Annotated in this window: 80 protein-coding genes, 1 tRNA gene, 2 pseudogenes and 1 other annotated feature (1 of these 84 running past the window's edge); of the genes and pseudogenes, 39 read left to right on the forward strand and 44 right to left on the reverse strand. The window is 64.0% G+C overall.

What is annotated here, in order from left to right; translation table 11 throughout:
- The 7 genes from Q7C30_RS15800 to Q7C30_RS15830 form a co-directional block, all read left to right on the forward strand.
- Positions 1-247 (forward strand): transposase (locus Q7C30_RS15800; protein ID WP_317870508.1); only part of this gene is annotated, 247 nt, incomplete at its 5' end.
- 250 nt (positions 248-497) lie between these two features.
- Positions 498-1,739 (forward strand): SfnB family sulfur acquisition oxidoreductase, encoded by a 1,242-nt coding sequence (locus Q7C30_RS15805; RefSeq protein WP_317872068.1) that lies wholly within the window; start codon positions 498-500, stop codon positions 1,737-1,739.
- Between the two features lie 49 nt (positions 1,740-1,788).
- Positions 1,789-2,970: an SfnB family sulfur acquisition oxidoreductase gene (locus tag Q7C30_RS15810; RefSeq protein WP_317872069.1), complete on the forward strand. Its 1,182-nt coding sequence runs from the start codon at positions 1,789-1,791 to the stop codon at positions 2,968-2,970.
- On the forward strand, positions 2,970-4,358 hold the full coding sequence (locus Q7C30_RS15815; RefSeq protein WP_317872070.1) for an LLM class flavin-dependent oxidoreductase: 1,389 nt from the start codon (positions 2,970-2,972) through the stop codon (positions 4,356-4,358). Before Q7C30_RS15810 ends, Q7C30_RS15815 begins: the two co-directional genes overlap by 1 nt.
- On the forward strand, positions 4,351-5,151 hold the full coding sequence (locus Q7C30_RS15820) for a MetQ/NlpA family ABC transporter substrate-binding protein (protein ID WP_317872071.1): 801 nt from the start codon (positions 4,351-4,353) through the stop codon (positions 5,149-5,151). Before Q7C30_RS15815 ends, Q7C30_RS15820 begins: the two co-directional genes overlap by 8 nt.
- Position 5,152: 1 nt before the next feature.
- On the forward strand, positions 5,153-6,262 hold the full coding sequence (locus Q7C30_RS15825) for a methionine ABC transporter ATP-binding protein (RefSeq protein ID WP_317872072.1): 1,110 nt from the start codon (positions 5,153-5,155) through the stop codon (positions 6,260-6,262).
- Positions 6,252-6,896, forward strand: a complete 645-nt coding sequence (locus Q7C30_RS15830; protein ID WP_039581473.1) for a methionine ABC transporter permease — start codon at positions 6,252-6,254, stop codon at positions 6,894-6,896. Before Q7C30_RS15825 ends, Q7C30_RS15830 begins: the two co-directional genes overlap by 11 nt.
- Positions 6,897-6,971: 75 nt before the next feature.
- Here Q7C30_RS15830 and dibA read toward each other — a convergent pair whose 3' ends face one another.
- The gene (gene dibA, locus Q7C30_RS15835) at positions 6,972-8,867 is read right to left on the reverse strand and encodes a phosphodiesterase DibA (protein ID WP_317872073.1); all 1,896 of its coding nucleotides are present in this window, start codon (positions 8,865-8,867) and stop codon (positions 6,972-6,974) included.
- Between the two features lie 250 nt (positions 8,868-9,117).
- On the opposite strand from dibA, the gene desA reads away from it, so the two are divergent.
- The gene (gene desA, locus Q7C30_RS15840) at positions 9,118-10,302 is read left to right on the forward strand and encodes a delta-9 fatty acid desaturase DesA (protein WP_317872074.1); all 1,185 of its coding nucleotides are present in this window, start codon (positions 9,118-9,120) and stop codon (positions 10,300-10,302) included.
- Positions 10,303-10,400: 98 nt separating this feature from the next.
- On the forward strand, positions 10,401-11,429 hold the full coding sequence (locus Q7C30_RS15845) for a sensor domain-containing diguanylate cyclase (RefSeq protein WP_317872228.1): 1,029 nt from the start codon (positions 10,401-10,403) through the stop codon (positions 11,427-11,429).
- A 187-nt stretch (positions 11,430-11,616) separates the two neighbouring features.
- Here Q7C30_RS15845 and Q7C30_RS15850 read toward each other — a convergent pair whose 3' ends face one another.
- The 7 genes from Q7C30_RS15850 to gabD form a co-directional block, all read right to left on the reverse strand.
- The gene (locus Q7C30_RS15850) at positions 11,617-12,498 is read right to left on the reverse strand and encodes a PoNe immunity protein domain-containing protein (RefSeq protein WP_317872075.1); all 882 of its coding nucleotides are present in this window, start codon (positions 12,496-12,498) and stop codon (positions 11,617-11,619) included.
- Positions 12,498-21,425 carry a hemagglutinin repeat-containing protein gene (locus Q7C30_RS15855; protein ID WP_317872076.1) on the reverse strand — a complete coding sequence of 2,976 codons (8,928 nt, stop codon included), beginning with the start codon at positions 21,423-21,425 and terminating at the stop codon, positions 12,498-12,500. Before Q7C30_RS15855 ends, Q7C30_RS15850 begins: the two co-directional genes overlap by 1 nt.
- Positions 21,426-21,446: 21 nt before the next feature.
- On the reverse strand, positions 21,447-21,965 hold the full coding sequence (locus Q7C30_RS15860) for a toxin-activating lysine-acyltransferase (RefSeq protein ID WP_029614153.1): 519 nt from the start codon (positions 21,963-21,965) through the stop codon (positions 21,447-21,449).
- A gap of 9 nt (positions 21,966-21,974) precedes the next feature.
- The gene (locus tag Q7C30_RS15865) at positions 21,975-23,729 is read right to left on the reverse strand and encodes a ShlB/FhaC/HecB family hemolysin secretion/activation protein (protein ID WP_295481248.1); all 1,755 of its coding nucleotides are present in this window, start codon (positions 23,727-23,729) and stop codon (positions 21,975-21,977) included.
- 203 nt (positions 23,730-23,932) lie between these two features.
- Positions 23,933-25,261 carry an HDOD domain-containing protein gene (locus Q7C30_RS15870; RefSeq protein WP_317872077.1) on the reverse strand — a complete coding sequence of 443 codons (1,329 nt, stop codon included), beginning with the start codon at positions 25,259-25,261 and terminating at the stop codon, positions 23,933-23,935.
- Positions 25,262-25,395: 134 nt separating this feature from the next.
- Positions 25,396-26,673 (reverse strand): 4-aminobutyrate--2-oxoglutarate transaminase, encoded by a 1,278-nt coding sequence (gabT, locus tag Q7C30_RS15875; RefSeq protein WP_317872078.1) that lies wholly within the window; start codon positions 26,671-26,673, stop codon positions 25,396-25,398.
- A gap of 178 nt (positions 26,674-26,851) precedes the next feature.
- Entirely contained in the window at positions 26,852-28,294 is a 1,443-nt protein-coding gene (gabD, locus tag Q7C30_RS15880) for an NADP-dependent succinate-semialdehyde dehydrogenase (protein ID WP_039581491.1), read from the reverse strand.
- A gap of 392 nt (positions 28,295-28,686) precedes the next feature.
- Here gabD and Q7C30_RS15885 point away from each other — a divergent pair.
- Positions 28,687-28,763, forward strand: a tRNA-Arg gene (locus Q7C30_RS15885).
- Positions 28,764-28,852: 89 nt separating this feature from the next.
- A pseudogene (locus tag Q7C30_RS15890) lies at positions 28,853-29,375 on the forward strand (IS3 family transposase); the annotation flags it as partial.
- Positions 29,128-29,244 (forward strand) — a sequence feature (AL1L pseudoknot). It overlaps the preceding pseudogene by 117 nt.
- Before the next feature lie 26 nt (positions 29,376-29,401).
- Here Q7C30_RS15890 and Q7C30_RS15895 read toward each other — a convergent pair.
- The 14 genes and pseudogenes from Q7C30_RS15895 to Q7C30_RS15960 form a co-directional block, all read right to left on the reverse strand.
- Positions 29,402-30,592, reverse strand: a complete 1,191-nt coding sequence (locus Q7C30_RS15895; RefSeq protein ID WP_317872079.1) for a Wadjet anti-phage system protein JetD domain-containing protein — start codon at positions 30,590-30,592, stop codon at positions 29,402-29,404.
- Entirely contained in the window at positions 30,543-33,848 is a 3,306-nt protein-coding gene (locus Q7C30_RS15900) for an ATP-binding protein (RefSeq protein WP_317872080.1), read from the reverse strand. The genes Q7C30_RS15895 and Q7C30_RS15900 overlap by 50 nt, the downstream gene beginning before the upstream one ends.
- Positions 33,845-34,594 (reverse strand): DUF4194 domain-containing protein, encoded by a 750-nt coding sequence (locus tag Q7C30_RS15905; RefSeq protein ID WP_317872081.1) that lies wholly within the window; start codon positions 34,592-34,594, stop codon positions 33,845-33,847. Before Q7C30_RS15905 ends, Q7C30_RS15900 begins: the two co-directional genes overlap by 4 nt.
- 2 nt (positions 34,595-34,596) lie before the next feature.
- Positions 34,597-36,096 carry a DUF3375 domain-containing protein gene (locus Q7C30_RS15910; protein ID WP_317872082.1) on the reverse strand — a complete coding sequence of 500 codons (1,500 nt, stop codon included), beginning with the start codon at positions 36,094-36,096 and terminating at the stop codon, positions 34,597-34,599.
- A gap of 88 nt (positions 36,097-36,184) precedes the next feature.
- Positions 36,185-36,313, reverse strand: a pseudogene (locus Q7C30_RS15915) (transposase domain-containing protein); the annotation flags it as partial.
- Positions 36,314-36,428: 115 nt separating this feature from the next.
- Positions 36,429-38,060 carry an ATP-binding cassette domain-containing protein gene (locus Q7C30_RS15920; RefSeq protein WP_317872083.1) on the reverse strand — a complete coding sequence of 544 codons (1,632 nt, stop codon included), beginning with the start codon at positions 38,058-38,060 and terminating at the stop codon, positions 36,429-36,431.
- Positions 38,057-39,280: an MFS transporter gene (locus Q7C30_RS15925; protein WP_317872084.1), complete on the reverse strand. Its 1,224-nt coding sequence runs from the start codon at positions 39,278-39,280 to the stop codon at positions 38,057-38,059. The genes Q7C30_RS15920 and Q7C30_RS15925 overlap by 4 nt, the downstream gene beginning before the upstream one ends.
- 58 nt (positions 39,281-39,338) lie before the next feature.
- Positions 39,339-39,920 carry an isochorismatase family protein gene (locus tag Q7C30_RS15930; protein WP_317872085.1) on the reverse strand — a complete coding sequence of 194 codons (582 nt, stop codon included), beginning with the start codon at positions 39,918-39,920 and terminating at the stop codon, positions 39,339-39,341.
- A gap of 8 nt (positions 39,921-39,928) precedes the next feature.
- Positions 39,929-41,332 (reverse strand): FAD-dependent oxidoreductase, encoded by a 1,404-nt coding sequence (locus Q7C30_RS15935; protein WP_317872086.1) that lies wholly within the window; start codon positions 41,330-41,332, stop codon positions 39,929-39,931.
- Positions 41,329-42,216, reverse strand: coding sequence for an ACP S-malonyltransferase (locus Q7C30_RS15940; RefSeq protein ID WP_317872087.1), 888 nt, complete (start codon positions 42,214-42,216; stop codon positions 41,329-41,331). The genes Q7C30_RS15935 and Q7C30_RS15940 overlap by 4 nt, the downstream gene beginning before the upstream one ends.
- Entirely contained in the window at positions 42,206-47,626 is a 5,421-nt protein-coding gene (locus Q7C30_RS15945) for a beta-ketoacyl synthase N-terminal-like domain-containing protein (protein ID WP_317872088.1), read from the reverse strand. The genes Q7C30_RS15940 and Q7C30_RS15945 overlap by 11 nt, the downstream gene beginning before the upstream one ends.
- On the reverse strand, positions 47,610-53,066 hold the full coding sequence (locus tag Q7C30_RS15950; RefSeq protein ID WP_317872089.1) for a beta-ketoacyl synthase N-terminal-like domain-containing protein: 5,457 nt from the start codon (positions 53,064-53,066) through the stop codon (positions 47,610-47,612). Before Q7C30_RS15950 ends, Q7C30_RS15945 begins: the two co-directional genes overlap by 17 nt.
- On the reverse strand, positions 53,067-56,090 hold the full coding sequence (locus Q7C30_RS15955; RefSeq protein ID WP_317872090.1) for an alpha/beta fold hydrolase: 3,024 nt from the start codon (positions 56,088-56,090) through the stop codon (positions 53,067-53,069). It lies immediately after the preceding gene.
- Positions 56,087-62,704 (reverse strand): SDR family NAD(P)-dependent oxidoreductase, encoded by a 6,618-nt coding sequence (locus Q7C30_RS15960; RefSeq protein ID WP_317872091.1) that lies wholly within the window; start codon positions 62,702-62,704, stop codon positions 56,087-56,089. Before Q7C30_RS15960 ends, Q7C30_RS15955 begins: the two co-directional genes overlap by 4 nt.
- A 209-nt stretch (positions 62,705-62,913) precedes the next feature.
- Between Q7C30_RS15960 and Q7C30_RS15965 the strand changes: the two genes are divergently transcribed.
- The 4 genes from Q7C30_RS15965 (at position 62,914) to Q7C30_RS15980 (ending at position 66,906) form a co-directional block, all read left to right on the forward strand.
- On the forward strand, positions 62,914-63,705 hold the full coding sequence (locus Q7C30_RS15965) for an autoinducer binding domain-containing protein (protein ID WP_317872092.1): 792 nt from the start codon (positions 62,914-62,916) through the stop codon (positions 63,703-63,705).
- 84 nt (positions 63,706-63,789) lie between these two features.
- Entirely contained in the window at positions 63,790-64,359 is a 570-nt protein-coding gene (locus Q7C30_RS15970; protein WP_317872093.1) for an acyl-homoserine-lactone synthase, read from the forward strand.
- Positions 64,360-64,583: 224 nt separating this feature from the next.
- On the forward strand, positions 64,584-66,314 hold the full coding sequence (locus Q7C30_RS15975) for a dipeptidase (protein WP_317872094.1): 1,731 nt from the start codon (positions 64,584-64,586) through the stop codon (positions 66,312-66,314).
- A gap of 154 nt (positions 66,315-66,468) precedes the next feature.
- A complete protein-coding gene (locus tag Q7C30_RS15980) occupies positions 66,469-66,906 on the forward strand; it encodes a CBS domain-containing protein (RefSeq protein WP_029612567.1) in 438 nt (145 codons plus the stop codon).
- 4 nt (positions 66,907-66,910) lie between these two features.
- Here the strand turns inward: Q7C30_RS15980 and Q7C30_RS15985 are convergent, their stop codons facing one another.
- The 3 genes from Q7C30_RS15985 to Q7C30_RS15995 all read right to left on the reverse strand — a co-directional run bounded on the left by Q7C30_RS15985 (position 66,911) and on the right by Q7C30_RS15995 (position 69,903).
- Positions 66,911-67,153: a DUF2789 domain-containing protein gene (locus Q7C30_RS15985; protein WP_317872095.1), complete on the reverse strand. Its 243-nt coding sequence runs from the start codon at positions 67,151-67,153 to the stop codon at positions 66,911-66,913.
- Positions 67,154-67,259: 106 nt separating this feature from the next.
- Complete coding sequence (locus Q7C30_RS15990) at positions 67,260-67,892, reverse strand: LysE family transporter (RefSeq protein WP_295481251.1); 633 nt, start codon at positions 67,890-67,892, stop codon at positions 67,260-67,262.
- A 100-nt stretch (positions 67,893-67,992) separates the two neighbouring features.
- Positions 67,993-69,903 carry an ATP-binding cassette domain-containing protein gene (locus Q7C30_RS15995; RefSeq protein ID WP_317872096.1) on the reverse strand — a complete coding sequence of 637 codons (1,911 nt, stop codon included), beginning with the start codon at positions 69,901-69,903 and terminating at the stop codon, positions 67,993-67,995.
- Positions 69,904-69,974: 71 nt separating this feature from the next.
- Here Q7C30_RS15995 and Q7C30_RS16000 point away from each other — a divergent pair, with 71 nt between their 5' ends.
- The gene (locus Q7C30_RS16000; protein ID WP_317872097.1) at positions 69,975-70,457 is read left to right on the forward strand and encodes a TIGR02444 family protein; all 483 of its coding nucleotides are present in this window, start codon (positions 69,975-69,977) and stop codon (positions 70,455-70,457) included.
- Here the strand turns inward: Q7C30_RS16000 and Q7C30_RS16005 are convergent.
- Positions 70,433-71,389: an AlgP family protein gene (locus Q7C30_RS16005; protein ID WP_317872098.1), complete on the reverse strand. Its 957-nt coding sequence runs from the start codon at positions 71,387-71,389 to the stop codon at positions 70,433-70,435. The two genes, Q7C30_RS16000 and Q7C30_RS16005, sit on opposite strands and share 25 nt — an antisense overlap.
- Positions 71,390-71,638: 249 nt before the next feature.
- On the opposite strand from Q7C30_RS16005, the gene Q7C30_RS16010 reads away from it, so the two are divergent.
- Positions 71,639-72,280: an FKBP-type peptidyl-prolyl cis-trans isomerase gene (locus Q7C30_RS16010; protein ID WP_240327030.1), complete on the forward strand. Its 642-nt coding sequence runs from the start codon at positions 71,639-71,641 to the stop codon at positions 72,278-72,280.
- Position 72,281: 1 nt separating this feature from the next.
- On the opposite strand, the gene rsd is transcribed toward Q7C30_RS16010, so the two are convergent.
- The 7 genes from rsd to Q7C30_RS16045 all read right to left on the reverse strand — a co-directional run bounded on the left by rsd (position 72,282) and on the right by Q7C30_RS16045 (position 78,707).
- On the reverse strand, positions 72,282-72,752 hold the full coding sequence (gene rsd / locus Q7C30_RS16015; protein ID WP_317872099.1) for a sigma D regulator: 471 nt from the start codon (positions 72,750-72,752) through the stop codon (positions 72,282-72,284).
- 221 nt (positions 72,753-72,973) lie between these two features.
- Positions 72,974-73,474, reverse strand: a complete 501-nt coding sequence (locus Q7C30_RS16020) for a disulfide bond formation protein B (protein WP_295481255.1) — start codon at positions 73,472-73,474, stop codon at positions 72,974-72,976.
- A 288-nt stretch (positions 73,475-73,762) separates the two neighbouring features.
- Positions 73,763-75,001 (reverse strand): heme biosynthesis protein HemY, encoded by a 1,239-nt coding sequence (locus Q7C30_RS16025; protein WP_039581514.1) that lies wholly within the window; start codon positions 74,999-75,001, stop codon positions 73,763-73,765.
- Complete coding sequence (locus tag Q7C30_RS16030) at positions 74,998-76,098, reverse strand: uroporphyrinogen-III C-methyltransferase (protein WP_317872100.1); 1,101 nt, start codon at positions 76,096-76,098, stop codon at positions 74,998-75,000. The genes Q7C30_RS16025 and Q7C30_RS16030 overlap by 4 nt, the downstream gene beginning before the upstream one ends.
- A gap of 46 nt (positions 76,099-76,144) precedes the next feature.
- Complete coding sequence (locus Q7C30_RS16035; RefSeq protein WP_317872101.1) at positions 76,145-76,912, reverse strand: uroporphyrinogen-III synthase; 768 nt, start codon at positions 76,910-76,912, stop codon at positions 76,145-76,147.
- Complete coding sequence (hemC, locus tag Q7C30_RS16040; protein WP_317872102.1) at positions 76,909-77,850, reverse strand: hydroxymethylbilane synthase; 942 nt, start codon at positions 77,848-77,850, stop codon at positions 76,909-76,911. Before hemC ends, Q7C30_RS16035 begins: the two co-directional genes overlap by 4 nt.
- A 116-nt stretch (positions 77,851-77,966) precedes the next feature.
- Positions 77,967-78,707, reverse strand: a complete 741-nt coding sequence (locus tag Q7C30_RS16045; protein WP_295481257.1) for a LytTR family DNA-binding domain-containing protein — start codon at positions 78,705-78,707, stop codon at positions 77,967-77,969.
- A 307-nt stretch (positions 78,708-79,014) separates the two neighbouring features.
- On the opposite strand from Q7C30_RS16045, the gene argH reads away from it, so the two are divergent.
- Positions 79,015-80,409 (forward strand): argininosuccinate lyase, encoded by a 1,395-nt coding sequence (argH, locus tag Q7C30_RS16050; RefSeq protein ID WP_039581526.1) that lies wholly within the window; start codon positions 79,015-79,017, stop codon positions 80,407-80,409.
- 39 nt (positions 80,410-80,448) lie between these two features.
- Here the strand turns inward: argH and Q7C30_RS16055 are convergent, their stop codons facing one another.
- The gene (locus Q7C30_RS16055; protein WP_029612560.1) at positions 80,449-81,108 is read right to left on the reverse strand and encodes a glutathione S-transferase; all 660 of its coding nucleotides are present in this window, start codon (positions 81,106-81,108) and stop codon (positions 80,449-80,451) included.
- Positions 81,109-81,259: 151 nt separating this feature from the next.
- Between Q7C30_RS16055 and Q7C30_RS16060 the strand changes: the two genes are divergently transcribed.
- The 4 genes from Q7C30_RS16060 (at position 81,260) to Q7C30_RS16075 (ending at position 85,808) form a co-directional block, all read left to right on the forward strand.
- The gene (locus tag Q7C30_RS16060) at positions 81,260-81,565 is read left to right on the forward strand and encodes a hypothetical protein (RefSeq protein WP_317872103.1); all 306 of its coding nucleotides are present in this window, start codon (positions 81,260-81,262) and stop codon (positions 81,563-81,565) included.
- Positions 81,566-81,610: 45 nt separating this feature from the next.
- Positions 81,611-81,856 (forward strand): TIGR02647 family protein, encoded by a 246-nt coding sequence (locus Q7C30_RS16065; protein ID WP_039581529.1) that lies wholly within the window; start codon positions 81,611-81,613, stop codon positions 81,854-81,856.
- 170 nt (positions 81,857-82,026) lie between these two features.
- Positions 82,027-84,888 carry a class I adenylate cyclase gene (locus Q7C30_RS16070; protein ID WP_317872104.1) on the forward strand — a complete coding sequence of 954 codons (2,862 nt, stop codon included), beginning with the start codon at positions 82,027-82,029 and terminating at the stop codon, positions 84,886-84,888.
- A 77-nt stretch (positions 84,889-84,965) separates the two neighbouring features.
- The gene (locus Q7C30_RS16075; RefSeq protein ID WP_295481261.1) at positions 84,966-85,808 is read left to right on the forward strand and encodes a hypothetical protein; all 843 of its coding nucleotides are present in this window, start codon (positions 84,966-84,968) and stop codon (positions 85,806-85,808) included.
- 34 nt (positions 85,809-85,842) lie between these two features.
- Here Q7C30_RS16075 and rnk read toward each other — a convergent pair whose 3' ends face one another.
- The 3 genes from rnk to cyaY all read right to left on the reverse strand — a co-directional run bounded on the left by rnk (position 85,843) and on the right by cyaY (position 86,941).
- Positions 85,843-86,253, reverse strand: a complete 411-nt coding sequence (gene rnk, locus Q7C30_RS16080; RefSeq protein WP_029612557.1) for a nucleoside diphosphate kinase regulator — start codon at positions 86,251-86,253, stop codon at positions 85,843-85,845.
- 132 nt (positions 86,254-86,385) lie between these two features.
- Entirely contained in the window at positions 86,386-86,607 is a 222-nt protein-coding gene (locus Q7C30_RS16085; RefSeq protein WP_304482859.1) for a DUF1289 domain-containing protein, read from the reverse strand.
- A 1-nt stretch (position 86,608) separates the two neighbouring features.
- Positions 86,609-86,941 carry an iron donor protein CyaY gene (cyaY, locus tag Q7C30_RS16090; protein WP_029612555.1) on the reverse strand — a complete coding sequence of 111 codons (333 nt, stop codon included), beginning with the start codon at positions 86,939-86,941 and terminating at the stop codon, positions 86,609-86,611.
- A 258-nt stretch (positions 86,942-87,199) separates the two neighbouring features.
- Between cyaY and Q7C30_RS16095 the strand changes: the two genes are divergently transcribed.
- Genes Q7C30_RS16095 through Q7C30_RS16120 form a run of 6 tightly spaced genes read left to right on the forward strand, consistent with a single transcriptional unit; the run spans position 87,200 to position 91,810 of the window.
- On the forward strand, positions 87,200-87,403 hold the full coding sequence (locus Q7C30_RS16095) for a lipoprotein (RefSeq protein WP_116889738.1): 204 nt from the start codon (positions 87,200-87,202) through the stop codon (positions 87,401-87,403).
- Positions 87,404-87,412: 9 nt separating this feature from the next.
- Positions 87,413-88,660 carry a diaminopimelate decarboxylase gene (gene lysA / locus Q7C30_RS16100; protein ID WP_039581537.1) on the forward strand — a complete coding sequence of 416 codons (1,248 nt, stop codon included), beginning with the start codon at positions 87,413-87,415 and terminating at the stop codon, positions 88,658-88,660.
- Between the two features lie 4 nt (positions 88,661-88,664).
- Complete coding sequence (dapF, locus tag Q7C30_RS16105; protein ID WP_317872105.1) at positions 88,665-89,495, forward strand: diaminopimelate epimerase; 831 nt, start codon at positions 88,665-88,667, stop codon at positions 89,493-89,495.
- Positions 89,496-89,508: 13 nt separating this feature from the next.
- On the forward strand, positions 89,509-90,219 hold the full coding sequence (locus Q7C30_RS16110) for a DUF484 family protein (protein ID WP_317872106.1): 711 nt from the start codon (positions 89,509-89,511) through the stop codon (positions 90,217-90,219).
- Positions 90,219-91,118: a tyrosine recombinase XerC gene (xerC, locus tag Q7C30_RS16115; RefSeq protein WP_317872107.1), complete on the forward strand. Its 900-nt coding sequence runs from the start codon at positions 90,219-90,221 to the stop codon at positions 91,116-91,118. The genes Q7C30_RS16110 and xerC overlap by 1 nt, the downstream gene beginning before the upstream one ends.
- Complete coding sequence (locus Q7C30_RS16120; protein WP_317872108.1) at positions 91,115-91,810, forward strand: HAD family hydrolase; 696 nt, start codon at positions 91,115-91,117, stop codon at positions 91,808-91,810. Before xerC ends, Q7C30_RS16120 begins: the two co-directional genes overlap by 4 nt.
- 66 nt (positions 91,811-91,876) lie before the next feature.
- Here the strand turns inward: Q7C30_RS16120 and sutA are convergent, their stop codons facing one another.
- From sutA to glnK, 3 genes are all read right to left on the reverse strand, one after another.
- Positions 91,877-92,206: a transcriptional regulator SutA gene (gene sutA, locus Q7C30_RS16125; RefSeq protein WP_039581546.1), complete on the reverse strand. Its 330-nt coding sequence runs from the start codon at positions 92,204-92,206 to the stop codon at positions 91,877-91,879.
- A gap of 436 nt (positions 92,207-92,642) precedes the next feature.
- On the reverse strand, positions 92,643-93,980 hold the full coding sequence (locus Q7C30_RS16130) for an ammonium transporter (protein WP_317872109.1): 1,338 nt from the start codon (positions 93,978-93,980) through the stop codon (positions 92,643-92,645).
- Between the two features lie 49 nt (positions 93,981-94,029).
- Positions 94,030-94,368: a P-II family nitrogen regulator gene (gene glnK, locus Q7C30_RS16135; protein WP_002555808.1), complete on the reverse strand. Its 339-nt coding sequence runs from the start codon at positions 94,366-94,368 to the stop codon at positions 94,030-94,032.
- Positions 94,369-94,778: 410 nt separating this feature from the next.
- Here glnK and Q7C30_RS16140 point away from each other — a divergent pair, with 410 nt between their 5' ends.
- The 10 genes from Q7C30_RS16140 to Q7C30_RS16185 all read left to right on the forward strand — a co-directional run bounded on the left by Q7C30_RS16140 (position 94,779) and on the right by Q7C30_RS16185 (position 108,813).
- Positions 94,779-95,042, forward strand: a complete 264-nt coding sequence (locus Q7C30_RS16140) for an accessory factor UbiK family protein (protein ID WP_029612547.1) — start codon at positions 94,779-94,781, stop codon at positions 95,040-95,042.
- A gap of 363 nt (positions 95,043-95,405) precedes the next feature.
- Complete coding sequence (locus Q7C30_RS16145) at positions 95,406-95,678, forward strand: hypothetical protein (protein ID WP_317872110.1); 273 nt, start codon at positions 95,406-95,408, stop codon at positions 95,676-95,678.
- A gap of 265 nt (positions 95,679-95,943) precedes the next feature.
- Positions 95,944-98,655 (forward strand): magnesium-translocating P-type ATPase, encoded by a 2,712-nt coding sequence (gene mgtA, locus Q7C30_RS16150; RefSeq protein ID WP_317872111.1) that lies wholly within the window; start codon positions 95,944-95,946, stop codon positions 98,653-98,655.
- Positions 98,656-99,302: 647 nt separating this feature from the next.
- On the forward strand, positions 99,303-100,352 hold the full coding sequence (locus tag Q7C30_RS16155) for a hypothetical protein (RefSeq protein WP_029612544.1): 1,050 nt from the start codon (positions 99,303-99,305) through the stop codon (positions 100,350-100,352).
- 112 nt (positions 100,353-100,464) lie between these two features.
- On the forward strand, positions 100,465-102,567 hold the full coding sequence (locus tag Q7C30_RS16160) for an iron-containing redox enzyme family protein (RefSeq protein WP_317872112.1): 2,103 nt from the start codon (positions 100,465-100,467) through the stop codon (positions 102,565-102,567).
- The gene (locus Q7C30_RS16165) at positions 102,564-104,402 is read left to right on the forward strand and encodes a carbamoyltransferase (protein WP_304482882.1); all 1,839 of its coding nucleotides are present in this window, start codon (positions 102,564-102,566) and stop codon (positions 104,400-104,402) included. Before Q7C30_RS16160 ends, Q7C30_RS16165 begins: the two co-directional genes overlap by 4 nt.
- 142 nt (positions 104,403-104,544) lie before the next feature.
- Positions 104,545-105,501: a TauD/TfdA family dioxygenase gene (locus Q7C30_RS16170; protein ID WP_317872113.1), complete on the forward strand. Its 957-nt coding sequence runs from the start codon at positions 104,545-104,547 to the stop codon at positions 105,499-105,501.
- 34 nt (positions 105,502-105,535) lie between these two features.
- Positions 105,536-106,792, forward strand: coding sequence for an ATP-grasp domain-containing protein (locus Q7C30_RS16175; protein ID WP_039581705.1), 1,257 nt, complete (start codon positions 105,536-105,538; stop codon positions 106,790-106,792).
- The gene (locus Q7C30_RS16180) at positions 106,789-107,988 is read left to right on the forward strand and encodes a biotin carboxylase (protein ID WP_317872114.1); all 1,200 of its coding nucleotides are present in this window, start codon (positions 106,789-106,791) and stop codon (positions 107,986-107,988) included. Before Q7C30_RS16175 ends, Q7C30_RS16180 begins: the two co-directional genes overlap by 4 nt.
- Positions 107,989-108,186: 198 nt before the next feature.
- Positions 108,187-108,813 (forward strand): LysE family translocator, encoded by a 627-nt coding sequence (locus Q7C30_RS16185; RefSeq protein ID WP_039581711.1) that lies wholly within the window; start codon positions 108,187-108,189, stop codon positions 108,811-108,813.
- A 234-nt stretch (positions 108,814-109,047) separates the two neighbouring features.
- Here Q7C30_RS16185 and Q7C30_RS16190 read toward each other — a convergent pair whose 3' ends face one another.
- Entirely contained in the window at positions 109,048-109,302 is a 255-nt protein-coding gene (locus Q7C30_RS16190; protein ID WP_317872115.1) for a hypothetical protein, read from the reverse strand.
- Positions 109,303-109,409: 107 nt separating this feature from the next.
- Positions 109,410-109,712 (reverse strand): hypothetical protein, encoded by a 303-nt coding sequence (locus tag Q7C30_RS16195; RefSeq protein WP_240326927.1) that lies wholly within the window; start codon positions 109,710-109,712, stop codon positions 109,410-109,412.
- 207 nt (positions 109,713-109,919) lie between these two features.
- Between Q7C30_RS16195 and Q7C30_RS16200 the strand changes: the two genes are divergently transcribed.
- On the forward strand, positions 109,920-111,407 hold the full coding sequence (locus tag Q7C30_RS16200) for a YifB family Mg chelatase-like AAA ATPase (RefSeq protein ID WP_317872116.1): 1,488 nt from the start codon (positions 109,920-109,922) through the stop codon (positions 111,405-111,407).
- Positions 111,408-111,429: 22 nt separating this feature from the next.
- Here Q7C30_RS16200 and Q7C30_RS16205 read toward each other — a convergent pair whose 3' ends face one another.
- On the reverse strand, positions 111,430-113,103 hold the full coding sequence (locus tag Q7C30_RS16205; protein WP_317872117.1) for a ShlB/FhaC/HecB family hemolysin secretion/activation protein: 1,674 nt from the start codon (positions 113,101-113,103) through the stop codon (positions 111,430-111,432).
- Between the two features lie 5 nt (positions 113,104-113,108).
- Positions 113,109-115,343, reverse strand: partial view of a YDG domain-containing protein gene (locus Q7C30_RS16210; RefSeq protein WP_317872118.1) — the 3' end only. It continues 4,590 nt past the right edge of the window; 2,235 of the gene's 6,825 nt are visible here — the last part of the coding sequence; its start codon lies beyond the right edge, outside the window; the stop codon is at positions 113,109-113,111.

The following is a 115,343-nucleotide window of genomic DNA, read 5'->3' on the forward strand; positions in this document are numbered from 1 at the left end:
CGGACGCAGACGCTTGACCAAGCGCGGCTGCTCAGAAGTGCGCCGACTCTTGCACAACGCCGCCATGTCCGCTAGCAAGACCGAGGCTTGGAAGGAGGTCTATGAACATTATCGGAGTACAGGTAAGGCAACCACTCAGGCCCTGGTCATCCTGGCCCGAAAGCTGGCCAGAATTGCATTCGCCTTGATGAAGACTCAAGGCGAATACGTGAGCAAAGGCGGCAAAAAGCATTGCCCACAACCATAGAATCTCCTACAAGCGATTGAGCGGCGCCCGCGCACAGCGATGAATACCAGGCCACCTCTTCTATGCATATTCCAAAGCGTTAGTTCATAAAGGTTTTATAAGCGCATAAGGTATATCCACCGGACCACCGGACCCGCACTCATCCGTCGCGATCAGCTGCACGCGATGCATTCACTTCGTGAGGTTCAGGAATGGTCAGCCACACTCTCTCCCCGCTCGGGGCGTCGAGTGCCGCCAGGGAGCGGCACTGATGTCCAGCCAAGCCAGCAGTCAATCGAACCACGAGACCGACAGCATGCCGCGGCTGCTGCCGGCGGCGATCCTGCGCGACGACGCCCAGGCGCTGCAGGCCGCCCGCGAACTGGCCGACACCGCCAGGACTCAGGCCGCGCAGCGCGATCAGCAGCGCCAGTTGCCGTGGGCCGAAATCGAACAGTTCACCCGCTCGGGCCTGGGCAGCATCAGCGTGCCCAAAGCGTTCGGCGGCCCCGGCGTATCCTTTGTCACCCTCGCCGAAGTGTTCCGCCTGATCAGCGCCGCCGACCCGGCCCTGGGACAGATCCCGCAGAACCAGTTCGGTCTGCTGCAGTTGCTGCGCGACACCGCCACTCCGGCGCAGCAGGCCCGCCTCTACCGCTCGGTGCTGGACGGCTGGCGCATCGGCAACGCCGGTCCCGAGCGCAACACGCAGAACACCCTCACCCTCAAGGCACGCCTGACCCGCGACGGTAGCGGCTATCGCCTCAGCGGCGAGAAGTTCTACTCCACTGGCGCCTTGTTCGCCCATTGGGTGTCGGTCAAGGCGCTGGACGACGAAGGCCGCCAGCGCCTGGCCTTCGTGCGCCGCGGCAGCCCCGGCCTGCGCATCGTCGACGACTGGTCCGGCTTTGGCCAGCGCACCACCGCCAGCGGCACGGTGCTGCTCGAGCATGTCGCGGTGGAGGCGGACCTGGTGATCGACAACTGGCGCCAGAGCGAGCGCCCGAACATCCAGGGCGCCGCCTCGCAGTTGATCCAGGCCGCCATCGACGCCGGTATTGCCGAAGCGGCCATCGACGACGCCATCGACTTCGTGCGCCACAAGTCGCGGCCCTGGATCGACGCCAAGGTCGAGCGCGCCAGCGATGACCTCTACGTGATCGCCGACATCGGCCGTCTCAAGCTCGACCTGCACGCCGCCGAGGCGCTGTTGCGCAAAGCCGCACAGGTGCTGGACGAGGTCGATGCAGGGCCGGTGGATGCCGCCGCCGCGGCCCGTGCCTCCATCGCTGTGGCCGAAGCCAAGGTGTTGACCACCGAGATCGCGCTGCTGGCCAGCGAGAAGCTGCTGGAACTGGCTGGCAGCCGCGCCACCCTGGCCGAGTTCAACCTCGACCGCCACTGGCGCAACGCGCGGGTGCATACCCTGCACGACCCAGTGCGCTGGAAGTATCACGCGGTCGGCGCCTACTACCTCAACGGCACGCTGCCTGCGCGGCATTCCTGGATCTGATTGCTCGCCGAGGGCTGCTTTGGCGGCCCTCCGCCCCGGAGCCCCCCCCATGACGACATCCCTGATCACCAGCGACGCCCAGGCCCTGGCCGTCGCCGAAGACCTCGCCCGCCACCTGCAAGGCGGCAGTGCCCTGCGCGACCGCGAACGGCGCCTGCCCCACGCCGAGCTGGAGCTGTTCACCCGCTCCGGCCTGTGGGCCATCAGCGTGCCCAAGGCCTACGGCGGCGCGCAGGTGTCCAACGTCACCCTGGCCAAGGTCATCGCCCGCATCGCCCAGGCCGACAGCTCGCTCGGGCAGATTCCGCAGAATCACTTCTATGCCCTCGAAGTGCTGCGGGTGAACGGCAGCGCTGCGCAGCAGCAGCGCCTCTACGCCGAGGTGCTCGGCGGGCGACGCTTCGGCAACGCCCTGGCCGAACTCGGCACGCGCACCGCCCACGACCGCACCACGCGCCTGACCCGCGACGGCGACGGCTACCGCATCGACGGGCGCAAGTTCTACGCCACCGGGGCGCTCTACGCCCAGCGCATCCCCACCTCGGTGATCGACGACGACGGCGTGCAGCAACTGGCGTTCGTCCCCGCCGACAGCCCTGGCGTGCAGGTGATCGACGACTGGAGCGGCTTCGGCCAGCGCACCACCGGCAGCGGCTCGGTACTGTTCGAGAACGTTCGCGTCGAGGCCCAGGACATCGTGCCGTTCCAGTCCGCCTTCGAACGGCCGACCCCGGTGGGACCGCTGGCGCAGATCCTCCACGCCGCCATCGACACCGGCATCGCCCGCGCCGCTGTCGAAGACGCCCTGGCCTTCGTCCGTCAGCACAGCCGCCCATGGATCGACTCCGGCGTCGATCAGGCCTCGGCCGACCCGCTCACCCTGAATGCCTTCGGCCGCCTGAACATTCGCCTGCATGCCGCCGAAGCCCTGCTGGAACGGGCTGGCGAAACCCTCGACCGGGCCCAGCGTGACGCCAATGCCGACTCGGTGGCCGCCGCCTCCATTGCGGTCGCCGAGGCGCGGGCGATCAGCACCGAGATTTCCCTGGCGGCCGGCAGCACCCTGTTCGAGCTGGCCGGCAGCCGCGCCACCCTGGCCGAGCACAACCTCGACCGCCACTGGCGCAACGCGCGGGTGCACACCCTGCACGATCCGGTGCGCTGGAAGTACCACGCCATCGGCAACTACTACCTGAACCGCGAAAACCCGCCGTTGCGAGGGACGATCTGATGCCCAGGCAGATCCTGCTCAACGCCTTCAACATGAACTGCGTCGGCCACATCAACCACGGCCTGTGGACCCATCCACGGGACACCTCGACCCGCTACAAGGACATCGAGTACTGGACCGACCTGGCGCGCCTGCTCGAACGCGGGCTGTTCGACGGCCTGTTCATCGCCGATATCGTCGGCACCTATGATGTCTATGGCCGCTCGCTGGACGTCACCCTCAAGGAGTCGATCCAGCTACCGGTCAACGACCCGCTGCTACTGGTCTCGGCCATGGCCGCCGTGACCCGCCACCTGGGCTTCGGCCTCACCGCCAACCTCACCTACGAGCCGCCGTACCTGTTCGCCCGTCGCCTGTCCACCCTCGACCACCTGAGCAAGGGCCGCGTGGGCTGGAACATCGTCACCGGCTACCTGGACAGTGCCGCCCGCGCCATGGGCCTGGCGCAACAGCCCGAACACGACCGGCGCTACGACCAGGCCGACGAGTATCTGGAGGTGCTGTACCAGTTGCTCGAAGGGAGCTGGGCCGACGATGCGGTGGTCGCCGACCGTCAGCGGCGCGTCTATGCGCAGCCTGAACGGGTGCGCAAGGTCGAGCACCACGGCGAGTTCTACAAGGTCGACGGCTACCACCTGTGCGAGCCCTCACCGCAGCGCACGCCGGTGCTGTTCCAGGCCGGCAGTTCCAGCCGGGGCCTGAGCTTCGCCGGGCAGCATGCCGAATGCGTGTTCATCGGTGGCCAGACCCACGCCGGCACCCGCGCCCAGGTCGACAAGGTGCGCGCCGCGGCCCAGGCAGCGGGCCGCGATGCGCAGGCGATCAAGGTGTTCATGGGCATCAGCGTGATCGTTGCCGCCACCGAGGCCGAAGCGCGCGCCAAGCACGCCGAGTATCTGCGCCATGCCAGCGCCGAGGCCGGGGTGGCGCACTTCGCGGCCTCCACGGGCATCGACTTCGCCGCGTTCGACCTTGACGAGCCGATCCACGCCGGCCCGGGCAACGCCATCCAGTCGGCCAACAAGATACTTCAGGACAGCACCTGGACCCGCCGCCGTCTGTTGCAGCAGCACGCCCTGGGCGGGCGCTACGTGACCCTGGTGGGCTCGCCCGAGCAGGTCGCCGAACAGTTGATCGGCTGGATCGACGAGACCGGCCTGGATGGCTTCAACCTGACCCGCACCGTCACCCCGGAAAGCTACGAGGACTTCATCGAGCTGGTGATTCCCGAGCTGCAACGTCGCGGTCGCTACAAGACCGCCTATGTCGACGGCACCTTGCGCCAGAAGCTGTTCGCCAGCCCCAGCGCGCACCTGCCGGCCGATCACCCCGGCAGCCGCCATCGCTTCCCCGACCCTGTCCCGACCGGAGCCCTGCACCATGCTTGAGAAACTCTACCGGCCCGCCGTGGCCCTGCTGCTCAGCCTGGGCCTGTCCAGCGCCGCCCTGGCCGAGCCGCCGCTGAAGATCGGCACCACCGCCGCGTTCGCCATCCCCCTGGAAGCGGCGGTCGAAGAAGCGCACAAACAAGGGCTCGAGGTGAAGCTGATCGAATTCAGCGACTGGATCGCGCCCAACGTCAGCCTCAACAGCGGCGACATCGACGTGAACTACTTCCAGCACATCCCCTTCCTGGAAAACGCCAAGGCCGCCGCCGGCTTCGACCTGGTGCCCTACGCACCGGGCATCATCAACAACGTCGGGCTGTACTCCAAGCGCTACAAGCGCTTCGCCGACCTGCCCGACGGCGCCAGCGTGGCCATCGCCAACGACCCGATCAACAGCGGACGCGGCCTGCAATTGCTGGCCAAGGCCGGGTTGATCAGCCTCAAGCCGGGCGTGGGCTACAAGGCCACCGAAGCCGACATCGTCGACAACCCGAAAAAGCTCAAGATCATTCAGGTCGAGGCCGTGCAACTGGTGCGCGCCTACGACGATGCCGACCTGGTGCAGGGCTACCCGGCCTACATCCGCCTGGCCAACAGTTTCGACGCCACCTCGGCGCTGCTGTTCGACGGCCTGGAGAACAAGGAATACGTGATCCAGTTCGTGATCCGTCCGCAGAGCAAGAACGATCCACGCCTGGCCAAGTTCGTCGATATCTACCAGCATTCGCCGGCCGTGCGCGCCGCCCTGGACAAGGCCCATGGCAGCCTGTACCAGGCCGGCTGGGAGGGTTGAGATGAGCAGCGCCAACGCCCTGCGGGCGCCCCTGGCTCCCCGCGAACCTGCCCGGGCGCGCGAGCACGCGCTGCGCCCGGACGTGAACCAGGCCCACGTGCGCTTCATCGGCCTGGCCAAGACCTACCCCGGCCAGCGCCAGCCGGCGCTGCACGGCATCGACCTGAACATCCGCCGTGGCGAGATCTTCGGCATCATCGGCCGCAGCGGCGCCGGCAAGTCGTCGCTGCTGCGCACCATCAACCGCCTGGAGCAACCCAGCCATGGGCGCGTGCTGATCGACCAGGTGGACATTGCACCGTTCGACGAAACGCAACTGGTGGCGCTGCGCCGACGCATCGGCATGATCTTCCAGCACTTCAACCTGATGTCGGCCAAGACCGTGTTCCAGAACGTCGAGCTGCCGCTGAAAGTGGCCGGCGTGGCCAAGGCCGAGCGCCAGCGCAAGGTTCGCGAGCTGTTGGAGCTGGTGGGGCTGGAACAGAAACATGGGGTGTATCCGGCGCAGTTGTCGGGCGGGCAGAAGCAGCGCGTCGGCATCGCCCGCGCCCTGGTGCACGACCCGCAGATTCTGCTGTGCGACGAGGCCACCTCGGCACTGGACCCGGAGACCACCGCTGCGATCCTCGACCTGCTGCGCGACATCAACCAGCGCCTGGGCCTGACCATCGTGCTGATCACCCACGAAATGGCGGTGATCCGCGAGATCTGCCACCGCGTGGTGGTGCTCGAGCGCGGCGAGGCGGTCGAGCAGGGCGAGGTCTGGCAGGTGTTCGGCACACCGCGCCATGCCGTCACCCGCAGCCTGCTCGCGCCTCTGCAAGCCAAGCTGCCGGAGAGCTTGCAGCGCACGCTGCAGGCCCGACCCGGCCACCCCGAAGCGGCCGTGGTGCTGCGCCTGCACGTACTCGGCGAACCGGACTTGACGGCGCTGTGGCATGACCTGGGCGGGCGCGTGACCCTGCTGCAGGGCGGCGTCGACACCCTCGGCAGCCAGGTCCTGGGCCAGTTGATACTGGCCGTGCGTGGCTCGCCGCACAGCGCGGCGCAACTGCTCGAGCGCGCCCGGCGCTGGACGACCGACGTGGAGGTGCTTGGCCATGTGGACTGAACGCTTGCTGCAAGGCCTGCTCGACACCCTGCTGATGGTCGGCGTGTCTTCCTTGATCGCGTTGCTGGTGGGCATTCCGCTGGCGGTGCTGCTGGTCACCAGCGACAAGGGCGGCATCTATCAGGCGCCCCTGCTCAACCGCGTGCTGGGCGGCTTCGTCAACCTGTTCCGCTCGGTGCCATTCCTGATCCTGATGGTGGCGCTGATCCCCTTCACCCGCCTGATCGTCGGCACCACCTACGGCGTATGGGCTGCCGTGGTGCCGCTGACCATCGCGGCCACGCCGTTCTTCGCGCGCATCGCCGAGGTGAGCCTGCGTGAAGTGGACCATGGCCTGATCGAAGCGGCCCAGGCCATGGGCTGCCGGCGCTGGCACATCGTCTGGCACGTATTGCTGCCCGAAGCGCTGCCCGGCATCGTCGGCGGCTTCACCATCACCCTGGTGACGCTGATCAACTCCTCGGCCATGGCCGGTGCCATCGGCGCCGGGGGCCTGGGCGACATCGCCTATCGCTATGGCTACCAGCGCTTCGACAGCCAGATCATGCTCACGGTGATCGTCATGCTGGTGGCGTTGGTGGCGGTGATTCAGTTGGGCGGGGATCGCCTGGCCAGGGGGTTGAACAAGCGCTGAGGGGCCGTGATTGGAGGCGGGTCAGAACGAATTGTCTTTTCGATTCAAGAGTGAGTGCGCGAGCGCACGACCTCGTCACCCCCAGATCAACGCCTGCGGCGCCACCGGCCGACCGAACCAGTAGCCCTGCCCCAGGTCGCACTGCTGCTCCAGCAGAAAGCGCGCCTGTTCGGCCTGCTCGATGCCCTCGGCATGCACCTGCATGCCCATGCTGCGCGCCAGGGCGATGATCACCCGAACGATGGCCACGTCGTCGTCATCCTGCGGCAAGCCGGCGACGAAACCTTGGTCGATCTTGAGCTTCTGCACCGGCAGGCGCTTGAGGCGCAGCAACGACGAATAGCCGGTGCCGAAATCGTCGATCGCCAGGCGCAGGCCCAGTTCGCGCAGGCGGTGCAGTTGCTGCATGGCCACCTCCGGGTCCTCCATCACCGCGCTCTCGGTGACTTCCAGCTCCAGCAGCGCCGGGTCCAGGCCGGTGTCGTGCAGCACCTCGGCGACTTGACGATAGAGTTCGCGCTGGCCGAACAGCCGGCTCGACAGGTTCACCGCAACGAAGCTCAGCGCGCGCCCTTCGGCCTGCCACTGGACCATCTGCCGGCAGGCTTGAAGCAGCACCCAGGCGTCGATATCGGCGATCAGGCCGGTGCGCTCGGCAATCGGGATGAACTCGCCCGGCGGCACCAGGCCGCGCTCGGGATGCTGCCAGCGCACCAGCGCCTCGACGCCGACCAGGGTGCCGGTCAGCAGGTCGTGAACCGGCTGGTAGAACACCCGCAGTTCCTCCTGGGCCAAGGCGCGGCGCAACTCGCCGGCGGTCTCGACGCGGTGCTGGGCGTGGGCGGTCAGCTCTTCGGTGTACAGCGCATAGCAGGCACGACCATTGTTCTTGGCCTTGAACAGCGCCGAGTCGGCATTGCGCAGCAGTTGCTCGGCGCTCTGTGCATCGCTGGGGAACAGGCTGATGCCGATGCTGGCGCTGATGAACAGGCGCTGGTCCTCGACCTCGAACGGCTCGTGCAGACGCTCGATCAGGCACTGCGCGGTGCTCGCGGCCTGGGCCACCTGCTGGCCGCCTTCGAGCAGCACGGCGAACTCGTCGCCGCCCAGCCGCGCCAGGGTCACACCGGCGCCGACCTGATCGCGCAGGCGGTCGCCCACCAGCTTGAGCAACTGGTCGCCCACGGCATGGCCGAGGCTGTCGTTGATGCTCTGGAAGTGATCGAGGTCCAGCAGCAACAGGGCGCAGCCGCGCTTGTTCGACTGCGCGGCGGTCAGCGCCTGTTCGGCACGGTCGCTGAACAGCAGACGATTGGGCAGGCCGGTGAGCGGGTCGTGGTGGGCCAGGTAGGTCAGTTCTTCCTCGGAATGCTTGATCGCGCTGATGTCGCTGAACACTGCGACGTAATGACTGAGCGCGCCTGCGTCGTCGCGAATGGCGCAGATGGTCTGCCACTGCGGGTAGATTTCACCGCTCTTGCGCCGGTTCCAGATCTCGCCGCTCCATTCGCCACAGGCTTCCAGGGTGTCGTAGATCTGCTTGTAGAACGCCGCGTCGTGGCGGCCTGACTTGAACTTGTTAGGGCGCTGGCCGAGTACTTCGTCCTGCTGGTAGCCGGTGATGCGCATGAAGGCGCGATTGACGTGCACGATCAAACCGTTACGGTCGGTCACCAGCACGCCTTCGAGGGTGCTGTCGAACACGGCGGCGGCCATGCGCAGGCGCTCGCGGTCTTCGCTGCGCAAACGCGCACCGACGCCGATGAAGTTCAGCAGGCGCACCCGCGAGACGAAGATCAGGCCGGCGCTGAGCAACACCCAGACCACCAGGTTGATCTGTCGGCCGACGGTCAGGGCCAGGTCGTCGTCGGTCATGCCACGCAACACCACCTCCGACAGGGCCAGCCAGAGGAACGACAACACAACGTAGAGCGCAGCCATGCGCAAGGCGTCGCGAACAGAAACAGACATGTCGGGCGTATCGGTCCTGGGAAAATGATGGCGCAGTATAAATGCTGAAACATGCCGTGACTTTAATTCCGGGCTCATTAATAAGTCGTGTTTCGCGCCGACGCCTCCCGGCTGGCCTGCCTTTGCGGCCTGGCCGGTGGCCAGCACCAGACCGATGGCACGCCTGCCCGGCGACGCTCGACTGGTTTTATTTCCCCGCCCAGGGATAATGCGCCCGTTGTCCACCCTACTCTCGAGGGCTTTTCCAACCATGTGGCATAACGGTCTACTCGACCTCTCGGCCTGGCAACTGGTCGCGGTCACCTTGCTGATGACTCATGTGACCATCGTCAGCGTCACCATCTATCTGCATCGCTATTCCGCGCACCGCTCCCTGGAGCTCAACGCCGGACTCAAGCACTTCTTCCGCTTCTGGCTGTGGCTGACCACGGCGCAGAACACCCGCGAGTGGACCGCCATCCACCGCAAGCATCACGCCAAATGCGAAACCCCCGACGACCCGCACAGCCCGGTGCACAAGGGCCTGGGCACCGTGCTGCGCAAGGGCGCGGAGCTGTACCGCGAGGAGGCCCGCAACCCGGACACCTTGCGCATCTACGGCAAGAACTGCCCGGACGACTGGATCGAGCGCAACCTGTATTCGCGGTACAAGCTCGGCGGTATCGCCCTGATGGCGGTGATCGACCTGGCGTTGTTCGGCACCATCGGCATCACCCTCTGGGCCATCCAGATGATGTGGATTCCGTTCTGGGCCGCTGGCGTGGTCAACGGCCTGGGCCATGCGGTGGGCTACCGCAACTTCGAGTGCCGCGACGCCGCCACCAACCTGGTGCCCTGGGGCATCATCATCGGCGGCGAGGAACTGCACAACAATCACCACACCTACCCCAATTCGGCCAAGCTGTCGGTGCGCCGCTGGGAGTTCGACATGGGCTGGATGTGGATTCGCCTACTGTGCCTGCTGCGCCTGGCCAAGGTGCAGCGCGTGGCGCCCATCGCCCATCGGGTCGAGGGCAAGGCGTCGCTGGACATGGACACCGCCATGGCGATCCTCAACAACCGTTTCCAGATCATGGCCCAATACCGCAAGCTGGTGATCGCCCCGCTGGTCAAGCAGGAACTGAACAAGGTCGATGCCTCGATGCGCCACCAGTTCCGCCGTGCCAAGCGCCTGTTGTCGCGTGAACCCAGCCTGCTGCAGGACCGCCATCACCTGCGCATCGAGTCGATGCTCGAACACAGCCAGGCGTTGAAAACCATCTACGAGAAACGCCTGGCTCTGCAGCACATCTGGGCACGCACCAGCGCCAACGGCCACGACATGCTGGCGGCGATCAAAGACTGGGTACAGGAGGCCGAGGCCAGTGGCATCCAGTCGCTGCGCGACTTCGCCGCTCAGCTCAAGACCTACTCCCTGCGCCCCGGCGTCGCCTGACCGCCGTTGATCGGCGTGCCCCCGTTCGGGGCACGCCCTCCGGAACTTCACCCCCTGCCTCGACTCGAAATCGGATCATCGCCCGCGTGGCGGGCTGTCTGGCGGCCGCACGCCCTCTCGTCGAGAACCGATCCGTGCTCATGGCCAAAGAACGTCCCTCTTCGCACACCGGCAACCCCCGTCCCGAAGCCGCTCAGATGCTTCTGGCCCTGCTGCATGCCCAAGGCGAAGTGGCGCGCCTGAGCGAACGCGAACAACTGTTCAGTTCGTTGCTCGACAGCGTCAACGCGGTGCTCTGGGCCTTCGATTGGGAAAAGCGTCAGGTGCTCTATATCAGCCCCGCCTACGAGCGCATCTACGGACGCTCCGCGAGCCTGCTGATGGCCGACTTCAACGAATGGCGCGATGCGATCCACCCGGACGATCTCGACTACGCCGAGCGCAGCCTGGCCCAAGTGCTGGTCAAAGGCACGGTCGAGGACCGCGAGTACCGCATCGTCAACGGCCAGGGCGAAGTGCGCTGGCTCAGCGACAAGTGCTACATCAACCAGCAGCGCGAGGGCGAGCGGGTGATCATCGTCGGCATCGCCGAGGACATCACCGAAAAGAAGCACCTGGAAGGCGAACTCAAGCGCCTGGCCACCACCGATGTGCTGACCCAGAGCAGCAACCGCCGGCACTTCTTCGAATGCGCCCGCCAGGCCTTCAACCGCGCCCGCGACAACGGCACGCCGCTGGCCTTCCTGCTGCTGGACATCGACGACTTCAAGCTGATCAACGACAGTTATGGCCACCCCGAGGGCGACCAGGTGCTGCAGCGCATCGCCGACAGCGGCAAGACCATCCTGCGCCGGGGCGACCTGTTCGGCCGCATCGGCGGCGAGGAGTTCGCCGCCGTGTTCCCCGGCTGCAGCGCCGAGGTGGCCGCACAGATCGCCGAACGCCTGCAACGGGAAATCGAACGCCTGGCCTTCAGCCATGGCGAGCAGCGCTACAGCGTCACCATCAGCCAGGGCCTGACTGCACTTTCAGCCCAGGACACCGACCTGGACAGCCTGTTCAGCCGCGCCGATGCGGCGATGTACCAGGCCAAGCGGGAGGGGAAGAATCGGATTGTGTGTGGGTAGGAGAGCACGCTGGCGCCGCGCTACGGAAAAAACTCATCGCTCCTGATAGCGGTCATGGGCACGTGTCCTTCGACGATTTACGGCCCGAGTCCAGAATCTCGATTGGCTACGATAAAGCCCCGCACACAACAAAACCGACACGCCTAAAAACAGTCAGCGCTCTATGTGCTGATCGTCACCACGAGCCTTACCCTGACTTCCGATTGAATAACCGCGACCAGAATCCTCGACGCTCCTCGGGTTGCGCTTCCAGGCTCTGCTGCGCTGGCAGCGGCTCGGGGTGGAGCAACGCTTGGGGATAGTGCTCCTGCCCTAGACATAGCCTGTCGTCGAGTCCAAACGCCTTCACCGCTGCAACTGCCTCCACGCACCAGCGGCCGAAATAGGCTCCCCCCTCAAAGTTTTCATCGCCGTAGCGGTACCAATAAGGGTGCTTGAATGCCGTTGCCTGCTTACCCACACCTGAGCGCGCCCCTGCACCGACTTCGCCATACCAATGTTGAACGAAATCCAACAATGCAGACGCTCGTTGGTCAGGCTGGTCATCAATCGCCTTGAGCAAGCGGGCATAGGGTTTGGGATAAAGCAGCACATCACCTATACGCCGTTGCGGGGAGCGGGAGGCGATGATTCGGTCCAACAGATGGTCTTCGCCCTCATTCCCTACGAGTGTGAGCAATTGCTCCCACTGCTGGTCTGGTATTTCCAGAGCCAATGCCAAGCCGACCAGCCAGAAGCAAACGATGTAGTGGTCGTAATTAACCCGCCAGGCGTTGCGCGTGTACTGCTCATCCTCGTTCCACTGCTCAGCCCCCAGTCGCTTGGAGCGGTCCCAGGCGTCGAGCAAGCCGGGAAAGTAGGCGGTCATTTGCGCCACTGCATTTCCCGCTGAATAGAGTCTCAGCATCTGATGCAAGTGCTTCTGCATCAATGTGAAAAGGTACTGTGGCTCATAGCTGGGGTCGCCAGGAGGGGTATCGACGTTTGCCCTGGCCTTGAGAAGATATTCTTCGCTATAAGCCACCCACTCCTGCCAGTAGTCCTGACCGCCCAAAGGTGACCGCACCATCATTTGCTCCCCAGTAATTTCGACGTGGCGACAGGATCGGGAACGTATCTACCCGCTTTATCCAACACCCCTACACTGACTCTACCGAACGGATCAGTGTGCACAAGCCATTTCTCCACACGCCCTGCCCTCAAGGCGTCGTTGATGCCGTCAGCAACTCGCGCGTTGCCGTTCACGGACTCTAATATGCGGTTGTAGTTCGTGTTACCACCCTGCAACCAACTATCACTCATCTGCATCCCATCACGAGTGTTTTTCAACGTCGAGGCGCCAAACTTATACTCAACGATCAGATAATCCACACCAGGTTTGTTGACCTTGTACAAATCATCAATACCCGTCTGCCCAATGTCTGGTGCGCGACCAATTTTCTGAGCACCCGGGACTGCCTGCTGGATCCGCTCACCCCCCATCAGGTCGCCAATAATACTTTTCTGCGCATTAGTCAGGGAGCGGAAGTCCATGATGGGCGTCCCATTCGGGTTGAATTGCCCACCTTTTGCGAGCAGCTTTTCGAAGCGCCCAAGACCCGCCATGTTTTCCAGGCTATTGGTCGCCAATTTGATGCCGACATTCGCTAGCTTGACTCCACCTTTGGCGACACCACCGACCCCAGTAACAACGCTGCCCACCTGCCACACCAATTCACCCAGGTCACGCCCCAACTCGAAAGCCTTTTCATCCCCGCCCTTCTCCAGCGCCTCGGCCATGCGGTCGATCTTCTGGTCCAGGGCGGCGATCACATCGTCGCCAAACTGCTGGCGCGCTGCCGGATCGTCGATCAGTTGCTTCATGCCTTGCAGCCCCTGGATCGGGTGCATGACGAACTGGGCCAGGCCCTTGATATCGTCGAAGCCAGCGCCCACCAGGCCAGCGCCGATACCGCTCTGGGTCAACAGGTCCTGCTTCTTGCTGATGTAGGCCCACTTGCCCAGCACTTTCAGCTCGGCAATACGCCCATCGGCCTCCTTCAGTTCCTTCCTGGCCTGCACCAACTGCTGCGTCGCCAACCAGTTGTTATCCACAGCCCCGGAGGCCGCCGCAGTGGCCGTGGCGGCGTCCAGGTTCGAGGTGGCGGCGAGCCCGGTGACCAGGCTGACGATCAGGTTGCGCTTGGCCTCGCGCTCGCGTTCGCTCTCGTTCGGACTGGCTTCGGAGAACAGCCCGGTCAGCAGGCTCGACGCCGCCGCGCCAGCGGCCCCGCTGCCGCAGCTCTGGCTGCTGGCGGCAGCACCGGCGCAGGCCAGGATGCCATGCAGTGCGGCGTGCAGCGGGGTGCCTTCGACCAAGGTGCCCTTGGCCACCAGGTCGCCGATGTAGCCAGCGCCCTGCTGCTGCACGTAGTTGACCACCATGCCCTGGAGGAAGGCGCCGTTGCTGGCGCTGATATTGCCGCTGGCGGCCGCCACCAACGCCGTGGTGATCTGCCGGTAGGTGCCGCCGGCGCCCCAGTTGCCGGCGATGCCGTCGGCTTCGTTGCGCAGGTTTTGCGCACGGGTGCGCAAGGCCAGCGCGGCGGTGGGGTCTGCGGCCTTGTCCGCTTGGGCCTCGGCCTCTTCGGCGGCTTTGCGCTTGGCATCGACCTCCTTGGCCTTGTTCGCCAGCAAGGTACCGGCCTCGTTGGCGAAGGCCTGGACGATCTCGAAGCCCGAGCGGATCTGCTCTTCGTCGAAGATCGGCTTGAGTGCATTGCTGCCGTCACGCTCGCTGGACACCTCGCGGTCCAGGCCCGCCAGGGTCTGCTCGGCGCTCTGACCGCTGCGCTCGCGCTGGGCGGCTTCGTCGGTGATCAGGATCGAAGCGCCGCTGATGCCGCTGCGGGTCACGCTGCTGGCGCTGTCGCTCGCGCTGATGGCGATCGGCAGGCTGGCGCCCAGTTCGCGCTCGTTGGTCGGGATCTCGGTGCCTGGCGTGATGCTGCCACCGGTCTGCACGTTGCCCTGCTGGTCCTTGCCGATCTCGTTGAAGCCACCGCCGACGTTGAAGGTGCTGGCGTCGTACTCGGCCTTGTTGCGGATATCGCTGCTGGTCAGGCTGCCGGTGACCAGACGGTTGCGGCCCTCGGCCACGGCCTGCTCGCTGCTGGCGATCACCGCGCCCTTGAGGTCGGTGTTGCCGCCCACGCGGACGTCGAACCCGCCGTCGCCGGCCTTGATCCCGGACTGCTCGGTGACGCTGGCGAAGTCCGAATCCATGTCGGTACCGCCGAAGTTGGCGCTGGCCCCGCTGATCGAACTCATGCCCACGCAGAACGGCGGAATGCACAGGCTGACGCCGAAGCCCATGCTCTTCTCGTCGACCTTGAAGGTGTCGGTGTCCTGCAGGCTTTCGATGTTCAGGTCACCGCCGACATCGGCCATCACTTCCCGCCCGCTGACCACCGCACCGCGCAGGTTGCTGTCGCCACCGGACACCAGGGTGGCGCGGTTGCCAGCCTCGACCACGGCGTTGCGGTGGGTGAGCGTCTCACCGTCGGCCTCGCCACGGTTGCCGTTGACCCCGACGTCCAGGGTGAAGCCGTTGCGCGTGCCGCCCAACGACAGGCCGATGCCGACACTGGCGCTGCTGCCCTTGCTGTCGCTGTCCAACTGGCTGGTGTTGCGGGCGGCCAGCAGGTTGATGTCGCCGTCGGCGGCCAGCGTGGCATCGCGACCAGCGCGGATCTCGCTGCCCTGCACCGTGATGTCGCTGTCGGCCCCGGCGCCTGTGGCACGCAGGCGCACGTCGTTGCCCGCCACCACCTTGGAGCCGGCCGCGGTGTCGCTGTGCTGTTCGGTGGTGCTCTGCTGTTTCTTGGTGCCCAGCGACAGGCTGATGTTGACCCCGCCCGCCGCGCCCGGATCCTGCGCCACCGCCGTGGCCGCGTTGTTCACCGCCAGCGCGGCCGTGGAAGCGGCCAGCACCTGCATGCGCCCGTCCTCGGTCTTGTTGGCCGCCCGCTGCATCTGCTGGGTGGTCTGGATCGCACTGATCACCGGGTTGGTGATGGTCACGGTGAAGCCGGTCTGCTTGAACAGCGTTTCGCGGGTGCGGTCGGTGGTTTCCCGAGCCTCGGTAATGGCGATCTGTTGAGCCAGGATGTCCACGTCGCCCTTGGGCGCCATGACGTCGCTGCCAACCTGACGATACTGGCGTCCGGCCTCGATCAGCACATCGCCCTCGGTGCTGCCCACCGTGCTGGCGCGCGCGGTTTCACGGGTGGTGAGGTCCTTGACGCTCTGCTGCTGGGTGCCGATGGTCAGCGCCAGACCGCCGCCGCTGAACAGGCCGCTCTTCTTCACCGATTTGTCATGGCGCTCGCTGCTGCTCTGGCTGGCCGCCTCGACGTCGATATCGCGATCGGCCACCAGCACGGTCTGCTGGGTCGACACCACGTCGCTGCCACGCACCTCGATATCGCGCCCGGCCTGCAGGTAGGTCTGCTCGGCGCTGACGGTGCTGCCCTGGGCCTGGGTCTGGCTGACGGTGTCGCGCAGGGTGGTGGTCTTGCTGGAGAACAGCCCGCTCTTGCCCTTGAACTTGTGGGCTTCGTTGGCGAATTGGTACTGCTCGGCGGCGCTCAGGCTGATGTCGCGCCCGGCCTCGGCCATCACCATGCCCTGGTCGCTGGCCACCGTCGCGCCACGCGCGGCGATGTCCTGCCCGGCCTTGATGCGCAGATCGCCGGTACTCTGTACCGTGCTGCCCACTTCGCCGCGACTGGCCTCGTTGCGCCAGTTGCTGGCGTTCCAGTTGATCGCCTGCTGGTGCTGCTCGGCGATAGTGCTCAGGTTGACGTCACGCCCAGCCTCGAGCTGACTGACGCCACCGGCGCCGGCATTGACCACCTGGGCGCCCAGCAGGTTGAGGTCGCGACTGGCGGCCACGCGCATGGCGCCGCCTTCACCGCTGACGAACAGGCCGGCGACCCGCGAGACATTGCTGCGACTGCCTTGCTCGCTGCTGCTGTCGCGGGTCAGGGAGCGCACGTTGATGTCCTGGCCAGCTTCGATCGCCAGGCTGTCGGTGGCGCCGATCAGGCCGCCGAGGTTGTTCAGGTTGTCGCGGGTCTTGAGCGCGACGTTGTTGCCCTGGATGCGCCCACCGAGGTTGTCGATGTTCTGGGCGGTCAGCGCCACCACGCTGCGCCCACCCAGGCTGCCGCTGTTGAGCAGGTCGCCGGAGAGGTCCAGACGCAGTTGCTGACCGGCGATCAAGGCGCCGTTGCCGTCGAGATCGCCGTCGCGCACCCGCACGTAGACCTGCGGCACCAGCACCTGGCGCGTCTGGCCGTTGGCCAAGGTGACGTCGCGCGACACCAGCCAGACGATATCGCTGGTCAGTTGGGCCATCTGCTCGGCGGTCAGGGCCACGCCTGGCACCAGGTTCCAGGTGTCGGCGACGGTCACTGCGTTGTCGATCAAGGCGCGGTACTGCGCTTCGTCGTTGGCGAAGCCGTCGAGGAAACGCCGCCCGGTGAGCTGGGCGATCTGCTCGCGGATCAGCTTCTGCTCGTAGAAGCCATCGCCCAGGCGCTGCTGGGTCTGCGCCGGATCGACCTGCAGGCGGTCGAGCATGTAGTCCGACGACAGCCAGTTGCGGTAGCTGGTGAAGCGCGGATCGCTCTCGATCAAATAGCCGCGCACGGCATCGGGGTTGGTCTGGAACAGGCTGTTGCTCGGCAGCGCCAGGTTCAGCCCACCGCTGCGCACCTGGTCGGCGACACCCTGGCCGTCAGCCAGCTTGACCGAGACCACCGCGCCGACACGGTACTGCTCGGCGACCGGGGTATCGACCGCGCCCACCGTGGCCACCTGCTGGCCGACCTGCTGCTGGTCGCGCCCGGCGATCTGCGTGCCGCTGCCGTTGATGGTGGCGTGCTCGCCGTACTCGGTCGGCGTCAGGTCGATGTCCTGGATCAGCGGCGCCGGGCGGTAAGCCGCGACGTTGGTGCCCTGGCGGTCGCGCCCTTTGCGCTGGATGCGGTAGAAGTTGGTGGCCGTCCCCGCATCGGTGGTCACCCGCCGACCATCCACTTCGGTGTTGGTCACCTGCGCCGCGCCAGCCTGCAACAGGCCACCGGCGAGGATGCGGCTCTTGTCGTTGAACACCGTATCGCCGCTGAAGGTCAGGTCGCCCCCGGCGAGGATCTGGCCTGGCGCGGAAGTGGCGATGCGGGTCTCGCTGACACTGCGGGTGTAGTCGTAGCGGTTGAAGTTGTCGCGGGTGCCTTCGGGCGTATTGAGGTGGTCCACTTCGTCGTTGTAGACGGAAATCTGGTCCGGCCGGTAGCGATTCGGCGAGCCGCTGAGCTGGTACTCGCGCAACTGCTCGGTGCTCACCAGCACCTCGGTGGTGCTGAAATGCTCGTTGGTGTTGCGCAGCTCGCCCACCGCCAGGCGCAGGTCGCCCAAGGCTTCGAGGGTGGCGCTGGCGTTGCTGAGCAGCGTGGCGCGGCCGCTGGCATGGTCGTCGCTGTCCAGCGCGCCGCCGATGGCCAGGTCGCCAGCACTGAAGATCAGCGCCTGCTCGCGGTTGTCCAGTTGCTGGCTGCCGATGTCGAGTTGCTCGCGGGCGGCGATGGTGGCCGCGCGATCATGCTCGTCGCGGTTGACCACGCTGCGGCTGGTGATGGCCAGGCGGTCGCCGTACACGCGCCCGGTGCCGAGGTTGAACAGTTCATCGGCCTGCACGCGCACCTGCTGGCCGTCGATCAGGCCACGGTTGGTCAACTGGCCACTGAGGCGCAGATCGACCTGGGTCGCCGACAGCTCGCCCTCGGCGCGGTTGTCCAACTGCGCGGCGCGCAGGCTCAGGGCTTTGCCGGCCAGCAGCTTGCCGCTGTTGTTCAATTGCCCGCCAACCTCCAGCGTCAGCGTGCCGTTGGCCTGCACCTGACCGGCCAGGGTCAGGTCGCCCTGCTGTTGCAGCAGCAGATCGCCCAGGCTCAACGCCCGGCCGCTGCCACTGAAATAGGCGACGTTCATCGCCAGCAGACGCCCAGCGATCAGCGTGCCGCTGCCGTTTTCCAGCCGCAGCCGCGACTGCGCCGTGTCACGGTCGGCCAGGCGCAGTTCGCCGCCGGCCGACACCAGGCCCTTGTCGTTGTCCAGGGTGCCTGCCAGGCCCAGGTCGATGGCCTGATCCGCGCGCAGGGCGCCTTCGCGGTTGTCCAGCGCGTCGGCGCGCAGCAGCAGGGATTGTGCTTCGATGCCTTTGTCGGTGACGGCCGTGGCGCGGTTGTCCACCTGGGCGGTCTGCACGCTGAGCTGCCCGGCACTGCGCAGCAGGCCGTCGCGGTTGTCGAGTGCGGCGCGCAGCGTCAATTGCAGGTCGCCGCGGGCCTGCATGTTGCCGCCCTGGTTGTCCAACTGCTCGCCCTGCACCTGCACCTGACGCTCGCCGACCACCTCGCCGCGGTTTTCCAGCACGGGGGCGACCAACAGCACATTGCCTTTACCGGCGATGAAACCACGATCATTGAGCAAGTGGCCGCTGCGCAGCTCGACCGCGTCCTGGCCGACGATGCCTTTGTCGCTGCCGGAATTGGCGTTGTGCAGGGCCTGGCTGCCGGTGTCGATGAACAGGCGGCCACCGGCCTGGATCAGGCCGGCACTGTTGCGCAGTTCGCCACTGCGCACGTCGAGCGTGGCGCCGGCGTCGAGGGTGCCGCCGTCGTTGTCGAAGGTCTGCCGGCGGCTGTCGAGCGACAGTTGGCCCGCGCTCAGGGTGCCCTGGCGGTTGTCCACACCGTTGGCCGCGACCTGGACCAGGCCTGCGGCTTCGATACGGCCGCCCGCGTTCAGCAGGGTGCCGTCGGTGACGTCCAGGCGCACGCTGCCGGCGACCGAGCCCAAGGTGCCCCCGGTGTTGTCCAACTGGCCGGCGATGATCTGCATGGCCTGGGTGGCGGCAATGGTGCCGGCAAGGTTATCCACACGGTCGCTGCGCAGGTCGAGGGTGCCACCTGCGCTGAGGGTGCCGCCGTCGTTGCGCACTGCGGTCGCGGCGATGTCCAGGCTGCCGCCTGCGGCCAGCGTGCCGCCGCGATTGTCCAGTTGCGTGGCGTTGCGCACCTGCAAGGCGCCGCCCTGGGTGGCGATCACAGTGGCGTTGCGGGTATCGAGCTGAGGGCTGTCCAGGGTCACCTGGCGGCCCTGGGCCTGGCCCTGGGCGAGCACGGCCTTCTGCGCGCTGATCTGCAGCGCACCATTGCTGGCCAAAGTGCCAGCGGTGCCGTCGATTTCGCGGGCGCGTACGTCCAACTGGCCGCTGCCGGCATGCTCGACCTTGCCCTGGCGGTTGTTCAGGGTGCTGCTGTCGAGGCTGAGGTTGCGCGCGCTGCTGGCGATGCGACCGTCACTGTTGTCGAGGTTGTCGCGGACCTTGATCCGACTGTCGGCAGTGCCGGTCTGAACCAGCTCCCCGCCCTGGTTGCTCAAGCCGACCGCATCGACCTGCAACTGGCCGACGTTGACCTGCGCACGATCGCTGCGCAGCGTGCCACCCGTGCTGGCCTGCAACGCGCCGGGGCTGTCGAGGGTGCTGTCGCTGAGGTCCAGGTCGCCCTTGTCTGCGCTCAGCGCCAGCGTGGCGCCTTGGGTCTGGCTGTGGCGCAGGTCCAACGTGCCAGCCTTGAGATCGACCGCGCCGCTGGCGTGGTTCTGGCCGTTGGCGGCGATCTGCTGCGCCTGGACCTGCAAGGTGGCGTTGCCGCTGGATACACCTTGCGTATCGACACCGGCCGCCAGCAGGCCGTCGCGGGCGCTGTCGAGCTTGGCCGCCTGGATGCGCACATCGCCTTGGGCCGCCACGGTGCCGGTGTTATCCACAGCCCCGGCCGTGCTCACCTGCACCGCCCCCTTGGCGTAGACGCTGCCACGGTTATCCACACCGCCGCCGGTAGCCAAACCGGTGTCGGCGACACTGCTGATGGCACCCTGGTTGATCAGTCGTCCGTCGGCGGTGACGGTCACTTCACCGGCCATGGCGCCGATCTGCCCGGCGTTGCGCACGCCGACGCCCGCTTCGGTGCCCACCAGCTTGATCTTGCCGGCATACATGCCGCCCAGCTCGGCGACGTCGATGGCCACCTCGGGCTTGGCGCTGCCGTCATCGGCCAGGGCGCTGGCCTGGCTGTTGTCGGCACTCACCTGGTTGCGACCGGTGGTGACCTTGAGGTCGTTCGCCCAGACCCCGGCGTTGACCTGCACGGTTCGGGCGATCAGGTCGGTGTAGTCGCTGTCGCGGGCATCCAGGCCCTTGCCGGTGATGGTCAGGGTACCGCCTTCGACGCGGTAGCCGACGATGCGCCCGTCTTCGAGCTGGGCGCGGCCAGTGGTCAGGGTGGAGCGGTCGGCGTTGATGAAGCCGCAGCCGTCGCACGTGATACCGGCCGGGTTGGCGATCACCACTTCGGCGCGTTGTCCGGCCACCTCGACATAGCCGCGCAACTGGCTGGGATTGCTGGCGTTGACCTCGTTGAGGATGACCCGCGCGCTGCCGTTGCCCAGGTAGGGGTTGCCCTCGATCCAGCCACCGAGCTGGGTCTGGGCATTGTTGCCGGCGTTGTTGAGGATGGCGCCGCGCGAGTCGACGTCGAACTGGCTGTACTGGTTGCGCGAGACCCCGGCCGCGCTCGGTGTCTGGATGTTCACCTGCGGCGTGCCGTTGGCGCTTTCGATGACCATCGGCCGTTGCCCGCCGGGCGCGCCGGGGTCGGCGACGATACCGTTGGCCCAGGCCGGTGCCACGCCGAGGCTGATCAGCCCCAGCGCGCCCATCAGCGCGAAGCGCAGGCCGCCGAGGGTGACCACGCACGACGCGTCGGCGTGACTGGCGGCCTCACGAGTGCCCGGCGCCTTGCCCTGGCAGCTGACGTTCTCGGCCACGACCATGAGCAGGCCACGGGCCTTGTTGAAGATGACGCGGTGCAGATGCTTGTTCATGCAAGTCCCTTTGCTGGCGACTCAGGCGCCGGTGGCCAGTGGATGAGCGGCGAACCAGGCGCGCGCCTGTTCGGGGATCACGCCGATGCCGTGAAATGTCTTGATCTTCAAACCGCGCTGCTCGCCCTTGTGATACAGCGCACGGGCGCAGCGGTCGGGAAACACGCGGCTGAGCAGCAGGCGGCTGAGCACCGCCGTGTGGCCAAACGGGGCGATCCAGTCGTTGACCCAGAGGCGCTCGCCGCTGTGCCAGTCGTCCGGGTCCATTTCCACCGGGGAGCGGGTCAGGTAGCGCCGTTCGGCCTCCTCGCTCAGGCTCAGCCACGACAGGTAGAACACGGGTTTGCCGTGCTCGCTGCCGAGCACGAACTGGCGCTGCTTGAGCGCCGGCAGCAGCAGGCTCGACAGGGTGTGCAGCGGCGCATCGCGATGCGCCTCGGACTGCATCCACAACCAGGTGGCGCAACCCAGCACCGTGGCCTCGTTCCACGGCTCGTCAAAGACGGCCGGGGCGGTGATCTCGAACGTGTCCAGACGCATGGCGTGACCTCAGAACGACAGGGCGACCGTGAAGGCGCTGGTGAAGTGGGCGGTGTCGAAGCCGTCAGGTTTTTTCAGCGGCGTGCCCCATGACCAGTCGTAGGTCAGGTTGCGGTAGCCGCCGCGCACGCCGACCACTGCGCCGGCCAGGCGGCGACCCACCAGGTAGTCGGCGGCGTTGCCCCCCACCTCGCCATAGTCGATACCGGCGTAGGCTTCCTGGCCGCTGTTGCCCAAGGCCAGGCCCAGTTCGTTGCTCAGGGTCCAGCCACGGTCGCCGGAGAGAATGTTCTCGCCATCGAAGCCGCGCACCGAGTAGCGGGTGCCGATGGTGAAGCGGTCCTGGGGCACCAGTTCGGTACGGTTCCACTGTGCACGCCAGGCGCCGATGTAGCGCAGGCGCTGGTCCTGGACGGTGAACGGCACTTGCAGTTGGGCGTCGGCGAGGATGATCTTGGCGCGCGCGCTGCCATCGCCGAAGGCTTCTTCGGGCGCGGCCAGGGCGCCGTGCGCGCCGGTGCCGCGTCGATAGCTCAGGCCCAGGTCGAGGGTGGAGGCGCCGATGAATTCGCGGTGACCGACACCGGCCTGCCAGCCGGCCATGCGCCGGTGCTGCTGCTCGATCTGCGTGTCGTCGATGAAGTTGTCCGACGAGCGCGTCCACAGGCTGCTCCATAGCGTGGTCTTGCGCACTGCATCGCGGTACACCAGGCGCGACAGGCGCAACTCGTTGTTGCGGCTTTCGCCCCGGTAGCTGAAGTTCTGGTTCACGCCCGCGACGGTCTGGTGATAGTCGTACTCGCTGGTAGTGAAGGCCAACTGCCAATAACCGAACGGCACCGAGTAATGCAGGGTGTGGCCCTTGGTGCCCTTGCTGCCGGACTCGCCGCCGCCCAGGTCGTGGTTGAAGCTGGCGTAGAACAGGTCGTTGAGCGACAGCGGGTTGTCCAGCGACAAGGCCACTGCGCCCTGATACTTGCCGGTGGTCTTGCTGCCGCTGTTGTCCACCGACAGGCTCAGGCGGGCCGGGAAGCGCTGGCGCCAGGCAATGATCACATCGCTTTCACCGGGCTTGGCGTCCTGGGCGCTGGCCGGGGCGATGCGGATGTCGGCATCGGCGGTGGGCACACGCTTGAAGTTCTCCAGGCCCTGCTCGATGTCGCGCAGGTTGAGCAGGTCGCCAGGCCGGGCCGGCAGCGCGTTCCAGGCATTGGCGCGGCTGCTGGTGGCGGCGTCGAAGCGAATCTGGCCGATGCGTCCGGGCAATAGGGTCAAGACCAGGATGCCGCTGTTGAGGTCCTGGGCTTCGGCGAGCACGCGGGTGGTGACGAAGCCTTTCTCGATGATCGCGTTCTGCACGCGCTTCATGGTCAGGTTCAGTCCGCCTGCCCCCAGGCACTGGCCCAGCGCCGGATCATGCGCGGGGTTGGCCGCGCGCAAGGCCCACTGAAACTGCTCGGCGGCGTCGCCGATCAGGCGGATCTGCTGGATGCGAAAGCACGGGGTTTCGTTTTGCGGCAGGCGCCCGGTGGCGCCCTCGGCAGGCGCCGCTTCCAGGCGCACGTCGGGGCGGGTATCGAGTTGCTCGCGCAGCACCCGCTCACGCTCACGCTGGCGCTGCAGTTCTTCTTCGGGACCGGCCGCCACGGACGTCTGAGTGGCGAGCAGGCCCGCGAGCAATAGCCAGGCGGATGACAGGCAGTGAGCAGCGGTGACGCGCGAGACGCGCGCAACCAACGCCGAACGACGGGCGAGTGGCAGCATGGCACATCCTTGTGGGCCGAAGATCAGGTAAGAAGGGGCGCCGTGCAGGGAAGGAATGAAGCGCGGTCAGCCGAGCGTTGAGACGGGGAATTAGTCGGAAAGTTGCGACCGTTCGTAGGAATAGTCCTACAAAGCGCGAATCTGTGAACGGGATCGCGAAACGCACGGCGTATTTCGTCGTGCGTTCATCAGTGCTGGGCGGATCAGGCGGTGGGGGGCGTATCCGTCTCCTCGCCCGACACCGCTGGCGGTTGCGACGCGGGTTCTGAATCGGTCGCTTGTTCGGTCAGAGGCGCGTCCGGCACGGCCCCAACGGCCGGTGCCGCGGGCGGCTCGCGCAGACGGTTGAGCTCCGGCAGGCCGAGCTTGAGCAGGCGCGCGGTCTTGCTGCTGGCGACCTTGGCGTTGTTCTGCGAAGCCGGCAGGCGCGACAGTTGCCCGGCCAGGTTCATCGCCAGGATCTCCCGCGAATACACACCGCCGCCCAATTGGTAGATAGCTGCGATCAGTTCGCGCAGGTCCAGCGGCAGGCGCCAGCGGGTGCGCAAGGCCGAGCCGAACGGCGCGCCGAATTCGTTGAGCGACAGTTGCACCTGATCTTCGTCCAGCTCGCCCCCGGCCAGCCGCCACTCCTGCAAGGTGCGCAGCACCGCCAGATCGCCCAGGCAATGCAGCAGGCCGGCGCAGTAGCAGCGCTCCGGGTCGAGGTCGAGCTGTTGCGCCAGGGTGCGGCCGTAGTCGGCGGTGCGCAGCGAGAGGTTCCAGAAATGCGCCGCGTGGTGGGTCAGCAGCGGATCGCTCAGGCGCGCGCTGCGTTTGAGGGTCAGCCCCAGCACCAGGTTCATGCTCTGGGTGCTGCCCAATTGGTTGAGCGCCTGAAGCAGCGTCTGCACCGGTTTCTCGCGGTGCAGGGCGGCGCTGTTGGCGGCGGCGATGAGCACGGCGGTGATCTGCGGATCAGTGCGGATGTCTTCCTCCAGCACGCGCAGGTCCAGGCCCTGCGGGCTCAGTGCACGCTTGACCGCCGCCTGCACGTCCGCGAGCAGCGGACCGCCGTCGGCGCTGGCGCGGCGTTGCTCGAGGAACGCCGGCAGGCGAGCGCCGGGCTGCAGCGGCGGCACCGGGCAGGCGATCTGCTCGCCCACTTCCAGCAGCAGGTTTTCCAGACGCTTGCGCAGGTTGTCCAGGTTCAGCGGCTTGCTCAGGTAGGCGGTAGGGTGCAGTGGCAGCGCTTCCTTGACGCTGGCGCTGTCGTTGCGCTCGCTCATGAGAATGAATGGCAGCGCGGCCTGTTCGCGCCGGCCACGCACCCTGCGCAGCAGATCGAGGCCATCGAGGCCCACCAGCTCGCGGGCGGCGATGATCAGGTCGGGCTTGCTGGACAAGGCGTTCAGCGCCTGGGAGCCGTCGGCGCAGACTTCCAGGCGCGCGTCGCAGCGCACGCTCAGCAGCATCTCGCGCAGCATGTCGCGAACCCAGGGGTCGCTTTCGGCGATCAGCACGCGCGGTGGAAGGGGATCTGCAGCATTCATGGGCAACTCCTGGCAATCAGTGACGCACGATCCTTCGCAGCTTCCGGAAACATCCTCTGGACACCATAGCGCCACCTGCTGGACTTGGGCATAAAAAAACCCGCCGAAGCGGGTTTTTCCAGCGAAGCCGTGAATTACGCCAGTTCGGCGAAGCACGCTTCGATGATAGCCAGGCCTTTGTCCAGCAGCGCGTCTTCGGCGGTCAGCGGCACCAGGATGCGCAGGACGTTGCCGTAGGTGCCACAGGACAGCAGGATCAGGCCTTTGTCGCGCGCCTTGGCCACGACTTGTGCCACGGCCGCCGCGTTCGGCGTGTGGGTGTCCTTCTCGAACACTTCCACGGCGATCATCGACCCCAGACCACGGACGTCGCCGATGATCGGGTGCTTCTGCTGGATTTCACGCAGGCCAGCGGTCAGGCGCTCGCCGACGGCCTTGCTGCGCTCCAGCAGTTTCTCTTCCTCGAACACCTGGATGACGGCCAGGGCCGCGGCGCAGGCGATCGGCGAACCCGCGTAGGTGCCGCCCAGACCGCCCGGGGCGATGGCGTCCATGTACTCGGCCTTGCCGCACACACCGGCCAGCGGGAAGCCGCCAGCGATGGATTTGGCGAAGGTGGTCAGGTCAGGCGCGACGCCCATCTGCTCCATGGCGAAGAAGGTGCCAGTACGGCCAGCGCCGGTCTGCACTTCGTCGGCGATCAGCAGGATGCCGTGCTGGTCGCACAGGGCGCGCAGACGCTGCATCAGCTCTTTCGGCGCCGGCAGGAAACCGCCTTCGCCCTGTACCGGCTCGAGGATGATCGCGGCGATGTCGCGCGGCTCGGCGTCGTTCTTGAAGATGCGCTCGACCGAGGCGATGGCGTCATCGACGCTCACGCCGTGCAGTTCGCTCGGGAACAGGGCGCGGAAGATGCCGCCGGGCATCAGGCCCATGCCAGCCGAGTACGGCACGACCTTGCCGGTCAGGCCCAGGGTCATCATGGTACGGCCGTGGTAGCCGCCGGTGAAGGCGATCACGCCCGCACGGCCGGTGGCGGCGCGGGCGATCTTGACGGCGTTTTCCACGGCTTCGGAGCCGGAGGTGACCAGCAGGGTTTTCTTGGCGAAGTCGCCCGGCACCAGGCTGTTGATCTTCTCGGCCAACTCGACGTAGGGCTCATAGGCCAGCACCTGGAAGCAGGTGTGGCTGACCTTGGTCAGCTGTTCCTGGACGGCTGCGACCACTTTCGGGTGCAGGTGGCCGGTGTTGAGCACTGCGATGCCGCCGGCGAAGTCGATCAGTTCGCGGCCTTCGACGTCGATCACCGTGGAGTTCTTCGCCGACTCGACGAAGATCGGGTGAATCTGGCCGACGCCACGTGGGACGGCGGCGACACGGCGTTGCATCAAGGATTCGTTGGTCTTGCTCATAATGCCCTCATTCGCGCCGAGGCTTACGGCGCTGTTATTCGGGGGTGGCTAGGCGGACGGCGGACAGTATTCGTTGATCGACTGCCGCGCACGCCCCGGCCACCAGGTACTGCGCTGTCAAAAAAACCAGCGGGACGTCGCTCTCGCGCCCCGCTGGCGAGGTAAATCCCTTAGCGCATCAGACGCTGATGCACAGGTATTTGATTTCGAGGTAGTCCTCGATGCCGTACTTGGAACCTTCGCGGCCCAGGCCCGAGGCCTTGATGCCACCGAACGGCGCGACTTCGTTGGAGATCAGGCCGGTGTTGATGCCGACCATGCCGTACTCCAGCGCCTCGGCGACGCGGAACACGCGGCTCATGTCGCGGGCATAGAAGTAGGAGGCCAGGCCGAACTCGGTGTCGTTGGACAGGGCGATGACTTCGGCCTCGTCCTTGAAGCGGAACAGCGGGGCCAGCGGGCCGAAGGTTTCTTCCTTGGCCACGGCCGCGTGCTTGGGCACGTCCACCAGAATGGTCGGCTCGAAGAAGTTGCCTTCGATCAGCTTGCCGCCGGACAGCACCTTGGCGCCTTTGGACACGGCGTCTTCAATGTGTTCCTGGACCTTGGCCACGGCCTTGTGGTCGATCAGCGGGCCGGTGGTGGTGCCGTCTTCCAGGCCGTTGCCGATCTTGAGCTTGGCGACCGCCGCCTTGAGCTTCTCGGCGAAGGCGTCATACACGCCGTCCTGCACGTAGAGGCGGTTGGCGCAGACGCAGGTCTGACCGTTGTTGCGGTACTTGGAGATGATCGCGCCTTCGACCGCCTTGTCCAGGTCAGCATCGTCGAACACGATGAAGGGCGCGTTGCCGCCCAGCTCCAGGGACACTTTCTTGATGTCCTTGGCGCATTCTTCCATCAGTTGGCGACCGATTTCGGTCGAGCCGGTGAACGACAGTTTGCGCACCAGCGCGTTGCCGGTCAGCTCGCCGCCGACTTCGCCAGCGCTGCCGGTGACCACGCTCAACACGCCCGCCGGGATGCCGGCGCGGGTGGCCAGTTCGACCAGGGCCAGGGCGGAGTACGGGGTCTGCGAGGCGGGCTTGAGCACCATGGTGCAGCCAGCGGCCAGGGCCGGGCCGGCTTTACGGGTGATCATCGCCGCCGGGAAGTTCCACGGGGTGATGGCGGCGGTGACGCCGATCGGCTGCTTGATGACGATCAGGCGCTTGTCCGGCTGGTGGCCCGGAATGGTGTCGCCGTAGACGCGCTTGGCTTCTTCGGCGAACCACTCGATGAACGACGCCGCGTAGGCGATCTCGCCCTTGGCTTCGGCCAGCGGTTTGCCTTGTTCGGTGGTCATCAGGCGGGCCAGGTCGTCCTGGTGCTCGATCATCAGCTCGAACCAGCGACGCAGCTTGGCCGAACGCTCTTTGGCCGTCAGCGCGCGCCAGGCCGGCAGGGCCTTGTCGGCGGCTTCGATGGCGCGGCGGGTTTCCGCAGCGCCCATCTTCGGCACGCTGCCGATGACATCGCCCGTGGCCGGGTTGGTCACCTGGATGGTCTGACCGCTGTCCGCGTCCAGCCACTCACCGTTGATGAAGGCCTGCTGGCGGAACAACTGAGCGTCTTTGAGCTGCATGTCGGCTTCCCTTGACCGCACCGTACACGCACGGCGCGAATGGTTGATTGTGCTTCAGGCGCCGGCTAAGGCGACCGTCATGGATGCTGGCACCCGATCGAATCGGTGTTCGATATGGGCATCGAGCGTTTGAAATCTCAAACGAATGCTAAGCGGGTGCTGGGGTGTTGGACAATAGCCTGTTCGAAAAAAAGAACGAATGGCCAAATGCGGTGAGTGGCGTCCAGTCGGGAGGTTCACCGGCTCAATGGCCAAGATCCGCAGATCGTTCTGAATACGGGGTACCACACGTTTCATTCAGCCATATGGCCGCCAAGGCTCTTCGGGAAAACCTGCCAGAGATCAAGGTGATGGACGCCATCGATACAGACCGGTATCATGGCGCCCGCGCTGCACCTGTAGCTCAGCTGGATAGAGTATTGCCCTCCGAAGGCAAGGGTCGTGGGTTCGAATCCCGCCAGGTGCGCCATCCCCTATTGATTTATCGAGTCTTTATTAAAACTCGACTTGAATCGCCCCAAGTTTCGTGGAGGCCTCAACTCTTGAAAAGATGAGGCCATGAGAAAGACTACGACCTATTCCCCTGAAGTCCGTGAACTTGCTGTACGCAGGGTTCTGGCACACCTAAACGACTACTCCTCCGAGTGGGCGACCATTGAAGCCATAGCCCCGAAGATTGGCGGTGCCGCGCAAACCATGCCTGGATTCGCCGCCACCAGACCGATGCCGGTCAGCGTCCAAGGCCGACCAGCGAAGAGCGTGGGCGCATCAAAACCCCTGTAGCGTGAGAACCGCGAACTGCGCAAAGCCAACGAGATTTTGCGCCTGGCCAGTGCGTATCTTACCCAGGCGGAGCTCGACCGCCGCACCAAGTCCTGAAGGCGTCTGTCGATCAGTACCGTGACCGTCTCGGGGTCGAGTCGATCTGCCGTGTCTTGCAGATTGCCCCGTCTGTTACCACCGACATGCGGCCCAACTGCGTCATCCAGCATTGCGTTGTTGCCGTGCTCGGCGCGATGAGGCGTTGAGCCTGGAGATCCAGCGCGTGTGTGGCACCAACATGCAGTGCTATGGCGGAGTGGGCTATTAAGCCCACCGCCAGCCGCCCTATACAGGAATCTTTCGAGCCCACTGCTCGATAACGCGCTCAACTTTTTCCTTTGGCAGGTACTCCTGCTCAAGACGTCCTCGTTCTTGCACCAGCAGATACCGATAGAAGTCCGCTTCGTCAGCCAGCAAACCAAGTGGGGCCGAATCCAGAGCTTTGGTCGGCTCGACGACTGCGCTCACCGGTGAGTGCTGTTCAAACAGCGCTTGCTCCATCAATAGTGCTTCGACTGCTGGTTGATGGAGTCTCGCTCGCGCCAGCATCAGCAAGCCCCAGGTATCCATATCGCCCCAGTATGCGATCTGTTTCCCGGCCAGGTGCGCGGACGCTAGCCACTGCAAATCGAGTCCTGAGCCCAGCACAGCCAGGGTGTCCGGTAAGCTCTCAGGCAGTAAGTGAATGCATTGCTCGTTTTCCACCACGAGCAATCGCGAACCGGGAAGTGGGGTTTCAGCCAGTTCCGCAGTGGTGAGTCTGAGCCACTTGAAGGGCAACAGCTCAGGCTGAAGGGGAACGACCAGAACCCAGTGGCTGCTTTCCTCAAAGGCATCCAGAAAAGTCGTCAGGCCTTGCTCGGACGCCGCGCCTCCGAAGCGCTCGTCGAGGAGCCAGGTCAGCAAGCTGGCGTTGCGCTCGAAAAACTTGGTGTCTACGCCGTGCTCGGCAAGCAGGCGCAGCGGACGGCCTCGGGCACAGCCTGGCGACAACCGGGTGGCGAGTCGCGCCGTGGCGACGACTTCTTCAGACGGCTTCCTCAACCACAAGCTCCGTTGTGCCACCAGCAGCGCATGAAAGGCACTGTCTACCTGCTCGACCAGATACTCGAGTCGAGCGTACTCCTGGCTGACCCTTGGATCATCGCTCGCGGCAATCCATTCGGAGGGGCTACGCAAGTGCCAACGCATCGGCAAGGAAATGGGGGACAGCCCTGCTCGGTAGCTGACGGGCTCCCAGTCGATTTCACCCACGTTCACGCTCCGCCAGCTCTCTATATGCCGGAGTACCGCCTGGATGTTGTCAGTGAATAGACGTGCCGAAGGCTTGCCGATGTTGAGGCTTTGCGGCCAGCTAGCGGGATTGAGCAAGCGTTCCAAGCGCACGCTGGAGCGCTGCCATTGTCTGGCCAGGCTGCGACTGATGTCAGTGGGCGACTTCATGCATGGCCTTGATGCGCTGTTGATGATGCTCATCCAAAGCTTCCCAGTTCAGGGACACCAGGCTGGATTCCACGCCGCGCCGATGAACGACGACTGCCGAACGCGTATGGTGGCGCAACAGGCGCATTTCCTTGTTGGGCGTGATGAAGACAGCATGCAGGCCGAATTCCCTCAGCGCTGCGATGATTCGACCGGCAACCGCATGGGAGCTGCGCGAGAACGCTTCGTCGAGCACGATGGTGCCGAACAACGGCCGGCTGCTGCCGTCGGGACAGAGCGCATAGCTGAGGGAAGCGGTCAGCACATAGGAGGCGATGATCTCTTTCTCGCCACCACTTCCCCCCTGAGAACCTGTTCGGGTTTCGATGACACTCCTGCTTTGGCGATCGATCACCGAGACCGCGAACTCCAAGCGGAAGCGCGGATCCAGCAGCGCCTTTGCGCCCTGATTCCTGCTGTGCTCGCAAGCATCCTTGAGCAGGCCAACGAGCGCCTGCAGTGCCTTGTAGTGGCTCTCGCCTTCATCATCGATGAAACGCGCCGAGTTCAGTTGACGCTGAGCCTGTTGCAAGGTGCGAAGACTTTCATGAATGACCTTTTTCGCGACCAAGCGCAGATAGCGTCCGGGCTGAAAGTCGACACGCTGCATCGTATTGTTCAGGTCATCCAAGCGCTCCTCAATCATCGAGACTTCATGGTCGATATAGCTGAGCAACTGGGTGACGCCATCATCCGAGGAACGATTGAGGTATTCCAGAAAGCGCTTGAGTTTCTCGGGCAGGGCTTCCTCGGTCAGCACGCGAAGACGTTCCAGATACCTGGGTACGTCCACCAGTTCTCGCCCGACCTCCGCAAGCGCCCCGGTGTCCACCTTCAGAGCGTCGGACATACGTTTGGCTAGCTCTGTTTTCTGATCGCCGAGTTTATCGCCGAGCGCTTTGAGCTGCCCTTGCAGCTCACGCGTATGCTGGCGCTCCAGCTCGACAATATCGCCGAGGTCATCTGCCGTCAGGGTCGGGAAATGCGTTTGCGCCAGTTCACGCTGCGTATCGTTCAGCCCTTTTTCGGCACCACGATAGGCCTTACGGGTAGCGGATGCGGCCTGCTCGAACTGAGTTCTCAACTGCACGCACTGCTCGATCAGTCGTTGCAACTGTTGATCCTGAGAGTCCAGCAGCGCCTCGGCTTGATCCAGTTCGGCCTTGATCATGGCAAGGTCGGAGTCGGGGCGCGTCAGGGTGTCTAGCTGTGTACGCAGCGACTGCAGCTGACGCTCGGCGCCCGGCAGATCAATATCCTCGAATTGCAGCTCTTCGACGCGTTGCAGCAGCGAAGCTTGATTCTCCAACTGACGTACATCGCCTTGGGCAGAATCCAGGGCCAGCTTGGCAGGCGCGAGCTGTTCATTGACCTCGCGAATCTGCTCAGCCAAGAAGGCCAGACGGTCGCGGTTATCGAAGCCGGTAAGCCAGTCCTCATCCAGGCGCTTCTGGTCCTGCTTGTCGAAGAAGCGTTCTTTACCCGACATCAGCCCCTGGGCTGTCATGGCGTGAGGGGTATGACGCAATTGCTCCGTGCTTTCGACGCAGTGGCGGTCATTGTCCGCCAGTAGTGCCTTTACAGCTTCTCGGTACGGATGCTCCTTAAAGCTCAGCTTGCGGGTAAACCCATCGTCGAAGAACACAGCGCGCGACGACGTCTCCTTTACCTCCAACAAGCGCACATGCAAGCGGTTATACCGTTGGTTCACCCAACGCAGTGCGTTCTGGGATGAGCCCTGCGGCACCAGGATACGGAGCCGGTGGCTACCGATTGCCCGCTCGATGGCACCCCGCCAGGTCAGTTCCTCGGGCTTGACCTGCACCAGCTCGGCAACGAAAGGCAAGGCCAACTCATCGACGCCAAGCTCCTGCGCCAGATCACCTCGAAAAGCATGAAAATGCCCGGGCAGGTTCGAGCCTGGCCGTCTCTCAACCTCAGCACGATCCTGCTGTAAGAGCTGCAGGCGGCCATTGAGTTCCTGCTGAACGAGACCTGCATCGAACGCCTTTTGACGCGTGTCAGTAATTTGCTGGGTCAGTATTTCCAGGCGTGCCGCGATCTGCTGCTGATTCTCCTTGAGAGCAGCGGCCGATAACTCATCCGCTAGTCCAAGCCCCTTGGCCAAGCGTTGGTATTGCTCGGCTTTCAGGCGTCGCTTATCGCATTCGCGGACCCAATCAGCAATGCGCCCGCGTAATTGATCTATCCCTGCGCCACCTACTCGCAGGTAGCTCTGGCGATGTTGATCGGCCACACCCTTTTGGATCTCGAGCTGACTCCTGCATTGCTCCTGATCCAGTTCGGCCTGTTTGTACTCCGTCTCAAGCCTGTTGGTTTCAGCCAACCATAAGCGATACCCCTGCTCGGCGAACCAGACTGGAAGGATGCCTTCGAGGGCTTGTTTATCTTGCAGCTGTTCTTGCAAGGCCCTGTAACGCTCCCAGCCATCGGCGACCGGTTGCAATGAGCGCTGCTGCTTTCTAGCGATTTCCAGCTCTCGGTGGATGTCAGTTAGATCATCGAAGCTACTGGCGACCTCGGCAGCCCGCTCGAAGGCGGAGCGGTCATCCAGCACCAACTCGCGAAAGATCTCATCAATACTGTTGAGCTGCTTCAGGCCGGCAGCGCGGTTGAGCAAAGTGAAGGCGTTTTCACCGACCTCGAAGTAATCCCTGAGCCTGGCCAAGAAAGCTTTCTTGCTCGGGTAAGGCCAGATACCAGTCCCATCCTTCTCCATCTGACGCAGAGCCCGCATGCCGCCTGAAGAATGCTGGCTGAGCCAATACTCCAGAGTCTGCTCGGGGGACTCGCTTAACAGCCAAAGTTTTTTCAGATCGGACGCCGAGGAGCTTGTGCCCTCGAACCAGAGCACAGCGCCCAGCCGAACCTGCGTACCGTCACGCTCGAGCGTGGCTGCAATGGCGGTTACCGTCCTACCCTGGCGAGCGACATGAGATTGCTCTACACCTCCGTCCCCAGGGCCGGTGACGCCGCGCACATAGGACACCAGATCCCGGTCACTTTCATGTCCACCCGTGGAGGCCAGGTTGTAGCGCGGGTTGGCGCACAGCAAGGTCATCAGAGCATCCACCAGCGTCGTTTTACCGCTCCCCGTCGGGCCGATCACGGCGGTGCCGGAAGGATCGATCTCGGCACGGTGATAGCCCTGAAAGCCGCCCCAGTTATAGAGTTCGATGCTGCTGAGAATGAAGGTCTCGCTGTCACGCCAGAGTAGTGCTTGCTTCACGCCTCGTCCTCCTCAGCACCGGCAGCCGGCGTAGCCGCGCCCTCCACCTGCTCGCGCAGCCAAGCCACGAGTGCCTGCAGGTTCTCCGGGTTGGCCAAGTGGGTAATGATGGGGCGGATGATGACGCGATCATGAGCGTCCAGAGCCGACACCAGACCATGCCCCTTGAGCTGATCCAGCAGTGTGATGATGCGGTTGCGCTCCTTCGCCTCGCTGCCCAGTTCGCCCAGGTAAACCTGCAATTGGGGAATCAGCTCATCAACCGCTACCAGTGCCTGACTGGCGCCCGTACCGCTCTCCTGTTCGTACGCAATGAAATGCTGTCGCAGAATGGCTATCAGCAGGGACTGCTCCAGATTCAGCCTTTGCCGACGCACAAGGGGGTGCGACCAGTCATCCTGCTCGGCTACCTCGCCCTGGCGAACGGTAACAAACACCAGCCCCCGAACCTCGTCGACCCCCATGGCAAGGTCGAGGGGTTCCAGAATTCTGTCGACCGCCTCGATATTGGAAAGCGCTGAGCGATACAGGTTGGGCTTGTGACTTTCTTCCAGCAGCCCGTACTTGAGCATTTCCTGTACGGCCTCACGTACCCGTTGCGGCGTCCGGCGCTCATCGACCTGAACAGCGGCGCTCATGAGAGGCTGTTCATCATCCATGCCGTCATCCAACGCCATGGGCTCCACCGTCAGCTCCGTTTCGTCGGTGCCAGAGGCGCCTGCAATTCGATCGAAGATCCCTGCCATGCTCACAACTCCCAATCGATGTCCTTGAGTGCCTCGTGGTCGAGTCCGACATAAGGCAGATTGAAGCGCCAGCGTTGCTCATCCTCGTCAACTAGCTCCACGAGCTGACGCTCCTCTGTCAGCACCTCGATACCTGCCTCGCGCGCCATCGCCAGCCAGAGCGCAAAGGTTTCCAGGTCGTGAACAGGTGGAAGCAAAGACGCAAGCTCCACGAGACTCACGGGGCGACCCTGCTCCACCAGCACAGCCAGGGTGTCATGAATCAGCGCTTCACGATCCAGCCCGTCGAAGGCATCCCAGAAGTCATCATCAATCTGCTCCAACTTCGCAGGCTTCAAACTCAGATCCAGCTCGCCCGTATCATCGTCATCCAGAGTCTTGAAGCGGAGACGCTCGATTGCTGGGACACCGGTAATGGCTACGCCAACTGGTGGTAAACATGCAGGCTTACGGCGTTCTGACTGGCGTTGCCAGTCAACGCTGAGCGCTAGATTGAAGAAGTCGTTGAGTAACTGTCCGACGCGATGATGCTCGGCGGCCAGCCCCGTCTTCATGAAGCCACGAACATCGCGCTCGCTTCGGGCGCGCGCTTGGAGCACAGCCTGCGACTCCCGAACCAGGCGTAACGCCAGCCAGCGCAGCTCACGTTGCTGGGGACGATTCAGCGCCTTTGGAACCGCTGGATGACGAAGGATGGTGCGCAAGCGCTCACGCATGGTTTCCAGCTCAGCGGACTGCCTCAGTTGCTGCTGGAAACTTTCGAAGACACGCCCCTCGGGAGTGTGGAGTAGAGCATCTTGCCCGTCCAACAACCGATCGACGATTTCTCCACGGTGAGACTGCTCGCTGATGATCGAGTGTCGAAGGGCGCGATCCGCCTCGCGCCACGAGTCTTCAACTCGTCGAAAGTCCGCGCGCAGGCTGGTGGCCAGGTTATAGACCTCGCGTATGCCCTCTATCGCCTGCGCTTCATCCAGCACGATGACGTTGCCAGCCTCTACCTGCGCTAGCTCGTGCTCCAAATCCTGGATCCGGCGGCGCAGGCTGGCAATACGGCCAGTTGGACTGGGGTTCAGACCCGTTTCCAGGTTTTCGATCTCACGCTGAACCACCGAAAGGCGAGATGCCGTCGAAGTCATGATCCGACTATCCAGCGAATCGACGAACTGGATGGCGGACTCCAACGCGTCGGTTGCATAGATACGCCCCTCTCGTTCTACGACCAGACGCCGCTTGATCCATTCACGAAGTTCACGACCTGCGTGGAGATGCGTTGCATCCGGGTCGATTTCGTAAAGCTCCTGGCTGGCATAAGCAGCTAGCATTTCGGACAGTGCTTGCAGTGCATCCTCCATGGGGACGCCATCATGCGCCCGCTCGAATAGCGTGCGCAGGCAGCCCAATACGAGCGGAGCTCGCCGCGAGGCGAGCAAAAGCCACGCAGGGTGCTGGCTGCGGGCGGATACATAGCGCTCTAAACGCTGTTGCGCGCTTTCTTCCATGACGGCCACATTGACAAAGGTTGTCTGAGAGCGAGCTTACCAGTAGGCGAGCCGCGAACACACCTTGCGCTCGTTGAGTAGGCGTCCGCTGATGCGGCAACAAGGCTCCGATCTCGCTCGCCCGTTGAGTAGGCAGTCGTGTCAGCACGTCCTTGAGATAGGCATACGGATCATGCCCATTCATGCGGGCCGACTGAATCAGGCTTATGATCGCCGAGTGTCAAATGAGCGGCTGCTTTTTCGATCTGTGCCAACTCTTCTCCCAATACGTACCGCGCAACCTGCCACACGCCCCCAATGACAGGATCGTGGCGTTGAGGGAGGTGGCCCTTTCACTGCCACGCCTCGCTCCACGGTTCATAACTCCACCCCGTTGGTTGCCAGATCAACTGGTGCGTCAATTCCAGCGCCTGTAAAAAATCGCGGTCATGGGCACTCACGATCAGCGCGCCCTTGAACTGCCTGAGCAGTTGCTCGACCGCTTCCAAGGCCGCCAGATCAAGATGGTTGTTCACTTCGTCGAGCAGCAGCAGTTGGGTCTGTTCAGGACCGCCGGCCAGCCAGGCGAGCGCCCCGCGCAGGCGCTCCCCCCCACTGAGCTGACCGAATGGTGTAGCCATCTGCCGCGCATCGAGTCCAGCATTGGCGAAAATCTGGCGCAAGCGGCCCTCCTCGACAGTACCCAGCTCATTGCGCAGCACTTGCTCGATACTGTGCCCGGGGTCGAAGGTCTGTGCGTGCTGGTCTATCAAGTGTGTGCGTGCGATGTGCCGGGCGTTGCCGCTGGCCGGCAGCAGTTGCCCGGCCATCACCTTCAGCAGCGTCGATTTTCCGCAGCCGTTCGGCCCGATCACCGCCATTCGCACCGGGCCGTGCAGGGTCAGATCGATCAAGCGGCTGTCGGCGGGTCCGAAGGGAAGCTCGCAGTGTTCGAGCATGACCACCTGGGTCGCGTTGGCGACCAGACCGGTTGGTGCCAACAGTTGGCTTGGGCGTACTGGCTCAACGTTCGCGCTGGCCTGCTCGACCCGCTCGCGGGCCATCTGACTCAGGCGTGCCTGCTGGATGCGCTGATGCCCGCTGTGTTGCTCGGCGCGCTCTGCCTGAGCGTTGGCGACAATGGCCGGAGTGCCGGTAGCACGCGCTACCTTGCGGCCATGACTGGCGCGTTGCAACTCGCGTTGGCGGGCGACGGTGATCTGCTGTTCGACGCTGTCGCGTGCCGCCCGCGCCCTGACCAGTGCAGTCTGGGCATTGTCCTGCTCGGCCTGGCGTTGCTCGCGATAGCTGCTGTAGCCACCGCTGTATTGCACCAGTGCATCGCTGCGAAGCTCGAGGATGCGGTCGGCATGCTCCAGCAAGGCCCGGTCATGGGAAATGACAATGCGCGTTTCCTTGCCTTGTCGCAGTTCCTCGCTCAACTGCTCACGGGCCTGACGATCGAGGTGGTTGGTGGGCTCGTCGAGTATCAATACTCGTGCGCCACCCAGGCGCAGGCCGGCGAGCATCAGGCGTACAGTCTCACCTCCGCTCAAGGTCTCGCTGGCACGATCGAGCGGCAGATGGGCCAGCCCCAGGCGCGTGAGGCAGGCGTGGATATCGCCTGGCAGGTTCCAGCGGTCGTCAATCAGGTCGAACAGCGCCGGGTCGCAGGCGCCCGCCTCCACCTCGGCCAAGGCCTGCAGGGTGCGACTAACCCCCAGCAGATCGGCGACGGTACCGCTGATCGGCCCCAGCCACTGCGGCAGATACCCGATACTGCCGGCACACTGGATGCTACCGGTACTCGGAGCCAGGCAGCCCGCCATGATCTGCGCCAGCATCGATTTGCCACTGCCGTTGGGCCCCACGATGCCGGTGAACTGCCGGGAGAACGTCGCGTTCAGGCCCGAAAACAGCGGCCTGCCGTCTGGCAGGCGCAAGGCCAGATCCTTGATGATCAAGGTGCCATTGTCGATGCTCATCGATCGCCTCCTGCTCCAAGGGCGACCCTGCTCAGGATCAGAGCACCCACGCTCATCGAGACCAGCAGCAGGTTGCCCCAGACACCTACTATCCCGCCCACTAGCGCTGTGACGGCTGCGGCACCGGCAGCCAGCGAGGCGGCGATGCCCAGCACCGTGCCACGCAGGCTTGCCTGCTCGCATGCCAGGGCATGCCCGATCAGGGCGGTGTACGCCACACCGTAGGCGATTGCGGCAAGGGCACCGAAAACCAGGGCCAGGGGGTTATCGAGCGTGGCCGCGAGCAGTGCGCAACTCACCACCAGGGTGAGGATGGCAATGCGTGCGATCCGTGGTGCTCGATAGCGGGTTTGCAAGGCTCCAGCCACCCAGATGAAGGCGACGCACATGCCGACCCCGATCACTGTCAGCAGCAGGCTGATGCTGCCTACAGCCTGGCTCTGGCGCGCGAGCATCCAAGGCAGATACTGGTAGAAGAGATTCCAGCCGATTTGCAGCCAGAGAAGGGCAAGCAATGGCCTGCGTGTGGCGGGGGAAGTGAAGCCGTTCAAGACCTGTCTGATCAGCGATGGCCCCGTGGTTGCCGCCGGAGCGGGGCCAGAGGGCAGTATGAAAGCCATCAACAGGCACAGCACACTGAGGGTCAGGGCGACCTGCAGCGGCAGAAGCAAGCTTGCCCCTGGCATGTGACCTGCCAGCAGGATACCCGTGAGCGCGGGACCGGCGAAAAAGCCCGCCGTCATGGCAAACATCACCCACCCGATGCGTTTCATTGCGCTGTCGGGGGTCTGAACCAGCATGGCCTGGGCCACCGGGACGCTACCGGCGAAGGCGCCTCCCAGCAACCGTCCGGCAATCAGCAACGCCACGCTGCCCTGGCTCACCGCCCAGGTGCTCAGGGCATATCCGGCGACTGATCCTGCCACCGCAAGCAGCAGCGTCGGGCGCCGCCCGATACGGTCCGAAAGCGCGCCCAGCAGCGGCGCACCCAGCATCATTGCAAAGGCGTAGCCCGCTAAAAGCACACCGTAGAGCCACGCCGTCCGAACGGCAGTAGGCGCGCTGGCGAATACCACTCCGGCAGGGTCGGCCGGATCCAGCAACATCGGCAGCATCGGCAACAGCAATGCCGTGCCCAGGCCGTCAATGAAGATGATCAGCAGCAGGATGAAGGGTGCCGCCTTGGTAGTGGCGTGTGTCTGCGAGAGAACGGCGCTCATGGCTGACTCCGTGCGAACAAGGTACAAGTGGAGGTGGCGTAAGAGGCGGCTATCTGGATCATTCGCCATAAGTCTTCAGGTAGCGGCCATCGAGAAAGCGCTGGCTCAGCGCCAGGTAATCCGAGCGCTCCGATTGCGCCATGGTTTCAAAGAACAGCATTTCGCGAGTGATCAGTTCCACACCATGGCGGGCCATGCGCGAGAGCGCCACTTCGTGATCCAGGACGCTGCGCGACGATACCGCATCGACGACGACAGACACCTGATCACCGCGTGCCCGTAGCGCCAGTGCCGATTGCAGGATACAGACGTGGGTTTCCACGCCCGCGAAAATCCAGTGGTTGCCGGGCGTGGTAGTTCCAAAGACGTCGCACTCGCGTACATCGAGCACGTTGAAATGGCATTTGGAAAGCGTCGTGCAGGCACCCGCTGCCTTACGTAGCCGCGTCGGCAGCGCGCCTAGCTTTTCATGGCAGGTCAGTGTCACGGGCAGTTCGATTTCCTGGGCCAGTTCGGCCAGCCAGCAGCAATGCTCGAGCACGCGGCTGGCGTCCTGGATCATGGGCAACAGATCGACTTGCATGTTGTTGATGATCAGGGTCGTTTTACCATGGACACGGGAAGCGATCGAAGATGTCATGCAAAGCCTCATTGCAAGTAGTGGCGCATCACGCGCGGGGCGAGACGCTCGACGGCGCCCAGTTTTTCGGCGATGCGCAGCAGGCGCTGATCCAGATGGCGTATCAGTCTGGCGGACGGCGATTCAACGCCCATCAGATCCTTGACCAGCTCGAACTGAATTCGCGCACTGGTATTGGTGCCTTGATCGACCGAGGCGCCGAAGCGCTGGGCCAGCACCAGACCAGAGGTCAGAGCGCCTTCGTGACCGCCATAGGAGAAGTCCGTTCCGCAGTACCAGATACGGTCACGGCCCTGGATTTCCTGGATCAGTGAGCGCCGGTGCAGGTCGAGCGGTCGCAGCTTGGGCAGCTTCCACTGCTTGCGCAGGATTACCTTGGCTGGATCCAGCGCCATCTTCGGATCGAACGTCACATACAGCGGTGAGGACGAGGGCTCGAAGTGGGTAACCACGCGGGTCAGGGTGCCCCAGGCGTGGCTCGCCTGGTCTGGTGCGTGCGCAGCTTTGACGAAGACGCAATAGCTGTCGGGTGAGCCATGGGCGACCGCTGCGCTGTCGGTGTGCAGGATGGCCTCGACAGGAACGTATTCGTAAGCGCCGAGCAGGGCGGTCTGTTCCGGCGTGGGCGCTTCGATCATGCGCAGCGCCTGATCGGCGTGGGTGGCCATTATCACTTGGTCGAAATCCTCCGATCCGCCATGCGTGCTGACCTCCACGCCGCGCCCGTGCGACCGGACGGCCATCACTTGGGTATTCAGGCGTATGCCCGGGCCGAGCATGCGATGCATGATCTTCAGATACCCGTCGATACCGCCTTTGGCCTTGCGCCAGTAGGCAGGCGAGAAAAATGACAGCAGGTTCATGTTGAAGGAGACCGCGCAGTACACCAGGCTGTAATCCAGTGACGGGCCATTGCAGCCGGAGTACACGGTCAACAACGGGAGCAACGCCTGGTTGACGAAGCCAGTGTCGTAGCCCCGCTCCCTGACGAAATCTCCCACCGACCAGCTCTTGTAACGCTCCTGGTGCAGGCTGACCTCGACCATGTCCTGATGAAATTGATCGAAAGCCTGCCGCAGTGCCTGGTTCGATGCCTCAGTGGTCTGCTGGTTGCTCCACAGCACCGAGGCGTCGTCATTCAGGCAACTGAACGACAGGGGCGCGACGAACGTGTCCACATTGAGCGCCTTCAGATGCGCCATGAAGTTGGGGGCCAGCCGCTCCGTGAAATATTCAACCCCCATGTCGGCATGGATCAGCTTGCCTTCGTGCATCAGGGTATGGGTGAAGGCATGGCCGCCCAACTGCTCACCTGCCTCGTACAGTGTGACCTGGTGCAACGCGGCAAGATGCCAGGCAAGTGTCACGCCTGCGGCCCCGCCACCTACGATGGCGATTCGTTGTGGTTTCATCGAGATGCCTCCTTCGATGAGTGATGAGCGTCGATGGCTGCGATCAGGCGCGTAAGCACTTGGCCCGGGCCAGGTTCGACGAAGTCGAGGAGGGGATAACGCTGCCTCAGCGCTTGAACGGTCTGTAACCAGCGCACCGGGCTCGTTAGCTGGAAAACGATTTCCTCAAGCAGATGGGTGTCGGGTACCGGTCCACCCTGGGTAGTGGAGATCAACGGACAGCTCCCGGGACTGAACGTGAGTCGCTCCACATAGCGACTCAGCGCGACACGTGCGGTTTCCATGTACCGGGAATGAAATGCCCCGCTGACATTCAGCGGCACCGCACGCAAGCTGCGTCGTTGCAGATCCTGCGCCGCACGCTCGATAGCCTGGCTCGGCCCGCTGAGCACGGTTTGCTCAGGCCCGTTCACGTTGGCGATGTCCAGGCTGTCCAGCCCCAGTTCGAGCAGGAGCATTTCCAGACCCCGGGCATCGATTCCCAGCACCGCGAGCATCGCCCCGTCTCCGGCCGCCTTCATCAGTTGGCCGCGCTCGATGACGAGTTTCAGGGTGTCTGCGAAACCTAGTCGACCACTGGCATGAATGGCTCCAAACAACCCCAGACTATGACCGAGCATCAGGTCTGGGCGGCCGATATCGTGATCCTGACGCATGGCCTCGAAACTCATCGCGCTGACGATGAATACGGCAGGCTGGGTGAAGGCGGTGTCGGCAAGTCTGTCGGCATCCTGGAGCAACTCGGCCAACCGCAGGCCCAGCAGACTCTCGGCGATTTCGGTCATTTCGCCGAACCTGGGCAGCAACTCCAATCCCATGCCGGGGAACTGCGAGCCCTGACCAGGGAAGGCGATTGCTAATGTGCCCTGCCGTTCACAGTTCATGCAGCACCACCTTCGGGCGTGCAACAGGCTTCTGCGGTCGCGCCACGTCGTTGCTTGGGTTCAGTGAAACCAAACCTTGGATACGCAGGATCGGGCTCATGTCCTGGGCCAGAAACTCGAAATCATGCGTCACACTTCGTGCAGTCTTTTCGCGTCGCTGGCAGCGCACGTAGGTGATCGCCGCCTGGCACGCCAGTCGCTCGACCCTGTCGGCCATCCACGGTACCCAGGCCGGACCACCCTCCCCACTATCGAGCAGTAGCGCGGTCTGCAGACCGGCATCGATGATCGCGGGCGACAATGGCAGCGTGAAACTGCGTGCGGGCAACAGACTGGCCAGCACCTTGTCCTCGCCCACCCAGGCCCAGCGCAGCAGGCGTAGCGAGTCGCCGTAACGATAGCCCTTACGGGCGAATGTCTGGTAGATCACGGTGCGCTGCAGATAATGTCCCGAGTCGAGCGTCCAAGGCTGCTGCTCGTGGCTGCGCTGCGCCAGCGGGGAGGCACTGGCGACGGTCGCACCGGCGATGGTGACCGCAAGCCGCCCCGCGACCTGCTCTGTCGCAACGCGCTCGAATGACTGTGCGCGGGCCTCGAATCGCACATCCATCAGCCCATCGACTGATGAGTCGGCCAACAGGCGTGCCAGGTAGTAACCTGCCGGTACTATCGCCTCTGCGTCGATGTTGTGGTCGGCCAGCAAGGTGTCCAGGCTGTCGAACCCCGATTCCCTGGCGTGCACCCAAAGTGGCGTGCCGTCGAAACAATACGGGGGCAGTTCGAGCGGTTCAGCGGCTGCGAACACTGCGTGCCAATCCGGCAGGGCACCCTGCAGGTAGGCCAGCCGGGTACTCTCCAGATCCATCTCCTGCTGTACGCCTGGACTGGACATCGAGTTCATCGTGCCTGCATCGCAACCCTCCAGCGCGGTGCTGTATCCCTCAGCTCGCAGGTCTGCCAGTGGCTGTGCCAACTGGCGGCGCAGATCTGGCGCTGAGTCGCTGCACACGGCCAATCGATGGCGCAGGTGATCACGCTGATGGGCAAGGCCGGCGGCCAGGCGCGGCAGGGGTGCATCGGTGTGCTCCAACCATTGCAACAGCGCGATACGCGAAGCATCCAACGCCTGGACGCTATGGGCCGACAACACGATGAGCTGTGTCGCCGAGGTCGGGGGGCTCGCCGGTCTCGACGCTCGGCTCGCAGAGCTGAGCAGGACGTGTGCGTTGGCACCGCCGGCGCCAAAGGAGGACAACGCCGCGCGATAGGGTTGGTTATCGCGGGCAGGCCAAGGCCTGGTGTGGCGATTGACCATCAGACCGCTGGCCTGCGTTTCCAGCAACGGATTGGCCGGGTGGGCATGCAGTGATGGGAGCAGAGTACGGTGGCGCATCTGCAGCAGGATCTTCATTGCCCCGGCCAGTCCGGCTGCCGACTCCAAATGGCCGATGTGGCCTTTGATCGAGCCGATAGGCAGACGCGAGTCTTCTGTGCGCCCCTCGCCAAGTACCGCTGCCAGGCCCTTGAACTCGATCGGATCGCCCAACGCGGTGCCTGTGCCATGTGCCTCGACGTAATCAAGCTGGGAGGGAGCCCACCCGGCCTTGTCCAGGGCCTCGCGGATCAGCCGGGACTGCGCCTGCGGGTTGGGTGCGCTGTATCCGTTGGCTTTGCCTCCGGCATTCAGTGCCGATGCGGCTATCACAGCGTAGAGCGGGTCGCCATCCGCCAGAGCCTGGTCGAGCGGTTTGAGTAGCATGGCGCACACGCCTTCTCCGTCGACGAAACCGTCGGCGCCATCGCCGAACGGTCGGCACACGCCCTCCGGTGAGAGCATGTGCAGACGGCACAGGTCGTCGTACTGCCGTGGGTGGGCAATCACGTTCACGCCTCCGACCAGAGCCATGTCGCAGTCCCCAAGGCGCAACGCATTGACCGCCGTATGCAAGGCTGTCAGAGAGGCAGAGCAGGCGGTGTCGACCGCCATGCTCGGGCCGTTGAGATCGAAGTGGTAGGAGACCCGATTGGCGATCGACCAATGCAGTGACGTCGGCCTGGGGCCGTCGCTGTCGATCGGTGTCAAGTTGGCATAACCGGTATTCATTACGCCAACATAGACCCCGGTTCGACTTCCTTTGAGTCGCGAGGCTGGATGAGCCCCATGCAGGAAGGTCTGGTACGCGGTTTCCAGGAACAGGCGCTCCTGAGGATCCATCAGCGTGGCGTCCATTGGCGTGATGTTGAAGAAACCATGATCGAAGCGATCAACATCGCTGAGAAAGGCTCCACTGCGGGCGTAGGTCGGTGCTTGCATCTGCGCCAGGGGCCAACGGGCAGGCGGTACCGGAGTGCTCAGCGGCCTATCTTGCTGCAGCAGTTCCCAGAGCTGGTTGGCATCCTCGGCGCCCGGAAAACGCCCGCTATAGCCGATGATGGCAATGGCTTGCGCAGAGGGTTCGCTGTGCAGCTCAGCGGGCTGTGGCTGCTGTCCAGCCGCAGGGGGCACCTGATCCGCCGATGTCGCCTCGGCCTGCGCGGTCACGGCGTGCTGACTCAGGTGGGCAGCCAGTTGCGCAATGCTTGGGTATTCGAACAGCAAGGTTGCAGGTAGGTAGCCGTAACGCGCCTGTAATGGCTTGATCAACTCCAGACTGATCAGCGAATCGATGCCATAGCTGGCGAACGCAGCGTCATCCTGGAGTTCGTCGAGGGACATGTGCATGACATTGGCGATGCTTTCACGCACGAAATGCCAAGTGTCCGACTCCACGCCCGGCTGCATGACATCTGCAGCCGGCGCGTGGGCGCTGTTGTCCGCCGACAGGAAAGCCTCTGGGTGATACTGCTCCAGATAACGGGTCAGATCGGCGAGCGTGGGGTACTCGAAGAACAACGTGGCGGGCACATATCCGACTTTCTCCTTGAAGGGCTTGACCAACTCAAGCGCAATCAGCGAGTCGATCCCATAGTCTTTCAGTGCTCGCGAGGGATCGAGGTCGGAAGGGTTCAAATGCATGACCGAGGCAATCGCATCCCGTGCGAATGCCATCGCGGCGCTCGAGCGCGGCTCGTCGATTTCCGAGGCTGCTACATTCGACACCTGGCTGGCGCTGGCTAGAGAGGCTTCGGCGGGTGCGGCTGGCGAGGCAATTTCAGGCACGCAGGCGACGATCAGTCCTTGCGTCTGATTGCCATGGTGCAAGGTGTGCTCGAAGCCGGTTTCGAGCAACAGTCGCTGCCAAGTAGCAACGTCGAGCAACGGGCTTCCTTCTATTCGCTCGGGGCCTGTGTTGAGCCACCAACCCTTGGTCAGGCCAAAGGTCAAGGTTGCATAGTGCTGCAGTGCCGTGACCTCGTTAAGCACTACCAGGCCGCCTGGACGCAGTGCGCGACGGATGTTGCGCAATGACTCGCGGATGTCGCGAGTGGCGTGGATCACGTTGGTCGCCAGCACGATGTCGAATGCGCCAGACCATTGTGGTGGCTGCTCCACATTGTAGATGCAGGCCTCGAAGCAGGGTTGCTCGAAGGTCTTGCGTGCCCGGTTGATGAACGACAGAGACAGATCGGTGAAGCAGTATCGGCCCAGCCGATGCCCCACGCGCGCCATCACCTGTTCGGTAGTGCTGCCTGTACCTGCGCCGATCTCGAGTACGCGAAGCGGCTGTTCGGTGCTGTCAGCCAGACGCTCGACGATGGTTGCCATGGTCTGGTTGTAGTAATCGGCCACGGGGTTGTTGCGATAAACCCCTTCGACCCGGTCGAAGCTGCCATGGGGAAACAGCACTTCCAATGGATCGGTCTGCCCTCGCAGGATCGAGGCGAAGTCGGCCATACAGGCATCCAGCAGATCAAGATGCGCACGCAGATGTGCAAAGCGCTGCAACAAGCTGTGGCGATCCAGTGCCTGGGGCGCATCCTCTATGGCCCTGAGGGCCTGGGCCAGTGTCTGGTGCTGCGTAGCGATTTCGCTGGGAATGCCGACGCGATAGATGGCGCGACGGGCGTAGTCATCCAGCGCGACGCTGGCCTGCTCGTTGTGCCTGACCCATGCGGCCTGATCGTCGAACGGGGGAACCACGCTTTGCAGTTTATCGACTGGGGCACCGGCTGGGTTGTGGGCGCGTTCAAAGCCCATGGCCTGCAACGCCTGTGCGTTGGCCTTGAGCACCATCACCTGACGCTGCTCGCTGCCAATCAAGGCTTCGAGGGTGGCGATGCCGTCTTCGGCTTCGAGCGAGCCAACCCCAACCTTTTCCATGCGCTCCCGGTAATAAGACGAAGCCACCGCACCCACACTGCCCCAGTACCCCCAGTTGACGATCTTCGCGGGGATCTGGAAGGTCTCGTCAAGCAAGGCAGCCATGGCATCCTTGACCGCGCAGGCGGCCGTATAGGCGCCTTGACCAGGGTTGGCGAGGTGGGACTGGATTGAGGAAAAGAACAGCACGAAATCTACCGGATGCTGACGCAGGGCCTGAATCAACCCATAGGTGCCCAGCAGCTTGGGCCGCAGATTACGTTCGAGCTGGGCAGGCTGCAGGGTGTCCAGGGTCTGGTCGTGCAGGTCCATCGCAGAGTGAATCACTGCGTCGAACGGGCCGTGCGCCTCGAAAACGCTCTCCAGCGCGTTGGGCTCGCTGATGTCGCATGGGCTGTGACTCATCAGCTCATGCAGCTTGAAGTCAGGTACGGAACGCGAGACCAGATGTACCCGCGCCTGATAGTGCTCCACCAGATAGCTGGCAAGCATCTGCCCCAGCCCTCCGGTCCCCCCCAGCACCAGGTAGTGCCCACCTTTGCGCAGAGCCAGGCCCGACCTGCTGCGGTCCAACGCGGCCCGCTTGAAGTGGCGAATGGCATAGCCGGTCTGGGTAATGTGAATGGGCGTTGCACGATTAGTCGGGGAAACATGGCTGAACGCGCGCTGCAAGGTGGCTGCAGCGAAATCGCACAGGCTGAAAACATTGATGCTCAGGTGGGGATATTCACGGCTGGCGGTCTGGGCCAGCCCCAGGCAGGTCGCATCCAACGGATAGCGCACATCCTGGCCAGGAGGGCCTGGCAGTGCCCGGCACGCGATCACATCGACGCGCGCGCGGGGCAAACGGCTCAGGGTCTTGAGCAGATTCAGCAGCGCCACCGTCACCGACGTTTGCGCCCCTTTGGCCCAAGGGCTACGCACGATTATTGCGTAATGATCACCCGGTTGCAGATCAAGCGGCGCCTCGGAGAAGAGGCGCACCCTCTGCTCACCCAACAACTCGGCCATTTCCTCGGCCAGCGACGGCTGCGTTGCTGGTACCAGAATCCAGTCGGGCACCGATGCCTGGGGCGAATGCGCGTCCGTGATGAGATGCCAGTCAGGCTCGAAGAGGCTAAGGCCCGGTGTTTCAGCGTTGCGGTTCATGCACGTCCCCCACAATGTTCCCGGAATAAGGCTTGATACCCAGATCCACGAACTGCGCGATCACTTGAAAACGGTCATCGCAGAGCAGTATCTGGGTCCTGAAGTCGCTGGTCTTTTCGGTCAAGGCGTAGTAGCTGCCGGCTGGGCAATCCAGAGGCCCACTCCAGAGCAGTGCGCCAAGGGTGAATGGCAATACGGGCGTGCTGCGGCTTTCCAGGGTCAAGGCCAGGCCCGATTGCAATGCACCGTCGAGCAATCCCCATTGCTGGATCGGTTCGGTGCCATGGCAGGTCAGCCGGGCGCAGGCGAGCGGCCCTTGCCGATCAACCCAGCTAACGCTGCGAAAATCCCTGCTGTACTGGATTCCCAAGGCATCGAATGCCGCGTATAGCCGCGTTGCATCGATGCGTCGCGCAGTTGGCAAGTGACCCTGGGCCTCGCGCAGGCGCTGCAATGCCTGGCTGGCGGGAGCCAGGCATTGCCGGTCGATCAAGCGCATGCCGCTGACCAACGACGTGTCGGCTGACAGCAACTTGAACGTGCCATCTTCCGCATGTGCCAGTTCGAGCCGGGTATCGGCCGCCGATTGCCTTAGCGGTGCGCGCCAGGTGATATCGACCAGGCTCCTGTGCAGCGTGTCGCGGCGGTCGATGCGTAACGCCCAGTACAGTGCGCATACGCCGGGTAGCACACCGTGGTGGTTTACCTGATGGTCCTGGAAGACCGGGTGGCATGAGGTCAGCACCGAGGGGAGGTCTTTGCCGGGCTTCAAGTCCGGCTGCGAGATAGCCGGCAGCGGGTAGCGATGGCTCTCGTCGAAGCGATAGGTAGGCAGGCGCACAGGTGCTGTCGAGGCGTCGAACAGTGAAGGATCGAGCGCGCCGCCCTGCAGGTAGGCGTTTGCAGCCTGCAACAGCGTGCGCTCCTCGATTGCAGGCAGGGGCTGATCCTCGATGATGCAGTCCAGCGCCTGGCGCAAATGCTCCAGATCATGCATGGCCACGGCAACACGTGAAGCCATGTGGGTACGGTGCAACCCGAGGGTCTTGGCAATCGCTCCCAGGCTTGCCTCAGGGTGCCCCGCCAACCAGACTTTCAGTGCCTGGGCCTGGCGCTTGAGTGCTGGCCCGTCGAATCCCGAGAGCACCACGAGGCTGGGAGCGTAATCTGGCGTGTGTTCCAGGCTGGCAGCCGGTGAGGGAGCGTTTTGCACCACTGCATGCGCGCCGGCACCTCCAAAACCATAGCTGCTGACCCCAGCCTGGCGAACATCACCTCGCTTGGGCCAGCCCTGGTTGCCTGCGTTGCTCAGTGCAGCGCCCTCGAATTTCACCCGTCGGTTATCGGGGCCTCGATCTGGATTGGCCGGCACCACCGCTTCGGTGACGACCTTGACCGCCTTGATCAGACCGAATAGTCCGGCGGCAGCTTCGAGATGGCCGAAGGCCGCTTTGGACGTGCCGAGCCAGATCGGTGCCTCATCTGGGGCCTGCATGCTGACCACTGCGCGACTGATACCTTCAGCCTCGATGGGGTCGCCTAGACGTGTGCCTGTACCATGAGTCTCGATGAATCCGACACATGCAGTGCCGCCCAGGGAGCGGTAGATACTGGCGATGATGTCGGCCTGGGCGCTGGCGCTCGGCGCAGTCAGGGATGCGGAGCGTCCGCAATGACCGTCCTCGACCGCGGCCAGCAGCGCACAAGGCGCCAGACCGGGCGTCCGGTCTTCCAGGCGGCACAACAGCACGGCAAAAACGCCTTCGCCCCTGACATAGCCGTTCGCAGCCTCGGCAAACGGAGAGCAAACACCGTTCGGTGAGAGGAACTGCCCTGCACGCAGGGCCTCATCAGTGCGTGCATCGATCAGTAGATTGACCGCACCTACGAACGCCATGTCGCAACGGCCCTGCTGCAGATCGGACGCAGCTCGGGCGAGCACGGTCAGACCGCTGGAGCAGGCCGAATCGATAGTCAGCGATGGGCCGCGCCAGTCGAACTGGTACGACAGCCGGTTAGCCAGGATGCTCGCAGAGGTGCCAGTCATGTCATAGGCATGGGCCGTCTTTTGCCGCGCCGACACAACGGCGGCGTATTCGCACCCGGTGGCGGCGATGTAGCAGCCCACGCGCGCGCCGCGATAGTCGTCGAGAACCAGTCCGGCATCTTCGAATGTCCGCCAGCACTCTTGCAGCAGCAGGCGTTGGCGCGGATCCATATGCGCTGCCTCGACGGCAGAGATGCCGAAAAAAGCGGCATCGAAGCTATCGATGTCATGCAGGTAGCCACCCGGCAAGGTGCTCGGCAGATCGGTTCTGATGCAGGGTGCGATGCAATTTCGCTGCTCCAGCATCGCTTGCCAAAGCTCATCGATGTTCAGCCCGGCCGGGCCGACGCCTGCCATCCCGAGGATCGCCAGCGGCGCGACCGCAGGCCGCATCGACGGTTCGCGATGGGCAAGGGTGCCGGGCGTCTCGGCATGCAAGGCGTTGGCGATAGCGTTGAGACTGCTGAGTTCGTAAAAGCGATGCGGTGCGATATCCACTGCGAGTTCGCGCTGCAGGCGCTCGGCCAGCAAGTTGAAGCCGATTGAGTCGATACCGGCTGCAACCAGGGACTGATTGGGGTCTTTGACCTCCACACCCAGTGTTTCGACAATCACTCGACGCAGCTCGGTGATGCCTTGCGAATCGCTGCCATGGCCTGGAGCTGTCGCTTGCTCGGGTGACTGACGAGCCAGCGTCGATAAGTCGGCCTGCATCAGCCTGCGCATATCGAGCTTGCCGTTGGGGGTATGCGGCCATCGGTCCACGACGACATAGCGTGACGGACACCGATGCTCGGGCAACCGGGAAGCGATCTGTGTGCGCAGCGTTTCTACATCGTATGGACGGCCCTGGGCCGGGCGAATGAATGCACACAGGTGGGCGACAGGCTCCTCACGCACGACGCAGCAAGGCTCCACATCGGGGGCAAGCCGTCTGATCAATGCTTCAGTCTCGGACAACTCCACGCGGTGGCCACGTATTTTGACCTGGGAGTCCAGCCGCCCTAAGTAGTCGATACGTTGATCGCCCCAGGCCACGGCGCGGTCGCCGGTGCGGTAGGCGCGCGTCTGCTGCTCTGCAACTCGCTCGATGAAGCTGTGCTGTTGGGTCGGCGGCAGATAACCCGCCCCGACCAAGGACCCACTGATCACCAGTTCGCCAGGAACACCCAGGGCAATCGGCTGCAACTGAGCGTCCAGCACTTGCAGGCCGGTATTGTCCAGCGGATACCCGATGCTGAGCGGCATGCCGCGGGTAACGTGCTGACAACTGGCCCAGATGGTGGCCTCGGTGGGGCCATAGACATGAAACAACGTATGGCCCGCTGCCAGAACCCAGTCCGCCAGTTCCGGGCTCAGACGCTCGCCGCCGCACAGCAGGGTGATGGGACGGCGTGCCTGCCAGTTGGAATCTTTCAGCAGACGCAGGCTGGAAGGCGTGAGCTGCAGGATCTCGATCCGATCACGCTCCAGACGCTCGATCAGTTGCCGGCCACTCCGTCGCACAGGGTCGTCGGCCATCACGATGCAACCCAGGCTGCACAGCGGCAGCAGTGCTTCGAGCAGGGAGATGTCGAAGCTGATCGGCGTCAGCGCGAGCCAGCGTGCCCCCGGATAGCAGAAAGGCATGGCCGCCATGGCCGTCAGGAAGGCTGCCAGATTTTCGCGGCCAATCTGGATGCCCTTGGGGGTGCCAGTACTGCCTGAGGAGAACATCTGGTAGGCAATGGGATCGATGCCCTGCGAGGGCAACGCAGAGGTTACTGTCTCGGGTATCACCTGCATGTCGACCTCGAGCAGGGAAACCTGAGGTAGCGCGTGGACAAGGCGGGCTCGGGTGGAGCGGTCGCACAGCACGTAGCCGATTTGAGTTCGGGCGATCAGGTCGCTCAGGGCATCATCAGGCAGGCTGGTCTCAAGTGGCGTGAAGCGCACACCCTGCTTTAGCGCTGCCAGCATGGCGATCGGCAGCCAACGATTACGACCGGTGCAAATGCCGACTTGGCTGCCCCCGGCTTGCGCCAGGCATGCAACGGTAGCCTCGATACTGCGGCGCAGTGAGCCGTAGTCAAGCTCACCCTCGTCGTCAATCAGCGCAATACGCTCGGCATCGGCCTGCTCCAGTGCATACAGCACCTGCTCCAGCGAAATGGGCGGGATGCTTGGGCCTTGCTCACCGCGCTCTGGGCGTTGCAGTGGCGCCAGCGCTGCCAGAGGCCGCTGCGTATCGTCGAGCAGGTCGTGCAGGCTGTGTTGGAACTGTTCGCCGAACTGCGCGAACCAGCGTGACGTACTGCGTTGCTGGCTGGCTTCCAGGCGCACCTGCAGATACCCTTCGGCCATTGAGCAGACCGCTGCCAGATCGTAGGGGCCTCCGGGACGAGGCAAGGCACGAATCTCGCACACTTCGCCCAGCCTTGGTGCGCTCGGTGTCAACAGGCCAGGCGATTCATTGATGACGACATTGCCCGCGTTCGCGACCGGGAACTGGGCCAGCAGCTCGGCCCACGGTGTGTGCTGCCCCGGCCGGATACGTCGACGTGTTTCGCCTATGCGCTGCAACAGCTCGCGTGCATCTGAACAGGCATCCACGTCGACAGGCAGAGGAACCAGGTTGCTGCAGGTTCCTGCGTCAGGGCCGCCAGGTACTTGCACCGTATGGCACAGCATGACCTTGGCATCCTGCTCCCACGCCTTCAGGTAGCGCGCCAGGGTCAGCGCCATCGCCGCGCAGGTCAGGCGAAATCCGCTGGTTTGCAGGGCACTGCACCGATCGGGAGTCGCCTGCTTGAATGCCAGAGTGATTGCCCTGACCTGACCTGATCGCGGGCCAGAAGCCGGAGGCATCATCGGCAGTGGCTGCTCCAGGGCGTAACCGGCCAACAGCTCGTTCCAGAAACCTGGGGGCACAGGGGGGCGAGGGCTGGCTGCGGGGCAAGGCGCCAGCGTGACGCGAGCGTAGCCGTCGCTCAGGGCTGCCATGAAGCGCTGCACACCTACGCCGTCCATCACCAAGTGACTGAAGACGCAGTCCAGATAGCGCTGGCCGTCATCCAGTGTCTGCAGGACGAAGCGATAGAGCCTTGAACGGTTCTGCGCCAGGGACTGCAAGGGTTGTGCATGACTACCGTACTCCAGCACTTCAGGGCTCAGGGCAAGACGCTTGCTCAACAACGTGCCATCGCGGAGCAAGAACGTATTGCGCAGGCTGGCGAAAGGTCCGGCCAGCAGTTGATGCAGGGCGTCACCCAGAAGCGCTACATCCACCGACGGTGCCAGTGCCAAGCGGTAGCTCAATACCAGTCCCGGATCGTCGGCATGCGCCTGGCCGCGGCGCCAGATCAGTGCTTCTTCTGCAGTGGCAGGACGGCAATCGGCAATGAGGGTATCCATTCATGCTACCTGCGTGACGTCGGCTGAGGGATTGCTGGCGCGCAACCAGTCGAGCAACGTTCGGTTGACGAGCGACGCGTGTGTCAAAGGCGAGAAGTGGCCGGCATCGGCGATCTCGAAGAAGCGCGCCTGTTCGAGGCGCTGCAGCGGCATCACGCACTGCGGCTGGATCACGTTGTCCTGGGCACCATGGATGACCAGCAGCGGTACATTCAGGGCTACCAAGGCCTCGCGAATGTCGAATGTGCTCAGCGCCTGGATATAGGCCCCCAGGCTCCTGAGGTTCAGGCCAGCACCGATACGCGAAGCGACGCTGCCGTTACCGGGCAGAATCTGGTCGAAGAGTTCGCCGCGCCCCTCCAGCTCACTTTGCGCCTGCAGGGTGTCTTCCAGAATCGTCTCACCGAACCACGGCGCCGCGCTGATCACTGTGACAGGCCCTACGCAGGGCGAATGTTCGAGCGCAGCGCGCAAGGCCACGCAGCCCCCAAGCGACCAGCCGATGCACGGGACCGGCTGGCCAGTCAGCGCCAGTTCCTCGCACAACTGCACCAGTTGTGCAGCGATCCTGCCCAGATCGATGTCTGGATTGTCGGACTGCCTGCCGTCATGCAGAGGCAATTCGACAATGCAAGGGTTCCAGCCATGGCGACGCAGCATGGGCAATTGCTGCACCCAGATTCGAGGTGCGGCATTGAGTGGGCTGACCAACAGCACAGGCGGCAGCTCGCTGGGTTGATCCAGCACGGTCAGACCACTGCGCGTTTGACGCAGGCGCATACCCAATGGCAGCGCCTTCGTCGTGCTCGTATCGGCAACTGGGGCCGACGGCGCTGCAGGCTCGATCAATGCCGCCAACTCGGCCAGCGTGCCGGCAGCGAAGGCGTGTTCGACAGCTATCTTTCGGCTTCCTTGCTGAAATGGGGCCAGTAGTTGCAGAGCTGTCAGCGAATCGAGTCCGAGGCTGGAAAGAGGGGCTTGGCTATCGACTTCCTCGAGCTGATAGCCGCATAGCTGGGCCACGCGCTGTCGCAGTTCCTCCAGAACACTGACCGCCCCACCCGCGTTATCCTCCACGGTCGCCTTGCTTGGCAGGCCTGGCCAGAACACGCGACGGGCAAAGGGATAAGGAGGGACATGGATGGCCTGGGATGCACCGACACGGGTCGGCATGCCTTGCAGCCAGCGAGCAGCGACGCCGTCAGCTCGTCCAGCGCTGGCGGGCAACTCTTGGTAGGTGCGGGCGATCACGACCCCTGCCGGGGTGGAGTGCCCCCATCGAGCCAGCGCCTCGACAACCTGCTCGGTCTGCTCTGCGCAGACCACTGCCCGGACGGCCTGAGGTGTTCTGGCCGCGCAACTGGCACCGAGTTGTGCGTAGGAGAGAGTGCCTTGAGCGAGGCACCGTGCCAGTGATCGTGCGGCTCTTTGCAGCCCTGCCTCATCGGCGGCGCTGAGACACAAACCGTCGACCTCGGTCTGTGCAGTGCTTGCGTGGCTTGGCTTGTGCAACAGCACATGAGCGTTCACCCCGGTGAAGCCGAACGCACTTATGGCGATGCCGGCACCGGGTGGCAGGGCATGGGCCGTGTGCTGGTATGGCACGGGGGTGAAATGGTCCCAGTTCGACGATACGGATGGGCTCAGCAGCGGCCCGGGTAACTGCTGCCGGTTCAGGACCAGCAGCGCCTTGAGTACGCTCAGCAGCCCGGAGCTGACCAGGGCATGGCCGAAGATCGCCTTGTTCGCCCCAAGGTAATGCGGCCCTCCTCCCTCGAGCTGTCCGTAGGTCTGCGACAACGCCTTGGCTTCGAGCGGGTCCCCTACTGGAGTGCCGGTTCCATGGGTCTCGACCAGGGCTATGGACTCAGGCCCGCGCCCACCCTGTCGCCGCGCATCGTCCCAGGCGGCACGGATGACCTCGGCTTGACCGCTCACACTCGGCGACATCAGGCCATTGCTGCGACCATCGTGGCCAACCGCACTGCCATCGAGCTGGGCAAGTATCGCCAGCCCCAGGCGCTGAGCCACGTCCTGGGTCGTCAACACTAACGCGCCGGCGCCCTCGGCTGGGGCGAACCCGTCAGCGTGCTCGGCAAACGCCAGGCAGTGCCCTGAAGCTGACAGTACCTGGCTTGCCTGCGCCAGACGAAAGACCTCGTCGGTACAGAACAGCGTCGCAGCACAGACAATAGCGGCATCGCACTGGCCGCTGCGTAACGCCATGGCCGCCTGATGCAGCGCAACCAGAGAAGATGAACAGGCCGTGTCGATTGAAAGTACCGGTCCGGGCAGATCGAAACAGTAGGCGATACGGCCGGCCAGGGCGGAGAACGCGTTGCCGGTGAACGCTGCGGCACTGATCGCCTGCTCGCTGTGTGCGCTGAGCACCTGCCGGTAGTCGCCCGGCAGCCCAGTGGCGAATACCCCGCAACGCAGTGTCTTGAGTTCGGCCAGGGTCAGCCCGCTGCATTCTATGGCATGCCAAGCCTGCTCCAGGGACAGCCGTTGCTGGGGGTCAACGCAGATCGACTCTTTGGGCGAAAGATGGAAGAAGCCATTGTCGAAGGCGTCGATGTCCTGCAGAAACCCACCCTTGAAGTTCCCGGTTCGCCTGTGCTCACCCGTCACGCCAGTTTGTGGCTTGCCACTCTCGAGTACTGCCCACAGTTCGTCGAGCGATGCAGCACCAGGAAAACGACCGGCGGCACCCACGATCACCGGTGTGCGCCCTGCCTCGCTGCGAGGGCGTTCCTGTGCCGGTGTGTGCGTGCCAGACGATGGCTCTGTGCGCGCTTGGAGCAGCTTCGATAGCGCGCGCAGCGAGGCCGCCTCGAACAGGTCAGCAGCGCGGCAAGGCACTGCGAAACGCTGGGCAATGGCCTTGGCCAACTGCGCTGCGAGGATCGAGTCGACGCCGCGTTCGATGTAGGGCTCATCCGCGTCGAGCAGCTCGGCTTCGAGCAATGCGTCAGCGAACATTTTCTGCAAGGCCGATAACGATAGTGCGGCAGGGTGGGTCATGAGGCCTCCAGATCTGCGGCGGTTTCGAACCAGTAAGGTTTGCTGTCGAAGGCATAGCCAGGCAGCGAAATGCGTCTGCCGGAACCCTTCAGATAAAGGCGTCTGAGCGTGTCGTGCCCCTGCAGATAAGTGGCCGCAAGCTCGGAGGCGCTGCTCTCGTGCAACTCGGGGAGTGGCCTGTCGTCATCCTGGCCTCTGAGCGCCTGAGGCTCGACGCAGTGCATCGCAGCGCTGCTCAGGCGCTCGATCAGCGAGGGCAGGTCCGTGACGCTGACCACCAGTCGGTGCTCGTAGCTGTCGCGACCTGTCGCCAGCGTCCGGGCTACATCTGCCAGGGCCAGGTGCGGATTGCTGCGCAGATACTCGATCAATTCATCGCGCATGCGCTCCAGAGAGGCTCGGGTCTTGGCGGAAAGACCCACCAGGTGCAGTTGCCCGGGCTGTACCGTGGCTTGCGGCCTCGGCGCATCGGCCTGGGTCAGCACCACATGGGCATTGGTGCCGCCGAAGCCAAAGGAGCTGATACCCGCGACACGGTCGTCCGACCGCCAGGGCTGCTTGTCGGTGAGCAGTGAGAAAGGTGTGTTGTGCAGATCGATTTCACGATTCTGCTCACGGAAGTTCAAGTTGCCCGGTAGCCAGCCGGTCTCTATTGCCTTGATGACCTTGACCAGCGCGGGTACTGCTGCTGCAGGCTCCAGATGGCCGGTGTTGGTCTTGACCGCTCCAACCCGCACACTGGCGGGCGGCTTTGCGGGGGCCTGTTTGGCGATAAAGGCACTCAGGGCCTGCAGCTCTATCGGATCGCCAAGACGTGTCCCGGTACCGTGGGCCTCAATGTAGCCCAGACGCGCGGCCAGTTCGGGCGTGTACGCCGCCAGCAACAGATCACATTGGGCGTTCGGGTTGGGGGAAGTCAGTGAATTGGCACGCCCCCCATGATTGACCTGGCTGGAGACGATCCGCGCCCTGATGTTATCGCCATCGCGGACCGCATCGGCGTAGCGCTTGACGAGGAAGGCGCCGCAGCCCTCCCCCCGTACATAACCATCAGCCGCTTCGTCGAATGTGGCGCAACGCGCGCTCGCGGACAACACGCCCATGCTGGCTGCCGCGTGGGTGACGACAGGATCGATCATCAAGCTGACGCCACCACACAGCACCGTATCGCACTCGTGCTCCTGCAGCGCCTTGATGCCACGGTGCAAGGCAACCAGTGTCGATGAGCAAGCGGTGTCGACCGTTTCGCTGGGGCCACTGAAGCCGAATTGATAGGACACGCGATTGGACAGCATCGCGTGAGCGTTGCCGGTGGCGGCGAAGGGGTGTTTCGAGCGCCCCCACTGTTGCAGCAATACCTGATAGTCGTTGAATTGCACGCCTGCGAAGACACCGGTACGGCTGATGTCTGCTGGCCGATAACCCGCGTCGAGACAGGCGTTGTAAGCCGTTTGCAAGAACAATCGATGCTGAGGATCCATCAGCATCGCTTCGCGTGCCGAAAGCCCGAAGAAGCGCGCATCGAAATGTTCGATATCCCGCACCGCGCCGCCGTAGAGGTTCTCCTCTGGCCAGCGGGCCATGGGCACGATGGCGCTTCGCCCTTGCAGCAGCGAGTTCCAGAACGCCTCGACGGTGTCGCCACCCGGCAAGATGGCAGCCATGCCGATGATGGCATAGCCACTAAGCGCTTCAGCGGCACGGTCGATTTCGGCTGGCCTGCTGGAGGCCGCGCCTTGTACTTCGCCCGCCCGTTGGCTGTCCAAGTAGCGGATCAATTGAGTCGGTGTGTTATAGCGAAACAGGGCACTGGCGGCCATTGGCACCGAAAACCGGGCTTGCACGTTTCTAGCCAGCTCTTGCAGACCGACCGAGTCGAGGCCCATTTCCCCCCAACGCGCCTCAGGATCAATCCTTTGCGCGGGGATGGCGGTGAGTGCCTCGAGTAACTCATCCAAGGCCTCATGCAGTGCAGCAGGCGAGGCTGATTGTCCAGCGGGTTCACCTGTGCCGTCCTGCCGAGGTGATTCGAGCAACCGTTCGGTCATGCGCCGGGGGTCACCGCTGAGCACCGTTACCGCATACACGTCTGCGGCCAGCGCTGAAGGTAATCGCAGGACCAGATCCACGCCCGCACTCATTGCGAGGGGCGCGAGCCCGGTGTCATGGACCATGAACTGCAGCGTCTGGGTATCGACTTGCATGCCGGTGTCTTGCCAGAGCGGCCAGCCAACACTGAGGCTGCGGCCATGGCGCTGCCCATGCGCCACGGCGCGGCTACGGCTCTGGGCGAAACCGTCCAGCCAAGCGTTGGCGTAGGCGTAATCGGCCTGCCCGGCGTTGCCAAATGCCGCTGCAATCGAAGAGAACAGCATGAACAGATCCAAGGGCGCAGAGCCGATCGCTTCGTCCAGAGCCAGAGTGACCTCGACCTTGCTGCGCGCGACTTGCTCGAAGTCTTCGCGCGTCTTGCTGGCCAGGGCCCCATCGCGCAGGACACCGCTTGCGATCAGCACGCCATCGAGCGGGGCCAGCCGGGCAAGTAACGTCCTGGCTACCCCCGCCTGCGCCAGATCAGCGCTGTAGTAGCGAACCGCTCCCCCCTGCGTACTCATCTGTTGACACTCATGCTCGATTTGCGCGCTTTCCGGTCGGCGTCCGACCAGGCTGACCTGCGCACCGAACTCGCTCGCCAGACGACGAGCGACCGCTTGGCCGATTCCCCCCAGGCCTCCGGCAATCAGATAGTGTCCGCCCCGACGCCATATCGGCGAGTGGGCGTCTTTCAAGCGTGTGGGACGCCATTGCAGGCGCTGACTCCGCGCGTCCTGCAGGCGTTCGTGCAGGTGGCCGCTGGTCGGTATCGCGGCGACGCGCGCCAAGACCTGCTGGAGAACATCGGGCTGCGCCAGCGAACCGTAGACGTGCAGTGACAAAACGCCCAGCTGTGGCTGCTCCTTGCAAAGACTGCGCAGTAAACCGAGAAGACCTACCTGGGCATCCGGCTCGCCCGCCAGGCAGACCATTAATGATCTTGGCCCCTGCAAACGCGCAACGGCCTGAAACAGTGCCCAGTGCAAGGTGCGCCGGGCAGGTTCGTCGTCGATAGCGGTGTTCGGCGCGCCTCCCAGGGCAATCACGATCAAATGCTCTGGCGGTATGTCTTCGAGCAAGCGCTGCCAGTCTTGGACGAGCGCGCTGCAGCACGTAGCACCGCCGGACGCCGCTGGCGGCTCGAGCACCAGGGTTCGATGTCCATGCCCCCGCAGTTGTCGATCCAGCTCCGGCTCGACAATCAGGGTCAAGGGGCTGCTCAGTGGTCGCGTTGCCTCCGATGCCGAGGACACGAAGTCCGCAACTGCGAGTATCAGCCCGGTGTCGGTGTCGGTGTCGGTGTCGGTGTCGAGTATTGGATTCGGGCGCTGAGGCTCAGGTGATTCGCGAAGTTCGTCGGCCCACAGCGGCACTTTCTCGAAGGGATAGCCCGGTAGGTCGAGCATCTTTCCAGGTGGGTTGTAGTGTCGCCAGTCAATGCTCTCCCCAGCCAGGAAGCGCTTGGCAGCCTGCTCGAGCTGGGCGCTGACGCTCACCTGGCGTGCCGTCGAAGACGCCAACGCCTCGGCCAGACCGTCCAGATCGGTGACCAGCGCGCAAAACCTGTAGCGCATTGCCGGGCGCGCCACGCTCAGCGTGTAGGCAACGTCCGCCAGGCGCAGCCCCTGCTGCTTGCGCAGATCATCGAGGAGGGTGGCCTTGAGCGTGTTCAACGATGCTTCGCTTTGCGCACTGATGGCCACTGCCATGGGGACGCCGTCGTATTGCGCTGCTTCACTCATCTGCGGCGGTATGAACTCGCCCACGATCACATGGGCGTTGGCACCACCAGCCCCAAACCCGCTCAGGCCGGCGTAGCGACGCTGGCCGTCGAGTGTGCTCCAGGGCACGAGCTCGGTCTGCGGACGGACCGTCCCCTCGCCGTCGGGTATCAAGGGGTTGGCGATGTCGCAGCCGATCGTCGGGGCCAACGCCCGGTGACGAAGTTGCAACACGATCTTGGCCAGCCCCGCCAAGCCAGCGGCAGGCTCCAGGTGACCGATGTTGCTTTTGATCGAACCGACGGCGCAGCGCCCGTCAGCTCGCGCCCCATAGATGCCATTGAGCGCCTCGATCTCGATAGGGTCACCCAGGCGCGTGCCCGTGCCGTGTGCCTCGACGTAAGTGATGTCGTGCGCCTTGAGACCGGCATCACGTAGCGCGGCCTCGATGACCTTGGTTTGCGCTGCTGCCGAGGGAACGGTAAATCCGCTGCTGCGCCCGCCTGCGTTCACCGCGCTGCCATGAATGACCGCATGGATGCGTGCGCCGGCTTCGAGTGCATCCTGCAGGGGCTGCAGAACGAACACCACGTGCCCTTCGCCAGGAACGTAGCCGTCTGCCTGGGCACCGAAGGTATGACAGCGGCCCGTCGGGCTAAGGAATTTGCCCTGACTGAGCACTCGATATTTATGCGGGCTGACCATGATATTGGCCGCACCCACGATGGCCTGCCGGCATTCGCCACGGCGCAGGGCTGCGATGGCCAGATGCAGGGCTGTCAGTGACCCGGAGCACATGGTGTCCAGGGTCAGTGATGGCCCACGGAAGTCGAAGTGATAGGAGATTCGGTTGGCCTGGGCCGAAAACGAGGTGTCGATGGGGAGGGGCGCAGTCAGTTGCTGGTAGTGTCCGTACATCGCCGCAATGAAGACCCCCACATCCGGAGTCGGCGCAGCAAAGAAACCCGAGTTTTCCAGCGCATGGTGAGTGCTCTGCAGCAGCTTGCGTTCGGCAGGATCCATGCGTTCTGCAGCTTTGAACGTGGTGTGGAAGAACAGTGGATCGAACATCTCCACATCATCGATGAAGCCGCCATGGCGGGCGTAGCTGCGACCGCTGGCGTTGGCGTCGCTGTCATAGAATGCACGCCAATCCCAGCGCTGCGATGGAACGGGGCGCACGGCCAGCCGTGCCTCGGCCAGTAACGGCCACAGTTCTTCCATGCTGGCGGCCCCGGGAAAGCTCCCCGCCATACCGACGATGGCGATATCCTCCGGCCGCCAGTGCGACTCGTCCTGGGGCCGAACGCGCGTTGGTGGCTCGGCAGCTCGCGAGCGGGCCTCGGGAGCAGGCTTGGGGGTCATTCTGGGTTCGGGCTGAGGCGCAATAGTTGCAACGCGAGCCTCGATATAGTCCGACAGGCTCGAAATACTCGGATGCTCGAAGAGAATGGAGCGAGGGATCCGAGTGAGCACGCCGGACTCGGCCAAGCGCCGTTCGATCTCAGCGGCGATGCTGATGGCTGCAACCGAATCAGCGCCGTGATCCAGCACATTCTCTGCGTCTGCAAGGCTTTCCAGGCCAGTGAATTTGGCAATGGCCTGGCGTACCAGCAGCTTTGTATCCAGCGCTGGCTCACGACTGGCTGTCGCTGCACCGCCTCCGGCCGCGTCTAGCTCAACCAGATTGCCTGCGTAGATCACTGCGCCTGCGCAGCGCTCGGCGAGCAGTTTTTCCATCGCAACCAAGGCCTGATCCGGGGCCATGGGTAACAGTTGCCCACGATCTTGGCCCATCGTCATACCGCTAACATCCCAGATGCCCCAGCCCAGGGTTGACCAGCCGGGATGGTCTTGCCGGCATTGACGCTCGGCCAAAGCATGCAGATAGGCATTGGCCGCTGCGTAGGCTGTCTGTCCTGCCAGGCCAACCGTTGCCGATAGTGAGCCGAACATCACCACGCGGCTTATCGTCATCTCACGCTGTAGCTGGGCTAGGGCGAGAGCAGGCGCGATCTTGGCCTGCATGACCCTTTCCAGGGAAGAGGTCGGCTGAGACTGGAAAAGACCATCTTCCAGATGGCCGGCAAGGTGAAAGACCGTCCCCACCTGGCCATAGCGCTCATGGAGCGCCGAAAGCGTTTGTCGCAGGCTTTCGACGTCGGTTGCATCGCCTTGGAAGTAACCTTTGCACCCCAGTGCTTTCAGACGCAACCGTCGTTCATCGCTCAAGCTCGAGCGCCCCATGGCGTAAACCGCTTGCTGGCCGGCCATATGCGCCAGCAAGTGTTGCCCGATGCCACCCAAACCGCCAATGATCAACACCGGGCCGTCCTGGGTCCCGGTCCCAGCAGCACGTTCCGGCGCTTGTTCTCGCAAGTGAGCTACGAGGCGCTTGCCCTCCTCGACCCGCAGGCGTCGAAGCCCTTCCTGCTGCGCCAGTCCGCTGACTGCCAGTGCCTGTGCCAGGCCCTCATCGCTTTCCAGCCAGGTGTGGGTCAGTTGTTCGGTCTCACAGCGCAGCGATTGCAACAGGCCATGTACTGCAGCGGCATCGGGATTGGCAACACGGCTGAAAAGCATCAGCTTCAGGGGCATGTCCTTCGCCAGCAATGCGCAGATGATGCGATGAACCGACTCGAACTGGCTGTTCGATAGCTGCCATTGGCCAGAGGTCTCGACGTCGGCTACAGGCAGCAACACCGTATCGCCCGCCGCAATAGCGCTGCCTGCGATCTGATCGGCATTGATCGCCACGAAGTCGTCGAGGTTATCGTCGTATTGGTCAGTGGCTACCACCCGCCATGTCTTGCCGGTAGCGCCAGGGCCGGAAGGCTCGGCGGACCATACGATTTTCGCGGTGTGGCAAATCGAACGCTCGGCGGATTGCATGGCATTGCCTTCTAGCTGCGGGCGGAACATCGATGCTAGAGCAGTGTCCAGATACGAGAAATTACAAGAATTGGTAGGTGATTTATCACGCAGGCTGGTCTCCAGGCGCGCGACCTATGGCTGCTTGGCGAGCGACCAGACAGGTTAAAGCGATCTACACTTTTCGCCCGATGGACGACAAGGAGAGTTCCCCAATGGCAATGGGAATGCTGCAATGGTACAGCGACGTCATGCGAGAAATTTCGGCGGCTGGTGACGTTGAAACGATGGTGTCGATCCTGCTTCGTGAAGCCAAGGAGTGTGGCTTCGAACACGTTGGCCTGGCGTTGCAAGCGCCTACACCTTTCACTCGGCGCAAGACCTTCATGATGGGAACCTATCCGCTTGAGTGGCAGGCACGCTACGACGAGCAAGGTTATGGTGCGATCGACCCAGTGATCGAGCACAGCATGGCCAAAGCGGACGTCGTGAACTGGAGCGATATCCGCGCCAATAGCCATCGGCATTTCTTCGCCGAGGCTGCCCAGTTCGGCCTGGTCTATGGAATGACCTACAGCACCTTGGCGGCTAACCACGATAGGCACGTCATCTCTTTTGCCCGAAGCAGTGACCGGATCAGCCAGCTCGAGCAACTGGAGCTGAGCGTCAAGCTACGCTGCCTGAGCGATGCCAGTCGTCAGGCATTGGCACGGTGGAACCTGTCGGCAGCCAAACGCTGCTCCCTTTCTGACAGGGAAGTAGAAGTGCTCAGATGGACTGCAGATGGTAAATGCGTAAGTGATATCGCGCAGATACTCTGTATCTCCGACAATACCGTCAATTTCCACATCAAGAAGATTGTCGGAAAGCTCGGATCGCCCAACAAGGCTCACGCGGCAGCGTATTCTGTTGCGTTGAATCTGATCTGAACGATCAGGCTACTAGAAATGGTAGTTGCACTGCCCGGCGCGACCATGGAGTAATTGCCCGCCGAACGGTTTCGAGAATAGAAGATGGATATTCTGGCGGGCAGCGCGACTGAATTAGGCGACAGTGTTTACCGATCTTTAATCCGTTTTCGCTACGACGTTTTCATTCGAAGGCTGCGTTGGCATCTGCCATCCAATCTACACGAGCAAAGGATGGAAACGGATCAGTTCGATACCCCGCACGCCCGCTACATCGTCGGCATGGAAGCTGGACAGGTGGTGGGCTGCGCACGGCTCCTGCCAACCACGAAACCCTACCTGCTTCGTGGTGTATTTGCGTGGATAAGCGATGCACCGCTACCGACCGACGCACGTGTATGGGAAATATCGCGCTTCGCTGCCATAAATCGGACAGGCAGGGATATGGGCGCCAGTCTTTTTCGCCATGCGCTGGCCCATGCGAGCGTCTGGGGTGCGCAGAGCGTCGTAGCAGTGACGACGGTGCAGTTGGAACGCTATTTTCGTAAGCACCGTATCGTGCACGAGCGAATGGGTGCAGTACATCGCCATGAGAACGACGCGCTTGTGGCGCTGCGTTTCCAGATCGGGACAAGCCGCGCGCTGACATTTCAGCGAAAAATGATGTCGGCTTGAGCTTCGAATACCTAAGACCCTGCTGGGTCTGGAATTGGGACTGCCGCGAAGCGGCCCCAGCACTGTTCAAGTGAACAGCATGACGGGCATCTTCCGGGGCTTTTTCGTTCCTGCACCAACACCCCCCGCGCCCCTCCCCTCAACACGGCCATTGATGGTAGCGTGGGCACGTTCCTACTTTTGCACGTGCCCTTTAAACCCTTCGCGAAGGAATGCGCTCGATCATGCCCTTGCCCAAGTTCTCTGCCGCCTCCCTGCTGCTGGCCAGCCTCGCCCTGCTCAGCGTGCCGGCCCACGCCAATCTCAGCCCGCAACAATCCGCCGCCATCCTCAAAGCCTACGACGGCAGCGAGCCGGCCGACTTCAAGCAGTTCATCGGCCAGTTGGTCACGCATGAGCTGGCCAAGACCGATGGGCTCGAACAGACCCTCCAGGCCTATCAGGCCGGCACGCCACTGAATGCCGAGCAGCAAAACGAGATCAACCGTCTGCTGGGCCTCTATACCCGCATCAAGTACGGCAAGGCGGCCACCGAGACGCTGCGCGAGCTGGTCGAGATTCCGACCTTCCAGGTCGAGGGCGTGGCGCAGCACGACAACCCGCAGTTCCACAAGATCGCCGCGAAGATCCAGGCGCTGGCCGAAGGCTTTGGCCTGGCCTTCCGCAACGTCGACAACCGCGTCTACGAAATCACCCTCGGCGAAGGCAAGGAAGTGGTCGGCCTGCACGCCCACGCCGACGTGGTGCCGGTGAACCCGGACAACTGGAAGCTGGAAAACGGTACTCGCCTGGACCCGTTCAAGGTCACCCTGGTGGGCGATCGCATGTACGGGCGCGGCACCGAGGACGACAAGAACGGCATCGTCGTCGCGCTCTATGCGTTGAAAGTGGCCAAGGACGAGAAGCTGCCGCTCGCGCGCCAGTTCAAGCTGCTGATCGACACCACCGAAGAAACCTCCGGCGACGCGATTCCTTATTACTTCGCCCACAACGCCACGCCGGACTACAACCTGGCCCTGGACGGCGGCTATCCGGTGGTCATCGCCGAGAAAGGCTACGGCACGGTGATGGCCAGCTTCGCCAAGCGCGCGGGCGAAGGCAAAGGCGCGGAAGTGATCAACCTCACTGGCGGCCTGGCCACCAACCAGATTCCCACCACCTCGGTGGCGACCTTGGTCGGCGACCACCCGGTGGACCTGGCCCGACGCCTGAAAAAGGCCGGCACCGATTATCGCAAGGCCCACCGCAAGGACTTCCGCATCGACAGCGTGGTGTCCGGCAAGCACGTGATCCTGACCGTAACCGGCGTGTCTGCGCACTCCTCCTCGCCGCAGTCGGGGGTCAACCCGGTGGCGCGCATGCTCGACTTCCTCAACGGCCTGGGCGAACGCGTGCCGCTCAAGCGCAACCATTTCACCGACGCTGCGCGCTACGCCGCCGACAACTGGGGCCTGGACTACCTGGGCAGCAAGCTGGGCATCGGCTTCAAGGACGACTTCATGGGGCCGCTGACCGCCTCGCCGACGTTCGTTGGCGTGGACGACAAGGGCCTGAAGCTGGCGGTGAACCTGCGCATTCCCAAGGGCAAGTCGATCCAGACCCTCAAGGACGAGCTGGGCAGCAAGCTCGGCGCCTGGTCGAACGACACGCACACCGCCGTGGCCTTCGACTACAGCCTCGACGAGCCGATGTACCGCAACCCCGAAGGCGCGTGGGTGAAGGCGCTGCTCGACGTTGCCAGCCAGAACCTCGGTCTGCCCCATGAGTTCGGCACCTCCGCCGGTGCCACCTCGGTGCATGACCTACCCAATGGTGTGCAGTTCGGTCTGGCCATGCCCGGCGTGAAGTACACCGGTCACAACGACAACGAGTTCAAGACCGTAGAGCAGTTCATGCTCGACCTGCAGGTGGTCAGTGAAATGGTCGCGCGCATCGGGCAGATGCCCACGCTCTAGCGACGCCTGCCGAGGGCTGCCTGCCAGCCCTCGGATTTTTCCCGCCAATGACGTTTTTCAATCGGCTCCATGCCGTTTCCTGCATTGCCCGGCCATGCGCGGTCTTGGATGCTTGAGACTTTCCAGGACAGCTTTTTTCACTGCCGAGGCCGCCATGAAGAACGTCGAACACATCCTCAAGAGCAAATCCCAGCATCAGACCGTCTACACCATCGGCCCTGACGATTCGGTGCTCGACGCACTCAAGCTCTTGGCGGAAGTGAATATCGGGGCGCTGCCGGTGGTGGAAGGCGACCAGGTGGTGGGCATCGTCAGCGAGCGCGACTATGCGCGCAAGCTGGTGCTCAAAGGCCGCTCGTCGGCGGTCACCCCCGTGCGCGAGATCATGAGCGCGCCGGTGGTCACCGTGGAACCCAAGCACAACCTGGAATACTGCATGAACCTGATGACCAACCGGCATTTGCGCCACTTGCCGGTGGTGGACAACGGCAAGTTGCTGGGCCTGCTGTCGATCGGTGACCTGGTCAAGGAAACCATCGCCGAGCAGGCCAACCTGATCCTGCAACTGGAGCAGTACATCCGCGGCGAGTGACGCCTCAGGCCTTGGGCTTGTGCAGCGCCTCGTTGAGCTGGTCGATCATGACGATCCAGTCGGAATCGGCGATGAAGTTTTCCTTGAGGAAGGCGCGCTGCGAGTCGCTCCAGAACGGCGCGTTCACCAGTTTGACGTCGTCGTCCAGCGGGGAATGGGTGGTGATGAAGCGGTCGATCTCGACAGGATCGTCGTCCAGACCCAACTGTTTGAAGATTTCCGAGAACTCGTGAGTCGGTGCGTCCATGGTGCGTACCTCCGGGTAGGTCTAAGGGGTGCCTACCTCTAGACAGCTCGCAGGCCGCACTGACTCGATCCGATGCGCCGATCCGCAGGAAAAAACGCCGCGCCGCCTACAGAGGCGCGCGGCGCAGGGTCGCGAGGAAGGTCGCGGCGCCGATGAACAGCCCGGCGAAGGTGCGGTTCAGGCGCTTCTGCTGCCGGGGCGTGCGCATCAGGCGCAGCACCCGCGAGGCCAGGCCGGTATAACCGGCCATTACCAGCAAATCGACGCTGATCATGGTGACGGTGATGGTCAGGTACTGGGGCAGCAACGGTGCGTGCGGGTCGATGAACTGCGGCAGGACCGCCAGCATGAACACCAGCGCCTTGGGGTTGCTGACGTTGACCAGGAAGCCCCGGAACACCAGGCTCAGCGGCTTGCCGATGGGGCGCACCGCCGAGGGGTCGGTGAGGTCCATCGGCAAGGCCCGCCACTGGCGATAAGCCAGATACACCAGGTAGGCGACGCCGAACCATTTGATCACCTGGAACGCGGTGGCCGAGGCGGCGAGGATGGCGCCCACCCCGGCGGCGATGATGGCTATCTGCACGATCAAGCCCAGTTGCAGGCCCAGCGCGTTCCAGTAGCCGCGCCAGAAACCGTATTGCAGCCCACTGGACATCGAGGCGATCGCCCCGGCGCCCGGCGACAGGCTGATCACCCAGCACGCAGCGAAGAACGCCAACCAGGTCTCCATCGACATCGCACACCTCACTCGCGCTAATGTTGCAAAACGTTAAGCTACGGTCCTGGCCAAAAAAGCACCAGTGGTTTTTGCGCGAATGCCCACGCAGCAGCGCCGCTCAGGACAGCGCTTCGAGCTCCGCCTGCATGCTCTCCAGGGTTTCCAGCGCCATCATCCACGCTTCTTCCAGCTCGCCTTCACGTTGCTTGAGGCTGCTCTGACGCGCCAGCAACTCGCGCAGCTCGTCCTTGCGCGCCGCTTCGTAAAGTTCGGCATCGCCCAAGGCCGTCTCGATCTGCGCCAGTTGCGTGTGCACCTGGCCCAGTTCGGTTTCCAGCTTGTCGGCCGCTTTCTTGTGCGGCGCCAGTTGCTGACGCAGCGCGGCGGCGGCCTGGCGCTGGGCCTTCTTGTCGGTCTTGTCCGGGTTGACCGGGGTGCTGCTGACCGGCGCGGTGCGCTGGCGATAGTCGATCAGCCAGCGGCTGTAGTCGTCCAGGTCGCCGTCGAAAGGCTGGACCTTGCCGTCGGCCACCAGCAGGAAATCATCGGTGGTGCTCTTGAGCAGATGACGGTCGTGGGAGACCACCACCACGGCACCGGCGAACTCCTGCAAGGCCATGGTCAGCGCCAGGCGCATTTCCAGGTCGAGGTGGTTGGTCGGCTCGTCGAGCAGCAGCAGGTTCGGCCGCTCCCAGGCGATCAGCGCCAAGGCCAGCCGGGCTTTTTCGCCACCGGAGAAGTTGAGCACCGGCTCGTCGATGCGATCGCCGCGAAAATCGAAGCCGCCGAGAAAATCGCGCAAGGTCTGCTCGCGCTCGCTCGGCGCCAGACGTTGCAGGTGCAGCAGCGGGCTGGCCTTGTCGTCCAGCGAGTCGAGCTGGTGCTGGGCGAAGTAGCCCACTGCCAGGTTCTCGCCGCGCGCCAGGCGACCGCCCAGCGGCTCCAGCTCGCCGGCTAGGTTCTTGATCAGGGTGGACTTGCCCGCGCCGTTGGGGCCGAGCAGGCCGATGCGCGCGCCGGGAGTGAGTTGCAGCTTGACCTTCTCCAGGATGGTCTTGTCGCCATAGCCCAGCCGGCCTTCGGACAGGTCGAGCAGCGGACTGGAGATTTTCTGCGCTTCGCGGAAGACGAAGTCGAATGGCGAATCGACGTGCGCCGCCGACAGTTCCTCCATGCGTTCCAGGGCCTTGATCCGGCTCTGCGCCTGACGTGCCTTGGTGGCCTGGGCCTTGAACCGGGCGATGTACTTTTCCATGTGCGCGCGCTGCGCCTGCTGCTTCTCGTAGGCCTGTTGCTGCTGCGCCAGACGTTCGGCACGGGTGCGTTCGAAAGCGCTGTAGCCGCCTTTGTACAGGTTCAACTTGCGCTGCTCGACGTGCAGCACGTGGTCGACCACGGCATCCAGGAAGTCGCGGTCGTGGGAGATCAGCAGCAGCGTGCCCGGATAGCCCTTGAGCCAGTCTTCGAGCCAGAGGATGGCATCGAGGTCCAGGTGGTTGGTGGGCTCGTCGAGCAGGAGCAGGTCGGAGGGGCACATCAGCGCCTGGGCCAGGTTCAGGCGCATGCGCCAGCCACCGGAGAAGTCGCCGACGCGGCGATCCATCTGCGCGCTGGTGAAGCCCAGCCCGGCCAGCAGCTTGCGTGCACGGGCGTCGGCGGTGTAGCCGTCGGCGCTGTCCAGCTCACTGTGCAAACGCGCCAGGGCGGTGCCGTCGTGGGCGTGCTCGGCGGCAGCCAGGTCGGCCTGGACCTTGCGCAGGCGCAGGTCGCCATCGAGCACGTAGTCCACGGCCAGGCGGTCGAGGGTATCGACTTCCTGGCGCATGTGGGCGATGCGCCAGTCGGCGGGGATCTGGCAGTCGCCGGCGTCCGGCGACAGCTCGCCGCGCAGCAAAGCGAACAGGCTGGATTTGCCAGCACCGTTGGCGCCGATGAGGCCGGCCTTGTGACCGGTGTGCAGGGTCATCTCGGCGCCTTCTAGCAAGCGCTGCGGACCACGCTGTAAAGTGAGGTTGGATAGTCTGATCATGATGGTCGCGGAGTCTATCAGCTTCCGGGTGGCCCACACAGGGCGCTCGATCACTGACGCGAGTCGAACCAATGCACACCGATCTATGGGATCACGCGCGGGCCTTGTATGCCCGGCCAGGCGTCGAGAGCGCCTGTCTTGCCTTGCAGTCGCTAGGCGGCGATGTCTGCCTGCTGCTGTGCGCCACCTGGTTGCAAGCGCGGGGCGTGGCGGCAGAGCCGCAGCGGGTGGAGGCGTTGCTGGCGGTCAGCGGGCCGTGGCAACGCGACGTGGTGGCGCCGCTGCGGGCGTTGCGTCAGGCGTGGCGCGGGCAGGCGGCGCACGACGCTGCGTTGGCGGCGCTACGCGAACAGGTGAAGAGGTTGGAACTGGAGGCTGAGCGCACCGTGCTGGAGCGCTTGCAGGGCATTACCTGCGGGTGGTCGGCGAGTCCACACGGACACGCCGATGATTGGCTGCAACGGCTGGCGCCGACGCCGACCCACGACCACGACGCGCTGCATCAATTGCGCGCCGCGGCCGCTGCGCTTCAAGAGGCCGAAGAGGACGACTGAGCGTTGCCGTTGGCCACAGGAGCCGCGGCAGGGGTTGCCGAGTTGGACGACGATGCGGCAGTGTCGGCTGGCTTGGCGGCAGCGGGCTTGGCTGCCGGCTTGGCCGCCGCCGGTTTGCGAGCGACGCGCGCAGCGGCTGGCTTGGCCGCAGGCTTCGTGGTTGCAGGCTTGGCGGTCGAAGCCTTGGCGGCGGCAGGTTTGGCAGCAGCAGGTTTCGCAGCGGTGGGCTTGTCGGCAGCTGCTTTGCTCGGCGCTTTGGCCGCTGCAGGCTTGGCGGCGACGGGCTTGGCGGCAGTAGGCTTGGCCGCGGTCGCTTTGGCTGGAGTCGCTTTGGCGGGGGTCGCTTTGGCCGGGGTTCTGGCAGCAGCCGGCTTGGCGGCGGCGGACTTCACCGGAGTTTTCGCAGCAGGCTTGGCCGCAGGTGCCTTGGCCGCCTTGGTGGCGGGAGCCTTCGCTGCAGGCTTGGCTGCAGCCTTGCCAGCCGGCTTAGCGGCAGGTTTGGACGCTGCTTTGGCGGCGGGTTTGGCGGCGGCACGCTGATCCAGCGCCTTGCCGGCCGCCTCGCGGACCTTACCGACGCCCTGCGCCAGTTTCAGGCTGTCCTGGGCATCGCGCTTGAGTTGCTGAATATAGGTGCGCGTTTGCGTCTGACGCTCTTTCAGCGAATCGAGCAGCGTTTCCAATTCACCGATAGCGCCTTGGGCCTTGCCTTGCGCCTTGGCTTTGCCAGCCTGGGCAGCGTCCTGCAACTTCAGACGGGCGTTGTGCAGTTTCTCCTGCGCTTTACCGCGTTGTTTTTCCAACTTGGCGAGCAGTTTCTCCGCATCCGCCAGCGCTTGCGAGCAAGCCTCTTCCAGATGTTCGAGCAGGCTACCGGAAAGTTGCTGGAGCAGGTGCAACGGCGTACTAACGGGCTTCTTCTTGGCCGACATGGCTTACCTCCTGGCTGACGAGAGTGCGGCTCATACTATGCTTCTGCTGCTAACGCCGCTAGGCCATGTTGACAGTATTCTCGGCGACGCGTTGCATGTTCGGGCAAAGTTTGAAACTTGCATCTGCGCCGGTCTGCCGCCGTCGTGTGACTGTTCGATAATGGCGGCCTCCCGGCCACTGGGAAAGACTGACATACTTCGCCCTCAACGCCGCAGGAGTCGCCCGTGCACCGTCTTTCGATATTGCTGCTGAGCGCGCTGGCCTTTTCGGCCGTCGCCGCCACGCCCACGTCGCCGCCCAATGATCAGGACTTGGCCTACAGCCTGGGCGCCAGCCTGGGCGAGCGCCTGCGCCAGGAAATGCCCGACCTGCAACTCGACGCCTTGGTCGAAGGCCTGCGCCAGGCCTATCAAGGTCAACCGCCGCGTATCGACAAGTCACGCATGCAAGCCATCCTGCAACAGCATGAAGAACAGGCGGCAGCGGCCGGCGCACAGGCCCACACCGACCAGTTGCTGGCCGCCGAGAAGCGCTTCATGGCCACCGAGCGAGGGCGCGCCGGCGTGCATGAGTTAAGCGAGGGTGTGCTTTACAGCGAACTGGCCAGCGGCAGCGGCGCACAGCCCAAGGCCGGCGGCAGGGTGCAGGTTCGTTATGTGGGGAAGTTGCCGGACGGCTCGGTGTTCGATCAGAGCCAGCAGCCGCAATGGTTCAGCCTGGATTCGGTCATCGCGGGATGGCAGGTGGCGTTGCCGCAGATGAAGACCGGCGCCAAATGGCGAGTAGTGATCCCTTCGGCGCAGGCCTACGGCGCCGACGGGGCGGGCGACCTGATCGCGCCTTACACCCCACTGGTCTTCGAGATCGAACTGCTGGCGGTGGGCGACTGACTCAGGCCTGCACCGCGCCCTCGACCTTGTGCGCGGTGTGCAGCACTTCGATCAGGCAGTCTTCCAGCTCGAAGCGCTCATGCAACAGCCCGCCCAGCTTGCCCAGCTTCTCGGCGAATCGCTCCCGATCGGTGCACTCGCCTTTCTCGCAGTGATCGTTGAACGCCAGGGCGATCTGAGTGCTGTCATCGATGCGCGGGTTGATCTGGGTGGCGAGTTCAAGGCCGCGGGTGTCGCCAAAGGCCTTGGCTTCGCTGACCAGTTGCTCGCTGATCTCGAAGTGCCACGCCGATACATAGTCGACCAGCGCCGCGCAGAAGTCGCGATTCTTGTCCTTGTCGGCGAAGGCAGGCTTGGCGTCACGCAAGGCGTAGAACGCCTGCACCAATTCGTGACGCTCCTTGAGCCAACGGTCGATCAGCTTGTGAACCCCGCCCCACCGTTCCTGGGCGTTCTGGCAACTATCGAGCATGGCAGTCTCTTCCCTAGCTGGGCAGATGCAGCTGCACCCGGCGCCTCGATCGGGCGACACAGCGGTGAAATCAGCGCAACGGCATCGAACCGTGTGATTTAGGTATGTGTGCAGGGCAGATTATTCCCGCACGTGCTGCCCATCAAGGTACGCAGTGGACTAAGTTCATACAAGCGTTCGATAGCCTTGGCCCGAGCCGCTGGTCGTGCGCTTGCCCCAGATCAACCCTTGCCCGGCATGCGTCGGCACCACGCCAACAGGTGCCAGCAGGGCAGTGCCGCCAGCGCCAGGAACGCCAGCAAGCTCCATTCTGGAAGGGTGAGGTCGAGGAAGCTCCAACTGATCGACACGCACTCGGAGTTACCAACCAACAAGCGCGCCAGCGCCTGCGCCCAGGAGCGCTGGAAGGTGTGCTCGAACGGTTCGGCCGAGACGGTCGGCCACTCGCCCTGTAACCAGACATGCCGGGCGGCCAAGGCCAGGCCGAGGGTGGCCACGACCATTGCTGTCGACGCGTAGGCGCGGGCGCCCTTGAGCCCCGGTGCATGCAGGACAGCGCACACACAGATGACGCCGTAGAGCGCAAGCAGCAAGCGCTGGCTCAGGCACAGCGGGCATGGCACCAACCCCAGCCAGTTCTCAAGAACGAACGCTGCCGCCAAGGCCAGCACCGACCCGAGCAAGCCTAAGAAGAACAGAGGGCGCGAGCGAACCTGCGACATGACCGATGCGAATCCCATGGTGTTCGGAGTGGTTTGAAACGGTAGAGGAAAGGGGACCGCTGTTTCAAGTTGCTACAGAGGGAAGAAGTCGTTCATTGGAAGGGAAAGATTTCTGATGTCGGTAGGAAGAATCCTAGGCCTTAACGACAATGAAGTAGCGTCTGACCCGCCTGATTGAAATAGGCCGTAAATACTGCGGCGGCCAGGGTGCCCAGCGGCACCCGATCAAGGCGCAAGCAGTGCCGGGCCACGCAGCAGAATCACACGGCACCGGCACCCAGACGCCGCTCAGGCCTGGACCGCCTCAGGCAACGGCAGGGCCAGCAGGCGCTCGTCGAGCAGCCCCAGACCCTCCTGGAACAATTGATTACTGCGCTCGGTCTCGCCCAGCCCTGCCAACAGTCGCGCCAACTCGGCACAGGTTTCCGGGTTGCGTTGCATGCGCAGACTGCTCTCGAAGTAGTCGCGAGCTTTGCCCCAGAGGCGGTTCTGCTGGCTCAGACGACCGAGGGTCAGCAGCAAGCTCGGGTCCTGCGGGTGGTCCTTGAGCCAGCCTTCGGCGGTCTGCAACTGGCGCAATGGATCGTCACCGCGCACCAGCCCGTACAGACGCGCCAAGTGGCTTTCATACTGACGCTTCAAGGCGCTGCGCAGCACCTGCTCCGCCTCCCCTTGGGCGCCCACCTGACGCAGTTGCTCGGCATAGGCCAACACCAACTGCGGCTCATGGCGCTGGGCCGAGGTCAGTTGCTGCCAGGCACGCTCCAGCGACTGACGCGCCGCCTGTGGATCTTCACCCCTCGTGGCGGCCAGGCTCAGGTTCTGCCCCCAGGCACGCTGTTCCAGTTCGGCCAGCTCTGGGGCCGGCAGCACCTTGCCCTTGCGCAAGTCGGGCAACAGGCGAATCAACGCAGGCCAGTCGCCGCGCTCGCGGTGCAGACGCTGCAGCAAACGCAGCACCTGGACGTTGTGCGGATGGCGCTCCTGCATCACCAGCAGGGTATCCAGCGCACCGTCGGTATCGCCGCGGTCCATCTGCAGTTGCGCATGGGTCAGCGCAATGGCCAGCTCGGCCTGGGGCTGACGCTCCAAGGCGCGTTCGAGCAAATTGTCACTGTCCTCGGTACGCCCCTGCTCGTTGGCGGCGCGCGCCGCACCGAGGTAATACAACAGCGGCTGACGCTCGGCCTCGGCGGCACGGTGCAGGTGACGCTGAGCACTGGCCCAGCGACCCTCGGCCAGGTCCAACTGCCCCTGCTCGATGGCGATGCGCACACGACGGCGACGGTTGCGTCGCGACCATGGGTTGACCACGCCGCTGGAAGTCAGCACCAGCCCCACCAGATAACGCAGCAGCAGCAGGGCCAGCACGAACACTACCAACGCCGCCAGCGCCGCCCACAAGCCCGACTGATAACGGAAGCCCCCGTAGGCGATCAACACGTAGCCACTGTGCTTGGCGATGGCCACGCCCAGCCCCGCCGCAACGACGATTGCCAGCACGGCCAGCAGGTAGACACGCTTCATGGCTTGGCCCCCTCACCCTCGGCCGGCAGGTGCCGGCGCTGGATGTAGGCCTGCACCGCCGCCAGGCTTTCAGCCAGATCGGGAACCTGCACCGACACCGGCTGTTCGGCCAGGGCGTTGAGGCTGTCGAGCATGGCCTTGCTCTGCGGATTGTCGGCATTGAAGTTGGCCAGCAGCACGCTGCGGGCGTCGTCCAGAGCCCGGGCATAGACCTTTTCCTGGCCGTTGAGCGCGGCCCACTGGGCCTGCTCGAGGGTCAGGCTCAACGCCAGGCGCACCTGGCTGAGCGACTGCCCGGCCAACAGCGGACGCACGTTCTGGTCGGCATTGAAGTCGACTTGGAAGTATTTGGAAATTTCTGCCCACCAGTTCGACAGACGCGTGCTGAAGTCGCCGTCTTCGGTCAGCGCACCCACCGCGTTGGCATCGCTGTCGAACTCCGGCGCCAGGGCGCTGAGTTGCTGGACCTGCTCGCGCTGCGCGGCGAGCTTGAGGAACAGGCCGGTTCGGTCAGGTTGCTGGGTGCTTTGCAGGGTCGCCAGGCTGCGCGCCAACTGCTCACGCGCGGCGAACACACCAGGATCGCTCTGCTCGCGCAGAATCTCGTCGGCGCCTTCGACCAGTGCCGTGGCGCTGGTGATGTCCTGCAAGGCTGACAGACGCAGGGTGGCCAGGCGCAGCAGATGTTCGGCCTCGGCCAGCCGCCATTCCTTGCGGCTTTCGCCCAACACCGTTTCCAGGCGCTGACTCAGCCGCTGCTGGTCGCCCTGCAACTGCGCCACCAGACGCCGGCGATCTTCCAGTTCACTGGCTGCCGGCAGGCCGGCGAGCTGCGAGCCCAGTTGTTGCTGACGCTGCTGCAACGCCTCGGCGCGCTGGTTCAGCGCCTCGATATGCTCGCCCTGGCCCTGCTCGTTGCCTTGCAACTGATGCACCTGCCATGCGCCCCAACCGCCAACGCCCAGACCGGCCGCGCCAAACAGCAGCGCCAGCATGGCCAGGCCGTTGCCAGCCCGCTTGGCCGGCTGCTCGACGGGGGTGTGCGGCGCCTCGGCCGCCGTGGGTTGTTCGTTGTTGGACAAGACAGTCTCGCTCACGTATCCATCCTTTGCATGGGGGCGCCGTCGCTCTGCGCTGGGCGCCTTAAGAGGCAGGTGCAGCGCTGCGCTGCACGGCTGCCAGCAAAGCCGTGGCACTGGCGCCACGGCAATCCACAACCTGTTGGGCACCTGCTGCCCTGGCCTGCTCGGCAACCCGCGGGCTCGGCACGAACAGGGGCATCTGCGCAACGCGGGGCCACTGGGCGCCAGCGAGCCGCTGCAGATGTTCGAAACCCTGCCCACTGCTGACCACCAGCCCGTTCAGGCGTTCCGCTTCGATCCGCTGCAGCAGGCTGCCTGGCGGATGATTCGGCAGGCGACGTTCATACAGTTCCAGATATTCGACACTAGCACCTTGCTCACCAAGACGCTCGGCCAGCAGTTCGCGACCACCCTTGCCACGGACGATCAGGACACGTGCTGTAGGAACCGCGATAGCCTCGCGCAGGACGGGCACACCGAGCAAGGCCTCGCTATCATCGCCGGCTGTAGGGTAAGTCACCTGCAGACCCGCGGCCTGGAGCACCCGGGCCGTGGCTTCGCCCACGCTGAACCAGCCGTGGCGCGGCGCGGCGAGCGCGGCGTCGGCGAGCCGATCCAGCAGCAGGCGCGCAGCCGGCTTACTCACGACGATGATCGCCTGATAGCTGCCGATAGCGTCCAGTCGCTGCCGCGCGGCAGCGTCCAGGGCGACAGGCGCGATCGCCAACAACGGCAGGCTGCTGCTGGCAATACCCGATGCGCTCAGCACCTGCGCCACCGCCGCGCATTCCTCGGCAGGCCGAGTCAGCAGCAGGCGCCAGTTGCTCACGGATGACCGGCCTCGCCGTAGACGTCCTTGAGGATCGCCTCGGCGCCCTGCGCCAGCAGTGCTTCGGCCACCTGCACACCCAGGCGTTCAGCCTCGGCGCGCGGCGCGCGGGCATCGGCCACCAGCAACGTCCCGCCGCTGGGCTGGCCCACCAGCCCGCGTAGCCACAGGTCATCGCCCTCGAGCACGGCGTAGCAGGCGATCGGCACCTGGCAGCCACCGTTCAGACGCTTGTTCATCGCCCGCTCGGCCTTGACCCGATCCGCCGTGTCGGCATGGTCGAGCGGCGCCAGCAGCGCATGGATTTCCCGGTCGGCACTGCGGCACTCGATGCCCACTGCGCCCTGGCCACCCGCCGGAAGGCTGTCGTCGATGCCGATGCTGGAGGTGATACGTGCTTCGAAGCCCAGGCGAATCAGCCCCGCTGCCGCCAGGATGATCGCGTCGTACTCGCCGGCATCGAGCTTGGCCAGGCGCGTGTTGACGTTGCCGCGCAGGAAGCGGATCTCCAGGTCTGGGCGACGGGCCAGCAGCTGCGCCTGCCGGCGCAGGCTGGACGTGCCGACGATGCTCCCGGCCGGCAGCGCATCCAGGCTGTCGAAGGTGTTGGAAACGAAGGCATCGCGCGGGTCTTCGCGTTCGCAGATGCAGTACAAACCCAGGCCCTCGGGGAAGTCCATGGGCACGTCCTTCATCGAATGGACGGCGATGTCGGCCTCGTTGTCGAGCAGTGCGGTTTCCAGCTCCTTGACGAACAGCCCCTTGCCGCCGATCTTCGCCAGTGGCGCGTCGAGCAGCTTGTCGCCACGGCTGACCATCGGCACCAGGGACACGATGAGGCCGGGATGCGCCTGTTCCAGGCGCGCTTTGACGTATTCGGCCTGCCACAGGGCCAAGGCGCTTTTACGGGTGGCAATGCGGATTTCGCGAGTGGACATCTGACGCACCGAAGCAGAGAAATGCCGGCGATGATAACAGCTCGGCTCGCTTGGCTAGCAGATCCAGGTCATTACAAGGCCTGCCATCCCTGGCGACGGCCATGCGCGGGCAAGGCTTAGAGCTGCTGCATCATCTTGCGCACACCGGCTACATGCCGGCGGCTGACGGTCAGCGCATCGCCGTTCAGGCCCTTGAGGAACAGTTGAAAGTGGCCAAGCGGCGTACGTTGCAGCCGCTCGATGCGATCGCGCGCCACCAGCGCGTTGCGATGGATGCGCACGAAGCGCTCGCCGAACTCGTCTTCCAGGGATTTGAGCGGCTCGTCCAGCAGCACCTCGCCGCCTTCGTGGCGCAAAGTCACGTATTTGTGATCGGCGATGAAGTAGATCACCTGACCCAGCGGAATCAGTTCGATACCTTTGCGGGTGCGGGCGCTGATATGGCTGCGTGGGCCTCCACCGGCTTCGGTGGCGGGCCGGGTGAGTGCCGCGAGCTGGGTACGGTTGGGTTTGTCGGCCCTGCGCAGGGCATCGCGCAATGCCTGGGGTTGGGTGGCGTGGCCGACGTGGCTGAGGGTGCTGTGGTTGAACGCCTCCAACTCGTCGTCATCGAGGCAGAACACCACCGCTGGCGGCGCCTCACGTTCGCACAGGCGAGCCGCGACCTGCAGGCCGTCCAGGCCTGGCATGCGGGTGTCGAGCAGCACCACGTCGGGTTTCAAGCTGTCGATCAGTGCCAGGGCCTCCTCGCCGCTGGTGGCACTGGGTTCCAGCACGTTGTAGCCCTCCAGCTCGCCAAGCAGGCGGCTCAGGCGGTCACGGGCCTGGGATTCATCGTCAACGATCAGGACATTCATAATTGCGCTGGATTCCTGAGTGAGTCTCGCAAGGTGGGTCTGCGTGACAGGAGTCGGTGGACCGTGTTGCGGTCACGCTACAGACCCATGCGAAGGCCAAAGATTCACTGGTCCGACAGAATCGCTGCCGGCCCTCTGTGAAACTGTAGACGGTCCGTGGAACGCTGCCGTTCAATCGCTGAATATCCTGTAGCGCCGCTGGCATGCCGCAAAACGGCCATCGCGCCGACCGCTGTCCTACGGACGGCAGCCCAACCCTGCTATCATCGGCGCCACTTTTTCAGTCACGCCTTCTATGAGTGGATCCATGAGCACCGACAAGACCAACCAGTCCTGGGGCGGCCGCTTCAGCGAGCCCGTCGACGCCTTCGTCGCCCGCTTCACCGCCTCGGTCGATTTCGACAAGCGCCTGTACCGTCACGACATCATGGGTTCGATTGCCCACGCCACCATGCTGGCGCAGGTCGGCGTGCTGTCCGACGCCGAACGCGACGCGATCATCGACGGGCTGAACACCATCCAGGGCGAAATCGAAGCGGGCCAGTTCGACTGGCGCGTCGATCTGGAAGATGTGCACATGAACATCGAAGCGCGCCTGACCGACCGCATCGGCGTCACCGGCAAGAAGCTGCACACCGGCCGTAGCCGCAACGACCAGGTCGCCACCGACATCCGCCTGTGGCTGCGTGACGAGATCGACCTGATCCTGGCCGAAATCACCCGCCTGCAGCAGGGCCTGCTGGCCCAGGCCGAGCGCGAAGCCGAGACCATCATGCCCGGCTTCACCCACCTGCAGACCGCCCAACCGGTGACCTTCGGCCATCACCTGCTGGCCTGGTTCGAAATGCTCAGCCGCGACTACGAGCGCCTGGTCGACTGCCGCAAGCGCGTCAACCGCATGCCCTTGGGCAGCGCCGCACTGGCCGGCACCACCTATCCCATCGACCGTGAACTCACCTGCACGCTGCTGGGCTTCGAGGCGGTCTCGGGCAACTCGCTGGACGGCGTGTCCGACCGCGATTTCGCCATCGAATTCTGCGCGGCCGCGAGCCTGGCGATGATGCACCTGTCGCGCTTCTCCGAAGAGCTGGTGCTGTGGACCAGCGCGCAATTCCAGTTCATCGACCTGCCCGACCGTTTCTGCACCGGCAGCTCGATCATGCCGCAGAAGAAGAACCCGGACGTCCCGGAGCTGGTGCGCGGCAAGACCGGCCGTGTGTTCGGCGCCCTCACCGGCCTGCTCACCCTGATGAAAGGTCAGCCGCTGGCCTACAACAAGGACAATCAGGAAGACAAAGAGCCGCTGTTCGACGCCGCCGATACCCTGCGCGACTCGCTGCGCGCTTTCGCCGACATGATTCCGGCGATCAAGCCCAAGCACGCGATCATGCGCGAGGCCGCGCTGCGCGGATTCTCCACCGCCACCGACCTGGCCGACTACCTGGTGCGTCGCGGTCTGCCGTTCCGTGACTGCCACGAGATCGTCGGGCACGCGGTCAAGTACGGCGTCGACCACGGCAAGGACCTGGCCGAGATGAGCCTGGAAGAGCTGCGCCAGTTCAGCGACCAGATCGAGCAGGATGTGTTCGCCGTGCTCACCCTGGAAGGCTCGGTGAACGCGCGCAACCACATCGGCGGCACCGCACCTGCCCAGGTGCGCGCCGCCGTCGCTCGCGGCCAGGCGCTGCTGGCCGCACGCTGATCGAGCAACGGTCGGGGCTGCCCGCCAGCCCCGACCCCTTCAGCGCTTGTTCTTGATCATTTCCAGGAACGCCGGCATCGCCGCTTCCTTGTCGGCGACGATCCGCGCCATGTGCGGGTTTTCCTGCAACTTCTGCAACAAGGCTGCGGCCTGCGGGAAGTCAGCAAGGAAATCGATGCCCAGCACCTTCTTGCCTACCGCGCAGGCCAGATCCACCGAGAAGCAGAACATCAGGTCCGCCAAGGTCAAGCGTTCGCCCGCCACATAAGGCGCGAACTTGCCATTGCGCTTGAGCGTGGCGAAGCCCACCAGCAGTTCGGCGCGGGCTTTCTCCTTGACCAGCGGCTCCACCGGCTGACCGAAGAACGCCTCGGCATAGCAGGTGCGCGCGGGCAGTTCGATGTACAGCTCGATTTCCTTGAGCAGCTCGCGCACCTTGGCCAGCTCGAAGGCATCGCGGGGCAGCAGCGGATGCTCGGGGTGGGTCTGCTCGATGTACTCGAGGATCACGCTGGTTTCACTGAGAAAACCGTGCTCGGTTTCCAGCGCCGGCACCTTGCCGCGCGGGCTCACCGCCAGCACCTGCGGGGTCTGCCCGGAGACGAACAGCACTTCCTCGAAAGGCACGCCTTTTTCCAGCAGGGCCAGTTTGACCATGTTGTAGTAGTTGCTGACCGCGAATCCGTAGAGCTTGAGCATGGGGTACAGCCTCCAGGCCGTGTGAGGGGTTGGCCCGCACGTTTATAGCCGCACTGGCCCTGCTCTGACCAGCATCATGGCGCACGTCGATGATGGGGCATTGCCCAGGCAGGCATGGCACACTGTGCGCCTTATCCACAGGAGCAGCGCCATGAGCGAACCCACCGACCTCGACAACGACGACGAAGCCTTCGCCGAAGCCACCCTGACCCAGGCTATCGAAAACCAGATCGAAAGCGGCAATCCGCCCGCCGCCAAGGCCACCTACAACAAGCTGAGCCTGGTCGGCTACGCGCATGAGGATATCCTCAACCTCATGGCCCACGTGCTGGCCATCGAGATCGACGCGCTGCTCAATGAAGACCGCGCGTTCAATACCGAATGGTACGAAAACGCCCTGCGCGCCCTGCCGGAACTGCCGCCTGAGGCAAATCAAGGCGACGACGAACAAGTCTGACTACACTCCTGACTTCCATCCTCGTCTGGAAGTCAGGAGTTGCCCATGTCCTTCACCCCCGATCTGATCGCCGAACTGGAAGTGCTTGCCCTGTTCAACCTGGACAGCAGCCAGGAAGGGATCAAGATTCACGCCAACGCGTCGCCCTCGCTCATCGCCGCCGCCAAGCGCCTGCATGAGAAGCAGCTCACCGATCAGCCCGATGGCGGCTACCTGACCAGCCTCGGTCACGACGCGGTCGAGAGCGTGCAACTGCTGCTGAACGTGCTCAAGTCACCACAGCCGGCCTAGCCACGTAAAGACGCCTTCTCGGGATCGCACCGCGCAGGCGTCCCTCACGACGCCTGCCTGCCAGATCGCCAGCCGCTGGAAAAATGGCGCCAAAATGCCATCCATTCTCTTATGCATTCTTGTCGCTCAGGTTACACTCGCCGACGCATCCCGACTTGCCTGAGCACGTCATGAGCCACCCTCACGAAATTCGCCCCGACCTGGACCAAGGCATTGACCGCAAGGTGCTGTCGACCCTGCGTGGGCGCTTCCTGCAGATCAATCAAGGTCGCCTGGAACGGGCCATGGACGGGCTCTCCAGCCGCCAGCAGACAGTGCTCAAGCTGTTGCCACTGTTCTTCCACGTCAATCATCCACTGCTGCCTGGCTACGTCTCGGGCGGCACGCCAGCCGGCGTATCGGGCTTCGAGCCGGACGCTGAACTGCTGGCCGAAGCGCAGCGCCTGACCCGCTCGTTCACCTACAAGGCACGCCACGGCAACCCGCCTCAGCCGATCCATGGACTGTTTCTGATGGGCAGCCTCGGCACCCTGGCCCAGGCCGAACAGAGCGACATGGACCTGTGGGTCTGCCACGCGCCGGACCTGGCCGAACCTGAGCTGGCCGAACTGCGACGCAAGTGTCAATTGCTCGAGGTCTGGGCGGCCACCCAGGGCGCCGAGGCGCACCTGTTCATGATCGAGCCGCACGGCTTCGCCCAGGGCCAGCGCGACGGCCAGCTCAGTTCCGACGACTGCGGTACCACGCAGCACTTTCTGCTGCTCGACGAGTTCTACCGCACGGCGATCTGGCTGGCCGGGCGCACCCCACTGTGGTGGCTGGTGCCGGTGTATGAAGAGTCGAACTATCAGGCCTACACCTGCACGCTGCTCTCCAAGCGCTTCATCGGCCCCCATGAGGCGCTCGACCTTGGCCACCTGGCGCACATTCCCGCCCAGGAATTCGTCGGCGCCGGGCTGTGGCAACTGTTCAAGGGCATCGACTCGCCCTACAAATCGTTGCTCAAGCTGCTGCTCACCGAGGCCTATGCCAGCGAGCACCCCGAGGTGCGCTGCCTGAGCCTGGACTACAAGCGCGCCGTATTCGCCAATTGCCTGGACCTGGACGAGCTCGACCCTTATGTACTGGTCTACCGGCGCATCGAACGCTACCTGTTGCAGCGCAACGAGCGCGCGCGCCTGGAGCGGGTACGCCGCAGCCTGTATCTGAAGGTGAACAAGAAACTCAGCCTGTGTGCACGCTCGACTCGCGACGGTTGGCAACAGCGCCTGCTCGCCCGCCTGACCGACGAATGGGGCTGGAGCGATCAGCAACTGGCCCTGCTCGATACCCGCAGTCAATGGAAGGTCCGCCAAGTGGCGCTGGAGCGCCGCGAGCTGGTGAGCGAACTCAATCACAGCTATCGCTTCGTCAGTCAATTCGCTCGCGAAAAAGGCGCCGGCAGCCGCGCCGAGCAGCGCGACCTGAACGTACTCGGACGGCGCCTGTATGCCGCCTTCGAACGCCGCGTCGGCAAGATCGAAGTCATCAACCCCGGCATTGCTCCGGACGTGGCCGAGGACACCCTGACCTTGGTGCAATCACCCAACCGCAAGGAGCCTGGCACTTACCTCTGGGGACTCTACCCCGGCAGCCTGGGCGTGCATGAATGGGAGCATACCCACCCGCTCAAGCGCTGCCGCGAGCTGATCGAACTGCTGGCCTGGGCGCACCGCAACGGCGTCATCGACAGCAGCACGCGCCTGGCTCTGCACCCTGGGGTCAGCGACCTGAGCGAATTCGAACTGTTCAACCTGATGGGAAGCTTGCAGCAGAGCTTGCCCCTGCCGCTGCAGAACGTCAGCGACATCGACCTGCTGCAACCGAGCGTGGCCCAGGAAGTCCTGCTGCTGGTGAATGTCGGCCTCGATCCGCTGCGTCAACACCGTGACCTGAACATCCTGATGACCACCGAGCGCACCGACTCGCTGAGCTACGCCGGGGTGCGCGAAAACCTGGTGCTGACGCTCGACCAGGTCACCCTCAACAGCTGGAACGAAGTGCTGGTGCAGCGCTACGACGGCGAACATGCCTTGATGCGCTGCCTGCGCGATTTTCTCAACAGTCGTGGCTCACGCACCCCGCGCCCGCGCCTGACGGTACGCTGCTTCTGCCATAACCGTGCCCAGGCCATCGCCCAGCGCGTCGAGGAACTGTTCGACACCGCCCAAGGCCTGCTGGAGCGCGACCTCGGTCATCGGTTCCTGCTGCAAGTGGCGCAGCATACCCATGTGCTGGCGCTCGACGCGGGCCAGGTCGAGCTGACCACACTGGACGGGCACGCGGCCCTGCTCACCCACCTGGGCGAAGAGCGCACGCACTACAGCCCCTTGCAGCTGGATGGCCAAGCCCTGACGGACCACGACTTGCCGCTGTTGCTGGCACTGGGTCAGCCCGAGTGCATCCAGGTGTTCTATCGCCTGCATGAAGGGTTCGCCGACCTCTACGTGCTCGACGAGCACGGGGTGTTGTGGCAACAGCAATCACCGCTGCAGGATGAAGAGCACCTGCTGCTGCCCTTGCAGCGTTTCCTGAATTCGGTGGCCATGCGCCGCAAGGCGCGCCTGCCGTTGGACGGTCGCCAAGCGGCGCTGGATATCCACTATTACCAGTTGCTGCCCAATGGCCCGGGAAAGGCTCGAAGCGTGGAGCGGCGCCCGACACCGGCCGTGGACGAAGCCCAGCCCTACTACGAAGTGCAGGCGATCGTTCAGGCCGCCCCACAGCAGGCGCCACAGGTCACCCTGTATTGCGATCAGCTCGAGTATTCCGAGCTGGAGTATGGCGATCAGCTGTATGCCGTGGTCGCGCGACAGATCCTCGAGCAGCGCCACAGCGCAGGTGTTTACCGCTGCTATATCACCGACCTGGACCTGTCGGGCCTGGACGACGAACGACCGGCCTCGACTGCGGTTCTGCTGCGCCACAAGCAAGCCCTTGAGCAGGCGCTGAACGATGGCCTGCACCTGCAACAGCGCACATCGCAGCCCTGACCCTGCACCGATTCCCGCTGCTGCCAATCCATCGGCCGCACCACCATCAAGCGCTCTTGGCACTGGAGTACTCGATGATGAACAAAGCATGTTGGATGGGCTCGACCCCTGAACTGGGCAGCCTGCGTATTCACGAACTGATTCTGCCCGGCAGCCACGATTCGGGCATGGACACCAAGGTCGGCGGCGTGATCGCCCAGGAGCTCACCCAGGACGTTCCCTGTATCGATCAGGTCCGTGGCGGTATTCGCGTGCTGGACCTGCGCGTGCGGGCATACCACGAATACACCCCGGATCAAGCCTACCGCTATCAGCTGTTCCACATGAGCAGTTCCGGGCGCAACCTGTTCGGCGACGTCCTCAATCAGCTCAAGCAGTTTTTCAAAACGCCGGCCAACGCCAAGGAAATCGTGATCCTCGACTTCCATCAGTTCGAGCGCTTCGGCGAAAAGGAACACGGCTGGCTGCGCGAGGCGATGAACCGGCACTTCGGCTCGATGTTCATCCCCAAGTCCCTGAGTCACCTGACACTGGACGAGTTGTGGAGCCAGCACCCGGGCAAGAACATCGTGATCGCCTACAACCATCAAGACCGCGGCGACTACTGGCCTGGCGTGCGTCAGGTGTGGATCGGTGAAAACACACCCTCGGCCGCCACGCTGAAGGCGTTCATGGACAAGCAACCACCGGTGGACGATAGCAGGGGCGAGCTGAGCGCGATTCAGTGCGCCAAATACAACGTGGCCGAGTTGTTCCGCCCGGATGACTTCAGCGACAAGATCGACGAGTGGTTCGAATCGCAGGACCTGAACAGCTACATCCAGAAATTCCGCATCATCAACACCGACTGGTCGCTGCGCAGCCGCATCGTCGACAACTGCATCCATGCCTGCCAACTGCGGGCCAGGCAGGCCCGCTGACGCTTGTCGGGCAAGGCCTCAAGTCTCGGCCAGCTTACAGATCGAAATCGCCCGCCGCTTCGGGCTGGTATTCGACCGCCAGCAACTTGAGCTTGAGGGTCTTGCCGCCCGGTGCCGGCCAGTCGATCTGGTCGCCCACCGACAGGCCGAGCAGCGCGCAACCGATCGGTGCGAGGATCGAGACGTTGCCCTCCACGCCCGCGTCCTTCGGGTACACCAGCGTCAAGTGGTAATCCTTGCCGGTGGCCTGCTCGCGGCAGTGCACGCGCGAGTTCATGGTCACCACACCGGCCGGGACTTCCTCGTGACCGACCACCTGATCGGCGCGGTCCAGCTCGTCCTGCAGGGCGAGCACACCCGGCGTACTGTCGTCGAGGCTGTCGATCAGACGCTCCAGACGCTGCACGTCCAATCGGGTGAGGATAAGGGTAGGTTGGGTGCTCATGATCCAGTCGGACTCCTTTCAACGGGGCATTTCAGGCTGTAGATAAAGCAAAACCCCGCCCAAGGGCGGGGTTTGCTGATGGCTTCTGGCGAGGCCAGTAATGGCTCGACACTACCACAGCCGGACAAATACTCAAGCCTCAGGCGTCGCCGCCTTCAGCGCCCGGGCCTCGCGGCAGATGTGCCGGCGCCGCTCATCGTCAGCCGCGCGCCACTCGCGGATGTGCTCCACATGCCGGTAGCAGCCGGTACAGACACGGCGCTCATCGAGCCGACACACATTGATGCAGGGCGAAGGCACGGCTGGGCTGACGTTGCTGTAGAGCGGCTTGGGAGGTCGCGGCTGATCGCTCATATCAGATCTCGTCGAAGTCCAGCTTCTCGCCGACCCGCTCCCAGACGATGCGTTCGAGCATCTCGCCGAGCAGCTCTTCGCTCTTCTCGCACACCCACTTGCCGCTCTCTTCGTCGTAGTCGAAGTGAAAACCGCCGGAACGGTCGGCCAGCCACAGTTGGCGCAGCGGTTCCTGGCGGCTGAAGATCAGTTGGCTGCCGTTGTCGAACTTGATGGTCAGCACCCCGGCGGAGTTTTCCATGTCCAGATCCAGGTCGGTGTCATCGAACAGATCCTCCAGGGCCTGTTGGGTGGCGTCGACCAGATCGTGGAAACGCGCTTCGCTCAAACTCATTGCAGGAACCTCGGAAATGGCTGCAGGGACGCAAGCCGGGCACGATACCGGCGCAAGGCGCCCAGCTTCAAGCCGTAAGCGGCAAGAGACAAGAAAAACCGCCCAGCGCAGACGACCGGCGCCACAAACTTGCCGCTTGCAGCTTGCCACTTGCCGCTCGCGGCTTGCGGCTCGACTCGCCCGGACCCTCGCATAGGCAATCTGCCGGGCGCTCGGTATACTCGGGCGCAATACTGCTTAATTCAAAGGATTTCGCCCATGAAGCGCCTGATTTCCTCCGTTGCGGCGCTGGTCGCTGTTGCCTGCCTCGTTTCGGCCTGCGGCCAGAAAGGCCCCCTGTACCTGCCTGAAGACGGCAAGGACGGCAAGAGCGCACGCAAGTCGTCGCATCAACACGGGCAGCCGGCCCAGGCCGCGCCGCAAGCCGAAGAACCGCTGCCCGAGCAGTCGCCAGCGCAGTAAGGAAATCCCATGGACGCATTCAACTACCGCGGCGGCGAGTTGTTCGCCGAGGGCGTGGCCCTGTCGGCCATCGCCGAGCGCTTCGGCACCCCGACCTACGTCTATTCGCGCGCCCATATCGAGGCCCAGTACCGCAGCTACACCGACGCCCTGCAAGGGGTCGAGCACTTGGTGTGCTTCGCGGTCAAGGCCAACTCCAACCTGGGTGTGCTGAACCTGTTGGCGCGCCTGGGCGCAGGCTTCGACATCGTCTCCGGCGGCGAGCTGGAGCGCGTGCTGGCCGCAGGCGGACGCGCCGACCGCGTGGTGTTCTCCGGCGTCGGCAAGACCCGTGAAGACATGCGCCGCGCCTTGGAAGTGGGTGTGCACTGCTTCAACGTCGAATCCACCGACGAACTCGAGCGCCTGCAAACCGTGGCCGCCGAGATGGGCAAAGTGGCCCCGGTGTCGCTGCGGGTCAACCCGGACGTCGATGCGGGCACCCACCCGTACATCTCCACGGGCCTGAAGGAAAACAAGTTCGGCATCGCCATCGCCGATGCCGAAGCCCTCTACGTGCGCGCCGCACAACTGCCGAACCTGGACGTGGTCGGCGTCGACTGCCATATCGGCTCGCAGTTGACCACCGTCGATCCATTCCTCGACGCGCTGGATCGCCTGCTGGCCCTGGTCGATCGCCTGGCCGAGTGCGGCATCCACCTGCGTCACCTGGACCTGGGCGGCGGTGTCGGCGTGCGCTACCGCGACGAGCAGCCGCCGCAGGTGGCCGACTACCTGCAGGCCATCCGCGAGCGCGTCGGCGCGCGCGATCTGGCGCTGGTATTCGAACCGGGCCGCTACATCGTCGCCAACGGCGGCGTATTGCTGACCCGCGTCGAGTACCTCAAGCACACCGAACACAAGGACTTCGCCATCATCGATGCGGCGATGAACGACCTGATTCGTCCGGCCCTGTACCAGGCCTGGATGGACGTCAGCGCCGTCAGCCCGCGCGAAGGCCAGACACGCGCCTACGACCTGGTCGGGCCCATCTGCGAAACCGGCGACTTCCTCGCCAAGGACCGTGCGCTGAACCTGGCCGAAGGCGATCTGCTGGCCGTGCGTTCGGCGGGCGCCTATGGTTTCGTCATGAGCTCGAACTACAACACCCGGGGCCGCTGCGCCGAGGTGCTGGTCGATGGCGACCAGGCCTTCGAAGTGCGCCGCCGCGAAACCATCGCTGAATTGTTCGCCGGCGAAAGCCTGCTGCCGGAGTGAACCCATGCTGCTGCGTTTTACCAAGATGCACGGACTGGGCAATGACTTCATGGTGCTCGACCTGGTCAGCCAGCATGCGCACATCCAGCCCAAGCACGCCAAGCAATGGGGCGACCGCCACACCGGCATCGGTTTCGACCAACTGCTGATCGTCGAGGCGCCGACCAATCCGGAGGTGGACTTCCGCTACCGGATCTTCAACGCCGACGGCTCCGAGGTCGAACAATGCGGCAATGGCGCGCGCTGCTTCGCCCGTTTCGTGCTGGACAAGCGCCTGACGGCGAAGAAGCGCATCCGTGTCGAGACCAAAGGCGGCGTCATCGAGCTGGACATCCAGAACGATGGCCAGGTCTGCGTCGACATGGGGCCACCGCGCTTCGTGCCGGCCGACATCCCCTTCGTTGCCGACGAGCAGGCGCTCAGCTACCCGCTGCAGATTGATGGACAGGTTCATCAGATCGCCGCCGTGTCGATGGGCAACCCTCATTCGGTGCTGCGCGTCGATGACGTGCAGCGCGCACCAGTACACGAACTGGGACCTAAGATCGAACACCATCCGCGCTTCCCGCAACGGGTGAACGCCGGCTTCCTCCAGGTTGTCGACCGTCACCGCGCCTACCTGCGGGTATGGGAGCGCGGTGCTGGCGAGACCCAGGCCTGCGGCACCGGCGCCTGCGCCGCCGCCGTGGCCGCCATCGCGCAGGGCTGGATGGACTCGCCCGTGTGCATCGAGCTGCCGGGCGGACGCCTGAGCATCGAATGGGCAGGCCCGGGCCAGTCGGTACGCATGACCGGTCCCGCCGTGCGCGTCTACGAAGGACAGGTCCGTTTCTAAACGAGTATCCGCCATGACCGATCAGCCACAGGTTGTACCCGAGCAAGCCGCCGATCTCGACGCCGAGGCGGTGATCGCCTACCTGCGCGCCCACCCCACCTTCTTCGCCGAGCACGACGACCTGCTGATCGAGCAACGCATCCCTCACCAGCGCGGCGACAGCGTATCGCTGGTGGAACGTCAGCTCACGCTGCTGCGCGAGCGCAACATCGAGATGCGCCATCGCCTGTCGCAACTGATGGACGTGGCCCGCGACAACGACCGATTGTTCGAAAAAACCCGTCGGCTGATTCTCGACCTGCTCGACGCCAACACCTTGGAAGAAGTGGTGATGGCGGTCGAAGACAGCCTGCGCCAGGAATTCCAGGTGCCCTTCGTCAGCCTGATCCTGTTCGGCGACAACGCCGCGCCCGTCGGGCGCTGGGTCAGCAGCGCCGAGGCGCAACAGGCCATCGGTGGGCTGCTGGGCAGCGGCAAGACGGTCAGCGGCAACCTGCGCGAGCATGAGCTGGCATTCCTGTTCGGCGACGAACAGCGCCTGGAGGTGGGCTCCAGTGCCGTGGCCTCGCTGGAGCACCAGGGGCTGCACGGGGTACTGGCCATCGGCAGTCGCGACCCGCAGCACTACAAGAGCAGCGTCGGCACCCTGTTCCTCACCTACATCGCCGAAATCCTCGGCCGCGTGGTTCCACGGGTGACGCAGACGCTGCGCTCGGTGCGCTGATGGAACGTGAGCTGGCGGCTTATTGCGCGCACCTGCGCAACGAGCGCCAGGTGTCCGAACACACCCAACTCGCCTACCGGCGCGATCTGAACAAAGTGCTCGAGTTCTGCAATAACCAAGGCATCGCCAGTTGGAAGACATTGCAGATCCAGCAGTTGCGTCAACTGGTGGCGCGTCTGCACCATCATGGCCAGTCCTCGACCAGCCTGGCGCGCCTGCTCTCGGCAGTGCGCGGGTTGTATCGCTACCTCAACCGCGAAGGATTGTGCGAGCACGACCCGGCCAACGGCCTGGCACCGCCCAAAGGCGAGCGCCGCCTGCCCAAGACCCTCGACACCGACCGCGCCCTGCAACTGCTCGACGGCGGCGTCGATGACGATTTCATCGCCCGCCGCGACCAAGCCATCCTCGAACTGTTCTATTCCTCGGGCTTGCGCCTGTCGGAGCTGACTCAGCTGGACCTGGAGCAACTCGACCTCGCTGGCGCGCTGGTGCAGGTCCACGGTAAAGGGGGCAAGGCGCGCGTGCTGCCGGTCGGGCGCAAGGCCCGCGAAGCCTTGCAAGCCTGGCTGAAGCTGCGCGGCATCAGCGCCCCGCGTGACAGCGCGGTGTTCGTCACCCGCCAAGGCAAGCGCCTGGGCCAGCGGGCCATACAGCTACGGGTCAAGGCCGCCGGCGAGCGCGAGTTGGGCCAGCACCTGCACCCGCACATGCTCCGCCATTCGTTCGCCAGCCATCTGCTGGAATCGTCCCAGGATTTGCGGGCGGTACAGGAAATGCTCGGCCACGCCGACATCAGTACCACGCAAATCTATACCCACCTGGACTTCCAGCACCTGGCCGCCGTCTACGACAGCGCCCACCCACGGGCCAAACGCAGCAAGGATAGCGACTCATGACCATCAAACTGATCACCTTCGACCTGGACGACACCTTGTGGGACACCGCGCCCGTGATCGCCAGCGCCGAAATCCTCTTGCGCGACTGGCTGGCTGCCAATGCCCCACGCCTGGGCAGCGTGCCGGTCGAACACCTGTTTGCCATCCGCGAACGCCTGGTCCAGGCCGAACCAGCGCTCAAGCACCGCATCAGTGCGCTGCGCCGACGTGTGCTGTTCAACGCGCTGGCGGAAGTCGGCTACGCCCGAGAGCAGGCGCAGGCGCTGGCAGACGAAGCCTTCGAGGTGTTCCTGCAGGCCCGGCACCAGGTCAAAGTGTTCCCAGAAGTCGAGCCCGTATTGGAGATTCTGCGCCAGCACTATGTGCTGGGCGTAGTGACCAATGGCAACGCCGATGTGCGTCGCCTGGGCATCTCCGACTACTTCCGCTTTGCCCTGTGCGCCGAGGACCTGGGCGTGGGCAAGCCGGATCCGGCACCGTTTCTCGAAGCGCTCAAGCGCGGCGGGGTCGAGGCAGCCGCCGCAGTACACATCGGAGACCATCCGGGTGATGACATTTCCGGCGCCCAGCGCGCCGGCCTGCGCGCGGTGTGGTTCAACCCCCAGGGCAAGGACTGGACCGGCGAGCGCGCGCCGGACGCCGAGGTCCGGCAGCTGTCGCAGCTTCCCGAGGTGCTGGCGCGTTGGCGCTGAGCGCCTGTCCTTTCAGCGCCCACAAAAAAGCCCGCAGCGACGGCGGGCTCTTTCGCACTCAGCCACTCAGATAGGGCGGCTGCCGTACTTGTTGTCCGGCTTCTTGGGCGGATCGGCGACCACGTTGGCCTCCACTTCCTGCACCTTGCCACCGCGCGCCAGGAACTCTTCCATGGCCCGGGCCAGCGCATCGCGCTCTTTCTGCTTGGCCTCCAGGCTCGGCATCTCGTCTACCGAGACAGCGGCCTTGGATTTGCCCTTGGCCGCCGGCGCCGGACTGCTGTCGTCGTCGCCGGCATCTTCGGCACCGTCGTCGGCCGCCGTTTCGAGGGCCTCGTCACCCTCTTCGTCGTCGCCGACTTCGAGGTCATCGTTTTCCAGATCGTCGTCGCTCATGTTCTACCTCATGACTTGCGAAAAGCAGATTAGTTATGGCCCAGTGATGCCGTAGACCGGCAGCCACCGGTGAAAATTCCACCGACCGTGGATTGGCCACGGCCTGGAGTATGCGCTGCGTACAGGGAGCGCTTGCCAGCAGGTTCCGGCCTAAGGCCAGCACTGGCGAAATCTTCGGCGGGGGCCGATGGCCTTGCGCTATGAGCCAGCCTAGCAAAGCTGGCACCGACGTGCGCAGGGCGCCTCGAAGGCCCCCTCCGGCGCGCATTCTAGCGCGCCGGGAGAAAAAGCAAAGCTCCATCAATACCCGTCATTTTGTAAGTATTCGCCCTACGTCACGAACGTGTCGGGTAAACCGTTTGCCCCAAGGCGAAACAGTAAAAATCAGGCAAAAAAATGCCCGGACGAGCCGGGCAAGTTTTTTACCGCGTGGCGATTACAGGTTGTAACCACGCTCGTTGTGCTGAGCCAGGTCGAGACCGACCGACTCTTCTTCTTCGTTGACCCGCAGCCCCATCACCGCGTCCAGTACCTTGAGAATCACGTAGGTGACGATGGCGGTATAGGCCACAGTGAAGATCACGCCCTTGGCCTGTACCCAGACCTGCGCACCGATATCGGTGACCGTGCCGAAGCCGCCCAGCGCAGGTGCCGCGAACACGCCGGTGAGAATCGCGCCGACGATGCCGCCCACGCCATGCACGCCGAAGGCATCGAGCGAGTCGTCATAGCCCAGCTTGCGCTTGAGGCTGGTGGCGCAGCAGAAGTAGCAGATCACGCCGGACGCCAGGCCGATCACCAGAGCGCCCATCGGACCTACCGTGCCCGCCGCCGGAGTGATGGCGACCAGACCCGCGACCACACCCGACGCGATGCCCAGCGCGCTCGGTTTACCATGACCGATCCACTCGGCGAACATCCAGCTCAGCGCGGCGGCGGCGGTGGCGATCTGGGTCACCAGCATGGCCATGCCGGCGGTACCGTTGGCGGCCGCGGCGGAGCCTGCGTTGAAGCCGAACCAGCCGATCCACAGCATGGCCGCACCGACTAGGGTGTAGCCCAGGTTGTGCGGTGCCATCGGCGTGGTCGGGTAGCCCTTGCGCTTGCCCAGCACCACGCAGGCCACCAGGCCCGCGACACCGGCGTTGATGTGCACCACGGTGCCCCCAGCGAAGTCCAGCACGCCCCAGTCCCACATCAGCGCACCGTCACCGCTCCAGACCATGTGCGCGATCGGCGCATAGACCAGGGTGAACCACACGCCCATGAACACCAGCATGGCGGAGAACTTCATGCGCTCGGCGAAGGCGCCGACGATCAGCGCTGGGGTGATGATGGCGAAGGTCATCTGGAAGGTGATGAACACCGCCTCGGGGAACAGCGCAGTGGCCGAGGTCAGGCCCGATGGCGTGACGCCCGCGAGGAAGGCCTTGGAGAAGCCCCCGATGAAGGAATTGAAGTTGAGCACGCCCTTTTCCATACCGGCGGTATCGAAGGCGATGCTGTAACCGTAGACGACCCACAGGATGCTGATCAGACCGGTGATGGCAAAGCACTGCATCATCACCGACAGCAGGTTCTTGGAGCGCACCATGCCACCGTAGAACAGGGCCAGGCCCGGGATGGTCATGAACAGTACCAGCGCGGTGGCGGTGAGCATCCAGGCGGTGTCGCCGGAGTTCAGCACCGGGGCGGCGGCTTCGTCTGCCAAGGCCAGGCCAGGCATGACGAGGGACAATAGGGCTCCTAGCCCTGCGATCTTGCGCAGAGTCATTTGTTTTCTCCTGGGGCGTGTTGGGTTTGGTGAGGCGGTGTTGCGTCGCTTAGATCGCGTCGGTATCGGTCTCGCCGGTACGGATGCGGATGGCTTGCTCCAGATTCACCACGAAGATCTTGCCGTCACCGATCTTGCCGGTGTTGGCAGCCTTGGTAATGGCTTCGATCACCCGGTCCAGGTCCTTGTCGTCGATGGCGACATCGATTTTGACCTTGGGCAGGAAATCGACCACGTACTCGGCACCACGGTACAGCTCGGTATGGCCCTTCTGCCGGCCGAAGCCCTTGACTTCGGTCACGGTGATGCCCTGCACGCCGATTTCCGACAGCGACTCGCGCACGTCGTCCAGCTTGAACGGCTTGATGATGGCAGTGACTAGCTTCATGAAACTCTTCTCCCGATTTGGTGGACTTGCCCCAGGAAAACAAACCCGTCTCAAGTCTAAGCGCAGCGCCTGGCTTTGTAACGCGTCGTTGGTTTCCTTCCCCCCTCCGACGCACGCTTCGGTGGGTGACGTGAGACCTAGCGATTGCGCCTGCACACTGCCCGATCACTCAGGACGTCATCAGTGCATGGCTTGCGAGAGTCATTGCAGAAACCTTGCCATTTCTCAAAAAGCTCGGAATTACAGGCCATTACGTTAATGCTCGAGGATTGGCCTGAGGCCCTCAGAGAAGAAGGCGCACAATTCCGGTGCATACAACCCCTGCATGCTGCGCAAAAAGTGTGCATCCAGCCGTTCCGGGGCTCCGTGCTACACTGCCAACCCTTCCCTCTTGATGGACAGCCTGCCCCATGCTCGCGCCCAAAGCCCTCCTCGATGCCCTGAGCGACCAGGCCTCGCGCCTGTTCAGCGGCGATACTGCGCAACCGCGCGCCGAACTCGAAAGCCAGTTCAAGGCCCTGATGCAGAGCACCTTCAGCAAGCTGGACCTGGTCAGCCGAGAAGAATTCGACAGCCAGATGGTGGTGTTGGCCCGCACCCGTGCCCGCCTTGAAGCACTGGAAAAGCAGGTGGCCGACCTCGAGGCCCGCCTGGCGCCTTCAGCGGACCACTGAGCCCCCAGTTAGCAGAGCCTGCACGGTGCAATGCCGCCTGCAGGCCGAGCCTATGAAGAATGCTTTCCTACACACTAAATATCGCATTCGACAAGATGAAAGTTATTTAACGACCCCCTCTGCGATTGACTTCGATACTACCCTTGAATAAAGTTCGCTCGCCTTGGGAAAAGGCCCTTACTCCACTCAATGAAGCATTCAATGGACACAGTATCTAGTCGCTGCCTGATCGGCGCCCCACGGGCCGGTCAGGCACTGAAATCGGAACACCGGTCCCGACACCTGGATCGGGCACGCCGCGCCAGAGCCTGACGCTCCGCCGTGACTTGCCTCGCCCGGTGCCCGCCGGTCGGAGGCAAGCTCATGACCCTCACCTCGTTCGTTTCACATCGCCTGCACGCCTGCCTGGCCGCGCTGCATGCACGCGCCCGCAGGCCACTCGGCGCGAGGCTTGAAGACGTTCCCACGGCCGCTGCACGCGGCCCGCAACTGCGCGCCATCTGGCAGGCCCATCCTGGTCACGGAAAACTCCAGTTGCGCCTGCACTGGTGCCATGACGCCCCTCAGGAACCTCCGAGTCGCAGCGGGCCGATGGCCTGGTTTCGCGCCTGCCTGAGGCCCTCGAACTTCATCTGAAAACCGTATTTAAACGGTCACTTCCGTGCAAACTTTTTTAATTTAAAAGTTTGAGGGTTCCTTATTGCCTGAATTATTTGAACGAGGACAAACCCATGGACTGCGCGAGTAGAAAGTTCGCTGCCGGATCAACTTCCGACCCTCGGCAGCGAACAGACAACCGTCGGAAAAACCTGGTTTTTTCATGCGACCCGACATACCGCCGTTCACCCCGTGAGTGAAACGTCTGTGTGGCGTGCCGCCGCAGCGGCAGGAGCACAGCAACATGACCGCCAAATACCGCAATATCCCGTCGGCCAAGGCCGAGCGCGAAACCCGCCTGTCCACCCAGGCCGCCCGTGAGGCGCACCATGGACTGGCCGTCACGCTGGCCAACCTCGACACCAGCGAGTTGGGCCTGACCGAGCAGGAAGCCGCCAAGCGCCTGCAGCGCGACGGCGCCAACCAAGTGGCCCAGGACCGTCAGGCACCCGCCGTGGTGCAACTGCTCAAGGCCCTGAACAACCCCTTCATCTATGTCCTGCTGACCCTCGCCGCGATCAGCTTCGTCACCGACTACTGGCTACCGATCCGTGCCGGCGAAGGGGACGACGCCGACCTGACCAAGGTCATCATCATCATGACCATGGTCAGCGTCAGCAGCCTGCTGCGCTTCTGGCAGGAGTACCGCTCGAACAAGGCCGCCGATGCGCTCAAGGCGATGGTTCGCACCACCGCCACGGTGCTGCGCCGCGAACGCTTCGGCCAGGCACCGGCCCTGCGTGAAGTGCCCATGAACGAATTGGTGGTCGGCGATCTGGTACAGCTCTCGGCGGGCGACATGATCCCCGCCGACGTGCGCCTGCTCGAATCGCGTGACTTGTTCATCAGCCAGGCGGTGCTGACCGGCGAAGCGCTGCCGGTGGAGAAGTACGACACCCTCGGCCACGTCGCGCAGAAGTCCGCCGAAGACGCCGGCGACGCCGACAGCCCGCTGGAGCTGTCGAACATCTGCTTCATGGGCACCAATGTAGTCAGCGGCCGGGCCCGTGCGGTGGTGCTGGCCACGGGCAAGCGCACCTATTTCGGCTCCCTGGCCAAGGCCATCGCCGGGTCGCGCACCCAGACCGCCTTCGATCGCGGGGTGAACAGCGTCAGCGCACTGCTGATCCGCTTCATGCTGGTGATGGTGCCGGTGGTGTTCATGATCAACGGCCTGGTCAAGGGCGATTGGGGCGATGCCTTCCTCTTCGCCCTGGCCGTGGCGGTGGGGCTCACTCCGGAAATGCTGCCGATGATCGTCAGCGCCAACCTGGCCAAGGGCGCGGTCGCCATGGCCCGACGCAAAGTGGTGGTCAAGCGCCTGAACGCCATCCAGAACTTCGGCTCCATGGATGTGCTGTGCACCGACAAGACCGGTACCCTCACCCAGGACCGCATCATTCTCGAACACCACGTACGCCTCGACGGTCAGCGCGACCGTCGTGTGCTGGAGCTGGCCTGGCTCAACAGCTACCACCAGAGCGGTATCCGCAACCTGATGGACCAGGCGGTGTTGCATTTCGCAGGCCAGGACCACGCCTTCGAGGCGCCGCGCAGCTATACCAAGATCGATGAGTTGCCGTTCGACTTCATTCGCCGGCGCCTGTCGGTGGTGGTGAAGAACGTCCTGGGCCAGCACTTGATGGTGAGCAAGGGCGCGGTCGAGGAAATGCTCGCCATTGCCACCCATGTCCAGGAAGGCGATGACGTGGTGGCACTCGATGCTCTGCGCCGCCAGCGCCTGCTCGACAGCGCCGACGCGTTCAACCGCGATGGCTTCCGCGTGCTGGTGGTCGCCACCCGGCACATTCCCCCTACCGAAGAAAAGGCGCAGTACCACACCGACGACGAGTGCGACCTGGTGATCCAGGGTTTCCTCACCTTCCTCGATCCACCCAAGGAAACCGCCGGCCCCGCCATCGCCGCGCTGCGTGACAAGGGCGTGCAGGTCAAAGTGCTGACCGGCGACAACCCGGTGGTCACCTGCAAAGTCTGCCGTGAAGTGGGCCTCGATCCCGGCCTGCCACTGTTGGGTCGCGACATCGAACGCATGGACGACACCACCCTGGGTATCCAGGTCGAAGCCCGCACCGTGTTCGCCAAGCTCACCCCGCTGCAGAAATCACGGGTGCTCAAGGCCCTGCAGGCCAGCGGTCACACCGTCGGTTTCCTCGGTGACGGCATCAACGATGCTCCCGCCCTGCGTGACGCCGATGTGGGGATTTCGGTGGACAGCGGCACCGATATCGCCAAGGAGTCGGCCGACATCATCCTTCTGGAGAAAAGCCTGATGGTGCTCGAGGAAGGCGTGGTACAAGGCCGCGAAACCTTCGGCAACATCATGAAGTACCTGTGCATGACCGCCAGCTCCAACTTCGGCAACGTGTTCTCGGTGCTGGTGGCCAGCGCCTTCATCCCGTTCCTGCCGATGCTGGCGATTCATCTGCTGCTGCAGAACCTGATGTACGACTTCTCCCAGCTGGCGCTGCCGTGGGACCGCATGGACAAGGAGTTCCTGCGCCAGCCACGCAAGTGGGATGCCGGCAACATCGGCCGCTTCATGCTGTGGATAGGGCCGACCTCGTCGATCTTCGACATCACCACCTTCGCCCTGATGTGGTACGTGTTTGCCGCCAATAGCGTCGAAATGCAGGCGCTGTTCCAGTCCGGCTGGTTCATCGAGGGCCTGCTGTCGCAAACGCTGGTGGTGCACATGCTGCGCACCCGCAAGGTGCCGTTCTTCCAGAGCACCGCAGCGCTACCGGTGCTACTGGCCACCGGTGCAGTGATGGCCTTGGGCATCTACCTGCCGTTCTCGCCGGTGGGCGCGATGGTGGGACTCGTACCGCTGCCGTGGGAATACTTCCCTTGGCTGGCCGCCACGCTGCTGGGCTACTGCGTGGTGGCTCAGGGCATGAAGACTTTGTACATCCGCCGGTTCGGCCAGTGGTTCTAGGTGCTGCCTGAAACACCTTGAAGCGCGGTAAGGCACTATTGAAAGCCGCCCGGCACCTCATTGATCCCAGTTCCTTGAGCGTGCTCGGCGGTTTTTGTCTTATCTGGCCTAGACCACCCGTTCGTTCGAATCCTGCACATCGTTCACCGGGTAAGTGCATCATCTGAAAACATGATCATTTGAATAGTTCGACATCCAACTGGACAGCTTCTGATAATGCGGTTCATGAAAAACCACATGACACGCTGAAATTGAACCGTTCATCGTATTGACAGACAACGACCGTCACTTATACTCGACCGCATTGAGCATCACGTCGGCTGGAGCCGACTATAAGAACAAGGATGACAACAATGTTGATGCACGGCTGCGCACGCATGTGCCCAGCGCCTCGCGCGCTCTCTATAAGCCTTCACGGCAATCATAATAAAAGCTTCTACTGTCCTCAGACGTTCACCTCTTAGCTCCCTGCCCTTTATTAACATGCCCGCAACACTGACTTGCCGAGCCGGCTAACGGCGCTCGTCAATCCGTTTTGCTCGTCATGTGCACATGACCGTTGCTCTAAACACGCACGCGGCTTGTATTCGCCTGAACGAAAGTTTCTTAAATAACGGACGTTGTTAGTTCAATGGAGTGAATTTACCGTGTTCAAAAGACGCAAGCCCGTTGCCCTCGACCATCCAGATCTCGAGCGCGTGAAGTTGACACCGCAGATGCTCGATTACGACCGTTTCGCCAATCGTGGTCGCTCGCAGTATCTGCCCTACGTCATGAGTTTCAATGCAGCCGACTATCAATCGCCCAGCATCCATACCGACCGACTGGGGTTTCGCATCGCCCATGATCGAAACGGCAGGCCGGTGAGCGCCGGCACGCTCGACGAGTGCCCGGCCGACATCGTCAACCTACTGGTAGGCGCCTCTCCCGCCTTGGGCTACGGGGCTTCCAGCGATGCAGCGAGTGTCGCCAGCCGGCTCGCGCACCACGACCCCGACGGCATTCCCTGGCTCAATTTCGCCGGGCATTGTTTCAATGCGACGCAGGAGCTGATGCTGTTCATGCTGCATCGGCATCGCCTGCCCAAGATCCGCAGAATCGTGGTGCTGGGCGGCTTCAACACCCTGGTCATGGCGCGCTTGCCCGAGTTCATTCGCGGTGAACTTCCACCCTTCTATTTCTGCGGCGATTATTACGAGAAGTTCGACGAGATCGCCGAAGCACATGGGGCATCTCTGCCGCCAGCGAAACTTCCAAAGTGGCCCACCGAAACCACAGCGGTCCCACCTGTCGGGGAAACACTGAGTCGTGCCACGGCAGAAACGGCGCGCTGCCTGGCGACATGGAAAAGTCTGGCCCAGGCACACGGCGCGGAACTGTCTTTTCTCATGCAACCGCTGGCCACTTGGGTGCGTTCTCCGTGCGCTGAAGAAAAGCGATTGTTTGACGAACTTGATCAGATCTCAAAACTCGGCACGTGGTCGCAATTATACGGTGATATATCCGACCCCACAGTCGCCGATCACTATTCCGATTATCTGGCCTCGGCGTGCCACACATTGGACCTGCCATTCACCAACTTGGTGCATGGCCTCAGGTCGCGACCGGCGACTGAATGGTTGTTTGTCGACCGCGCGCACTTCACCGATACCGGAAATGACGTCGTGGCGCAGGCCATTCAGCAACATCTGAACTAACAGGAAAGGAATCGATCATGTTCAAACGGATTCGACAGGCATTCAGCGCGCTCTTCAAGCGCAAGAAGAAGACCAAGAAAAAGAACAATTCCTCCATTTATCCGATGCACTGATGAACAGCGCCAGAACCGTGTTTTGCGCCCTGCTCAGCGCCGAATCGGGCGAGCAGGCTCGGCAAACCTTCTCGCCTGCCGACCTGCGCGCGTTGCTGCGCGACGTCCCGGTTGGCCAGGCAATGACCAACGACTGGCGCTGCCCCCAGGCGCTGGAAACGTTGGCACAGGAAACGGCCGACCGCGTGCAACGCTTGGCCAGGCCGTGGCGCGCTTTGTGCGCACGCCTGGAGACCGACGAACGTGCCGTACTCAGGGCCAAGGCCGTGCGCGAGGCCGCGCCCTTGCTGGTCGGCAGCCAACACTTGCTGCACAGCGTCTGTGCCAGTTGGAACAACGAATCGTCCTATGCCATGGCGGTGTTGAGTATTCATGCAGCCGATGTCGGCAAAGGGCTGGCCGGCGCTGGACGCCTGCCACGCTACGCCGAACTGCTGCGTGAACTCGGACCTTCGGAAAACGGCATCGACCCTCTGCGCATCGGCGAGGATGAAAGCCTTTGCCCGGGCGCTTTCAACCTGGCGGCGATGCTGCTGGTGATGGGCCATTTCCCCGAATCGCTGTTGCCACAGATCCTTGGTGTCAACTTGTACCTGCGCCACGCCGGCCTGCTGCCGATGTTCGCGTTCATCGCCCAGCCCTCGCCCGCCACGTCCTTTCTCGACTTGCGCCGGGACCCGAGCGAACCGAACTGTGACTTGGCCGTGCTGGCCGGGACCGCAGTCTGCGACTTCCTGGCCCAGGCCGACGCCAGCGCCGAACAGGCGGTTGCCCAAGGTTATGCCTGGGCGCGCTGGCAGGTCGAAACGGCCCACAGCGCGCTGCTCGAGGTGCTCGAACGCTGGCTCGATCCCCGGGAAGCGGCACGGGATGTGATCAGGCGGCGACGCCCAGAGGCGTGTCAGTACCACGACAGCACCCGCTTGGCGGGCGCTCCGATGAAACCTATGCTGCAGACAGACGACGCGCTGCTACTGCTCGACCATCTGGCCAATAGCGCCTACGTTCGCCCTGGCGACCCCCACCGCAGTCCGCTGCTGAACGCATTGATCTCGCCCCGCGGCAAGATGTTTCGGATCTTCAGCCCCGACGACGTACTGATCCTGCAACGCTGGATCGCCGGACTGCCCTACGCCCAGGCCCCCAGCCCAGAACCTGCGCACCTGCACTGGAAGGACGACGGCCTGCTGCAGCGTGCCTTGTGCGTCGATGAGCGAGGCTCGGTCCTCTGCACTACCGTGCCCCCCCGCCAACGCTATACGCGCTGGCTTCACGTCGAACTCACCCCTGCAGAAGAGCAGCAGACTCGCGACTATGTGAACCGCTGGCTGGTCAGGTCTGCCAGAGCCCTGTCCAAGGGGCGCTGCCCACTGCCTGAGCGCTGGGCGCCCGGCGCACTGCGCCAGTGGCTGCAGCTCCAGCATGTGGCCGCCAATGCCACGCTGGATCCGGACGAGGCAGTGCCCACACGCGAAGAGGTGGTCGCCGACATTCTCGCCCTGGCCCCACTGACCATGATCGACGGTGCCTGGCTAGCAGGCTTCGCCCACCCTTCCTTAGCCAGTTCAGGGTTTGCCAGCCGATTGTTCGAAACCTTCTACGACGAACTCGGCAACGGTGTCCTGACGCAGAACCACCCGGTGATCTATCGCCAGTTATTGCGCGCCGTGCACGGCGAACTGCCGGCGACAGCCAGTGCCGACTACGCCGCCGCCGATTGCTTTACCGATCAGGATTTCGACCTGCCGCTGCTGTGGCTTGCGATCGGCCGCTATCCGCAACACTACTGCGCGGAAATTCTCGGCCTCAACCTGGCGATGGAACTGTCCGGCGTAGGGGGCGGTTACCGGCGCACGCACAAGGCCTTGCGCGCCTATGGCTACCCCACCTTGTTCGTCGACCTGCACAACGCCATCGACAACATCGCGACCGGGCACAGCGCATGGGCGGTCGCCAGCCTCGACACCTACCTCAGTGCTTTTGGCGCAACCGATCGAGAGGCCTTGTGGACACGCGTCCGCGTTGGCTTCGCCGCACTCAACCCCCCCAGGGAGGACACCATGCTGGACAAGTTCAAGGAACGAATGAGGTCGCTGCTATGACCTGCACGCTCGGCATTTCCGCTTTCTACCACGACAGCGCCGCCACCCTGGTGGTCGATGGCCACATCGTGGCGGCCGCCCAGGAAGAACGCTTCAGCCGTATTCGACACGATCCCGGATTTCCCACCCAGGCCATCGCGTTCGTGCTGGCCGAGGCGGGGCTGTCCCTGGCGCAGGTCGACCATGTGGCGTATTACGAAGACCCTGCGCTGAAATTCCGTCGGGTGCTGTCCACCGCGGCCGTCGCCGGGTTTTCCTCGGCAGCGACCTACGCCCCCGTACTCAGTGATTGGTTCAAGACCAAGCGCCGCATGGACCGCCAGGTACAGCGGCATCTGCAGGAGATGGGCGATCGCCAGGGACGCGTGATCGAGGTTCATGGCCATCATCAATCCCACGCAGCCTCGGCGTTCTTTCCCAGCCCGTTCGAACGGGCGGCAGTGTTGTGCATCGACAGCGTCGGCGAATGGGCCACTACCACGCTGTGGCACGGCACGCCAGAAGGGCTGAAACAGGTTGCCGAGCTCGAATTTCCCCACTCGCTCGGACTGCTCTACTCCGCGTTCACCTACTTCTGCGGATTCAAGGTGGACTCGGGCGAGTACAAGTTGATGGGCCTGGCCCCTTACGGCAAGCCGGTGCACGCCGATCGAATCCTGGCCGAGTTGATCGACGTCAAGCCTGACGGCAGCTTCCGCCTGGACTGGAGCAAGTTCGAGTTCATCGGTGGCGAGGTGATGACGGGGGAGGCGTTCGAACGCCTGTTCGGCGGACCTCGTCGCCTGCCGGAAGCGCCGTTGACCGAACGCGAGTTCGACCTCGCCGCCTCTGTGCAGAAAGTCACCGAATTGGTGGTGTCGCGCCTGGCGCAGACGGCGAGGGATCTGACTGGCGAGCGCAATCTGTGCATGGCTGGCGGGGTGGCACTGAACTGCGTGGCCAATGGCGTGGTGTCTCGGCAGCGGACCTTCGATCGCCTGTGGATTCAGCCGGCGGCAGGGGATGCCGGAGGCTCGCTGGGCGCTGCGCTGCTGAGCGACCGCCGTGCCAGAAAGGTTCACGTGCGCGAATTGCCCAAAGGCGTGGACGGCATGCAGGGCGCGCTGCTGGGACCTGAATACAGCGACGCGCAGATCAAGGCCGAGCTCGACCTGTGCGGTGCGGTGTACCAGCAGTTGGATGACGAAGCGTTCGACCATCGGCTGATCCTCAGCATGGAGGAAGGCGGCGTGGTCGGCTGGTTCCAGGGGCGCATGGAGTTCGGTCCGCGCTCGCTGGGCAACCGCTCGATACTCGGCGACCCGCGCCGCGCCGACACCCAATCCACCATGAACCTGCGCATCAAGTTTCGCGAGTCTTTCCGGCCGTTTGCGCCGGTGGTGCTCGCCGAGCAGGCTTCGGAATACTTCGACATCGTCGAAGAAAGCCCTTACATGCTGGTGGTCTCGCCGGTCGCACAAGCCGTGCGCCGCAGCGTACCCGCCGCCCAAGCGGCACTCAGCGGCATCGACCTGCTCAAGGTGGTGCGCAGCAGCCTGCCGGCCATTACCCATGTGGACTTCTCGGCACGCGTGCAGACCGTGGACCGCGAGCGTAATCCGCGTTTCCGCGCGCTGCTGGAGCGCTTCGATCGCCGGACCGGCTGCCCGGTGCTGGTCAACACCTCCTTCAACGTGCGCGGCGAGCCCATCGTCAACACACCCGCGCAGGCCTACCGCTGCTTCATGCGCACCAACATGGACGTGCTGGCGATCGGCAATTTCTACCTGGAGAAAACCCAGCAACCGCACTTCGAAGAAGCCGTCGACTGGCGCGAGACCGTGCCGCTGGATTGAGTCGTTCAACCACTAGGGAAGGTGTATCCATGAGTTACGTCATCGTGTCTCTGTTGTCGCTGTTCGGCCCGTTCATCCGTCGGGGCGCGCGTTTTGCACACCGGCCCGACCCACGCGCGGCCTCCTACCTGAAGCGCCTGCCATGAGTCTCATGGCCCTGGACGTGCACCAGGCCTCGGTGATCAACACGCTGAGAGTGCCAGGCTATGACCGGCAAGTGCTGGCGCAGTGTCGGCAACGCCTGGGCACAGCGCCGCACCGTGCCGAGGACGTCGGCAACGTCGGCGCGCAATGGCTGCGTTCGACATTGGCCAGTGATGTTCTGCAGGCCATCGCCGCGTTTCCCGGCAGCGGCTACAAAGCCTTGTTGCTGCGTGGGATCGAGCTCAGTACCGAAGTACGCTCGCCCTGCGACGGGTTCCTGCCCGACGCCGAGTGCGTACTGGACTTCGATCTGCTGCATTTCGGCATGCTCGAACTGCTCGGCGTGCGTTGTCATGCCGTGGAATACGAGAACCACGGCAAGTTGGTACGCAACGTCGTGCCCGTACCACAGGCCGTCGGCACCACCAGCTCATGGGGCGCGGATGTCGACTTTTCCTGGCACACCGACAATCCCAACTGGCCGTTCGGCGACCAAGCGCTGGATGTCGCCCGCAGCGTACCCAACTACCTGGCCTTCACAGCGGTGCGCAACCAGGAGCAGGCGTCGACCGACATCGTCTGCATCGACCATGTACTGGCGCAACTGCCGAGCTTGGCCATCGAGCACCTGAGCGAATCGAGCTACGTCTTCGGTGCACCGGCCTCGAACGAAGGGTTCGACGGCGAACACCGCGTGATGCCGATTCTGGAACGCAGTGCCGAGGGCTATCGACTGCGCTTCGACGACGGCATCGTCAGCGCCCAGACCCCCCACGCAGAGACCGCGCTGGCGCAGTTGCGCGCGGTGCTCGGCCAGATTCGCGGCATCGAGCTGGTGCTGCAGCCCGGAGATTTCTTCATCTTCAAGAACACCCGTGTGCTGCATCGGCGCAGGGCTTTCAAACCTCTGCCCGATGGCCAGGCGCGCTGGTTGCGCCGGGTCTACGGCAACTGATCCCACTCCATCCTCACTCGAACAGGAAGTTTGCATGAACAAGCGTATTGCAGTCATTGGTGGTCGTCCTGCCCCGATTCACGGCGCCAAGGCCCTGGGTATCGATGTCGTGCTGGTGCACCAGCCAGGCGATTACGAAGACGACATCCTCAGCCACTGCGAACAGGTGGTGCACGCGCCGCTGGACGACGCGGCAGCGATCATCAAGGTGCTCGAGCCGCTGCACCGCGAGCGCCCCTTCGCGCGCATCATCACCACCACCGAAGTGGCGGGTGAGTCGACCGGCAAGGTCGTCGATCATTTCCAGCTCACCGGCGTGTCGTACAAGACGGCCCACCTGCTCAAGGACAAGGTGGCCATGCGCAAGCTGCTGGCCGAGCATGACCTCAGCCCGGTCGCCTACCGTCATGTGACCTGCGCGCAGGACGCCATCGACTTCGTGGCCGAGCACGGCCGGTCGGTGCTCAAGCCTGCCGAAGGCGTCGCCAGCCTGCACATCCACCCCTGCTTCGACGCCGACACTGCTACCCAGGCCTGGCAAGCGCTCAAGCACGCCGAGGTGCGACACATCATCATCGAGGAGTACCTCGATGGCCCAGTGGTCAGCGTCGACTCGTTCTCCTTCGCCGGGCGTCACCTGCCCATCGGCTACTCGCAGTACCGCATGAATGACAAATACGTGGAGTGGGAAGTCAGCACCCCCAGCACCGACGCCGCGAAATGGCTGCCGGAGCTCATGGACATGACCTGCCGCCTGCTCGATGCCGTGGAACTGGTGGAAGGTCCGTCGCACAGCGAGTTCGTGCTCACCGACAAAGGCCCACGGGTGCTGGAGTCGCACGCACGTCTGGCCGGTTCCGGGGCCCCGGAACTGGTGCGCCGCGCATTCGGCCTGGACCTGAACCGGATGTTCCTGACCGTGCCGCTGGGCATCGACGAACTGCCGCTGCAATCGCCCCAGCCCAAAGCCGGCGCTGCGATCCAGTTCTTCGTGCCGACGCCGGGCACGGTGCGCAAGGTCGAGCTCGACCTCAAACCCGATGTCGATGTCCGTCACACCCGCCCCGGCGAGACCCCACGCGTGTTCCTGCCCTTCCTGTTCGAGCTGGGCGAGGCGCAACAGGCGGTGGTCATTCAGAAACACGAAGGCGACACGATACCGGCCCTGGATACGGTCGCCGACTGCGTGTCGGGCTATGTGCTGGCCACCGGCAGCTCACGCGAGGATGCCGTGCGCATCGGCGATGAATTGGTGCAGGCGGTGCACTTCATCATGGAGCCCAAGGCATGAGCTACGTGCTCTGCCTGCACCGCTGGGTGGGGCGCCAGGCACTCTACGAGCGTTATGGCCTTGAGCCGGGCATGCAGATCCGCGCGATCTGCACGGCCGAATCCGCACAGTCGCTGCCCGAGGATCGGCTGGCCTCGATCTCGACGCTGGAATCGCTGGACGATGCCACTGCGGTGATGGCCGAGGCGCAGCGGCTGATCGAGCTGCACGGTGTCCCGCATCGGGTGGTTGCGCTCAACGAAGGCGACCTGCTCAACGCTGCGGCGATCCGCGAACGATGGGGCGTGCCAGGCGACCCCTGCGCCTGGATCGAGCGCTTTCGCGACAAGCTGACCATGCTCGAGGTCGCCGCCCGACAGGCGGCGATCGCGATCCTGCCCGCGGTAAGCGCCGAGGACCCGCAGGCGGTACAGCGGTTGCTGGCCGAGCACGGCTATCCATTGGTGCTCAAGCCACGATGCGGTACCGCCAGCCGCGGTGTGCGGATCCTGCGCCAGGCGCAAGACCTGAGGCTGCTGCAAGCGCCGCACGCCGAGCCGATGATGGTTCAGGCGTTCTGCGCAGCGCCGATCCTGCACGTGGATGGTTGGTGGGACGGCGAGCGGATCGTCGTCCTGACCGCCTCGCGATACGTCAACAGCTGTGCCGACTTCGGGCCGGACAGCGCGCTAGGCAGCATCGAACTGGACGCGGACGAACACGAGCGCGCTATCGCCGAGCAGGTGGCGGCGCTGCTCGCGGTCTTCGCAGGCCAACGCGAGATCGTCTTCCACCTCGAATTGTTCGACGATGGTCAGACCTTGCGTTTCCTGGAGATCGGCGCACGCGTCGGCGGCGCGGAGATTCCATTTCTGTGGCGCGAGGTGCGTGACATCGACTTGGTCGGCATCGCCTGGGAGTTGCAGACCGAGGCCTGTAGCCGTCAGCGCGATCATGCCCGCACCCGCAGCCGCGACGGGCGACCGCTGCACGGCGAGCGCGGTGCCTGGGTGATCGGCCGCCGGGAAAGCCCTTTGCGCACCGAGCTGGGTACGCTGTACTGGGCGCAGGAGGCGCTGCCCGCCGGTGTGCCCAGCGGGGTCTACGAGGGCGCCCGCACTCGGCTGCGGCTGCGCAGCTTCGACCGTCCGGCGCTGGTGCGGGATGTGGAGCGCATCTTCGAGCATCTGGCACAGACCTGGAGTGCCTCGGCATGACCGCTCGCGGCATGCCGCACACCGGCACTGTCAGCGTGCAGATGAGCGCCACTGTCGCTGGCGACTCGGCGCATGTCACTATCGACGTCTCAAAGGCGCCCGTCCTCGGTCGGGCGCTGGCAGGGACAGCCCGTGGACGCTGGTGGCCGGCGCAAGACCGGCCCTAGCGCACGCTTAACTTTTGCAGGAGCAATTCCGATGCCAGTGGAAAACTTGATAGGCGTGGCGATCATCGCCCTGGGCATGGTCCTGACGCCTGGCCCCAACATGGTCTACCTCACCTCCAGAGCGATCTCCCAAGGACGCCTGGCCGGCATGATCTCGCTCGCCGGCGTAGCGCTCGGCTTCATCTGCTATCTGGTCGCCTCCGGGCTTGGCCTGTCCGCGTTGTTCAAGGCCGTGCCGATGGCCTACGACGTGGTACGCATCGCCGGGGCCTTCTACCTGGGCTACCTGGCGTGGAACATGATCCGCGGCTCCTCGCCCTTCGAAGCGCGCGAACTGCCCCCTCATTCACCGCGCAAGCTGTTCACCATGGGCCTGGTGACCAACCTGCTCAATCCCAAGATCGCCTTGATGTACTCGGCCCTGATCCCTCAGTTCATCAATCCCGCTGCCGGGTCGACCCTGCAGCAGTACATGCAGTTGGGGCTGGTACAGATCAGCATCGCCGTGACCGTCAATGGCCTGATCGTGCTGGCGGCGGCGCGGGTCAGCCGCTTCCTGACCGCGCGGCCGAAAGCCATGCGTGCCCAGCGCTGGGTATCCGGTGGGGTGCTCGGTGCTTTCGCCATCGACATCCTGATGCGCAAGCCACTGGACTGAACCGGTTGCCCGCCGGCAGGCGCTGGCGGGTACTGGCCACCTTCAGCGGCCCCCGGCCACCGGCACGATGGTCCCTGTGACATAGCTGGCGGGCGATCGCCGCACCGATCCCGCGGCTGCCGCCCGTCACCACTGCCAAGCCATTCATGTCGACATCCTAATCCGGAGGAGAAAATCGAGGATGCTGTCACGGTAGGTCAAGAGCGCTGGCGGTGGCGCAACATCCAGCTACCATTAGCTCGCGTCGCTCGTGACCTTATCTACGTAGGCCTGCATGAACCAATCAGGCTGGTCCTCAACCTTGTATTCAAGGCTGGTGCCGTCGGTGATCTCGGCCAACCAGACAGAGTGCTCACCCGAGTTATCGAAGATGTAAGCACGGTTGGACGCTGCTACTGCCTCCGGCAGTAGCTTGAGTGACCGGTGGAAACGCTGAACGATCTTGTCAGCCGGGACGTTGTGTCCACCATCATCTACACGGTTAGCCACGCGGTTTATGTTGATGCTTGGGTCGTCAGTGGCCACGAAGTAGAGGTAGGTGCGGCTCTCTGATGGTGCTCTTGCCCGAACCATTCGGCCCCGCAAAGACGCGTAGCCTAGGCGTTAGCACTTGAACCTACTCGGTGGACCTGGATGGCCTGACCGACACTCACTTTGCGGCGAGGCCTGGAATTACCGACGACCGTCTCGGATCCATCGGCCTTGGACTCAACGAGATAGCTGCCCTGCACCGTCATGACGGTATGTCCGGCCGCGAGCGCTCGCAAGAAGGCCATACGCGTTGCACCTGCTGCGACTGCAGGAATCTCACCTTCGAGATGTTGAATCTCCTTTTCGGTAAGGCGCTTTGTACTCGACATACCTTTCTCCTGAGGGGAAATGGACAGAGACTCGCTCATTCTAGCCACCTCGCGCTTCTTTCTAAAGCATCACACTGGTAGATCGCGAAAGCTTTCGGCAATCATGCAGGTACCCCGGCGCAAGCGTGGCTCATGGCTCGCTTGTCGCAAAACCCCGTCTCACTCTTTCCCTGCCCACACCCAATCCCACCACTATCCTTGCCCCCAGCCGCAGGACGCGGCGTCCCCAGCGATCAAGGAGTGTCCATGTCCCTCGCCCTCGTCTACAGCCGCGCCCAGGTCGGGGTGCTGGCGCCGGCGGTCAGCGTCGAAACCCATCTGGCCAACGGCCTGCCCAACCTCACCTTGGTGGGCTTGCCCGAAGCCACGGTCAAGGAAAGCAAGGACCGGGTGCGCAGCGCCATCGTCAACTCCGGGTTGGAGTATCCCGCGCGGCGCATCACTCAGAATCTCGCCCCGGCCGATCTGCCCAAGGACGGCGGGCGCTACGACCTGGCCATCGCCCTGGGCATTCTCGCCGCCAACGGGCAGGTGCCGGTTGCCACCCTGGCCGACTTCGAATGCCTGGGCGAGTTGGCGCTTTCAGGGGCGCTGCGGCCGGTCCAGGGCGTGTTGCCGGCGGCGCTGGCCGCGCGCGAAGCCGGGCGGGCGCTGGTGGTGCCGCGTGAGAACGCCGAGGAAGCGAGCCTGGCGGGCGGTCTGGTGGTGTATGCCGTCGGGCACCTGCAGGAACTGGTCGCGCACCTCAACGGCCAGGTGCCGCTGCCGACCTATGCGGCCAACGGGCTGACCCTGCGCACGCGGCCCTACCCAGACCTCAGCGAAGTGCAGGGGCAAGTCGCTGCCAAGCGCGCCCTGCTGGTGGCCGCCGCCGGAGCGCACAACCTGCTGTTCACCGGCCCGCCCGGCACCGGCAAGACACTTCTGGCCAGTCGCCTGCCCGGTTTGCTGCCGCCCCTGGACGAGCACGAGGCGCTCGAGGTGGCGGCGATCCAGTCGGTCAGCGGCAAGGCGCCGCTGGACTGCTGGCCGCAAAGACCCTTTCGCCATCCGCACCACTCGGCGTCCGGCCCGGCGCTGGTGGGCGGAGGCAGCAGGCCACAGCCCGGCGAAATCACCCTGGCGCACCATGGGGTGCTGTTTCTCGACGAGTTGCCGGAATTCGAGCGGCGGGTGCTGGAAGTGCTGCGCGAGCCGTTGGAGTCTGGAGAGATCGTGGTATCGCGGGCCAGAGACCGGGTGCGCTTTCCAGCACGCTTTCAACTGGTGGCAGCGATGAATCCCTGCCCCTGTGGCTATCTGGGCGACCCGGCAGCGCGCTGTCGTTGCAGCCCGGAACAGATCCAGCGCTACCGCAACAAACTCTCTGGACCCCTGCTCGACCGTATCGACCTGCACCTGACCGTGGCGCGCGAGAGCACCACCCTCAGCCACCAGGCCAGCGGCGAAGGCAGCGCCAGCGTCGCCGCCGTGGTCGCCGAATGCCGCGAACGCCAGCAGCGGCGCCAGGGCTGCGCCAATGCGTTTCTCACCTTGCCGGGCCTGCGTCAGCACTGTGCATTGAACAGCGCCGACATGACCTGGCTGGAGAACGCTTGCGAACGGCTCAACCTGTCGCTACGCGCGGCCCACCGGCTGCTCAAGGTGGCGCGAACCCTGGCCGACCTCGAACAGGCCGAGCGTATCGAACGCGCGCACCTGGCCGAGGCCCTGCAGTATCGGCCAGGCAGTTAACGCCAAGCCGTTGGCGACCGGCTCAAAACGCCTTGCTGAGCGTCGCCCAGACCCGCACCGACGACTGACTTCCCGCCACCGAAGGCTCATTGCCCACCGGCGTAGCCACTGAAGCAGAGGCACGCCACTGCTGCGGGCCACTCCAGTTCAAGCCCACGCCCGCACCGGACAAGGTGGCGCTGTTATCGGTGCCGCCAATGGGTCGGCGATTGATTTTCACGTAGGCGCTGTCGAAGAAGGTGATCGCTTGCCAACGGCCGGCCCATCCAGCACCCAGCTCGTGGCGCCATTCGAGCGTGCCGGCATAGCCGGTATCGCCCGACAACGCGCCGATGTCGTAGGCGCGCACGCTATAGGGGCCGCCGACCGTCAGTTTTTCCGCCGAGTCGAGATTGACATCGCTCCACTGCGCAGCGAGGTTCAGGTAGATCGCGTCGCTCGCCGTCAGCCCCTGCAGGCGGGAGAAGTTGGCATTGAGCTTGGAGAATCCACCCTCGGGCTGCCTTTGCACGGGCGCTTCATCGGTGATCACACGGCCACTGGTCAAGCCGACGCTCCAGGCGCTGACAGCGCCCGCCAGCAGGTCATCTCGCAGATCACCATTGAGGCTCAGCACCCAGTTGTTGAGGTGACGATCGTTGCTGATGCCGGTGGCATCGATGTCATCGCGCAAACGCTTGTTGTCGAACTGCGCCTGCACGTAAAGGTTGCTGTCCCGGCTGCGCAACAGCGGGTGCCTGATCCAGACGCTGGCCAAGTCGGCGGTGCCGTTGGCATCCAATTCGTCGAAGTCGTTGCCCAGGCGGTACTTCAGATGCGAGTAGGCCACTCCGGCGCGCGTGCCTTGTCCGTTGAGCAAGGCCTCATAGGACAGACGCCCGTAGTTCATGTCGCTTCCGGCGGACACCAGGGTCGCCGTGAATACATCACCCCGTCGCAGTGGGTTGAGCAGACTCAGGTTGGCAGACAGACGCTCGCGGCCAATGTAGCGGTTGCCGAAGTTGTCCAGCGCAACGGTCGCCAGCGGCGCCGGATTGTCCACCGTCGCGACATCCAGATCGGAGGTGCCGACAGCCGCGCCCGGTTTGAGCGTGGCCGCCACGCCCACGCCCGGAATGTCCGAGAGCAGCAGGAGGCTGCGGTTAAGTGACGGGTCATCGATCACGGCGCCACTGCGCAGCGGTTCCAATGTGGAGTTCAGCAGGCCGTCGCGCACGTCGCTGCGGTTGTCCAGTCGCACCTGGCCGTAACGCGCCTCGACGACCAGGAGCGTGACGTTGCCATCCTGGATCGTCTGGGCAGGAATGATGGCCCGCGCCAACGGATAGCCCCGTTGCTGGTAGTAGGCCGTGATCCGACCGGCCACTGCGTTGATTTGCGAGAGGGTCAGCGCCTGGCCCTCCTGGTCCGCGACCAACGCATGCAGCTCATCGGCCGTGAACTGGGTGTTGCCAGTGATCAGCAGCTTCTTGACCAGAAAAGGCGGCGACTCGGGCAGCGCGGTCGGGCTCCCAGTCTGGGTTTGCAAGGCCGGTGCCGACGACGACGGGACAGGTGGCAGGCTCGGCTCTACCTGCTGCAGGATCACGCCCGCGTCCGGGAATGTCTGGGCGGACAAGGGCTGGGTGATGCAGGCCACCATCAGAGCGGCGGCCATGGGGCGGTAACGGAGCGACGATACGGTAGTTTTTTTCATTGAAATTATCGCTGGGTGCGGGCGGCTACGGGCGGTAGTTGCACACCACCGTTCTGGATGCTCAACAAGGGAGCAGGCGTGGCGAAGCCGGAGGCAGTGTTGAGCAGGGCGGTCTTGCGATCGCCTTCTGTGCGCTGCTGGTCGGTCTTGACCTGTTGGTCATCGCGGATGTCGAGGGTCGAAGACAGGTTCAACGCTTGCGGCTGCGCGGTGGCCTGCGGCGCGAGGATGGACGACTGCACCTGCGCGACCGCGGTCTGCACCCTGACGACAGGCAGGACCGGTGCCGGCGGGGTGACGGGCACGGTGACTGAAACCGCCGTGATGTCCGCCAGCGCCACCGTCTGGCCGGTGAGCAGATAGTTCGAGCTGTCAGCGCCCAGCAGCCGGCTGGTCAGATTGACCGTCTTGCCCGCACCGACGGTGGCGTCGGCGAATGCGCCTGCGGTCACGAGCGCCACGTCGTCGCCCGTGAACACCCCTGTCAACGACGCGCTGCTGGCATCGACCAAGGCCGTGGTGGTGCCATCGAACACCTTGGAGCGAGCATTGATGCCGGCGAGTGACACGCTGGCCGGGGTGATCGCTGCGGTCAACCCGCTGGGCGCGACGAGACTGTAGTTGGTCGCGTCGGCGCCATTGAGGCTATAGCCACTGACCGTGACGGCTTTGCCCGTGCCGACGTTCTTGTCGGCGAAGGTGGCAGTGCCCGTACCGCCGACGGCAACCGCATCGGACCCGAACCCATTGACCGAAGCAGTCCCCGTCAGGGTCGCCACCGTGGAGCCGTCATAGGTTTTGCTGGCGGCCGCGATACCGGTGATGCCAAGCGTGGCTTTAGCAATGTCGGCCGACAGGTTGGTCGGCTGCACCAAGTTGTAATTGCCGGCATCGGCGCCCACCAGCGTCACGCCAGTGACCGAAATGGCCTTGCCCGCGCCCACGTTCTTGTCGGCGAAGCGCCCGGTTGCACTGCCGGAAAGCGCAACGGCATCAGCACCAATGGCCGAGACGCTGGCGGTTCCGCTCAAAGCCGCCACCGTGGTGCCGTCATAGAATTTGCCGTTGGCACTGAGCCCGGTCAGGGCCAGATTCGCCTGGCGGATCGTGGCGCTCAGCCCGGTAGGTTGGAGCAGATTGTAGTTGCCCGCGTCAGCGCCCCCGAGAGCGTATCCGCTGACCACGACAGACTTGCCGCTGCCCGCATTCTTGTCGCTGAACGCACCCGTACCGCTGCCGCTGAGGCTCAGCACATCGCCGCCCAGGCCAACCACCGAGGCGTTACCGAGCAAGGTAGCGACTGTGGTCCCGTCGTAGGTCTTGCTGGCGGCGGTGACGCCTGTGACCACGAGGTCGGCTTTGCCGATGTCGGCAGACAGACCGGTCGGCTGCACCAGGGTGTAGTTGCCCGCATCGGCACCGACCAACGTGAAGCCGGAGACCGATACGGCCTTGCCTGCCCCTGCGTTCTTGTCGGCGAAGCGTCCGGCTGCACTGCCGGACAGCGCGACGGCATCAGCGCCGATGGCCGAGACACTGGCGGTTCCACTCAGCGTTGCGGCCGTGGTGCCGTCATAGGTTTTGCTATTGGCCCCAAGCCCGGTCAGCGCCAGGTTGGCCTTGCTGATCGTGGCGGTCAGGCCGCTCGGCTGGATCAGGTCGTAGTTGCCCGCGTCCGCGCCACCCAAGGTATAGCCGCTGACGAGGACGGACTTGCCGCTGCCCACATTCCTGTCGCTGAACGCACCGGTGCCGCTGCCGACCAGACTCACCACATCGCGGCCCAAGCTTGCGACCGATGCGCTACCGGTCAAGGTCGCAGCGGTGCTGCCATCGTAGACCTTGTCGGCGGCACTCAGGCCGGCAACCGTAAGGGCGGCTTTGCTGATACTGGCATTGAGGCCAGTGGGCTGAAGCACGGTGTAGTTAACCGCATCGGCACCGACCAGGGTGTACCCGCTGACCGTAACTGCTTTGCCCGTGCCTGCGTTCTTGTCAGCGAAATTGGCGGTGCCGGCGCCGCTCACCGCCACCACATCGCTGGCCAATGCGTTGACCGTAGCGCTGCCGTTGAGGGTCGCGGCGGTGGTGCCGTCGTAGGTCTTGTTCACTGCCGTGATACCGACGATGCCCAGCGTGGCCCTGGCGATGTCCGCAGTGAGATTTGCTGGCTGCATCAGGTTGTAGTTGCCGGCATCGGCGCCGACCAGCGAGTAACCCGTGACGGAGACCGTCTTTCC

This window comes from Pseudomonas sp. RAC1 (genome assembly GCF_030658255.1).
GTDB classification, from domain to species: domain Bacteria; phylum Pseudomonadota; class Gammaproteobacteria; order Pseudomonadales; family Pseudomonadaceae; genus Aquipseudomonas; species Aquipseudomonas boreofloridensis.

Bases quoted from the DNA above. Each gene is read 5' to 3' on its own strand.
- Q7C30_RS15940 (WP_317872087.1), bottom strand. From the start codon at position 42,216: ATGAACTGTGAACGGCAGGGCACATTAGCAATCGCCTTCCCTGGTCAG.
- Q7C30_RS16025 (WP_039581514.1), bottom strand. From the start codon at position 75,001: ATGAAGCGTGTCTACCTGCTGGCCGTGCTGGCAATCGTCGTTGCGGCG.
- xerC (WP_317872107.1), top strand. From the start codon at position 90,219: ATGGAACGTGAGCTGGCGGCTTATTGCGCGCACCTGCGCAACGAGCGC.
- Q7C30_RS16005 (WP_317872098.1), bottom strand. From the start codon at position 71,389: ATGTCGGCCAAGAAGAAGCCCGTTAGTACGCCGTTGCACCTGCTCCAG.
- Q7C30_RS15820 (WP_317872071.1), top strand. From the start codon at position 4,351: ATGCTTGAGAAACTCTACCGGCCCGCCGTGGCCCTGCTGCTCAGCCTG.
- Q7C30_RS16120 (WP_317872108.1), top strand. From the start codon at position 91,115: ATGACCATCAAACTGATCACCTTCGACCTGGACGACACCTTGTGGGAC.
- Q7C30_RS16160 (WP_317872112.1), top strand. From the start codon at position 100,465: ATGAACAGCGCCAGAACCGTGTTTTGCGCCCTGCTCAGCGCCGAATCG.
- Q7C30_RS15955 (WP_317872090.1), bottom strand. From the start codon at position 56,090: ATGACCCACCCTGCCGCACTATCGTTATCGGCCTTGCAGAAAATGTTC.
- Q7C30_RS16045 (WP_295481257.1), bottom strand. From the start codon at position 78,707: ATGAATGTCCTGATCGTTGACGATGAATCCCAGGCCCGTGACCGCCTG.
- Q7C30_RS16020 (WP_295481255.1), bottom strand. From the start codon at position 73,474: ATGTCGCAGGTTCGCTCGCGCCCTCTGTTCTTCTTAGGCTTGCTCGGG.
- argH (WP_039581526.1), top strand. From the start codon at position 79,015: ATGAGCACCGACAAGACCAACCAGTCCTGGGGCGGCCGCTTCAGCGAG.
- desA (WP_317872074.1), top strand. From the start codon at position 9,118: ATGTGGCATAACGGTCTACTCGACCTCTCGGCCTGGCAACTGGTCGCG.
- Q7C30_RS15995 (WP_317872096.1), bottom strand. From the start codon at position 69,903: ATGATCAGACTATCCAACCTCACTTTACAGCGTGGTCCGCAGCGCTTG.
- sutA (WP_039581546.1), bottom strand. From the start codon at position 92,206: ATGAGCGACGACGATCTGGAAAACGATGACCTCGAAGTCGGCGACGAC.
- Q7C30_RS15975 (WP_317872094.1), top strand. From the start codon at position 64,584: ATGCCCTTGCCCAAGTTCTCTGCCGCCTCCCTGCTGCTGGCCAGCCTC.
- cyaY (WP_029612555.1), bottom strand. From the start codon at position 86,941: ATGAGTTTGAGCGAAGCGCGTTTCCACGATCTGGTCGACGCCACCCAA.
- Q7C30_RS15930 (WP_317872085.1), bottom strand. From the start codon at position 39,920: ATGACATCTTCGATCGCTTCCCGTGTCCATGGTAAAACGACCCTGATC.
- Q7C30_RS15805 (WP_317872068.1), top strand. From the start codon at position 498: ATGTCCAGCCAAGCCAGCAGTCAATCGAACCACGAGACCGACAGCATG.
- dapF (WP_317872105.1), top strand. From the start codon at position 88,665: ATGCTGCTGCGTTTTACCAAGATGCACGGACTGGGCAATGACTTCATG.
- Q7C30_RS15815 (WP_317872070.1), top strand. From the start codon at position 2,970: ATGCCCAGGCAGATCCTGCTCAACGCCTTCAACATGAACTGCGTCGGC.
- Q7C30_RS16165 (WP_304482882.1), top strand. From the start codon at position 102,564: ATGACCTGCACGCTCGGCATTTCCGCTTTCTACCACGACAGCGCCGCC.
- Q7C30_RS15860 (WP_029614153.1), bottom strand. From the start codon at position 21,965: ATGCGTCTGGACACGTTCGAGATCACCGCCCCGGCCGTCTTTGACGAG.
- Q7C30_RS16095 (WP_116889738.1), top strand. From the start codon at position 87,200: ATGAAGCGCCTGATTTCCTCCGTTGCGGCGCTGGTCGCTGTTGCCTGC.
- Q7C30_RS16185 (WP_039581711.1), top strand. From the start codon at position 108,187: ATGCCAGTGGAAAACTTGATAGGCGTGGCGATCATCGCCCTGGGCATG.
- Q7C30_RS16170 (WP_317872113.1), top strand. From the start codon at position 104,545: ATGAGTCTCATGGCCCTGGACGTGCACCAGGCCTCGGTGATCAACACG.
- Q7C30_RS16200 (WP_317872116.1), top strand. From the start codon at position 109,920: ATGTCCCTCGCCCTCGTCTACAGCCGCGCCCAGGTCGGGGTGCTGGCG.
- Q7C30_RS15870 (WP_317872077.1), bottom strand. From the start codon at position 25,261: ATGAATGCTGCAGATCCCCTTCCACCGCGCGTGCTGATCGCCGAAAGC.
- Q7C30_RS15905 (WP_317872081.1), bottom strand. From the start codon at position 34,594: ATGGCAGGGATCTTCGATCGAATTGCAGGCGCCTCTGGCACCGACGAA.
- Q7C30_RS16145 (WP_317872110.1), top strand. From the start codon at position 95,406: ATGACCCTCACCTCGTTCGTTTCACATCGCCTGCACGCCTGCCTGGCC.
- Q7C30_RS15980 (WP_029612567.1), top strand. From the start codon at position 66,469: ATGAAGAACGTCGAACACATCCTCAAGAGCAAATCCCAGCATCAGACC.
- rnk (WP_029612557.1), bottom strand. From the start codon at position 86,253: ATGAGCACCCAACCTACCCTTATCCTCACCCGATTGGACGTGCAGCGT.
- Q7C30_RS16055 (WP_029612560.1), bottom strand. From the start codon at position 81,108: ATGCTCAAGCTCTACGGATTCGCGGTCAGCAACTACTACAACATGGTC.
- Q7C30_RS16175 (WP_039581705.1), top strand. From the start codon at position 105,536: ATGAACAAGCGTATTGCAGTCATTGGTGGTCGTCCTGCCCCGATTCAC.
- rsd (WP_317872099.1), bottom strand. From the start codon at position 72,752: ATGCTCGATAGTTGCCAGAACGCCCAGGAACGGTGGGGCGGGGTTCAC.
- Q7C30_RS16070 (WP_317872104.1), top strand. From the start codon at position 82,027: ATGAGCCACCCTCACGAAATTCGCCCCGACCTGGACCAAGGCATTGAC.
- dibA (WP_317872073.1), bottom strand. From the start codon at position 8,867: ATGTCTGTTTCTGTTCGCGACGCCTTGCGCATGGCTGCGCTCTACGTT.
- gabD (WP_039581491.1), bottom strand. From the start codon at position 28,294: ATGCAGCTCAAAGACGCTCAGTTGTTCCGCCAGCAGGCCTTCATCAAC.
- Q7C30_RS15810 (WP_317872069.1), top strand. From the start codon at position 1,789: ATGACGACATCCCTGATCACCAGCGACGCCCAGGCCCTGGCCGTCGCC.
- glnK (WP_002555808.1), bottom strand. From the start codon at position 94,368: ATGAAGCTAGTCACTGCCATCATCAAGCCGTTCAAGCTGGACGACGTG.
- Q7C30_RS15920 (WP_317872083.1), bottom strand. From the start codon at position 38,060: ATGAGCATCGACAATGGCACCTTGATCATCAAGGATCTGGCCTTGCGC.
- Q7C30_RS16110 (WP_317872106.1), top strand. From the start codon at position 89,509: ATGACCGATCAGCCACAGGTTGTACCCGAGCAAGCCGCCGATCTCGAC.
- Q7C30_RS16205 (WP_317872117.1), bottom strand. From the start codon at position 113,103: ATGAAAAAAACTACCGTATCGTCGCTCCGTTACCGCCCCATGGCCGCC.
- Q7C30_RS15985 (WP_317872095.1), bottom strand. From the start codon at position 67,153: ATGGACGCACCGACTCACGAGTTCTCGGAAATCTTCAAACAGTTGGGT.
- Q7C30_RS16075 (WP_295481261.1), top strand. From the start codon at position 84,966: ATGAACAAAGCATGTTGGATGGGCTCGACCCCTGAACTGGGCAGCCTG.
- Q7C30_RS16195 (WP_240326927.1), bottom strand. From the start codon at position 109,712: ATGAGCGAGTCTCTGTCCATTTCCCCTCAGGAGAAAGGTATGTCGAGT.
- Q7C30_RS15965 (WP_317872092.1), top strand. From the start codon at position 62,914: ATGGCTGCTTGGCGAGCGACCAGACAGGTTAAAGCGATCTACACTTTT.
- Q7C30_RS15830 (WP_039581473.1), top strand. From the start codon at position 6,252: ATGTGGACTGAACGCTTGCTGCAAGGCCTGCTCGACACCCTGCTGATG.
- Q7C30_RS15990 (WP_295481251.1), bottom strand. From the start codon at position 67,892: ATGTCGATGGAGACCTGGTTGGCGTTCTTCGCTGCGTGCTGGGTGATC.
- Q7C30_RS16180 (WP_317872114.1), top strand. From the start codon at position 106,789: ATGAGCTACGTGCTCTGCCTGCACCGCTGGGTGGGGCGCCAGGCACTC.
- Q7C30_RS15855 (WP_317872076.1), bottom strand. From the start codon at position 21,425: ATGAACAAGCATCTGCACCGCGTCATCTTCAACAAGGCCCGTGGCCTG.
- Q7C30_RS15945 (WP_317872088.1), bottom strand. From the start codon at position 47,626: ATGAACCGCAACGCTGAAACACCGGGCCTTAGCCTCTTCGAGCCTGAC.
- Q7C30_RS16000 (WP_317872097.1), top strand. From the start codon at position 69,975: ATGCACACCGATCTATGGGATCACGCGCGGGCCTTGTATGCCCGGCCA.
- gabT (WP_317872078.1), bottom strand. From the start codon at position 26,673: ATGAGCAAGACCAACGAATCCTTGATGCAACGCCGTGTCGCCGCCGTC.
- Q7C30_RS15865 (WP_295481248.1), bottom strand. From the start codon at position 23,729: ATGCTGCCACTCGCCCGTCGTTCGGCGTTGGTTGCGCGCGTCTCGCGC.
- Q7C30_RS15950 (WP_317872089.1), bottom strand. From the start codon at position 53,066: ATGGATACCCTCATTGCCGATTGCCGTCCTGCCACTGCAGAAGAAGCA.
- Q7C30_RS16085 (WP_304482859.1), bottom strand. From the start codon at position 86,607: ATGAGCGATCAGCCGCGACCTCCCAAGCCGCTCTACAGCAACGTCAGC.
- lysA (WP_039581537.1), top strand. From the start codon at position 87,413: ATGGACGCATTCAACTACCGCGGCGGCGAGTTGTTCGCCGAGGGCGTG.
- Q7C30_RS15935 (WP_317872086.1), bottom strand. From the start codon at position 41,332: ATGAAACCACAACGAATCGCCATCGTAGGTGGCGGGGCCGCAGGCGTG.
- hemC (WP_317872102.1), bottom strand. From the start codon at position 77,850: ATGTCCACTCGCGAAATCCGCATTGCCACCCGTAAAAGCGCCTTGGCC.
- mgtA (WP_317872111.1), top strand. From the start codon at position 95,944: ATGACCGCCAAATACCGCAATATCCCGTCGGCCAAGGCCGAGCGCGAA.
- Q7C30_RS16065 (WP_039581529.1), top strand. From the start codon at position 81,611: ATGTCCTTCACCCCCGATCTGATCGCCGAACTGGAAGTGCTTGCCCTG.
- Q7C30_RS16060 (WP_317872103.1), top strand. From the start codon at position 81,260: ATGAGCGAACCCACCGACCTCGACAACGACGACGAAGCCTTCGCCGAA.
- Q7C30_RS16130 (WP_317872109.1), bottom strand. From the start codon at position 93,980: ATGACTCTGCGCAAGATCGCAGGGCTAGGAGCCCTATTGTCCCTCGTC.
- Q7C30_RS15895 (WP_317872079.1), bottom strand. From the start codon at position 30,592: ATGAGCATCATCAACAGCGCATCAAGGCCATGCATGAAGTCGCCCACT.
- Q7C30_RS15850 (WP_317872075.1), bottom strand. From the start codon at position 12,498: ATGGTGCGGTCACCTTTGGGCGGTCAGGACTACTGGCAGGAGTGGGTG.
- Q7C30_RS16140 (WP_029612547.1), top strand. From the start codon at position 94,779: ATGCTCGCGCCCAAAGCCCTCCTCGATGCCCTGAGCGACCAGGCCTCG.
- Q7C30_RS15970 (WP_317872093.1), top strand. From the start codon at position 63,790: ATGGATATTCTGGCGGGCAGCGCGACTGAATTAGGCGACAGTGTTTAC.
- Q7C30_RS15910 (WP_317872082.1), bottom strand. From the start codon at position 36,096: ATGGAAGAAAGCGCGCAACAGCGTTTAGAGCGCTATGTATCCGCCCGC.
- Q7C30_RS15925 (WP_317872084.1), bottom strand. From the start codon at position 39,280: ATGAGCGCCGTTCTCTCGCAGACACACGCCACTACCAAGGCGGCACCC.
- Q7C30_RS15825 (WP_317872072.1), top strand. From the start codon at position 5,153: ATGAGCAGCGCCAACGCCCTGCGGGCGCCCCTGGCTCCCCGCGAACCT.